Origin of the sequence: Haloterrigena turkmenica DSM 5511, from assembly GCF_000025325.1 — an archaeon.
GTDB lineage: Archaea > Halobacteriota > Halobacteria > Halobacteriales > Natrialbaceae > Haloterrigena > Haloterrigena turkmenica.
Genome location: NC_013745.1, coordinates 1 through 115,343, shown reverse-complemented (window position 1 = coordinate 115,343; position 115,343 = coordinate 1). Strand labels below are relative to the sequence as shown.

Here is a 115,343-nt window from a genome sequence, read left to right as displayed (position 1 = left end):
ATACTGTCGTCGCTGATAAAGGATTTGATTGGGATGAACTTCGACAGATGCTGCGAAGCGAGGGAATTAGACCGGTGATCAAGCATCGTGAGTTCTACTCACTCGACGCCGCACACAATGCTCGGATTGATGATGAAACCTACCATCAACGGTCTATCGCAGAATCGATATTTTTCGCGTTACGCAAGCGATTCGGTTCAACACTTAAGGCAAGAACGTGGTTTGGACAGTTCCGAGAGCTCGTCCTTAAGGCCGCTGTCAGAAACATTGAACAATCTCTCAGGGCCTAACTCGTCTGATTTCGCGCGTCTAAACAAGACCCAGGGCGCGTATCGGTCACCGGTTCGGACTTGGATGGGGGTTACTTGAGGCGCTCAGTACAGGTGAACTACGAATCATTTGGTACAGTGAACACGATCGATAGCTCTCTTAATACTCTGGCTCGCCTTCGTGTTGCCAGAGAAAGGTATATCTCGCCACCAGTCCATTCTCTACGGTGCTGGAAACCGTCAGTCCAGAACAGGCGAGTCCGCTTATGGAACCACGAATTACCGTCATCACGTTGGGAGTCAGCGACCTCGAAACGTCACTCGACTTTTACCACGAAGGTTTGGGTTGGCCGACGGAGGGTATAGTCGGAACTGAATTTGAAGGGGGAGCTGTTGCTTTCTTCCCGTTGAATAATGGCTTGCAGCTTGCACTTTACCCGAAACAGCAAATCGCAGAAGACGCGAACGTTGAGGAGGCAGCACCCAGTTCTACAGAATTCACCCTCGGCCACAACGTTGCGTCGAAAGAAGCAGTCGATGCCGTACTGAAGACAGCGGACGAAGCAGGCGCAAAAATCACCGACCCGCCACGTGACCGTGAATGGGGCGGATATTCGGGCCACTTCCTTGACCCAGACGACCACCTGTGGGAAGTAGTCTGGAATCCGCAGTTCGAGATCGAAGAATAGGCATCAACTTGACCACGCGCTCTCAGGCCACATTCACTGATATATTTGCCTACTCGGCACCGTCTAGTTAGCGCGGTTTGAGAAGTGAGCAGATCGTGGAGTTGAGTTGGAATGATGCTCGCAGACCTGCTCAGCGAGTGCTACGCGACGGAATTTGATGAAGCTTGGGAGCGTGAGCGGACGGCGACGCCCGTCAGGGTGTTCGCCGTCCGCCTCCACGCGACCGGGTGTTCGCTTCGAGAGACACAAACGATTCTTCGCTTGCTCGGCGTTGAACGCTCTCACCAAGCAATCTGGCACTGGGTACAGCGGCTGGCTGACAGCGTCTCAGACCCGCCGACGTCCACGAGAGCAAAGCTCTCGTGCGGCCCATCAGAACGCGAAGCGTTCTGAGGACGGCGAAGCCGTCGCGGGTCGCTATTGATAAAACCACTGTCAAAACCAACAGCGACTGGTCTTGGGTATATGCTACAATGGATCTCGACTCACGGCTGATTCTCGATGTCGCAGTGTTCGGACAACGAGTCACTGATCCAGCCGCTGCGTTCCTGCATAAATTGACCGAGAAACACGATCTCTCCGAGGCTGTGTTCCTTTGTCGCTCATTTTTTTACACCTTTCTTACGCGATAACTTTTACAAAGAGAGAGGAAAAATGAGTATGGAAAGTGCTGTTTGCCCGAACTGTGGGATGGAAAATTTCAGCATCTTGCTTGAACAGGGGGTAAAGTTGAACTCGAATGTGTTAATTGTAATCAAAAGTGGATTGCTGGTATTGACCCTCCGAATTCTGAGGAAGAATGACATCTAACGAGGTTGGATCTCTCTCAATCGGCGATCTGCGGACTGAGAGTGGAACGGCTATTGTTTAGCCATTCGGGAGATCGGAAACACAAATTTCGACTCCGTCACCAATGTCTCGTAGAAAGACTTGAGAATTACTAACGGCAAACGATACTGTTACAGCAGCCTCCTGATTGGATTGGAACAACGTATTGAGTGCTGACGGGTTTATGCTATCGTACAGTCTGAACTCACGTTCCATCAAATTGGCATTCTCGTACTCTGCAACCGCCTCTACAATCGCAATGCTCAGACTGCGGTTCTCGTCAGTTGTGTAGATGTGATGGCATTCGTCTTCGGACGATCGGGGAGTGGACATACTATATGAATCGCCCAGCCCTCTGTGGATAGTCCTACACGTAGCGCTTGCAAGTCTAACCGACTTTCTGCAATACAGGTAATTACTGCTCCGGTGGTGATGGAAAGGGGTAATTAGCCCCCTTCGTATGCTACTACGCAGCCAATCGAGGCGCAGATATAGTTGGTAGCCGGTGGACCGATCTGCCTCCAGCCAGTGTCATCCGGAAGCAGATCAAGTGGAACCACGCTACTCAGTCGCATAGTAGTTGTCCAATCTTTGCATAGTGGTTTGAGAATCAGGAGCCACAGTATATTTTATGATACTATTCCACCGAAATCGAGCAGCATCCCTTGTCTGCGGAGCGCTTTATTCGCACGTGTATTGAACGGATAGTTCGCTCCAGATTGGGTGAAAAGAACGTCATGCGGATCCTTCTATGAGACCCTCAGTCCCCTACTGCTGTCGAGTTCATGAGTGATCTCGAGTCCACATGATCTGCTGTTACTGGAACCACGGTGTTTCGCACAAGACGGCACCCAACTAGTGCGGTCACGATGGCACCCAGATGGCGCGTCGATACTGGCACCTCACTGGTGCTCTCGTGCGGTTTACATTGGTCACCCCCGTCTCATCACACCGGCACCCTAGTCGTGCGTGGGACGGTTGGCACCCCGGCAGTGCATCCCTTCTAGCTTCCGCTGACCGTCGTCACCGGTCTGAACGCCGCCATCACTAACGATCGTCGAGTCGGTCTGGGTATCGGTAGCGTCGTCACCACGATTGAGTCGCTTACCGTCGAGTTCCTTTTCCGACATACGGATGGATACGCAGTACAGCGCATTATACTCTGATGGTAGCTATAGTACCCGTTAGAAATTTCTACTCAGAGAACGTTGCTAAATGCAGTGGATCATCTCGACGAGATCTCCGTCGAGGAATTGCAAGATGCCCTCGACAACGTGGAAGGAAAGAAGCCGACACAACGGCTTTTGGTAGCAATAGCGTACAAAAACGGTGTTACGCAGACTGAACTAGCCGAGTGGTACGACGTTCAACGACGGACGATCTATAGTTGGCTCAAACGACTCGACACTAACGAGTCGCTTGAGCAGGCCGTTACTGATGCTCACCGATCTGGGAGAAAGAGAAAGCTCTCAGAAAAAGAGCAAGAAGAGTTCGAAAACGTTGTCCACGACTCACCCGAAGAAGTTGGATTCGACGCGCCGGCGTGGACGCCGGCGCTCGTCCAGCAGTATCTCGAGGAAGCCTACGATGTGGAATACTCAATCCCGAGTTGCCGGCGGTTGCTGAAAGAAGCGGGATTGAGCTATCAAAAACCGCGCCGCTCAGCCGCTGAAGCCGACGAAGATGAACAAGATGAGTTCCACGATGAGCTCAAAAAAAGCGGCGGGAGATGGACGCCACAGTAGTCTGTATCGATCAAACCAAGAAATCCGTGCAAGTTGAGCCGCGTGCCGCGTGGTTTCCCCGCGGCACGCGGCCGTCTGTCGAATTATCTGGCCAACGCGACTGGACGTGTTTGCTGGGCGCGATCACCGAACACGGTGATCGCTTTTTCGCTCGATTTGAAGAGTACGTGACCGCCGCCCACGCCAAACATTTCATTCTCGCGTTATGCAAAGAGTTCGAAGGTGATTTGATTATTGTGTTGGATGGAGCGCCGTATTTTCAGGCGTCGGCCGTCACGGACCTTACGGCCCGTAACGACCTCGCCTTCGTGACGCTGCCATCGTACTCACCAGAGCTAAATCCTGTCGAAGAGTGCTGGAGACAGCTACAAGCGGCACTCAGCAACCGCTTCTTTAAGTCACTCGACGAACTCACAACAGCGATTGATACAGCTCTTGATCATCTCTCTGTACCAAATATGAGTAATTATTTCTAATTCCTACTATAGCACAGGGCAAGATCGGTACTAGTGGACAGTAGCAGCGGATGTTCTTTTCTTCGATACGGGAATAGAGTTAAGCCGGATGGTAGTGTCTTCTCCATATAGAGGTGATCTGATATATGTCAATGGTCGACGATCCACGCCCACCGCTCCCCGACTGGGTGACGGACGCCTATACTGTCACCGAGACCTCTATCACGGAGACAGCCGGCGATAGCAGCCAAAGCGTGGCGCCAGCGATCAACCGTGACCAGGCCGTCGACGTACTCTGTGCGGACGAAGACCTGGCGCTCGAACCCGACGATGCCGAATATGCGCTGACGCGGCTACTCAATCGGGGCTACTTCTACGCGGTCGACGGCGAACTCCGGATCACCACCCCACCTGGCGAAGACTGACCACTCGCTGCGTGTCCAGAGCGTAGGGGCGGCACCGACCCCGACCAGTCATGGCCAGTCGACTGGTAGTTCATCCGCGTTCTCCTCGAACACTTCCAGCACCGGCTTGATCTGCTCGAATTGCGGGCCTTTCTCGACCACGTGCTGCTCCCGATCCCACGTGATGAATCCGGCCACCTCTAACCGTGGCAGGTGATTATGATACATCTCGACTTGGAGATCCGCTAACTGCTCACCGTCGACCTGCACACCTTCCGGTGTCTGCACTGCTTCCTGCGGATTGTGTTCCAGAAGGCCGATCAACAACTGCCGACGATGTCCATTCGCTAACGCTGCCATGATCTCGTCGAGCATATCCCATATACAGCGAAAAACCATGAAGGTTCTTGGCAGGATTAGGCAAGCTATTGCATAGATATTTGCTAGTAACTACATATATTCAGGTTTTCAGTACTGTCTAGTTAGCGCAGTTTGAGAAGCGAGCAGGTCGTAGAGCTAGTGTGGCTATGTCGCTCGCAGACCCGCTCAGCGAATGCTACACGGCGGAATTTGATGAATATTAGGAGCGTGAGCGGACGGGTATTCGCTTCGAGAGACATAAGCGATTCTTCGCCTCTCAGCGTTGAACGCTCTCACCAAGCAATCTGCACTGGGTACATCGGCTGGCAGACAGCGTTCCAGACCCGCCGGCGTCCACGAGATTGAAGCTCTCGTGCGGTCTCTTGGAGCGCTTTGCGCTCCAATGGTCGGCGAATCGAAGATTCGCCTCGACAGCAGAACGTGGAGCGTTCTGAGGGCGGTGAAGCCGTCGCGGGTCGCTATTGATGAAACTGCTGTCAAGATCAACGGCGAATGGTCTTGGCCATATACTGCAATAGTCCATGACTCGCGGCTAATTCTCGATATCGCAGTGTTCGGACGACGAGGCACTGATCCAGCCGCTGCGTTTCTGCATAAATTGACCAGAAACACGATCTCTCCAAGGCTGTGTTTCTTGCCGATGGTTACGACTATCTGACTGCCCTCTCTCGGTTCAGGTTGAGGGGTCAGCCCGACTATGTCGATCGAAATCTGATCGAAAGTGGTTTTATACCTTCAAAATGCGTGTCGACTGCTTCCATCACTCGTGGGCGGGCAGTCGGGCGAGTGTACAAGAATATCTTGAACAGTTCGAACACTACTATAACACACAGCGACCGCACCAGTCACTCAACGGATAGACGCCAGCGGAGGTGCTAAACTAGACAGTGCCCCTCGATGTTATCTAACAGACAGATAACTGCAGTGAACCCACGCTAGCGAACCAGCACCTCGACGTCCACCGTAGGGGACGAGATAGTCGTGTTTCCCCTCGAGTTCGAGATTGGCTTCCTCACAGAGCCGGCGCATGACTCGACGAGCACCATCGGTGTTGATCGAAGACGGCGCCAACTCGTGCTCATAGGGGCTTCGAATATCTCGGCCTGTCCAGTAAGATCGTCGACGAAGGTTTCGATCTTGTTTTCTGACCAGCTGTGCTCGTCGTGGAGTCTCGTCCGGAGCGTTTTGTACAGCGTCGGGAGGTGGAATGTCGGGAAGACCGGCCGCTTGTCGATCACTGGCCCGAAAAGGTCTTTGTAGCGTCTCATCGGAGTAACTGCCTGTTTCGTCAGCGACCGATCGGACCAGTCCTGCTTCTTCGCGAAGACGGTCATCCTCTGATCTTCGAAGAAGACGTCGGCCCACCGAAGCCCGTTCCGCCGGTCTTCTTTCGGATCCGCAAAGATCTCTCCGCCTCGAACGCCAGAGTAACAGAGACGTAGACAAGGGCCCGATCGCGGTATTCTTTGATCGCACCGAACCCTTTCTCATCAGCAGCGTCGTGATCTTGTTTGTCGACATGACGGGTGATCAGTAACCAATGTTCGTCCGTCCAAGCCTGTTGGTCTCCTGACCCGCGTCTGTTGTTTTCTGGAAGCGGCTCCTTTGCGACGTTTCGCTATGCGTAGTTTGCCTCGAGGAAGCCTTCGCGAACCACCATCTAGTGTAGGTGCTTACCTAAGCGTAGTAGGTTCGAATAGTCTCGAACGGCTGTTTCGAGCCAGCTGAGAAAGTCCTTGATGCAGTCGAGATTTCGGCGGTAGTTCCCGCTCTCTTGGCCCCTTTCGCCTTTCAGCGGAGGAATTCCGCGAGTAGTTCTCCGACTGACGTCGATTCAAAATTCATGCGCGAACCCCCTCGAAAAGCCGGTCTCATGCCGGATTCATCGATCGCGATTCCCGGAGGGGACGGACCCGCGCAAAAACACACTTGATTATTGAGCTAATCAAGTGTACCCTCGACCTGATCAGTTTTCACTGGTATCAATGGTTTGGACCGCTGTAACAGGGACATAGCCGTTGATAAATTTTATATCGCTATATAAAATGGCGGGCATCGAATCACTGTCTCAATTGCTCGCAACCGGTTCTCTCCGCACGAACTCCCTTCTTTGGGCCACGGACTACGGGTAGTGCATCTATCGACGCGGCGGTTCGAATGATTCCTCTCGTCGCGGACCGGAAAGAGACGGCTGGCGCTCAGTTTGTCAGTTTGGGGCGACCCAATCCAAACGGTCACTGACGTCGGCGATTTGACTATCCGACTCTCGTCTCCTCGTCTGTCGGTTGCGGTCTCGAGACGGACGAATCGTTAGTCGGCACCGCGTCGCGGTGGATGTCCGCAGTGTGGGCAACTCGAGGGGTGCTGTCGGAGCACGATCAGTTGGGAACAGCGGGAGCACTTGTACTCCATACCGGCGGAAACATCGGCAATCACTAAAGCGTTACTACGACGATCGTCGTATTCCAAGTAATTCACCGGTGAGTGGACACCTGAGTGCCGGCCAACGATGTCACCGTTCACAACGGCTGACAGTGACGCAGTACGGCTACTGAGCGGAGCGTGAATACGTGCGTGATGCTCCAGACGTCCGTTGATATCGTCCGTGAGGCAGTCACGACTCCGTGTGGTATTCATCCGGTCAGTCGTTGCTGACTTCGACATCCGGAAGCAAGCGACGACGGTCAGCAAATAGGGTCGTCGGAACATCGGCTCGATGAGCTACGACTGCATGGTGTTCGTGAGTACGATGAGATGTACACCGATCTTCGACGACCCTACCGGAGGGGCTCAGCGAACACCTATGAACATGCCGGTTCTCGGTCTGTCCCGCTGATCGGTCGGCTCGAGCGAGTCAGTCTGGAATAGTCGTCGGGTTGTGTCGATATCGAGGGACCGAGTATGCGTTTCGACCCCGTGGCGCCAGTTCGATATCGTAGCCAGCGAAACGCTTACACGTACTCGCCTACACTTGCAGTGAATTGCATTCTATGTCTTGGAACGACTATCCAGTATAAGGCGATAACAACGTGATTTCGTCTGGGCACGTATCGAATCCGCTAGCGTTGATATCGCCTTCGCTCTGATTGGCCACTGAACGGTAGCGATGCTCTATTACGTGTATACGATTGTAAAAGCCGGTACTGTCGTCGAGAGTATCGACCGTTATTGGCCGGCACATCGGACTTCGCCGATCTACTGTGGTTCCGACTAAAGCGCGCTGTGAGGCGCCCGATCTCTCACGTAATTCGACATCGTGTTTCCTATTTGATTGATATCGTGTAGCACAGGACATGGTGTATCACTCACTATTATTCTCCAGAGGAGAACGACACTTACTGATGGGGAATGTATCGGTACTCTATTAGCGAATCCGTTTCTCTCCACTCGCTGGTGAAGGCTTGAAACAGAGGATTATTCTTTTACAATAATTGTAATATATAATAATTCATGGTATTAATTACAAGTATCTATAAATATCTGCATGAGTGATGTCGACTCGCATGACGGATAGTCATGATTGCGGTGATCCGAATCGACGTACCGTGCTGCAAGCGATCGGCGCCGGCGCGATCGGTACTGCGGGCGCGCTCGGGGGTAGCGGATTGGGGAGTGCCGACCACGGCGGCGAGCATTACTATAACCCGCTGTACGAACCGCACTTTCCGGATCCGGAAGTTCACCGCGCTGACGACGGTACGTGGTGGGCCTACGGGACGAACATGAACCGGGAAAATACCGACGACGAACTCCTCGTTCCGGTCCTCTCCTCGACGGATCTGGTGAACTGGACCTACGAGGGCGAGGCGTTCGACGCGCGACCCGGTTGGACCGAGGGCTCGATCTGGGCACCCAACATCCACTACTACAACGACGAGTGGATCATGTTCTACTCGCTCGAGCCGCGTCCGTGGGAGAGCGGCGAGTTCGGTATCGGCCTCGCGACGTCCGACACGCCGAGGGGACCGTTTACCGATCACGGACAAGTCATCGGTGACAGCGACACGGGCGGCGGAACCATCGACGCCTACTTCGTCGAGTATCAGGGGACGCCGTACCTCTTCTGGGGGAGCTTCCAGGGGATCTACGTCGCGGAACTGACGCCCGACCTGCGGGACGTCGATATGGCGACGGTCACGCAGGTCGCCGGCGACGCCTACGAGGGAACGATCCACTACGAGCGCAATGGGTACCACTATCTGTTCGTTTCGACCGGAACCTGCTGTGAAGGGCACAGCAGCACGTACGAGTACGAAGTCGGCCGGTCGACGGACTTCTTCGGGCCGTACGTCGATCAGAACGGCATCGACTTGATGGAGTACAACGAGTATAACCAGGGGACGCCGGTCCTCACCGGTACCGATCGGTTCCCGGGCGCAGCACACGGCGACATCACGACGTACGACGACGGCTCGGAATGGCTGCTCTATCACGCGTACGACGCGACCGATCCGGAGTTCATCGACGGCGTCCCGCGGCGCGTGCTCATGATGGACCGGATCGACTGGGAGAACGGCTGGCCGGTGATCGGCTGCGACGGGACGCCGAGCGAGGTCTCCCCGGTACCGGGTAGCGGCACACACTGCGGCGATAACGGCGGCGACGGACCGCTTTCCGCGGGAACGTACCGAATCTCGAACGTCAATAGCGGTCTACTGCTGGAGGTGGGGGACGCGGACACCACCGAGGGAGCGACCGTCAATCAGTGGTCGGATACCGGTCATCCGTGCCAGGAGTGGGAGCTCATCGAGCACGACGACGGGACCTACCGACTGGAGAACGTTCACTCCGGACACGTGCTGTCGGTCGCAGACGGTTCGACGAGCGAGGGGGCCAGTTTGGTCCAGCGCGCCTGGGGGGACGCCGCCGATCAGCGCTGGCGTCTCATCGAGGGCGACGGCTCGTATCGACTCGAGAACGGCGCCAGCGGGTACGTCGCGGACGTGCTAGAGGCGTCGACCGACGACGGCGCCGACGTCGTCCAGTGGAGTTGGCTGGACGGCGATAACCAGCGGTGGAACTTCGACCCAGTCTGATCGGTCGAGCAGCGCCGAGCCAGCCGTCGTCCCGTCGAACCCCCGTGCGATCCGGGACGCTGCGCTCTGCGGGGAGTAGACCTGTTTCAGACGGCCTCGCCACCTCGTGGTGGCGATCGGCGTGAACCAAACGCTGATGGCTCGAGGCGAACGCCGTCGAACGGACGAACTGAGCCGACGACGGGTGTAGAGAGCCGTTTCTCACGGTTCGCTCTCGCGTACCGATTCGAGGAGCACGGCACCAGAGCTAATATCGTCGGGTAGAAAGGACGTAGCGACATGCGTTACTACCAGCTCCACGAGGGGAACGCCCCCCGTCTCGTCGTGAAAACGGAGGGATCGCTGTACGATCTCACCGCGGCAACGGACCAGCTACGGACGTTCGAGGACCTCCTTCGGGCGGCGGCGATCGCGAAGGAATCGATCGATACGATCGCCGACCGACTGTGCGAGGATGCGACCGTTCTCTCGTCGGACGTCTTGGACGAAACGCCCCCGTCGGCGCCCGTTTCGTCGGGCGAGGTGTGGGCGGCAGGCGTCACGTACCGTATCAGCGAGGAGGCGCGCAAAGCCGAAAGCGGGATGCCGGAGATGTATCTCGACGTCTACGAGAGCGACCGTCCGGAGGTGTTCTTCAAGGCGACGCCGAGCAGAACCGTCGGTTCCGACGAGAGCGTCGGCATCCGCGGCGACTCCGAGTGGGACGTCCCCGAACCGGAGCTGGGGGTCGTCCTCTTCGAGGACGAGATCGTCGGCTACACGGTCGGCAACGACATGAGCAGTCGCTCGATCGAGGGCGAGAACCCGCTCTATCTCCCCCAGGCGAAAGTGTACGACAAGTGCTGTTCGATCGGCCCGTGCATCCGTTCGGCCGAGTCGATCGACGATCCGCACGATCTCGAGATGTGGATGACGATCAGCCGCGACGGCGAGGTCCTGTACGACGAGTCGACGCGAACGAACGAGATGGAGCGTTCCGTCGAGGAGCTGGTGGACTGCCACGTTGCCCACGACGCCGTCCCTGACGTTTCGGTCCTCCTCACCGGAACGTCGCTGGTTCCCGATGAGGGGTTCACGCTTCGGGAGGGCGACGAGGTCAGTATCGGCCTCGAGGAGATCGGGACGCTCTCGAACACCGTCGTCGAAGTCTGAGCGAACGACGTCGACGAACGTCGGGTAACTAGTCCAGCCGATCCAATCGGCGGCCCGCGTCGTCGTGATCTCGTTCGACCCTTGCGCGTTTTAATCTGCAATTCACGAAAGATCGCCGATGAGGCGCTCCTATTTGCATCTACGCTCGAGTTAGAATACGTCCAATTCGGTAATTTTATTAATGTGTGTGGAAATCTGCCGATTAGCATGGTCGAGAATGACAAACTGACTAATGGACTCGATAGACGAACGTATCTCAGTGGGATTGCGGCGGGTGCTGTGGCCGGATTAGCGGGCTGTACCGATAGCGAAGACGACGGACTCGAAGTGCTCCACGGCTGGACCGGCGGTGACGGGGCGGCTGCGATCGAGACGCTCACCGAGGCGTTCAAGGAGCAACACTCCGATATCGACGGAACCTTCGAAGCCGTCGGCGGCGACGGGAACGTCGAACTGAATACGGCCGTCCTGCAGCGGTTGACGAACGAGAACCCGATGAGTTCGTTCGCCAACTGGCCGGGCAACAATCTCAAGCGGTACGAAGGCGTCCTCATGGATCTCGAGGAGGACGTCTGGGAGGCCGACGGACTGAAGGACAACATCCAGGAGCGTGCCGTCGAACTCTGTACGTACAACGACAAGATGCCGGCGGTCCCGGTCGGCTCACACCGGATGAACAACCTGTTCTACAACACGGCCGCCTTCGACGAGGCGGGGATCAATGCGGAGGACCTCGGGAGTATGTCCGACCTCATGGACGCCCTCGAGACGATCGATCAGGACACCGATTACATCCCGTTCGCTCACGGGATGCGGTCAGCGTTCCTCGGCTTGCAGACGTGGGTTCAGATCCTCTCGAGCCAGTCCGGAGTCGACGCCTACATGGACTTTATCGAGGGCAACGGCGACAGGGACGCGGTGATCGACGCGCTGGAAACGCTCCAGGAGATCCAGGAGAACTATATCTCCGACGACGCATCGTCGATCGGCTACACGCAGGCCGCGCAGAAACTGATCGCCGGCGAGGCCGCGTGTATTCACGGCGGAAACTGGCAGTACGGGATGTACCGATCCGACGAGTACGACGTCGAGTTCGGCGAGGACTGGGACTGGATCCCCTTCCCCGGAACCGAGGGGACGTACTTCTACCACCTCGACGCCTTCATCGCCCCCGGTGACAACCCGAGTCCGGAGGATACGATCGAGTGGCAGAAATTCGTCGGGACGGCGGAGGCACAGATCGAGTTCAACAATCTCAAGGGATCGGTACCGCTTCGAACGGACATCGACTCGAGCGAGTTGACGGACTTCCTGGCGATGACGTACGAGGACCTCCTCAATTCTGAGCGGTATCCGCCGACGCTCGCACACGGCCTCGCCGTCGAACCCCAACAGCAGAACGATTGTGAGGGTGCGATCGGCGATCACTTCATGGGTCCGTACGATGCCGATGCAGCCGCGGACGCCCTGCTCAATGCCGTCTCCGAATAACGAAACTCGTCCGCTATGAGATCGACACGCCACAACAACCGTATTAATATGAGAAACCGAAGGAAAAAGTCAGATGACAACACACGACACGACTGAAACTACGGAGACGGCGACGGGTCCGTCTGAGGAGCGGGTCGACTGGCAGACAAAACTCCGGTATTTCCTCAACAGCGACTTCGTTCGGTCGTCGCCGTACTGGGGGATTCCGTTTCTCCTCATGGGGATCGCGGTGTACGGCGGGATCGGCTACAACCTCGCGATTTCCTTTACGGACTACGCGGGAATCGCCCGACCGTCGTTTTCCAGCCTCGATCTGGAGATGTACCGTAGAGCGCTTGCGGACGGATCGTTCCGGGCCGCTGCGTTCCAAAACTTCGTCCTGCTCGTCGGTTTCACGTCGATCTCGCTGGGGCTTGGACTGTTCCTCGCGGTCCTCCTCGATTACGGAATCAGATACAAGGAGACGATCCAGACGATCTACCTCCTCCCGATGGCCCTCTCGTTCGTCGTGACGGCACAGCTCTGGTTGTGGATGTACAGCCCTGGGAGCAACGGGATGTTGAACGTTCTCGTAACGACGTTCGGGTTCGAACCGATCGATTGGTTGGGTAACCCCAAACTCTCACTCGCAGCCGTGATCTTCGCGCTGGTCTGGCAGTTCAGCGGCTACGCGATGGTCGTCTTTCTGGCCGGCCTCCAGTCGCTCCCGTCGGACCAGTTCGAAGCGGCGAAAGTCGACGGCGCGAGCACGACCAAGACGTACGTTCGGATCATTATTCCGCAACTCAAGCAAGCGTCCGTCGGCGCCGCCGTCGTCCTGATGTTATTCGCCCTCAAGGCGTTCGACTTCCTGTACGCGATCACCGGCAACTACCGGCCGCCGAACGGAACCGATATCCTGGCGACGCTGATGGTTCGCGAAGCGTTCCAGTACGGACAGTGGGCCTACGGTGCGGCGATCGCGACGATGCTGCTCTTACTGTCGCTCGCCGTCATCGCGCCGTATCTCATCTTCCAGCACCGACAGGGGTCGCTCTGACAATGTCACAATCAACATCCGACACCGCCCTCGATGTCGCATCGGTCGTCGAAGACGTCAACCTCAGACGGATCGGCCACTACACGATAATCATCCTCTTCCTCGGGTTCTTTCTCCTCCCACTGATAACGGGGATCATGACGGCGCTAAAAACGAGCAACGCCGTCGCCAACACGCTCCCGTTCATGCCGCCGCTGGGTGACGGCTTCACGCTGGCCAACCTCGAGTACGCGTTCGGCCGACTCTCGCACGCGTTCGTCAACTCGTTGCTGATGGCGATTCCGGCGACGATCATCAACGTGTTGCTCGCGAGTATGGCGGCGTTCGGGCTCACGATGGTCCGATGGCGCGGCCAGCTGGGGATTCTGGTCCTGTTCCTGATCGGGATCTTCGTCCCGTACCAGGCCGTGCTGGTGCCGCTGGCGCGGTTCTGGAACAACATCTTCCCGATCGCGGACATGCTGGAGCCGCTGTTTTCCATCGTGCCGCTGATCCAGGGCTACCACTCGGCTCTCGTGCCGCTGATCGTCACACACGTCGCCTACGGGATCCCGATCTGTATGCTCCTGTTCCGATCGTATTACCAGAGCCTCCCGAACTCGCTGGTCGAGGCGGCCAAAATCGACGGTGCGAGCATCACCAAGATCTATCGACGCATCATTCTGCCGATCTCGAAACCGATGTTCGGCGTCGTCTTCATCTACCAGTTCACCCAGATTTACAACGAGTTCCTGTTCTCGTTTACCCTGGTTACGAGCGCGAATTCGTCAGAAGCGCCGATCACGCTGATCATTCCGACGGTCGGGGCGTCGACGTCCGGAATCGACTTCGGAATTCGGATGGCGGCGGCGTTCCTCGCGGCACTGCCGACGATCATCCTGTACGTCGCGTTCGCCGAGCAGTTCGCCAAAGGACTGGAAACGGAGAGTGCATAACTCATGGGACGAATTCAACTCGAGCAGCTGACGAAGCGATTCGGAGAGACGGTCGCCGTCGATGACGTGACGTTCGACATCGAGGACAGCGAATTTCTCGTGTTGGTCGGTCCCTCCGGCTGCGGGAAGTCGACGACGCTGCGGATGTTGGCCGGGCTCGAGACGCCGACGTCCGGGGAACTCTACATCGCCGGCGAGCACATGAACTATCGCGTTCCGCAGAACCGCGACATCGCGATGGTCTTCCAGGATTACGCCCTCTATCCGCACATGACTATCCGGGAGAACATTCGGTTCGGTCTGGAAGAGGAACCGGGGTACACCCCCGACGAGCGGGACGAGCGGGTCGAGGAGGTCGCCGAGACTCTCGGCATCGACGACTTGCTGGATCGCAAACCGGGCGAGCTCTCGGGCGGTCAGCAACAGCGGGTCGCGCTCGGGCGAGCGATCGTGCGCGATCCCGAGGTCTTCCTGATGGACGAGCCGCTCGCGAATCTCGACGCCAAACTCCGGACCCAGATGCGGACGGAACTCCAGCGCCTGCAGGAGGACTTGGACGTCACGACGGTCTACGTGACCCACAACCAGACGGAAGCCATGACGATGGGCGACCGGATCGCCGTGTTGAACGACGGGCGGCTCCAGCAGGTAGGCGAACCGCTCGAGCTCTATCACGCGCCCGAAAACCAGTTCGTGGCCGGCTTCATCGGCGAGCCCATGATGAACTTCCTCCACGGGAGTCGCTCCGAGAAGGGGTTCGCCGGCGAATACATCGAGTATCCGTTCGACGAGCGCCTCGAGCAGGCCGTCGGCGATACCGACGACCTCGTCCTCGGGATTCGACCCGAAGCAATCGACGTTCGCCACGCCGGCGAATCGGCGCTGGAGAGCCTCGGTCCGCACGAGTTCCGGATGACCGTCACTGTCACCGAGACTCACGGCGACCAGAACGTCGTGACCCTCACGCACGCCGAGGACGAGGCCAGCCACGACGCCATCCGTGCCGTCACCGACGGGATGCACATCGTCAACGCTGGCGAGTCGGTCATCGTCACCATCGAACCGGACGCCGTTCACGTCTTCGACGGCGAAACCGGCGAAGTGCTTCGTAACCGGCGGCTCGAAACCGCGCGCGAACTCACGATCTAACATGGCACGCTTAGAAATCGACGACGTAACCAAGGAGTACCGGAGCGGAGAGTCGAGCGTCGTTGCCGTTCAGGACATCTCCGTCGAGGTTCCCGACGGGGACTTCCTCGTCCTCGTCGGCCCCTCCGGCTGCGGGAAGTCGACGACGCTGCGGATGATCGCCGGCCTCGAGGAGATCACCGAAGGAGAGATCAGACTCGGCGGCCGAACGATAAACGACGTCTCGGCACAGGAACGGGACATCGCGATGGTCTTCCAGTCGTACGCGCTGTATCCCCACAAGACCGTCCGTTCGAACATGTCCTTCGGGCTCGAGGAATCGACGGAGCTCTCCGATTCCGCGATCGCCGAGACGGTCGAAGAGACGGCGGCGATGATGGGAATCGAGGACCTGCTCGACCGCAAGCCGGGCGAACTCTCGGGCGGCCAGCAACAGCGGGTCGCACTCGGCCGGGCCATCGTTCGCGACCCCGACGTCTTCCTCATGGACGAACCCCTCTCCAATCTCGACGCGAAGTTGCGCGCCGAGATGCGAACGGAACTCCAGCACCTGCAGGAACAACTGGACGTGACGACGGTCTACGTGACCCACGATCAGACGGAGGCGATGACGATGGGCGACCGGATCGCCGTCTTAAACGAGGGCGAACTCCAGCAAGTCGGCACCCCGCTCGAGTGTTACCACGAGCCGAACAACCTGTTCGTCGCGAGTTTCATCGGCGAGCCGTCGATGAACTTCTTCGACGGAACGCTCGAGAACGACGCGCTCGTCACCGACTACTTCGAGTATCCGTTGTCCCAGGAGTCGCGCCACGACCTCGAGTCGGGACGCGACCTCGTCCTCGGCATCCGACCGGAGGACGTCCGACTCGGCGATACCGAGCACAGCGACCGACAGCTCGAGGCCGAAGTCCTCGTCGTCGAGCCGATGGGGAACGAGAACATCATCCACCTACGGTTCGACGGGATGGCGGCCGATGACGAGTTCGTCGTGACGACCGAGGGAGTTCCGAACGTGAGCGCCGGCGACCGCGTCGACGTCGAGTTTCCCGAGTCGGCGATTCACCTCTTCGACGGCGCCAGCGGCGACGCGATTAAGAACCGGGATCTCTCGTTCACCGGGACGCCGAACGCGGTGCTGCCGTAGCGTCGGATCCCGTTCGGCGGGTGTCCCGCCGCGAGTGCGTGTGTAATCGGTCGGTGCGATCTCCTCAGCGGCGACGAGCAGTCCGACAGGCGTTCCACTATCTGCTTCAACAGCACGGCTCGTGTCGATCGGCTAGTTCTCCGGTAGCGACCTCCGTCCGTCGTCTCAGTCACGATCACTGTAGAGCCCGTTCGGGACGGGACAGCGCGGTTTGTCACGATCGATAAGAGGGAAATAGAATTACGGTCAACTCCTTTCAGGTCCCGTTCTCTATAACTGCTCTATAACTCTCGGTACTTCTTAGTAGCCGTTTCCGTCGATATCGGGCTCTCTCCGTCCGGCGGCCCATCTATTTACAGTCGTACTACTGTATTCATAGGCGACTATCTTCACCCTGTGATCGAACTACCGCGGTGAGAGGTACTGTCAGTGGCGTTCGCGAAAAAGAAGGAGGCACTCACGAATGCGAACACTGTTCTACATAGCAGAACTCTTGTGGTCCTCTATGCCGCTCCGATTTTGCGCTCGATTCCGAAAACTGATCCGGCTGCTGACCGGAGGCTACCGAATCTCGATCGGCGTCCCGGTCAGTCGCCTCGAGGCGCGCCCCTCGCCGTTCTCGAGTCGAGCTGACTGTCAGAAACCAGCGCGACGATACCGCTGTGTGCCCCGCTACACAGCCTCATCGGGCGTTTTTTATCGGATCGGAAACAACCGTCTGACATGCTCGACTGGATCGACAATTACGAAGAACGAACGTGGCAAACGACCGACGACGGAACCGTCCGATACGCCCTCATCGGGCTGGGCTGGTGGACGATCGACGTCGCGCTTCCGGCGATCGAATCCTCCGATCTGGGCGAGGTCACGGTCCTCGTCAGCAGTTCGACGGAGAAGGCCTCCCGACTCGCCGAGGAGAACGACGTCCCGGAAGGGATCAGCTACGACGAGTTCCACGACGGCGCGGCCAGCGACGAGTACGACGCCGTCTACATCGGGACGCCGAACGCCTACCACCTCGAGTACGCCGAGACCGCGGCCGAACTGGACAAGGCGATTCTGTGCGAGAAACCGATGGAATCGACCGTCGAGCGCGCCGAGTCGCTGGTCGAGACCTGCGAGTCGGCGGACGTGCCGCTGATGATCGCCTACCGGATGCACACCGATCCGGCGGTCCAGCGGGCGCGCGAGCTGATCGCGGACGGCTTTATCGGCGAGCCGGTGTCCGTTTACGGGCACAACAGCCAGCCGCTGCTCGAGATGATCCCCGATCCGGACCAGTGGCGCCTCGATCCCGACCTGAGCGGGTACGGGACGTCGGTGATGGATCTCGGCATCTACTCGATCAACACGACCCGATTCCTGCTCCGACGGGACCCCGTCAGCGTGCAGTCCCAGATGGTCTCGAACCACGAGGCGTTCGACGACGTGCCGGACGAGCGCTCCTCGTCGCTGTTCGTCTTCGAGGACGACGTCCAGATGATCTCGACGTCGAGCCAGAACGCCCACGAGGACACCCACCTCAAGATCACGGGGACGGAGGGTCAGATCGATCTCCGGCCCGCCTTCCACGGGGAGTGTTCGCTGCACCTCTCGCGGGGCGACGTCTCGGTCACGGTCGACCACGAGAGCTTCGACGCCGAACGCGAGATGGAAGAGGAGTTCGACTACTTCGCCGACCGCATCCTCGGCGACGGCGAGATCTACCCCGACGGCCGCCACGGCCTACAGGACATGCGGATCATCGAAGCCGTCCACGAGTCCGCCGAGCGGGGCGAACCGGTCGACATCGAGTGAGGCCGCACGAACCGGCGACCGGGAGACGGCGGTAGCCGGTCGGCGGGATGCTGTTCCGTTCGCTCGTCGCGATTGGAACTCTCTTCTTCGCCGGTGGTCGGGCGAGTGCGTCTCGACCCGTTACACCAGATCGAACGTCCACCGCTGGTTCGCGCCGCCGTTCCACGACCACTGGATGACGTCGGCACCGTCGTCCGTCGACGCACCGTTGACCTCGGCGACCTTGCCGCTGTTGGCGTTCTCGATGCGGTAGGTACCGTCACCGTTGTCGACGATGTGCCAGTCTTGGGTCGCGTGCCCGGTGTCGGCGTACTGCTGGACGGTCGCTCCGTCGCTCGTGTCGGCGCCGGCCACCTCCATGAGCTTCCCGCTGTTGACGTTTCGAAGGTGGAACGTCTCGTGGTCGTCCGTCTCGATTACGTCCCACTGCTGGCAGGCGTGTCCCGTATCGCTGTACTGCTGAACGTTGTCGCCGTCACTCGTTCCGGCGCTGGCGACCTCGAGGCGCTTGCCGCTGTTGACGTTCGTGATCGCGTAGGTCCCCTCGCTGATGCCGATACCGCTGGTGACGGCGCCGCAGTCGTAGCTGCCGGTGTTCGGCATCGGGCTCTGCGTGCTCGGCGTCCCGTCACAGGCGACGACCGGCCAGCCGTTCTCCCACTGGATTCGATCGATCATCATGATGCGGGTCTCCTGGTCCGCCGTGGCCTCGACGTGGTAGAGCATCCACCAGTCGCCGTTCTCGTCCTGGATCGCGGTGTTGTGACCCGGACCGGTGAACTCGTCCGTCCCGTTGAGGACCGACACGCCGCTGCGGTGCTCGTTCAGGTCGCGCAGGTCGGTCCCGTTCTGGTTGTAGTAGGGGCCGAAGAACGATTCGGAGCGGCCGACTTCGACCTCGTAGGTGCTGTCGTACCCCTCACAGCAGTGGCCAGTCGAGTAGAACAGGTAGTAGTAGCCGTTCTCTTCGATGACCATCGGGCCTTCGCGATTGTCACCCGCCAAGTGGAACGTCGTATCCGGGACGTAGTCCATCCCGTCGCTCGTGAGTTCGACGCCGTAGAACCCGTAGAAACTCCCCCAGATCATGTAGGGAGTGCCGTCGACGACGCGGAACTCCGAGTCGATGCAGTTGGTCATCCCGAGGTCTTCGGCCCTGAACACCGGCCCCTGATCCTCGAACGGACCGTCCGGTGTGTCCGAGAGCGCGACGCCGATCCCCGGATTGTCCTGGCTCCCCCACGTCGAGTAGGAGTAATAGAGGTAGTACTGGCCGTTGTAGTAGTTGATGTCGGGCGCCCAGACCCCGGCGTCCGGATCGTCCCGCCAGTCGGGGTAGCTGTCGAACGCCGAGTCGATGTACGTCCAGTCTACCAGATCGTCCGAGGTCGCGATCGGAACGATGTCCTCCGGCGTCTCGGTTCCGTACGCGTAGTAGGTTCCGTCGCCGGCCTGAATGACGGTTACGTCTCCGAACCCGACCGGTCCGACCGGATTGTGGTAATGCGTCGAACTCTCGTCGGCGACCGTCGTCCCGCTCGTCGCGATGACGCCCGCACCGAGCGCGCCGGCGCCGATCGTCTTCAGTACGCTTCGCCGATTCAACCCTGTGTGATCATGACTATCAACCATGCGGGAATAGCTATCTGTACCGGTGTATAATAATTTTTTGAAAATAGTGGCTCCAACAAGAACTGATGAGAAGGCTGACGGATCGTCGTCGTAATCTGCGGGCGTCGCGATGATCCGCGGACGACCGTGATCGGTCAACAGCGACCGGGACGAAGGCGACGACTCTCCGTCCTCGAGACGTTCCCCACCGAACTCGAGGCGGCTGATATCAACGTACAGACGGCGTAACCCACCAGAGGTGTAACTCTCGTCCGGTCGCTCACGGTCGCCGCGGCGCCCAGAGCGGGAAGAACGGCGTTTCGATAGAACGAATCGATTTCGCTGATCGGACCAATTATTCGAGACCAGACCGGTCGCACAGAACTCGCATGGCAGTCAGTCGAACACTGAGTCAACAGTGGTGGACAATCGGCGAAAAACTCCTTTAGAAGGAACGCACTTCAATAGTACATCTCTGATCTATCTCTAAATCAGATATTTTCGAAGAATATTTAATAAACGGCAATGAAGGATGTTTGCATGGTTCGTGGTAACAACCACAGGTCCGCTGGCAGTCGTACTGACGCCGATGACGGTAGCGGGATCGTCTCTCGCCGACGCTTTCTGACGCTCCAGTCGATGGTCGTGGCCGGGGCCGCGACCGGAACGGCGGCGGCCGATTCGCACACTGGAGCCGAATCCGGTGACGGCATCCGGAACACCGTCTCGCTGGACCTCTCGGAACGGACCGAAGACGAGGTGTCCGACCAGTTGTTCGGCCGGCTCTGCGAGCACTACGAGTCGGGGACGATTTACCCCGGCGTCTACTCCGAACACGTCAAGAACAACTCGTTCTATCCGAGAACGTGGTCGGAAGACGATTACTTCGGCCCGAAGACGCGCTTCGATCCCGAATCGATAGCACGCCACGAGAACGTCCCGTTCCCGTGGGAACCCGTCGATAACTCCGGGGTCTCTTTCGAGCAGCGCGAGGGCGGCGTCGCCGCCGTGGATACGACGAACTACCAGCGGGTCTCCCTCGAGGACGCCCGTGGAGGGATCTCACAGAAGATCGTCCTGCCAGACTTCCGCACGCTGGGCTACGACCTCTCGTTCTCGGTGCGCGGCGACGGTCTCGAGTCGGTCACCGCCGCCATCACGACGCTTGACGGTGAGACCCTCGCGACCGCCGACGTCGACGTCACCGACGACTGGACCCGCCACGAGCTCGCGCTCGAATTGAGCGAGGCCAGCGGCGATCAGTACGTCGCCGGCTCGGTCGCGAACGTCGACACCCCCTACGGGGAGTACGTCCTCGAGTTCACCGCCGAGGGAAGCGGTCACGTCGATCTCGACTGGATCACCCTCGGGGCCGACGACGCGATCAACGGCAAGTTCAACCCGTCGACCGTCGAGTTGATGCGAGAGCAGAACACGACCTGGCTGAAGTGGCCGGGCGGGAACTTCACGAGCCAGTACAACTGGCGCGACGGCATCGGTCCGCTCGACGAGCGGCCGATGCGCTTCAATCACGCGTGGGGCGGCGTCAATCCGAACTACTTCGGCATCGACGAGTACCTCGAGCTGTGCGAGATCGCCGACCTCACGCCGCGACTGACTATCGGCTGGTGGGACAACCCCGGCGAGTGGGCCTCGGAGCGCCAGATCCTCCCCGAAGACGCCGCCGACTGGGTCGAGTACTGTAACGGGTCGACGGAGACGGAGATGGGCGCGCTGCGCGCCGAGAACGGCCACCCGGAGCCGTACGACGTCAAACACTGGGAAGTCGGCAACGAGGTCTGGGGGCCGTGGCAGCGCGGCCACACCGCCGATCCCTCCGAGTACGCGAGCGGCTCCGAGGAGCGGATCGGGTTCAACGAGTACTACGACGCGATGATGGCAGTCGACGATTCCATTACCGTCCTCGCGGACGGGATGGATCCGGGCTACGACGAGGCGGAGACGCCGGATCCCGACGAGTGGAACGGGACGCTGTTCGAGGAGTCCGGAGACCGCATCGACGGGCTGGACCTCCACCGCTACAACTGGGGTATCGAGGACCAAGAGGCGCGAGACGCGTGGTTCGACGAGAACGACGCGGACGCCATCGACTACAACGAGGTGCTGGTCATGTTCCCGACGCAGTTCGGGGTGTTGATGGACGACCTCAGCGCCGAAGCCGCCGACGCGGGGATCGAGGACTTCCGGATCAACGTCGGCGAGTACGGGCTCTTTCCGTCGGTCAACGAGGGCGATCCGTACCCCGGCCCGGAGACGATGCCGGGCGGCTCCTATATCGCGGGCATGCTCAACTCGTTCATCCGGCAGAGCGAGACCGTCGTCGAGGCCTCTCAGACGTGGGTGCCCGTGCGCATGTTCCCGCCGGAGTTCACCGAGGCGCCGCCGGATCCGAACCCGCTGGCGCCGGCGGGATCGGTGTTCGGTCTCTACTCGGCGGTGTTCGAGACCAACGCCGAGTGGCACGCGGTCGATACCGAGATCGACGGCGACGGCCGTGACATCCCCGACACCGGACCGCGCATCGACCCCATGGAGGACGTTCCCTACGTCGACGCCGCCGCCATGCAGAACAAGCGGGGCAAAGAACTGTGCGTCTTCCTCACGAATCGGAACCTCCGGGAGCACGGCGAGGTCACGATCGATCTCCCCGAGAAGTACGCCGGCAAGTCTGTGGCGATCACTCGCCACCGCGCGACCGCGTCCGAGCGACCGCTTCCGCACGACTTCCAGGACTCGTGGGAGGAACCGGACGTCTACGCGGTGGACACCGCCATCGAATCAGTCGACCGTGACGGCTCGCTCACGCTCGAGGTCGGCCCTGCCTCGGTCGTCCGGTTACTCGTCGATAACGACCACGGACGTCCCGCGACGATCGGCGACGACGGCGTGTGGTCGGGGCTCAACGGTAACGAGTGCGACCGCCGTCCCCGAAAGTGACTGGGTCGCGGGCCGTCGCTGTCCGACCTGCTCGACGTAGACTGGTCTCGAGGCCGAGGGTCACACGACCGGTGAACGGCGCTCGTCTCGGCTGACGGCGAACGGTGGCCGCTCGGAATCCCGTTCCGGTCCGCAGAATCGACTAGAAGAACCGATTATAGGATCTGGTAGCCGCCGTCGACGTACAGGAGGTGGCCGGTGACGTAGTCGGCCTCGTCGGAGGCCAGGAAGAGGTACGATCCCGCGAGGTCTTCGGGGGTCCCCATGTGTCCCATCGGAATCTCGGGGTTGATCTCCTGGGCGTTGAGATCGGGGAGCTCCGCGTCGTTGTGGATGAACCCGTCGCCGAGCTCCCGGTCGAAATCGGGGTTGCCGGCGCCGAACGTGGTTTCGATGATCCCCGGCGCGACGGCGTTGACCCGGATGTCGTGGCGGGCGAGCTCGAGGGCCGCGACGCGGGTGAGCATCATGACCGCGCCCTTCGAGGCGTCGTACATCGAGTGGCCGACCTGCGCGTACTCGGAGCTGATCGAGGCTGTGTTCACGATCGAGCCCGGCTCTTCTCGCTCGAGCATGTCTCGAGCCGCCGCCCGACAGCCGGCGAAGACGCCGCGAACGTTGATCGCGAACACCTGATCGAACGCGTCGGCGTCGGTTTCGATGAGCGACGCCTCGCGGTAGATGCCGGCGTTGTTGACCATCACGTCGACGCCGCCGAACTCCCTGGCGGCTTCGACGACCGCGCCGACCTCCTCGGGGTCGGAGACGTCGGTCTCGACGAACTCCGCTCGGCCGCCGTTATCTTCGATGAGCTCGTGGGTCGGCGCCGACTCGTCGTCTTCTTTGGGCTGTTCGCGAATGTCCGCGACGATCACCGTCGCGTCGGCCTCGCCGAAGCGGCGAGCGACTTCGCGGCCGATACCGGACGTTCCGCCGGTCACGATCACGGTCTCGTCGGAGAAGTCGTACGTAATTGTTCCCATACGCTATCTGTCGACACCAGTCACTTAATTATTGCTTCAGGCGCTCGGAAGCGACCGATTCGAGTCTCGGTCGTCGTCACCGGTCGAGTCGACCACTCGAACTTATGTAACTACAGGCGAATGTGAGTGTCGTGAGAACATTGAGCGAACGGATCGAAACTGATCCGGCAGTATCGACTGCGAGCGGACGGGGGAGCGCCAGATGACGACCGACGGGAACCGAACCGGGGACGCACTCTACACGCCGCCGGCGGACGCTCCCGGTGCCGGGGCGATGTACCCTCGCGTGGTTCGGCTGGACTGCGACGACTCCGAGGGTGAGACGCTGCTCGCGACCTTCGAACAGTACGAGAGCGGAGACGACGAGTCAGAGCGGCCAGTCTTCCCGCTCTACCGCAGCGAAGACGGCGGGCGCACCTGGTCGCGGTTCTCCGAGATCCGCGACACGCAGAACGGCTGGGGGCTCCGGTATCAGCCGACCCTGTTCGAACTCCCCGAATCGATCGGCCCCTGGTCGGCGGGGACGATACTGGCCGCGGGGAACTCCATCCCGGAAGACCGGTCGCGGACGAAAATCGACGTCTACGCGAGCGAGGACGGCGGCCGGAGCTGGTCGTACGTGAGCACGGTCGCCACCGGCGGGAAAGCCGTGCCCCAGGTCGGCGCGACGCCGGTCTGGGAGCCCGAGTTCGCGATCGACGCCGACGGCGACCTCGTCTGTTACTTCGCCGACGAACGCCACCGCGAGGACGGGTACGACCAGCTCGTCGGCCACCGCGTCTCCGGCGACGGCGGCCGAACGTGGGGCGAGCAGACGTTCGACGCCGCGATACCCGACGGCGAACAGCGACCGGGCATGCCCGTCGTGACGACGCTCCCCGACGGCCGTTACGCGATGGTCTTCGAGATCGTCGGGCCGAAATACGAGGGCGGGATCTTCCTCAAGACGTCGCCCGACGGCCGCGATTGGGGAGAACCGGCCGACGTCGGCTCTCCGGTGCGGACGGCAGAGGGGTACCAGCTCACGAACGGCCCGTACGTCACGTGGACGCCCGCCGGCGGCGACGAGGGAACCGTGCTCGTCTCGGGGAAGACGCTGCGCGATTCGGACGGGACCCAGGCCCCCGGAAGCGGGCAGACGCTCCTCGCAACGACCGACCTCTCCGAGTTCGACTCGTGGGAGGCCGTGTCCGCGCCGCTCCAGTTCGAGGACGCGATTGACGTCGGTCACCAGACGGTCGGCTGGACCACGCCGCTGCTCCCCTCCCGGGACGGCGACCGACTCCTGCAGCTGACCTCGACGTCCGTCGAGGACGAACGCTGCGAGATCAGCTACGCCGCTGCGTCGCTCGAGTTCTGACGCTCGAGCGTTCGGCGTCGGAACGGAAACCGGGACGGACTCAGCCGCGTTGCTCGGACCCGAGGTCGTCGAGTAGTGCGGCGAGGGCCGCCGTCCCGACAGGCTGTGTGCCATACGCGTCCGTGATCCGGAAGGTAAACGCACCGACGCGGCCGTCGCCGACCTCGCGGACGGCGACTGCCGCCGATCGGTTCGCGATCCAGCCTTCGACGTAGCCGATCAGCACGTCCTCGGCCGAGACGTCGGCGACCACGTCGTAGGGGTAGAGCCCTTCGAGTTCCCACCCGGGGACGGTATCCACGTACTCGGCCAGCGTCTCGTCGGCACAGTAGAACAGCGACGCCACGAGGTTCCAGCTCTCCTCTTCCGGTAAACCGCGGTACTCGAAGAACTCCTCGTCCGCCATGTGCCCGCTCTCGTCGGGGACAAGCACGGCGGTTCCGCCGTCTTCGACGTACGATCGAACGGCAGCGTCGGGACGGATCACCAGCGCCACGTCGACGGTCTCGTCGAGGGACGAGGCGACCTCGAAGCCGGTCTCGGACAGTCCGTCAGCGAGCCCCTCGGCGTCGGTGTACACCGTCGTCTCGCCGTCCGCACTGGGTTCGGGAACGACGGTGATCGGTTCCCCGTTCGCTGGCGCGCTCGGCACCGAGACCGTCAACTCGTCGTCGCGGACGCCGTCGACGGACGGGACGTCGACCGTGATCGCGTTTTCGACGCGCTCGACGCCGAATCCGTCGAGTTCCACGTCGACCGTGCCCGACTCCCCGAAGACCGACCACTCGAGCGGACCCTCGACGGCGTCGGTGGTGTCGTTGCTGACGACCACGTCAGCGGTCAGCGTCCCGCCCGACGCGACGACGTGGGCGTCCGGCTCGACGCTGACGAGGATATCGCCGTTTATCCGAGCGAAATCGTCGTGGAACGCCTTCTCCTCGCGGCGGTAGTCCAGCACCCCGTTGAACTCCCACTCGATGTCGGAGAGCTCGGTGAGTACGTATCCGGCGACGTCCTCGCGGGTGCGCATTCGTTCGATGACGTCCGTAATCGAGCGGAACTCGCGACGCTGCCACGCCTCGGCCATCGCCGACCAGCCGTCGAAGACGTCCGAGAGGGCCGATTCCTCGAACCGATCGTGCACTCCCGCGGGACGCTTGATCGGGTCGTCGAAGAACTCGTAGTCGAACCACGGCGGTTCACCGCCGTAGTACTCCTCGATCGCGGGCAGATCGCACATCCCCCACGTCCCGAACTCGGAGACGATCCGGGGCGCGTCCGCCGGATCGGTCTCCGTCGCGCCGTAGTTGTCCGCCGGCGACGACGTCATCGACTCGAGGTCGTCCTCCCACGCGGCCGCGCGGTCCGGACTGACGAAGTACCGGTGGTAGTCGTTCACGTCGGTCGCCACGTGGGCCCAGCCGGAGTTATCGCAGATGAGCCGCGTGGGATCCCACTCCCGAGCCGAGTCGTAGAGATCCGCGAGGTACCGCTGTTTCGCTTCGTCCTCCCACAGCGACGTCTCGTCGTCGAGCCCCTGTGGGTTCCCGATCCCCCACTCCTCGTTGTATAGGCTCCAGACGATCACGCTGGGGCGGTTGTAGTCCCGGTCGATCATACCTCGAATCTGGTCGCGGACCTCCCGCCTCGAGCGCTCGGTGTGAACCGTCGGATTCGCGGGCTCTTCCCAGACGAGAATCCCGAGCCGGTCCGCGAGTTCCAGGAAGTCCGGGTGGGCCGGCTTGATGTGCTTGCGAAGCAGGTTGAATCCGAGCTCCTTCGCCGTGCGGATCTCGGCTTCGAACAGCTCCTCGTCAAACGGCCGGTACAGCGTCTCCGGGTAGTATCCCTGATCGAGTGCCCCCCGCACAGAGAGCGGGTCGCCGTTCAGGTACAGTCGACCGTCGCGGGACTCGACGCTCCGCATGCCGAAGTAGTCCTCGTACCGGTCGACGACCGCGCCGTCGCGCGACAGTTCCACGACGACGTCGTACAGCGTCGGCGTCTCCGGCGTCCAGTAGTCGGGGTCGTCGATGGCTACCACTGCGGTTCCCGAACCCGCGTCTACGTCGACGCTCGAACTCGCGACCGGCGCTCCGTCTCGTTCGATCGTTACGGCGGCGGTCAGATCGGTCGCGCCCCCGGGCGCTACGTCGAGATCGATCCGAACCGTGTCGTCCTCGAGGTTCGGCGTCGCACGAAGGTCGGTGATGCGACACTTCGGGACGGTCGCTACCGTCACGTTCTGCCAGATCCCGCTGACACGCTGGTACCACGGCGCGCCCTGCTTGCCGTGAGGGATCTCGCTTATGTCTTCGGGATCGGTTACCGCGACGGCGATCGCGTCCTCGCCGTCGGTCACCGCCTCGGTGATATCTACCTCGAAGGGCAGATAGCCGCCGCGGTGCTCGCCGACTCGCTCGCCGTTGACCCACACCGTCGCCTCGTAGTCGACGGCGCCGAACCGGAGGACCGTGCGATCGTCTCCGGATCGCGGGAGGACGGTTCGACGGCGGTACCACGCGGTCCCGGTGTATTCGCGGTACTCGTCGTGCTCTTGCCAGCAGTGGGGGACGTCGACGGTGCAACGGCTATCGGGCCAGGTTGCGTCCGGAGCGTACCAGTTATCGGCGCGTCCGTCGGACTCCGGGTCGGTGACGAACTCCCACGGTCCGGTCAGTGATCTCGATTCTCGGTAACTAGCTGTCATCGGTGGTCTGCGTGCGTCCTCTCGAACTGGCTGCGGGTGAGTATCCGACGTTCGGGCGGGCAATTCGCCCACCGGGTGAGTTCTGTGTCATAGTATACCATTCGAGATACTCGTTCGCACTACGGTCGTATATATTTCCTCCCTCGTATCCGTACGGAGGTGCCGCGATATCGCGATCGAATGCGGTTCGCAGTACGTCCTCGAGGCGGGCGGGGCGATGGCGGCTCGAACGGGTCGCATCCACAACGATTTATTGGACGCCCCTCGTTGCGAGGGGTATGACGGCGGTACGCGACCAGAAACTGACGCGCCTAGACGAGTACATGACCGAGCGGGAACTGACCGAACTCTGGTTTCTCAGACCGGCGAACTTCGCGTGGCTGACCGACGGCGGGAACTCGACCGTCGACCGCGCGGCCGACGTCGGCGTCGCCGCGCTCGGCTACGACGGCGACGCGGTGCGAGCGCTCACGTCCAACAACGAGGCGGAGCGGTTCCGCGAGGAGGAACTCCCGTCGGAGGTACCCATAGAGACGTTCGACTGGCACGAGTCCTCCCTCGGCGAGGCGGTGGCACGTGCGAGCGCCAACGGAGCCGGTGCGGACGTCCCGACGGTCCCGGGACTCGAGTCGATCGACGCGTCGCGACTGCGACTCCCATTCACCGAGCACGACCGGCAGGTCCTCGAGCGGGCCGGCAGAGCCACTGCCGACGCGGTCGAAACGGTCGCCCACGAGATCTCGCCGGAGGACACCGAGCGCGCCGCGGCGGGACGGCTTCGCGACGAACTCTGGGAGCGGGGCCTCGAGTCACCCGTCGTCCTCGTCGGCGGCGCCGAGCGCTCCCAGCGCCACCGTCACTTCACGCCGACGGACGAGCCGCTGGGTGACTACGCGCTGCTCACCGTCGTCGCGGTCGACCGCGGCGTCAACATCGCCGTCACGCGGACCGTCGACTTCGACGCCCCCGCGTGGCTGCGTGAGCGCCACGACGACGCGAGTCGCGTCGCGACGACGGCGATGGCGGCGACGCGAGACGCCGCGACGGCCGACGACGGCACCGCCAGCGACGTTTTCGCGGAGATCGAGCGGGCGTACGCGGCCGTCGGCTGGGAGGACGAGTGGCAGCAGCATCATCAGGGCGGGTCGATCGGGTTCGAGAGTCGGGAGTGGATCGCGACGCCGTCGGCCGATGCGACCGTCGAAACGCCCGCGCCGTACGCCTGGAACCCGACCGTCCAGGGGGCCAAGACCGAGGACACCGTCCTGCTCTCGCCGACCGACGTCGACGTGGTCACCGACACCGGCTCGTGGCCCACCGCGGAGTACGCGGACGTCGACGCCGATCTGCGACTCGAGTTACCGACGCCGCTCTCCAGATAGGCCGCGGTGCTCGCGGAGCGGATCTCGTTCTCCACCGGTCCGGCATCGCGTAACGGCGCTGCGAATCGACGTTTTGCGGATGGAACTGTCGTCGAGAAGCGCTCTGATCAGCTACGTCAGTTCGGTTCGGACGCCGCGTGAAAACGATAGTCGGCCGAAATTCGTCCGGGTACCGATTACCCGGTCGAGCCGGTCCCCTGAATCTGGACGGCGCGAACGATCTCCCCCTGGAAGAAGAGATAGACGACGAACAGCGGAAGCGACGCCAACACAGTCACGGCCATGTGGAGGCCGGGCGTCGTGATGTTCCCTTGGTAGAGGTTCACCAGTCCGATGGGGAGCGTGTACGCCGCCTCATCGGAGAGCACGATGAGCGGCCAGAGGAACGCGTTCCAGTTGTAGACGAACATGAACAGCGCGAGCGAGGCGAGGATGGGCCTGGCCAGCGGCAGGATGATGCGGTAGTAGATCTGGAACGTCGAGAACCCGTCGAGGCGTGCGGCCTCCTCGTACTCGTCGGGGATGTCCCGGAAGAACTGGTATAGGAGGAAGACGCCGAGCGGACTCGCGACCGCCGGCATGATCACTCCCCAGTAGGAGTTCACCAGGCCGAGATCGGCCACGACCGTGTACAGCGGGACGATGTTCATGTAGTACGGGACCATGAAGCTCGCGAGAATGACGCCCATGACGAGAGACTGGCCGGGCCAGTCGAGTCGCGTGAGCGAGAACGCGACCATCGAGTCGATGATGAGGATGATGAGCGTCGCCCCGCCGGCGATAACGAACGTATTGATCGTCCACTGAACGAACAGCGACTCCGTTAGGAGGTACTGGTAGTGGTCGAACGTGATTTCCGGCGGTATCCAGTACGGCTGCGGGTCCGTCAGGTATCGTCGGGGCTGGAACGACCGCGAGAGCGTGTACAGGTACGGAATCGCCATCAGGATGGCGACTCCGTACAGCACCGCGTGGGTACCCAGCGAACGGAGCGAAACGTCGTCGAATCGGCTCGTCTGTTCTGCGGTGGCGTCAGTCATTGGTTCCGATCACCTTGAAGTTGATAATCGCGATGACTACGAGGATCATGACGAGGACGTAGCCGATCGCGGCTCCGTAGCCGTACTGATGTTGGGAGAAGGCGCTACGGTAGAGGTAGTACACCAGCGTGTCCGTCGAGCCCCGCGGACCGCCCGAGGTCAACACGAACGGCTGAGCGAACACCTGGAACTGGAGAATGAACTGAATGATAACGACGAAGAGAATGGAGTTGCGCATCTGCGGGAGCGTGACGTCTTTGAACGCGCGCCACGTGCTCGCACCGTCGAGTCTGGCCGCTTCGTAGAGGCGTTCCGGAACGCCCTGTCGAGCCGCCAGAAAGATCACGAAGTTAAACCCGACCAGCCACCAGACGGTCATGAACGCGAGCGCCGGCATCGCTAAGCTCGTGGACGTCAGCCAGCCCGGCGGGTTCGACATGACGAATCCGAGGTAGTAGTTGATCAGTCCGTATCCCTCGGAGTAGACCTCGGCCCAGATGAGCGTGACGACCGCGACGGTCAGGATGTACGGGCTGAAGTAGATCGCTCGGAGGACGCGTTTGCCCTTGACGTTCTTGTTGACGCCGAGCGCCAATCCCAGCCCTATGAGGACCAGCAGCGGGACGGAAAGTACGACGAAGTAGATCGTCCCCTTCATCGCGTCCCAGAAGACGGGGTCGTTAAACAGCGCAATGTAGTTGTCGAGTCCGATGAATTCGGACTCGGAGGGGACGAACGGGTCCCAGTTGTGAAGGCTCATGTAGAAGCCCTTCAGCGCCGGCCAAACGAGGAACACCGAGAACACCGCCAGGTACGGAAGCGACCATGCGATCCCCTCGACCGTCTCTTTCCGAACGCCGAATACGGTCTGCTGGGCGCGCTCGTTTTCACCGGTCGTGAAACGATTTCGTAATCCCATAGCTGGCAGTTACTCCTCGAGGCCGTTACTGATCATCGAGACACCGTCGTTGAGTGCCTCTTGGGGACTCTCGTAGTTGTGGCCCCACATGTCGAGCAGCCACTGGTACCAACTCTCCGAGTTGGGGTCGCCGTTCGGCACCTTCGGATGGTAGAAGTACATGTCCTCTTCGGCCATCTCGAGGTATTTGCTGAGGGTTTTGTCGTAGAACGACGCGTTTTGGAACACGTCGGACTCCCTGATGTCCGCGGCGGCGGGAAGGTGACCCGCTCGCGCACCCCACTCGGGGTTCTCGGTCGTCAACCAGTGGGCGACCTTCGCCGCGATTTCGGATTTGTCGTCGCCGCGGTCCTGGCTCCGGGGTAACACGATCGTGTGACCGTCCGTCCAGACCCGATCCTGGGTCCTGTTGGGAGCGATGGTCGGCTTGAAGAATCCCCAGTCGATGTCCGACTCCTCTAGGGTGGCCACGTACCACGTCCCGTTCATCGTCATGCCCAGGTTTCCGTTCTCGAAGGCGTTCGCGCCCCAGTCCGCTTCGGTTGTCTGGGGGGACCACTCCATATCGCCGGTCATATTCCAGAACAGTTCGGAGGTGTCCTGGCCCGCCTGACCGTCGAACGTCGGATTCCAGTCGTCGTCGAAGAGCTCTCCGCCCTGTTGCTTGACGAGCGTACTCCACGTTCGCCACGAGCCGAACCCGTCGTTGTAGGGGGTCTGGCTGAACGCCCATTTATCGGTTTCTTCGGCGATCGCGTTCCCCGCGGCCTGGAACTCCTCCCAGTTCGTCGGCGGGGACTCGGGGTCGAGGCCCGCTTCCTCGAAGATCGCCTTATTGTAGTACATCCCAACCGGGTGCAGGTCCATCGGAAGCGCTCGCGTCTCTCCTTCGACCGACACGAGGTCCCAGTGATTATCGAGGTAATCGCCTTCGATTTCCCCGGTATCGATATAGTTGTCCATCGGCACGATCGTATCGTCCCACGCACGCAGATATGCTGCATGCATAACTGCCAGATCGGGTCCGCTACCGCCCGCGAGCGTAGTGTACAGGTTATTGTAGTACTGGTCCCACGGCGTTCGCTGACGGTCGATCGTCACCTCCTCGTCCACGTCGAGTGGCTGTTCCTCGTTGAACTTTTGAACGATGTCCTCCATCACGGGTCCCTCGCCACCGCTGAACAGCTCCCAGAACGCAATAGTGTAGCCGCTAGAGCCGCCACCGATACAGCCGGCGAGTGAAGCGGTGCCCGCGACACCGGCAGTCTTGATGAATCTACGACGTGATTTCGACGATATTCGGTTGTTCGTCATGCTTGTGCCTAATAGGCATGGATAGCTGCATCATGATAAATGTTCGTGATTGGGGGGCCGATTACGCCACTAACGCCTGAACTCTTCAGAAGTACGTACAGTACTCTACATCATTAGGATGCGACCGACAGTCGCGATTTCATCGAAGCAATAAAAAATTCGCCGCGCCGCCGACTGTGTCGAGTCCGGGACGGGTAGTTCGTGAAAACTGACCTATCCAAAGGGTTATTATACGTTAGAGGTAACCCATGCCACATGGGCCGTGTTAGTATTGAGGACGTGTCAAAGTTCTATGACGGGAGTAGCGATGGAGAAGGGAAAATTGTGGCCGTCGACGAGGTAAGTTTCGATATCAAGGACGGCGAGTTCCTTACCATCGTCGGACCGTCCGGGTCGGGCAAGTCGACGCTGCTACGGATGGTCGCGGGTCTCGAAGACATCAGCGAGGGACAGATCCGCATCGGCGACCGCGTCGTCAATAACATCCAACCGCAAGACCGGGGGGTCGCCATGGTGTTCCAGAACTACGCCCTGTACCCGCACATGACCGTTCGGGATAACATGGCCTACGGGCTGAAGCTGACGTCGGATCTCAGCAACGACGAAGTGCAGAAACGAGTCGAGGACGCCGCCGAAATGATGGGCATCGAAGACCAGCTCGAAAAGAAGCCCGGCAGCCTCTCCGGCGGCCAGCAACAGCGGGTTGCCACCGGTCGCGCCATCGTTCGCGACCCGGAAGTGTTCCTGATGGACGAGCCGCTATCGAATCTGGACGCGAAACTCCGCGCACACATGCGAACGGAGATTCAACGCATCCACGAGGATCTCGGAACCACGTTCATCTACGTGACGCACGACCAGGAGGAAGCGATGACGATGTCCGACCGCGTCGCCATCCTCGACCAAGGTGAAGTCCAACAGATCGGGACGCCCGACGAAGTCTACAACGAACCCGCGAACCTCTTCGTCGCCGACTTCGTCGGCAGCCCCGCGATGAATCCGTTCGACGTCCAACTCGAGGGAACGACGCTCGTCGGAGCCGACTTCCAATACGAGCTCTCCGAGGAACGCGCCGAGCGAGTTCGGGAACGAACCTCGGACGGTGAGTCTCTCGTGCTCGGAATTCGGCCCGAAGATATCTACCTCGCGGAGCCCTCCGAGCAGAACGCCATCGAGGCCTTCCTCGACGTGCTGGAGCCGGTGGGTTCGGACAACTACCTCTACCTCGACATGGAGGGCATCGACGAGTGCCGAGTTCGAGTTCCCGGCGGCGTGAAACCCGAGGAGAACGAATCGTTGACCATCTCCTTCGACGAGGACGACATCCATCTCTTCCGGAAATCCACTGGCCGGAACGTTCTGGTGGAAGAATACGAAAAACAGGAAGTCACCGCGTAACTTGGCTGCTGGCGCGGTAGTTCGGTACCGACGGAATTTGGCGGATTCTTCACCGCTCGAAACGACAGCGAGACTGCGCTGTCGTTCGATTCTACCACCGACGAGGATCCGGTATCCTGACTGCTATCGTTCGGTCCCCCCGAGCCGCTTCGAACGGAAGGTGGAACGAGGGGGATCGACGACACGGCGATGCTCGGGTGGGGACGTCGATCGACCGCGAGGAAAGACACAGCGTTCTCGAGTCACGCCGTGGACGTTGCGAAGCCGACGAATCGATGCGGGACCGCTGAGAAATGGAACGGCGTCTCGCGCCCGTCGATCGGCCGCTACCCTAGTCGGCGCGCTCAGAGCTCGTTCAACTTCAACGGACGCTCCGCATATCGAATCTCACAGAGTTCCTCGTTCATCGCGGTCGAGGTCATCTGGAGGAGGCGTTTGCCGTTCGCGGATGGCAGAATCGGTGTCGTCCACCCGACGAAAATCCGGCCGTCGAGTTCGCTCTCCGTCTCGAAGGACAGCGGCGCCTCGACTGGGGTCCAACTGCCGCTCCCGTCGAGGTTCGTGGTGGCGAGGAGAACCTCGCCGTTGCCGTCGGCCAGATTCCGGTTTCCGTCGACCAACTGCTTTCCGGAAACGAGGATCGTCCCGTTGGGCCCGCCTCTCGGCGTCCACGTGATGGACGGACCGTTGATGAAGCGCCGCCCGTCGTCGGTGACGACCTGTTGCCCGAGGTCCGTCGGGTCGCCCCAGTCACGGCCGTCGGGTGACGTCTTGACTCTCACTTCGCCGTTCACGTTGTCGGAACCGACGAGCTCGTACACGGCCATATAGGTGCCGTTCGGTAGTTCGACGACGCCCGGCATGCCGGGCCGGTCGGTTCCGTTTGGAACCGCGGCCACGAACTCCTCCTCGCCCCACGTCTGACCGCCGTCGCTCGACGCCTTGAGGCCGACGAGCTGGTTGTACTCGTCGTCGTCCGCCTGCCGTTCGTCGGCGAAGTAACAGACGAGATTTCCGTCCGCGTCCAGGTGCAGTTCGGGCTCCCAGACGGGGCTGTTACCCGCGTGGGGGTACGCTGGGCCGCCGGTCACGACGGTGCTGACGTACTCCCACGACTCGCCGTGGTCGGTACTCGCGTACAGGTCGATACTCGTATCGCCGAGCTCGCCGATTTCACCGTCCGCGACGTCCTCGGGGTCGTCGAGGATCGGAATCGCGTTCCCAGCAGCGAGGACCGTCCCGGCCGGCCACGGCCCGGTTTCCTCCGGGAGTTCGTACAGCGTCGGCTGATAGCGCAATCCCCAGTCCTTGCCGCTCTGATCATGGATTTCCGAGAACTTCGACCACGTCTGGCCGCCGTTCGTGCTCCGATAGATCGGGAAGTACGGCTCCGAACCGCCGCTCATCGACGGATAGTACTCGAACGTCGCGAGCAGCGTCTCGTTGCCGCCCGAACTGGACTCGAGGCGTTCGACGCGCGGATACATCGCACCCGGCGCCGGCGCCCCCTCTGGCGGGGAGTAAAGCGTCTCTCCGCGATGCTTGTTACCTGAACTCGAGTTACCGTTCGGTAGCTGCATACAGCCGGCCATACCGAAACCGGCAGCCCCGAGGAACCCCATCGATTGCAGGTGCTCTCTCCGTGTGCAGTCGCTAGTCTTTGGGTCCTTCATGGATCCGTCACCACAATATCACTATCAATATTTGCATACAATAGTCTTTCCCCGAGGTGAAACGAAACGACTCGGTCGTCGGTTCGCCACGCGACCGAATCGCGGTGTCGATCGGACGGACCGAGACCGGAGCCGAGTCGATACGGGTCGATCGCGCTTATCGCTCCGAAGTACCACGTGACGCACCGCGTAACGCAGCGGAGCCACCCCGGTCGGGAGCGATGTTTATGAATAGCTATCCGAATGTTATCCCTCACGTTCGGCGACGACGGCAACGTGGAAGGTGAACAAGAGGAACGGGAACGCCAGACACACGGTAACCGTGAGAACGGCGCAGAGGACGAACAGTCCGATGCTGACGAAGCCGAGGAGGACGGTGTCGAACGGATGCGTGGCGGTCCAGGAGTAGCCGCCCGTAACCGCGTCGTATACCGCGTTGCCTTCCGCTAAGCGGACGAACGCCACGACGAGCACGGCGCTGAGGTGGGCGGTCAGGTAGCACGCGACGACCGCGAGGGTGCCCGACTGCACGGCTCCCGTCAGAACGTAGTTGGTGGCGTAGCCGACGGTGACGGCGGCGAAGGCGACGAACACGCCGCTGAGGAGCACCGAATTGTGCCAGTGCTGTGAGAGCGTGGAGACGACCGCCTCGCGGTCGATCTCTCCCTCTTCGCGGAGCGTCAGCACGGCCTTGTAGGCGGCGAGCGTCGCCGGCCCGATGGTGATGAGCGGAAGCGATGCGATGACCCAGAGGAGGCTAACGAGGACCATCGTACCGCTGTGATTGTACGCGGATTTGAACGCCACCCCGAGCCCGTGGTGGACCGAACGGATGTCGTCTGACGTATTCATTGTCGCACCCGTAACGCGCATCGTCGCGTCGTTACCCAACAAATCGGATCAATCGTCCCGTCGCCTGCGACGCGAGCCGTTGACTGGCCGCTCAGCCGGCGGTTACTCGACTGCCGTCGGTCGCTCCAGTGGCTCGACCGATTCGCCGTCCCGTCGAACCCTCGTCGAGCGTGCATTTTGTACTAGACTCGGGTTGGCCGTAATGAGTGTTACCGTCCCGTCGGCAGCCACTCGGTCGTGCAGTGCGAATTGCTCCCGTGATCTACTGGCGGCTCAATTTCGCGGTGAACGCTCCGGAGCAGACCATCACGTCGAGTCAGCGCTCGCTATCGCCATCGCAACGAGTCCGCGTTTTGCGGAGAACAGTGGTCGAGAAGCGATGTCGTTCGGGAGCGTCAGTCCAGTTCGGGCAGATACTCGGCGTTCACGGCCAGCAGGTCGTCGACCATCTCGTCAATCGTCTCGAGATCGAGTTCGGCCGCGGTGAGCGGATCGAGTTTCACCGCCTGGCGAAGCGCGGTTTCGTCTTGCTCGAGTATCGCGGTCACCGCGCGTTCCTGAACGCCGATATTCGTCCGGTTCAGCGCCGCGAGCTGGGACGGCAGGTCACCGACGGAACAGGGGTGAATCCCCCGTCCGTCGATCAGACACGGCACCTCGACGCACGAGTCGTCCGGAAGGTTCGAAATCGCGCCGGTGTCGTTCCGAACGTTGAGATTCATGCGCCGCACCTCGTCCGTCTCGATCGAGTGGACGATCCGAGAGCCGTACTCGGGAGAGCGCTCGAGCGAGACGTCGTCCTCGGTGATCTCGACCTCGCCCTCGAGATCCGGCTGGTAGGAGCGCCAGTGTTCGAGATACCGTCCCGTCGGCATCCACTCGATCGTGTAGTGGCCAAAGTCTTCCTCGGGGGTCAGGTCGTCGATGACGTCCTGGTCCGTCCGGAAGTACGGGAGGTACTCGCTCAGGTGGTGGCTCGATTCCGTGATGAACGCCCCGAAGTGGTCCATCACGTCGAACCGGACCGGATCCTGCGCGTAGACGTCGGGATCGTCCGCGGCGTCGCGCAGGGCCGGGTAACAGTCCTGACCGTCGTGTTCTAGCTCGAGGTACCACGCCATGTGGTTGATGCCGGCGACCCAGTGCTGGAGCTCTTCGCTGGGGACGTCGAGATACCGGCCGATGGCCGCGGTCGTGTGCTGGACGCTGTGACAGAGTCCCACCACGTCGATATCGGTCGCCTCGTCGACCGCCCAACAGAGGATCGCCATCGGGTTCGTGTAGTTCAACAGGAGCGCGTCGGGACACAGTTCCTCCATATCGCGGGCGATATCGAGCACCGTCGGGGCGGTTCGCAGCGCCCGGAAGACGCCGCCGGGACCGAGCGTGTCGCCGACAGCCTGCTTGACCCCGTACTCCTCGGGAATTCGGATCTCGTTCTCGAACGGCGCTTCGCCGCCGACGTTGATCATGTTGAAGACGTAGTCAGTGCCCTCGAGGGCCTCGCGCCTATCGGTCGTCGCGCGGATCTCCCCCGGGAGATCGTGGGAATCGACGATGGCCTCGCCGATCTCGGCGGCCCGATCCAACCGCTGCGGATCGATATCCATCAGCGTGATCGTGCTGTCTCGCAGGCGCTCGAACGAAAAGATATCCGTCATCAGGTTCTTCGCGAACACGACACTCCCGGCTCCGATGAAAGTGATGTCTGCCATTGGTTAAAACGACGTTCGCTATCGCTTATACGCGTGGGCTCTTCCGCAGCGGTCGAATTCCGTGAATTCGTCTCGCTGACGGTTCCTCACGACGGCTCATACTTCAACGACTGTGTTCACGAGTTCGCCGATCTGGTCGATCTCGATGCGCACCTCGTCGTCCGGACGGAGCGTGAACCCGTCGTCCGGGACGAGCGACGTTCCGGTGAGGAGAACGCCGTTCTGCGGGACGGAGTTGTGATCGCACCAGTACTCGACGAGTTCCTCGCAGGAGCGGTCCATCTCGCCGGTCGAGGTTTCGCCCTCGTAGAGCGTCTCCCCGTCGCGGCTGATCTCCATCGTCATCGTCAGCTCGTGGGGGTCGCCGACGCTTTCGGCCGACGCGACGCAGGGGCCGATCGAACAGCACTTGTCGTATACCTTCGCCTGCGGGAGGTAGAGCGGGTTCTCGCCCTCGATCGAGCGGCTGCTCATGTCATTGCCGATCGTGTAGCCGACGATCTCGCCGTCGTAGAGGACGATCCCCAGCTCCGGTTCGGGGACGTCCCAGGCCGAGTCCGCGCGGATGCCGACCGGTTCGTCGGGCCCGACGGTTCGACTCGGCGTCGCCTTGAAGAAGATCTCCGGCCGCTCGGCCTCGTAGACCTGCACGTACATCTCCGGCATGCCGCTTTCGGCCTCGCGGGCTTCCTCGCTGATCTCGTAGGTGACGCCGGCCGCCCAGACCTCGTCGGGGACGATCGGCAGCGCGCTGTCGTCTAAGGCCTCGCGGTCGACCGTCGGCGCGGTTTCTACGAGCGTTTCCGCGAGCTCGTCGACGTCCGTATCGGCGACGTTCGCCGCCGCGGCGAGTTCAGTAAATTCGTCGAGACGAGGTTTAACCGCCGTCAGATCGTAGGCAGCGTCTCCATCGTCGGCAATCAGTCTATACCCGTCTCCATCGGGAAGGCGATGATACCGCATGAGCAGTCAAAGTTGCTTCTTGGTAATAAAACTCCCGTCCGTGGCAGATGTCGGGACGGCTCTCGTCGAATCACAAAACGTTATCAGACCATAGTCCGAACTACAGGTGTATGCCTGACGACCGCCTGAATTACGTCAACGGCGAGTGGACCGAATCACACACCGGCGAAACGTTCGAAACGACCGATCCGGCGAGCCCGGAGGAAGTCGTCGCGACCTATCCCCAGTCCGATGCCGAGGACACGGAACAGGCCATCGAGGCCGCCGACGCGGCGAGCGACGACTGGGGAACGACCCCCGGCCCCGAGCGCGGCCGCATCCTCACCGAGACCGGCTCGCTGCTCGCCCAGCGCAAGGACGACCTCACCGAACTGCTCGTCCGCGAGGAGGGCAAGACCTGGAGCGAGGCCGCCGGCGAGGTACAGCGCGCGATCGACATCTTCCACTACTACGGCGCCAAGGCCAGCGATCTCGGCGGCACGGTCAAAAGCTCCAGCGCCCGCAACACGAACCTCTACACGAAGAACGAACCGCTCGGCGTCGCCGGTCTGATCACGCCGTGGAACTACCCCATCGCCATCCCGGCCTGGAAGATCGCGCCCGCGCTGGCCGCGGGTAACACCATCGTCATCAAGCCGGCGACGCTGGCGCCCGGCGTCGTCCACGAGATGGCGTCCGCCCTCGAGGAGGCCGGCCTCCCCGACGGCGTCATCAACGTCGTCACCGGTCCCGGGAGCACGGTCGGGGACGCGATCGCCGGCCACTCCGCGGTCGACGCCGTCTCCTTCACCGGCAGCACGCAGGTCGGGAACGCGGTCTACGACACCGCGACCGAGGACGGCAAGCGCGTCCAGCTGGAGATGGGTGGCAAGAACCCCACCCTCGTCACCGACAGCGCGGACGTCGAGGAAGCGGCCGACATCGTCTCTGCGGGCGCGTTCGGCGTCACCGGGCAAGCATGTACGGCCGCGTCTCGCGCGATCGTTCACGAGGACGTCTACGACGAGTTCGTCGAGGCGATCGTCGAGCGAGCCGAGGCCATCGACCACGGCCACGGGCTGGACGACCCCGGTATGGGCCCCCACGTCAGCGAGTCCGAACTCGAGAGCACCCTCGAGTACGTCGACATCGCCGAAGACGAGGGCGCGACCCTCGAGTGCGGCGGGAACGAACTCGACCGCGAGGGCTACTTCGTCGAGCCCGCCGTCTTCTCCGACGTGGACAACGACATGCGCCTCGCACAGGAGGAGGTCTTCGGGCCGGTCCTCGCAGTGATCCCCGTGAGCGACTTCGACGAGGGCGTCGAGGTCGCCAACGACGTCGACTTCGGCCTCTCGGCCAGCGTCGTCACGGACGACCACACCGAGGCGAACCGCTTCGTCGAGGAGGTCGAAGCGGGCGTCGTCAAGATCAACGAGAAGACCACCGGTCTCGAACTGCACGTCCCCTTCGGCGGCATGAAGGACTCCTCGAGCGAGACCTACCGCGAGCAGGGCGACGCCGGACTGGACTTCTACCAGATCAGCAAGACGGTCTACGACAACTACTGACGGGCTGACGAGGCGCAACGCCGCGTCATCCGCGTGGATCGATGTATTGGCGGTCGAACGATTCAACTTGCGACCGACGTCGGCTGCGAACGGGTTCGACGTGCGGTACCGATTTTTTCTTCGAATCAGTGCCGTAGCACCGACTGAACCGCATTTCGCCGATCGAACGGTGACGCTGCGAGGGCTGCATACTGACCGCCAATCGCGACGACGGATCGTTCTACCGCCTCCTCGAGTCCACTGCTATCGTAGCCACTCGGAGATGATCCCGCGTGATCGACCACGACCGCCGTGAGTGCACTCGTCCGTCGCTCTATTATCGGAAATTCGCTCACGTTCGCTGATAATGTCACAGCGAATTGAATCTGAAACACACAAAAAGATAAAGAAGGATGATGAGTGACCGTATTATGATGGTAAACAATACGGTATTACAGCTCGGTGGCCACGAACCACTGGTCGCAGTTATCGTAGGAATCGTTGCGATCCTCCTGCTACTGGTCGTCCTCGACCTCCCGGCGTTTGTTTCGCTTGTCGTCGCCGGGTTTACGGTCGGCATCGTCGCGCCGGCGATCGCGTTCGCCGACGTGCCCGGAGAGTTCGCGACGGCGTTCGGTAACAACATGGCCGGCATCGGTATTCCCATCCTGATGGCGGCGATCATCGGCAAAGCGATGGTCGAAAGCGGCGCCGCCAATCGGATCGTTCGGTCGTTCACGAGCGTCTTCGGCGAAGATAACACGGAAATTTCGCTGTTCGGCAGCAGTTTCATCATGTCCATTCCCGTGTTCTTCGACAACGTCTTCTACCTGCTCGCGCCGTTAGCGCGGTCCGCTCGCGCACGTAAGGGGAAGAACTACGCGCTGTACATCGTCGCCATGGGCGCCGCCGGCGTGGTCACGCACGGCTTCGTTCCGCCGACCCCCGGCCCGCTGCTCGCCGTCGACGAGGTGGGCGCCAACCTAGGAAGCACTATTGCGATCGGCGTCCTCGTCGGTTTTCCGACTGCGCTCATCTCGGGACTGGGCTACGGGTACTGGATCAACAAGCGAATTGAGATCCCGCTCCGAGACACGATGGGGACGACGGTCGAAGAACTCGAGGAGCAAAACGAGGTCGAAACGAGTCAGCTCCCCGGATTGTTCGAGTCGCTCCTCCCGATTCTGCTCGCCGTCCTCCTCGTGACTGCGGACACGACCACGCAGACGCTCCTCGGGGAAGATGCGTCGGTGGGCGACGTCACGGGCTTCTTCGGCGACCCGAACCTCGCGCTCACGGTGGCCGCACTCGCGGCGGCGTTCACGTACTACCGGATGAGCAATCTCGACAGCGATACGTTCTCCGACGAGCTCACGGACGCGCTCAAGAGCGGCGGTAACATCGCCGCCATCACCGCCGCCGGTGGCGCATTCGGTGCGATGCTCCAGGCGGCCGGCGCCGGCGAGTACATCGCGAACGGGCTGGAAGGGATCGGTCTCGGACTGCTCGTGACGGCGTGGGTGATCGCCGCGGGCGTCCGTCTCGTTCAGGGGTCGGCGACGGTCGCGATCGTTACGACCGCCGGCATCATGGGGCCGCTAGCGAGCGGACTCGACGTTAACACCGCGTACCTCGTCATGTCCATCGGTGCCGGGGCGTCGTTCTGTTCGTGGTACAACGACAGCGGCTTCTGGATCGTCAAGGAAATCGGCGGCCTCACGCAAGCTGAGACGCTGAAGACGTGGACCGTCGCGACTACCCTCATCGGGATCGTCGGCCTGCTGAGCACGCTCATGTTCTCGACGATCCTTCCGCTGGCGTAAGCGCCGACTCGTTTTCGCCGTTTTTTACCGTACCGTCGTTGCCGAACGCGTGATCAGCGTAATCAGCCGATCGCGTACCGGACTCGACACAGCGTAGCGCGCTCGAGGCAGTCGCTAGCGAACGAGCAAGTGCTATCGTAGTCACTGAAACGAGTTACATGCTGTATAGAAGACGTCTGCGAAGCGCCGGAAAACGTCAGAGGTCGCGGAAAAGCCGCCGTCGGCGGGGAGTCGTCGATTCTCGACTACCACCTCGATTCGTCCCGTTCCCGCGTTCTCTCGGCCCACCGGATCGAAGCGTTGCGGACACGATGTTGCTATGGGACAGCGTGAACAACGCTCGGAGAGTTCGACGGCGGCTCGTACCGCGTCAGCCGACCGCTGAGTAGGGCTCAGCGAGCCCGACGAAGCTCACGCTTCGTCGAACAACGCAAATCAGAGATTTGCGAGCTTGACGTCAGCTTATGCCTCGTCAAACATCTCGGCGCCGTCAGCCAGATGCTCCTCAACGGCGTCGAGGTCGAGCGTGAGGCCGAGGCCCGGCTTCTCCGGCACTTCGGCGTAGCCGTTCTCGATGATGTCCTCCTCGACGAGATCCGACCACCAGCCGAGTTCGTAGGAGTGGTATTCGACGGCCAGCGAGTTCGGGATCGCCGCGCCGACGTGGATGCTCGCCATCGTCCCGATCGGCGAGGAGACGTTGTGCATCGCGACCGGCACGTAGTACATGTCCGCGAGGTCGGCGATCTTCCTCGTCTGGCGCATGCCGCCGACGCGGGGGACGTCAGGCGCGACAATGTCGACGGCCTGGTTCTCGAGCAGGCGACGGTTGCCGTGGTTGCGGTAGACGTTCTCGCCGACCGTGATCGGCGTCGAGGTCCGCTTGGTGACCTCCTCCTGGACGTCGTGGTTCTCCGGCGGGATCGGGTCTTCGAGCCACCAGACGTCGTACTCCTCTAAGCGCTCGGCGAGGCGGTGTGCGCTGCCGGCGCTGAACGACCAGTGGCAGTCGAAGGCGACGTCGGCGCGGTCGCCGACGCGCTCGGTGACCTTCTCGACGATCTCGGCTTTGTGTTCGATCTCCGGGTTCCGAAGGTGACGGTTCGCGCGGTCCTTCTCGTGGCCCGAGGGAACGTCGAGGTCGAACTTCAGGGAGTCGTACCCCAGGTCCTCGACGACGCGTTCGGCCTCGTCGGCGCAGGCGTCGGGGTCGGCTTCCTCCTCGGTGTGGCAGTCACAGTACATCCGCATCTCGTCGCGGTACTTGCCACCGAGCAGCTGGTAGGCCGGCACCTCGAGGATCTTGCCGGCGACGTCGTGGAGCGCGAGCTCGATGCCGGAGATCGCGGAGATCGCCTTGCCGGAGATCGATCCCTCGCCGGAGAGCTTCTGAACGAGGTGCTCGTAGAGACGGTCGATGTCGAGCGGGTTCTCGCCCTCGAGGAACGGCGCCATACGCTCGATGATCTCTCGCTCGCCTGCGCCCCAGTAGGATTCACCGTTGCCGACGAGTCCAGCGTCGGTGTAGACGCGGACCAGCGTCCACGGGTAGTTGCCGTCGACGATGGTCGTCTGAACGTCCGTAATCTCGACGTCGCGCGGCCCGCGGGAGTTGGAAATCTCCATCGTCTCCGCGGAGAGGTCTCGCATCGTATACTCTGCGTTTGGATCGGATAGCTGTCTGTAATCCATCTACAGTGGTAGATTACAACAGGCACTACTAAAACTTCCGTCTCAGACGATCGCGTCCGACGAGAAAAATCGCGGTGGTACTCAGTCGCGCAGTACCGAGACGTCGAAGACGGGCTTGCAGGTGCCGCCGCCGACGAACGTCTCGAAGGCCTCGTCGGCGTCCAACAGCGAGAACCGATCGTCGATGAACGTCTCGGCGTCGACGTCGCCCGTGTCGATCAGGCGCAACGCGTTCTCGAAGTCCTCGTACTTCGACGCGTAGGAACACTGCAGGTCGATCTCCGAGCGGACGAGCGGTGAGTAGGGCATCGTCGTCTCGCCGGTCTGTCCGATGAGGACGATCTGGCCGCCCTTCCGGACCTCGTCGACGGCCGACGGCAGCCCCGACGGGTGGCCCGTTGTGTCGAAGACGACGTCGTAGCCAACGCCGTCGGTCAGTTCGTCGCGGACGGCGTCGAGATCGTCGTCAGCGATATTGAGCGTCTCGAACCCGAGTTCCTCAGCGAGGGGAAGACGGTACTCGGCGTCCTGACCGACGCCGCTGACGACGACCTCGCCGCCCTGTGCGCGGGCGACCTGGGCGGTGAGGAGCCCGATCGGGCCGGGTCCCTCGACGAGGACCCGCGTACCGGCGCGCACGCGGGAGTTCTGGATGACGGCGCGGGTAGCGATGCTGGTCGGTTCGACCATCGCCGCGTGTTGCTGTTCGACGCTGTCGGGGACGGGGTGGAGCGCATCCTCGGGGACGGCGATATAGGGCTCGTAGGCGCCGTCGTGGTCTACGCCCGTGATGACCGCGTCCTGGCAGACGTTCGATTCGCCGATCTCGCACTGGTAGCAGTCGCCACAGCCGCGGATCGGCCGCTCGACGACCCGGTCGCCGACCGCGAACTTCGTCACGGCGTCGCCGACCTCGACGACACGACCCGAGTACTCGTGGCCGATGACCGTCGGCAGTTCCATCCGCTCGAACGCCGATTCGAACTCGTAAATACCCGCATCGCTGCCACAGAGTCCCGCGTAATCGACTTCGATCAGCGCCTCGTCCGGTTCCGGCTCCGGACGGTCACGCTCGATGAGTTCCATGGCTCCCTGGCTGCGACTGGTCTTGGCTAATCCACGCATGGTACCGCATCGTTCGCCCGCAGTTATAATTCTGTGGGGTTTGCCGACAGCCCTATTCGGAAACCGTGACGAGTTCGGCTGGGAGCGGGGTGTACTACCGATGGCTAGCAGCCACTACAACCTCGACCGGTACTAACAGCCATCCCGTTCGATGCGGACGGCTCCAGCTCCGGAGACACTGATTTGACAGCCCGAATATGTGAATTGGACCTTCAGCGACGACTCGTCCGTCGCGGCCGAATCGATAACGGCGTCGAGTGCCTCCGGATCGATCGTCTCGTATAAGGGCGGTAACTCAGTCACCGTTTGATCCGTGACTGCCGCAACGCGCTGGACGAGTTTCGTCGACACAGCCGTCTCTATCGATCGGGATGTATTGCTCATGCGTTGCTCGAGCATGACGGTAGCGGAACGGAAAAGTATTTTTGAGAAAAATGTGGAGAGTCCATTCCGTTCCAGTCGGACATTGCCTATCTGAACACTCCCTCGCCGGTGCCCCAGATACGGATCACTGACGGATGTGATCGACAGCCCTCGTCGATTGCGATTGGGCGTCCCATTTCTGCGGTCGGCCGTTCGGCCCCGCTCGAGAGGGTAAACGTAATGAGGGCGCACGGTCTCGCTTGCCGTATGGTCGACTACCAACACAGCCCAGTGACCGTCAGTGGCAAACGAGCCGTCGTCATCGGCGGGACGAGCGGAATCGGACAGGCGATCGCCCTCGGCTTCGCCGAGGAGGGCGCCGACGTCATCGCGACGAGTCGCGGCGAGGAGAAAGTCGAGGAAACCGCGGCGGAGATCGAAGACCGCGGCGTCGAGACGGCGCGGGTCACCTGCGACGTCACCGACACTGACTCGCTCGAGGCCGTCCGCGAGACGGCCGTCGACGAACTCGGCGGCGTCGACATCGTCGTCGCGTCGCAGGGAGCGATCTCCCGAGAGTCGGTTCGGGACATCTCCGACGAGGACTGGGACTTCGTCACCGACGTCGCGCTGGACGGCGTCCGTCGGGTGACCCAGGCCTTCGCGCCGGCGATGGAGGAGGGCGGATCGATCATCAACATCTCCTCGCTGACGGCGCGACTCTCGATGGCGAACCTGCCGGCGTACACCGCCGCCAAGGGCGGCGTCGAAGCCTTCACGCGCGCGTCCGCGAAGGAACTCGCACCAGATATCAGAGTCAACGCGATCGCGCCGGGATTCGTCATCACGCCCCAGAACGCGGACACGTACGCCGAAGGAACCGAGAAGCGCGAGCGCATCGACGAGCGGACCCCGCTCGGACGGGTCGCCGAGCGCGAGGAGATCGTCGGCGCGGCAATCTACCTCGGCAGCGACGCCAGTTCGTTCGTGACCGGCGAGATCGTCACGATCGACGGCGGCTTCGCCGACAGCGCGTTCTGACCGCCAGCGCGACCGCTCTCACTCCGTCCTGACTCGCGAACGGAACGTCTCGCTGCCGCCGGTCTCGAGCCCCGTGGCTCGGAAGAGCGCGCCGGCACCGTCGCCTTCTTCCTCCCGATCGCCGCCCTCGAGCGCCGTCGTCAGGTACAGGTCGTCGTATTCGGGGCCAGCGAACGTGACTGAGGACACCTTTCGTGCCGGAACGGCGATCTCGGCGATCGGTTCTCCGGATCGGTCGTACCGAACCGCGCGGCCGCCGTTCCACCGCGCCGACCAGACGTAGTCGTCCTCGTCGACGGTCAGCCCGTCCGGAACCCCGTCGTCGTCGGGCGTCTCGACGAACGTCCGTCGGTTCGAGAGCGCGCCGGTCTCCCGGTCGTAGTCGAACGCGTAAATCCGGTGGGCCTCCGACTCGGTGAAGTAGAACGTCTCGAGGTCGGCGGTAAAGCCCATGCCGTTCGCGATGTCGACGTCCCCGACGACGGTCGTGACGGTGGCATCGACGTCGAGCCGATAGAGATCGCCCAGCGAGTTCTCGCCGGGCATCGTCCCGCAAAAGACCCGCCCCTCGGGATCCGCGATGACGTCGTTAAAGCGCGTGTCGGCGTCGACTTCGGTGACGAGCGTCGCCGATTCCGAACCCGGCTGCCAGCGACTGACTCGACCGTTCTGGAAGAGCAACAGCGAGCCGTCGGCCTGGATCGTGAAGCCGCCGATCGGCTGGTCGCCGTCGGTTTCGTACGCGAGCGCGTGCGTTTCAGCGTCCGGATCGTACCGGTACAGTTCGCCCGCCGGGATATCGACCCAGTACAGGCAGTCCTCGTCGGGATGCCACAGCGGTCCTTCGCCCGTGTCGTGTTGCGTGTCCGCGACGCGTTGGAGTCGGGTCATACCCCGTTCGTGTCGCCACTATCACTTGAAGATATCTCCGCGCAGCAGTTTCGACGGGCGATTCGGGAAGACCGGCGAGGAACGGTCGGGAGACGGAGTTAGGAGTAGTTGTGCTCGAGTTCGATGACGTTCGCGGTGCCGAGGACGGCGTCCGGGAGCTCCTCGTAGAACCGCTCCTCGCTGATCCGGTGGACTGGACAGGCGACGCTGATAGCGCCGATGCTCCGTTCCTCGCCGTTCGTAATGGGCGCGGAGACACAGCAGAGGCCGGCGAGACGCTCCTCGTTGTCGACCGCGTACTTCTGCTCTCGGATCTGGTCGAGTTCGTTGAACAGTTGGTCGCGGTCCGTGATCGTCTGCTCGGTCATCTTGGGCATCCCGTGCTTGTCGAGAATCTCGGTGACTTCGTCGCGGGGTCGGAAGGCGAGGATTGACTTGCCCAGTCCGGTGCAGTGCAGTCTGACCTGCTTGCCCTCGTGCGTATCGAGCTCCACGGCGTTTTGGCCCTGCGCCTGATAGAGGTAGATCCCCATCCCGTTTTTCTCGACGAGGAGGTTCGCCAACTCACCGGTTTCGTTCGCGAGCTTGTCGATCTCGGATCGCGCCGTCTCGTAGATCTGGGTTCGGTCTCGAGCGTACGCGCCGAGGCCGAGGAACGAGAGACCGATCTGGTACTCGTCGCCCTCCTTGACGAGGTACTCCCTGTTCACGAGCGTGTTCAGGTGGTTGTGAACCGCGCTCTTGCCGATATCGACCTGCTCAGCGATCTCTGAGACGCCCGCACCGTCGAGTTCCTGAATGATCTCCACGATCTCCATCGCTCTGTCGACCGTCCGGACCGGATGTTTCGGTTCTGCCATGGTCTCCCTATGCATTGAACCACTATAATTTTTGTTCTGGTTGAGACGCGCCGCTTTCTCAAGGGATCGGCGAATCTTCTCTATCACTGAACGGCAGCGGTCGGTATCGCCGATACAGGAACAGACAGCATGCCGTTCTCCAGGAGTGCCCTCTCTGCTAGGAATAGAGAAGGGGCTTCCACTATACAGAACGCCGTATTGTCGAGGCGAATTGGCGAATATTACAATAGTATGTATGTAAAACCTGTTCTTCTCCGGTATCTGAACCCGTGTGTGACGAAGAGACACTGCGTTATTCGCCGCTATAGCGGCACACCGTTTCGAATTGAGTCTCGGTAACCGTTAACACGACTTGTCCAGATTTAGAGACGGTTGTTCAAACATAGAGAATAGCATTGTATGCTACGGAACGTTACGGTCGTATGACCGTTAGTCTCGGCTCGACGGCAGAACGAGTGCGTCTATAGCGCCACACCCACTGGTTCGCTGCGCCGTATGGGCCCAGCGTGAGCGAACGGATGCGATCGCGCCCCGCAACCGATCGGCGCTCGTGTGCCCGCCCGAGACTATCGTCGGTCACTGCCCGAGCGCCTCGAGTTCCGACTCTTACGCGCAGCGTTGCGCTCTCCGCGACCGCATCGTCGTTTCGCCAACATTTATGACCAACTGGCCGATACGAACGATTGGGAACTACACGCATGGGTCCACGAGATGCGGTTACGGACGGGATTTCGCTCTCCGAAGTCGCGATCGACGACGGATTTTGGTCGCCGCGACGGGAGCGAAACAGGGACGTGACGATCGAGTACCAGTACGAACAACTCGAGGAGTCGGGCTCCCTCGAGAACTTCCGGCGCGTCGCCGCCGGGGAGTCCGGCGACTTTCAGGGGATGTGGTTTCAGGACACGGACGCGTACAAGTGGATCGAAGCCGCCTCGTACGTGCTCGCCCAGCGCGACGATCCGGAGCTGGAAGCGAAGGTCGACGGGGTCATCTCGCTGATCGCCGACGCACAGCAGCCCGACGGCTATCTGAACACGTACTTCTCGCTGGTCGAACCCGAGAACCGGTGGACGAACCTCCACATGATGCACGAACTCTACTGCGCCGGGCATCTGATTGAGGCCGCGGTCGCCCACTACCGTGCAACGGAGAAGGAGACGCTGCTCGAGGTGGCGGTCGACTTCGCAGATCTTGTCGACGACGTCTTCGGCGACGAGGTCGAGGGCGTTCCCGGCCACGAGGAGATCGAACTGGCGCTCCTGAAGCTCTACCGGGTCACCGACGAGACGCGGTATCTCGAGCTCGCGAAGTACTTCATCGACCTCCGCGGGAAGGACGACCGACTGGCGTGGGAGATCGACAATCCGGAGACGCTCGGCGGCGGCGAGTACGAGGACGGTTCTATCATTCCTGCCGCACGGGACGTCTTCACCCACGAGGACGGAACGTACGACGGGCGGTACGCCCAGGCCCACGAGCCGCTCCGGGACCAGGAGACCGTCGAAGGCCACTCCGTCAGGGCGATGTACCTGTTCGCGGCCGCGACGGACCTCGCCATCGAGACGGGCGAAGACGAGTTGATCGAGTCCCTCGAGCGCCTCTGGACGAACATGACGACAAAGCGGATGTACGTCACCGGCGGGCTCGGTCCCGAGGAAGCCCACGAGGGGTTCACGACGGACTACGACCTCAGGAACGACGCCTACGCCGAGACCTGCGCCGCGATCGGGAGCGTCTACTGGAACCAGCGGCTGTTCGAACTCTCCGGCGAGGCGAAGTACGCCGACCTCATCGAGCGGACGCTGTACAACGGCTTCCTCGCCGGCGTCTCGCTGGACGGGACCGAGTTCTTCTACGAGAATCCCCTCGAGAGCGACGGCGACCACCACCGAAAGGGTTGGTTCACCTGCGCGTGCTGTCCGCCGAACGCGGCCCGGCTGCTCGCGTCGCTGGGCGAATACGTCTACAGCCAGCGGGACTCGGCGATCTACGTCAATCAGTACCTCGGCAGTAGCGTCACGACGGCGGTCGACGGCGCGACCGTCGAGCTATCGCAGGACAGCTCCCTCCCGTGGTCGGGCGAGGTGACCGTCGACGTCGACGCCGACGGGGCGTCGGTGCCGCTCCGACTCCGCATCCCGGAGTGGGCCGAGTCGTCGACGGTGACGGTAAACGGCGAGTCGGTCGAGACGCCGTCCGAGGGCTACCTCGAGATCGAACGGGTGTGGGACGACGACCGGATCGAGCTGACCTTCGAGCAGACGGTCACGCGGCTGGAAGCCCATCCTGACGTGGCGGCCGACGCCGGTCGCGTCGCCCTCAAACGCGGGCCGCTCGTCTACTGCCTCGAGGCGATCGACAACGACCGGCCGCTCCACCAGTACGAGGATCCGTCGCCCACCTCGACGACGCACCGACCGGACCTACTCGAGGGCGTCACGGTCATCGAGGGCGAAGCGAGCGTGCCGGACCGGGCGGGTTGGGACGGCCGACTGTACCGGCCGGCCGACGAAACGGCTCGAGAACGAACCGAGTTCACGGCGGTCCCGTACTACGCGTGGGACAACCGCGAGCCGGGAGCGATGAGAGTCTGGATTCGGTCGTAGCGGTATCCGATCTTCCCGTTCGAACTGCCGAGCCCGAACCGACGTGGACTACCGGTGACAATTGTTATACAGTGTCCCCCGGTATCAGGGCATATGTTCCATCGAGTCACCGTGATCGGCACCGCCACCGGAACCGAAACCGACCCCGACAGTCCCGACGGTCCCGACGAAGACGGCTACCCGATGGCGTATCACCACGCCGCGGCGAGGGCGGGCGAGTAAATGCCGGCGGTCTCCGTCTGCGTGGAGCTGGTGTACGACGACGAGCCGTTCCACGAGCGGATCGCACGGGCCGCCGCGGCGGGCGCCGACGCCGTCGAGTTCTGGGACTGGCGCGGGAAGGACCTCGAGCGGCTCGAGCGCGCCGCCGCCGAAGCCGAGATTCCGATCGCCGGCTGCGTCGCGGACGGGACGCTCACCGATCCCGAGGCAACCGACGACGCCGTCGAGACGATCCGCGAGTCGATCGAGACGGCGGCCGACCTCGGCATTCCCACGCTCATCGCGACGAGCGGACCGGATCAGGAGGGACTGGATCGGGCGACCCAGCGCGGCGCGATCGTCGACGTCCTCTCGCGGGTCGCACTCGACGCCGAAGCGGCGGACGTAACGATCGCGCTGGAACCGTTGAATACGGCGGTCGATCACCCCGGCAACTACCTCGAGACGTCCGCCGAGGGGCTCGAGATCGTCGACGCGGTCGACTCGCCGAACGTTCGGCTGCTGTACGACGTCTACCATCAGCAGATCACTGAGGGAGACGTCGTTCGAGCGATCACGGAGAACGTCGACCGAATCGGCCACATTCACGTCGCCGACGTTCCCGGACGGCACGAACCAGGCACCGGCGAACTCGACTACGAGACCGTCTTCGCGGCGATCGATGAGGCGGGGTACGACGGCTACGTCGGCTGCGAGTTCTCGCCGGTCGGCGACGCCGACGAGGCGATTGCGACCGTGCTGAACTGGCGCTGACGGGAGCGAACGCGACCGATCGATAGGGGCGACCGGCGTGGCGCCGTTGAACCCAGCGACCGCGTCGACGAAACGCTGGCAGAGCAGAGACCGTCCGCGGTCCAGTCCGTAGACCGAGTCAGTTGTTCTGCGTGATGCGCTCCACGAACGTTTCCGGGAGCTCGTTGATCTCGCCCGCCTGCACCTTCCAGAGGTTCGCGTAGAGACCGTCCCGCTCGAGCAACGCGCCGTGGCTCCCCCGCTCGACGATCTCCCCGTCGTCGAGGACGAGGATGGTGTCGGCGTCGCGAACCGTCGACAGCCGGTGGGCGATGACGAACGTCGTCCTGTCGGCGGTGATCTCCTCGATCGAGCGCTGGATGAGCATCTCCGTCTCGGTGTCGACGTCGCTGGTCGCCTCGTCCAGGACGAGGATCTCCGGATCCGAGAGGATGATACGCGCGAGCGCGATCCGCTGGCGCTGGCCGCCCGAGAGCTTGACGCCTTCCTCGCCGACCTCGGTGTCGTAGCCGTCCGGAAGCTCCTCGATGAACGTGTGGGCCTGCGCGGCCTCGGCGGCCGCGACGACCGCTTCGTCGGTCGCGTCGAAGGTCCCGTACGCGATGTTCTCCCTGACGGTGCCGCCGAAGAGGTAGTTCTCCTGACTGACGTAGCCGATCGCGTCCCGGAGACTCGACAGCGTCACGTCGCGGACGTCGTGGCCGTCGATCCGGACCTCCCCCTCGTCGGTCTCGTACATTCGCATGAGGAGGCGGACCACTGTGGACTTGCCCGCGCCGGTCGGGCCGACGAACGCGACCGTCTCTCCCGGATCGACCTCGAACGAGATGTCCTCGAGGACGTACTCCTCGTCGGGATCGTAGGCGAAGCTCACGTCGTCGTACTCGACGCGGCCGCCGACGTCGGACAGCGCCGTCGCGTCCTCGCGGTCCTCGATGGCGACGGGCATGTCCATGAGGCCGACGACGCGTTTGCCGGACGCGCGCGCGTTCTCGTACTGCTCGATGATGACCGCGATCTGCTTGAGCGGGCCGGTGAACCGCTGGCTCATGAACAGGAAGGTGACGAGCGAGCCGACGGTGAGCGTCCCGCTGAACAGCGGCGGCGGCCCGATGACGACCCAGTAGCCGCCGATGATGAACGTCGCCGCGAACGACGCGTTCGTGATGAAGTTACTCCCCGGATGGTACATCGTGTTGAGCTTGATCCGCTCCCAGTTCGTATCGAAGTAGCGGTAGGAGACGTCCCCGACGCGGTCGGACTCGTAGGACTCCGTCGTCATCGTCTTGATGAGGTGGATCCCGCCGAGATTGTTCTCGAGGCGGGTGTTCATGCCGCCGACGCTCGATCGGATCCGGTCGTAGACCGGCTCGACCCGACGCATGAACCACAGCGTGAACGCGGTGAGCACGGGGACCGCTCCCAGCGTCACGACGGCGAGTTGCCAGTTCAGGTAGACGAGAATTCCGGTGATTCCCAGGAGGACCGTCCCGATCCGAACCGCCCTCGTGAGCGCGTCGTCGAAGAACTGCTCGAAGTTGGAGATGTCGTTGTTCAGGATGCTCATGAGTTCGCCCTTCTCGTGGCCGTCGAAGAAGCGAACGTCCAGTTGCTGCATCTTGTCGTAGGTCGACGTGCGAACGACGTGCATCAGGTGGTGGGAGAAGTAGTCGACGGAAAGCATCCGCACCGTCGCCAGCAGCGCCGTGAGTACGTAACACCCGAAGATCAGCGCAAACGAGAACCAGAGCTGTCCCTCCGTCGTCGAGGGAACGATGCCGTTCGGGACGAGCGGCAAGTCGTACGCCGTCGTCTGGTTGAACACGGCGTCGATGGCGACGCCCAGCACGAACGGCGGGATCAACGACGCGATCCGCTCGAACAGGCCGGCGAGGAGTCCGATCGAGAACCAGTGGCGACGCTGCCGACTGAATCGGACGAAGAGACGGACTAGCGGCCATTCGACTGCGTCACGATACCCCTCCAATCGGTGTTCTCTGTTGGACACTGTCTCGGTGATTCTCGAACCTGATCCGTCAAATAGGTTGGTACTCCGTGACGATTTCAATCGGCCGGAAACCGGATCGTCGCCCGCTTCGTCGCGACCCTCCCGTTCGTCTCTCGTCACACCGGACGACGGCGCAGTCACGACCGGCCATCGCGGCCTCTACTCGCGGGCTTCAGCCACCGGTCGGTCTCCCCGCACTGTGGGTTTTACCGGGTTAGCGTGACATAAACCGAGGAACTTATAACACTTTGTCGGAAAGAGGAGTGTGGATGGCTAACGCACGGATTACGGTTCATACTGCAGCGGATATCGACCGCATCGCCCCCGAGGTTCACGGTCACTTCTCCGAACACCTCGGACGGTGCGTCTACGAGGGACTCTGGACCAGTGACAGCTCCGAGGAGAACGGATTCCGGGAGGACGTCGTCGAGCTCCTTTCCGATCTCGAGATTCCCGTTCTTCGCTGGCCCGGCGGCTGTTTCGCCGACGACTACCACTGGGAAGACGGCGTCGGTCCCCAGGAGGAGCGACCGCGGCGACGGAACCTCTTCTGGGCGCAGGGCCCCGAGGACCTCCCCGAGGAGTCCAACGCCTTCGGCACCGACGAGTTCCTGCAACTCTGCGAGCGAATCGACACGGAGCCGTACCTCGCGGCCAACGTCGGTTCCGGCACCCCGCAGGAGGCTGCCAACTGGGTCGAGTACTGCAACTACGACGGCGACACCGAGCTCGCCGACCGACGACGCGATAACGGTCACGAGGAACCCTACGGCGTCAAGTACTGGGGCCTCGGTAACGAGAACTGGGGCTGTGGCGGTCAGATGTCGCCCGAACAGTACGCTCGCGAGTACCGCCGGTACGCCACCTACGTCGGCACCCAGTCGAACCTGATGTTCGACCACGACATCGAACTCATCGCCTGCGGCTTCGAGGGTCACGAGTGGAACCGCCGCTTCCTCGAGGAGATCAACCAGTCCCGGTGGGGCGTGGAGTTCCCGCTCGACCACCTCACGCTGCACCACTACTACGGCCGCGGGATGAACGTCGACGAGGCCGACGAGGACCAGTACGACCGCATGCTCGTCGAAGCCCTCGAGATGGAACGCCACATCGAGCGGATGGCCGGCGCGATCAACGCCGTCGCGACGACCCGCGACATCGGCGTCATCATCGACGAGTGGGGGACCTGGCATCCCGAGGCGACGGCCGACAACGGGCTCGAGCAGCCGGGGACCGTCCTCGACGCGCTCTCCGCGGCGGCCGTTCTAGACGTCTTCAACCACCACAGCGACGTTCTGACGATGACGAACATCGCGCAGACGGTCAACGTCCTGCAGTGTCTCATCGAGACCGACGAGGACGAGGCCTGGGCGCGTCCCACCTACCGCGTCTTCGATCTGTACGCGCCGCACAAGGGTAGCGAGGCCGTGCAGACGTCGGTCGACACGCCGACGCGCGAACTCGACGACGACGAGGACAGCGAACTGCCGCTCGTCGGCGCGTCCGCGTCGGTCGACGACGACGAGACCTACGTTACCGTCACGAACCTCGACTGCCGCGAGGAGAAGACGATCGAAGTCGCCCTCGAGGGCGTCGACCTCGACTCGGCGACTATCGAGGGCGAACTGCTGTTCGCGGATCAAGAGCCCGACCTGGAAGTCGACGCAGACAACGCCGACGAGTTCGCCGCCGAGGAACTCGACGTGTCGGTCGACAGCGACACCCTGATCGCCGAGCTGCCGGCGTCGACGGTCGCTGGAATCTCGATCCAGTAATCCGACGACCCGCGCTCGAGATTTTCGACGGTTCCGAACGAGTTCGAACGATCCCGAAGCGTCGCGAAGAATTCCGAACGATCCGCGCGTTTTCGGCGGAAAAGCAGGATTTGCGAGCGGTCAGTCCATTTTGATCGTCACGGTGCCGTCGAAGTTGAGCAGGATGCGCTGGGCGAAGTCGCCGAACAGCGCTTTCCCGGTCGGCGATCGGCGCCGGCCGACGACGAAGAGGTGGTCGCTGCCGAGTTCCTCCGCGGAGGCGATGACCTCGTCGGCGCGCTCGCTCTCCTCGACGACGATTCCGTCGGTAGTGTACTCGATCGGCTCGTCGAACGAGTCGAACACGTCCTCGGCGACCTGTTGTGCGAACTGCTCCGCGGTGGACTTCGAATCGGGCTCGCTGTACGACGTCCCCTCCATCTGCTCGATTACCTCCAGGTTATCCGCCGTCTCGTTGACCTGCTCCGGCGTGATCCACGCGAGCACGGTCAGCGTCGCGCCCGTATCGTGAGCGAGTCGGCCGGCTTCCGCGAGCAGTTCTCGGTGGGCGTCCGTGTCATCGATGACGACGAGTGCGTTATCCATGCCCTCGCTTTGATCAGTTATCCCAATAAGTGTACTGCCCGTGTCTTTTGTTACCCGATGACATTATCTTTCGCAGTAGCGTCAGCTAACCCCGGAAACCGCCGTCGATAGGATCGAGAACCGGCGTTACGTCCTCGATCGACTGGAGCACAGAATCGTTCGTCCTCGCTGTCGACGCCCGGTGCGTTTACTCGAGACGAGAGGATTTCGCCGCGCGTGCCACAGATCGCCCGAGAACCGTTCCCTCGCGATTCGTTCCGGCCGACGCGGCTGGAAGACCGGTTCCAACGGGCGCGACCGACCGATGCTGTCGCGTCTCAGTCGTCGCCAACCGCGGCGTCGGGCCGGTACGCTTCGCTGATGGATTTCCACTTGTCGGTCCGGAACCGCCAGTAGTTGATCGCGGCGGGAATCGTCGTCTCGGCGACGAACGCGAGGTACAGCCCCCAGTATCCGAGCGCGGTCGTCGCGCCGAGGTACGCGAGCGGGATCGAGCCGAAGAACATCCCGAGGAACTGGCTGGCAAACGGAATTCGCGTGTCGCCGCTCGCGTCGAGCGGGCCGGCAGCGGCGCCGGAGACGCCCTGAAAGACGACCGCGGCACAGGCGGCGTAGATGAGGTCGACGGCGATCGGAATCTCCGGGCTCGTCGGATCGCTCGCGAACAACACGACGATCTGTTCGGCGAACAGCGCGATGAGGATCGCGGAGAGGGCGTACGTCGCCACCGCGAATCGGATGATGTCGCGTCCGTACGCTTCGGCCGTCACCTCGTCATTTCGTCCGAGCGCCTGGCCCACCAGACTGGACGAAGCGAGTCCGAACCCCCAGCCGGGCGCGTTCATTATGCCCCAGATGCGGCGGGCAATGACGAACGCGGCGACGGTGTTCTCCCCGAAGATATCGAGGATGGAGAGCATCGGGAACTCGGCGACGGTCCAGACGAGGTTCCGGGCGCCGATCGGAAGTCCGATCTCGATCAGATCGCGGACCGTCCCGGGATCGAGATACGTCCCCAGCGGATCCACCTGAACGGGAAACTCGCCGATGCCGGGGAAGCGACCGCGGCTGATCCCGATCGCGAACGTCGCCGTCACGACGACGTTCGAGAGGACCGTCCCGAGCGCCGCGCCGGCGACGCCCCAGCCGAATCCGAAGATGAACACGGCGTTCAGACCGATGTTAGCGAGGGCGCCGCCGGCCCGAACCTGCATCGCGATGTAGGAGTCGTCGGCGCCGACGAGCGTCCGGCTTCCGACGAGGTTCAGCCCCGCGAAGGGGATTCCGAAGCCGACGACCTGCAGGTACGTCGCCCCGTACTCGATCGCCCGTTCGTTGCTGCTCAGTACGGAAATAAGCTCGTGGGGAACGAACCAGAACACGACCGTGATCGGAACGCTCAGCACCACGATGAGCAGTGTACTCGAGCGGACGGCGAGCCCCAGTTCGTCGGTGGCGTCCGCGCCGTATCGCTGTGAGACGAGCGCGATCGCGCCGCCGGCGACGCCGCCGCCGATCGCGAAGGCGAGTCCCCAGAACGGTCCCGCGAACCCGACGCCGGCGACGGCGGCGGTGCCGACTGCCACACCGACCATCGCCACGTCGACTGCGTTTTTCGACATCCGCGCGATCCCGGTAACGATCCGCGGCCACGCGAGGGCGGTCGTCTGGACGGCGCGGTCGCGGTCGATGAGTCCGGCGCGCGCGAGCGCGAGACCGATATAGAGAATTACCAGGCGGAACGGATTCGGGACCCGGGTCACGTGCGTTATCGACCTATGAGCATGCGGTCAAAGATGTTTTGTTCTGCGACGTACCGGATTCGGTGAGTTACCGATACGATCGTTCGATCCCGCCGATTCGCTCGTTGACCAGAACGGTCGGCAACGATCGGCAGTCGCGAACGAACGCGAGGCCGGCGGTCCCGAAACGCATCGCGCCTCGAGCGACCGATAGTACCAACTGAAACGATTTGCACGCCGATCGGCGCAGCCGTCGTGCTCGAGTGCACAGTGACTTGCAGTGACTACGATACCCGGACGAGAATTCCCGTCGTCGACTTCGCGGAGAGCCGTTCGACCCCGAAGGTACTGTGGTTGACCGCCGTCGGCCCCCGATTGATGGCTGTGTTCGCTGAAGAGGGAATACGAGTGTAAGCATACAGAACGAGACTCGTGTTTTCGACGAGACCGCTCGAACTACCGCTTCCAGGCCGCGCCGATTCGATCGAACCGTGCGCCCGCGTAGACCTCGCTAGGGTTATAATTCACTCTCTCAGGACGATCAGTGGTACCGTTCATCGCACTATCTTTCGAGAGAGTTGCCGGATCGAGTGGGATAAGGGGCGAGGTCGCTCGAAACGCCTACAGTTACGTCACTCTGGGCCTGACGCGACGAGGAGTCGTTCGCGACTAGCAATACGATGAACGCTACACTATTTCTGGATGGTTCCTATGTAGATATACAGAACGGTACGCAGATAGAGTGACCGATCCGATCCGTTATTACTATCGGACCAGATCAGCTAATTAGCACCGAGAGGCGCTACAGGCGCGGTTTAGGGAGTATTGTCTGTGAGGAGACCCCACACATCGTATTCATACCCCGGAGATTGGAAAATTAATTCCTTATATTTTGTTACACGATAGAGTACGATTAGACACCTCGTAGTAATTTAGATATAGATATGTCAATCCCACTGTCTCTCCATAATGTTTTTTATCTCGTAATATGAATGGGTTCCTATGCCATCACATGGCAAGGGAAAATTGGGTAAGTCGAACCGGCAAGCGATCTCTCGAAGACACCTCCTTCGCGGCACAGCGATGGGAGGCGCGATGGCAATGGCCGGTTGTCTCGGGGGCACATCGGGGGAGACAAACACGTTCGTCGAGCCGATAACGGTGGATCCGACGAACTATCAGTTCAACCATCTCAATCTGCAGAACCCGTTCTCGCACGCGATGCAGAGCGACCAGCTCCAGCGGTACTTCATCAACGACAGCTCGTTCGAGTCGTACGCGGTCTCCATCGAGGAGTTCGAGGGCGAGACTGCCGTTCTGAAGGTTCGGGACGGTCTCACGTGGCACAACGGTGACCCGGGAGATCCGGTCGACGCCGACGACCTCTACACGAAACTCGTCACCGACGCGATCATCGGTGACACGATCTCGACTCTCTGGACGGACATCGAGCGGGTCGGTGACAAGTCCGTCGAACTCACCCTCGACGGAACGATCAACGAGCAACTGTTCCGGGACGGACTGAACTACTACTGGCTCGAGACGCCGTTCCGACTGTACAAGGACTACGTCGAGCGGTGGGAGGACGCGACGAGCGACGACGAGATCAGCGACATCCGGAGTGACCTCCGTAACGACTCGTTCGACGAGTCGAAGGTGAAGGGGAACGGTCCCTTCCAGTTCGAGGAGCGGGACAACCGCCACCTCAAGATGACCCTGTACGAACACCACCCCGACGCGGACAACATCAACTGGGAGAACTGGGAGCTCCACAAGGTTTCGACCGACACCGCGAGCGTGCTACTCGGCGGCGAAGTCGACGGAATTCGGAATTTCTCCGCACCCGAAACGGTCTTCGAGCAGGCACCCGACGACCTCCTGAACGCGCAACTCCCCGCGCTGTGGGGGCACTCGCTTCCCTTCAACCACGAGGACGACGACTTCAGTAACATCCGGGTTCGACAGGCCGTCAGCGAGTTCATCGACAGGCAGGCCTGCGCGGACAACTACGGCCGGCTCGGACAGCCGGTCGAGGCGCCGAGCGGGCTCGTCGGAAACATCGACGGCCAGAACGAACAGACCAACCGATGGGAGGACAAGGTCTCCGACGAGATGGCCGAACAGCTCTACCGCTACGACGATCCGGAGCGCGGTCGACGACTGCTCCGCAACGAAGGGTACCAGAAGGACGACGGTACGTGGTACCGTCCCAACGGTGACCCGTTCGAACTGACGATCAAGGTCCCTGCGGGATATACCGATTGGCATCCGGTCTACGAGACGATCGTCGATAATCTCACGAACGAAGGTATCGGTGCCGAACTGCAGCGGATCGAGGCGTCTGCGTACTGGGCCGACCACTACACCGCGGCGAACTTCAAGGTGGCGTCGACGGGATGGACGCTCCAGCGATCCAGTCCGTACTACGTCTTCGACATGTACTACAACATCGACACGGAGTTCATGAACCTCGACCCCGAGAACCTCGAGGCTCCGCCGATGGGCGAACCCGATGGCGACCTCCAGTCGGTCGATCCGCGCGGTCTGATGGACGAGTTGCTCGTCGCACAGGACGAGGAGAGAGCGACCGAGCTCACCGATCAGCTCGCGTGGATCACTAACCAGACGGTCCCCATGCTCCAACTCAACGAGATCAACGACCCGGTCTGGTTCTACACGGACGACTGGGAGGTCCCGGAGCCGGACTCCCCGAAGTACCAGTCGAAGTGGCCCCTCTGGTGGTTCCCGCGGAACGGTGAGCTGCAGGCGAAGGACTGAGCGGCCACCGCTTTTAATCAATTGGTCAACTAAAACGGAACTATTATAAGGTAACACGCGCCACAAATACGCAAATTAATGTACATAATAAAGCGGCTCGGACAAGCATTCGTTACGTTTGTCGCGGTAATCACGATAACATTTGGACTGATACGGGCGATACCGGGCGGACCGGCGGACCACATCAGGGCACAAGTCATGCGGAACCGAGGGTCGCAGGGCGTGAGCATGGCCGAGATCAACTCGCTGACCGAGACGTACACGAACTACGATCCCTCGACCCCGGTGTACGTTCAGTACTTCGATTACGTTACGAACATCCTGCAAGGGGATCTGGGAGAGTCGATGTCGTACCCTACCCGGAGCGTCAGCGATATCATCATCCAGGCCGCCCCGTGGACGATCTTCCTGCTCACGATGGCGATTCTCCTCACGTTCGCGATGGGTATCGTGCTCGGCGCAGTCATGGCGTACCGAGAGGGCAGTCAGTTCGACACCGGGTCGACGGTCCTCTCGATGTTCATGAACTCCGTTCCCTACTACGTCGCGGCGCTGCTTCTGGTGTACGTCTTCTCCATCCAGCTGAGTATCTTCCCGCAGTCGGGGAACTACGCCGTCGGGTTAGAGCCGGGACTGACACCCATATTTATCGCCGACGTATTCTACCACGCAACGCTTCCGATCGCGTCCCTCGTCCTCACCGGATTCGGCGGGGTCGCGATCACGATGCGAGGGAACTCGATCCAGGAGATCGGAGAGGACTACATCCGGGTGGCACACCTCCGTGGCGTCCCCGGACGCCGGATCGCGGTCCGGTACGTCGGTCGGAACGCGCTGCTGCCGATGTACACCAACCTGATGATCTCCGTCGGATTCATGTTCGGTGGATCGATTATCCTGGAACAGATCTTCGCCTACCCCGGTCTCGGAAACTACCTCCTGCAGGCGCTGAACAACAGCGATTACCCGCTCATGATGGGGATCTTCATCGTCATCACCGCTGCCGTGCTGATCTGTATCCTGATCGCGGATCTCACCTACGGACTGATCGATCCGCGAGTCAGTGCGGGTGAAGGCAAGGAGGCCTACTGAGAGGTGACATTCGATGGCTGAAACCAATTCAACGTTCGACGCGACCGACGACCGCGACAGCACGAGTGACGGATCGGCGGCGACCCGTTCGGAACTATACAGGGAGTGGCTCGACGTGACCGTCCTCGCCCCGCTACGGATCGCCTGGAATGACTGGCGAACGAAGACCGGCTCGCTCATCATCCTGTTCTACGTACTGATGGGCACGGTCGGCCTCTACCTCGTCCCCGCCCCGACACAGGGACAGGGGCCGCGACTTACGGGTCCGTTCCAGAGTATGTCGTATCCGCTCGGAACGGACAACCTCGGGACGAGCCTCCTCTCGGATATCGTCTACTCGACGCCGCCGGTGCTGAAGATGATTCTGGCCGGCGCGGTGTTCTCGACAATCATGGCGACGATCGTCGGAACCGTCTCGGGCTACAAGGGGGGGACCGTCGATAGCGTGCTCACCACCTTCACGGACATCGCCATGACCATCCCTGGCTTACCCCTGATCATCCTCCTGATCGCCGTCTTCGAACCGGAGAGTCCGTATGTGATCGGCGTCTTCCTCGTGATCAACTCGTGGGCCGGCCTCGCGCGGTCGATCAGGTCGCAGGTGCTCTCGATCAGGGACCACTCCTACGTCGAGGTCTCCCGGATCATGGGAGCGTCGACGCCGAAAATCATCGTGGACGACGTCCTGCCGAACATCATGCCCTACGTGCTGATCAACTTCGTCAACTCCGCGCGCGGGGTCATCTTCGGTTCGGTCGCGCTGTTCTACCTCGGTTTCCTCAGCGGCTTCTCGAATAACTGGGGGATCACGCTTAACGAGGCCTTTACCAATGCGGCGATATACTCGTTAGATGGCATTTACTGGCTACTCTTCCCGATGATAGCGATCGTCGGCCTCTCGTTCGGGCTGGTGCTGTTCGCACAGGGAACGGAGAAACTGTTCAATCCGCGTATCCGGGCGCGCCACGCGGACGCGGTCGATGACACTGCGCCCTACGAGGAATAACAATGCAGCGAAAACGCACGAAGACCGTCGAGGATCCGATCTTCGAGGTTCGGGACACGACCGTCTCGTTCGACATGGATCGGGGGGAATCGAAAGTACTGAACGAGGTAGACATCGACGTAGAACGAGGCGAAGTCCTCGGCGTCGTCGGTGAAAGCGGAAGCGGGAAATCGATGTTCGCCTCCGCGCTGCTCAATGCGGTCGTCGATCCCGGACAGCTCACCGGCGATATCACCTTCTACCCCGAACCGGAGAAGCCCGTCGACCTGCTCAGTCTCTCCCAAAGCGAGATCAAGCAGGTTCGCTGGGAGGAGATCTCGATGGTGTTCCAGGGCGCGATGAGTTCGTTCAACCCGACGATGTCGATCCGGGACCACTTCCGTGAGACGCTGGCCGTCCACGACTACGATGTCGAGGAGGGGATGGAGCGCGCCGAAGACCTCCTCTCGGATCTCTACCTCGAGTCGGATCAGGTGTTAGACTCCTATCCGCACGAACTGTCGGGCGGAATGAGCCAGCGCGCACTCATCGCGTTGAGCCTGGTGCTCAAGCCGGAGGTGCTGGTGATGGACGAGCCGACGGCCGCGCTGGACCTCCTGATGCAGCGCAGTATCATCCGGTTGATCAGGCAGATCGCGGACGAGCGCGACCTGACGATCGTCTTCATCACCCACGACCTGCCGCTGGTCGCGAACCTCGCCGATCGGATCGCGGTTCTCTACGCCTTCGAGTTCGTCGAGGTCGGCCCCGCGTACGAGGTGCTGACGGAAGCGAAACACCCCTACACGCGGGCGCTGCTCAACTCGACGCCGAACCTGGAGACGCCCCGCGAGCAGATGCGACCGATCGAGGGCGCGGCCCCGGATCCGGTGTCGGTACCGAACGGGTGTTCGTACCATCCGCGCTGTCCACTGGCCGACGCGACCTGCGAACGCGACGATCCACCCCTCGAGTCGGACACCCCGGAGGACGGCCACGTTGCAGCATGTCACTACGTCGATACGGTACCAGAGACGGTTCCGCTGACCCTTCAGGAGGTGAAGGTCAATGAGTGAGGACCATCTCGTCTCGCTACAGAACGTGGAAGTACATTTCGAGTCCGAGCAGTCGTTCCTCTCCAAGCTCAGAGGCGAGACCGACATCGTCAAAGCAGTCGACGGCATCTCGCTCGACATTCCCGAGAACGACGTCGTCGCGCTGGTCGGCGAGAGCGGCTGTGGGAAGTCGACCCTCGGAAAGACCGCCATCGGCGTCCAGCGCCCGACCAGCGGTTCGGTGACCTACAAGGGTCAGGACGTCTGGAAGGCCAAGGACAAGGACGGAAACGTCGAGATCCCGTACGACGAGATCCGCCAGTCCCTCCAGATCATCCCGCAGGATCCGGGCGCGTCGCTCAATCCGAACAAGACGGTACAACACTCCCTCGGGGCTCCGCTCAAACTTCGGCATCCGGAGATGGACTCGTTCGAACGGCGGGAGCGAATCCACGAAATGATCTCGCGGGTCGGCATGTCCCCGCCGGAGGACTACGCCAAGCGGTTCCCCCACCAGCTTTCGGGCGGCGAGAAGCAACGCGTCGCGCTGATCCGAGCGCTGTTGATGAACCCCGACCTCATCCTCGCCGACGAGGCGGTGAGCGCGCTCGACGTCTCCCTGCGGATCGACATGATGGACCTCATGCTCGAGTTACAGGAGGAGTTCAACACGTCGTTCCTGTTCATCAGCCATAACCTCTCGAACGCCAGTTACGTCGCCGGGAAGTCCGACGGTCGGATCGGCATTATGTACCTCGGCGAGCTCGTCGAACTCGGACCCATCGACGAGGTTCTGGAGAACCCGAAACACCCCTACACCAAGGCGCTGGTGTGGGCGACGCCGAACCTGGACCCCGATATCGACGACGAGACCGAATCGCCGCTCCGAAAAATCGACGTTCCGGACCCGCGGAACCCGCCGTCGGGCTGTCGGTTCCACACGCGATGTCCCAAAGCTCGCGAGGCCTGCAAGGGGAACACGCCCGAAGCGGTGTCGGTCGACGGCGACGAGGACCACACGGTGACCTGCTTCCGGGAACTCGACGATCACGAGTACTGGGACAGCCGGAAACTCGAGGACGACTCGAGCGAATCGGACGCTGATCAGACCGAACTCGCGGACGAACCGGTTCAGTAGCGGTTTCTCGTTCCAGTACTTCTATTACGCCGTCATCGAAACAAGAGTCCAATGGATACGAGCGAAGCCGTCTTTCGGGCGCTCCTCTCGATTACCCTGACGCTGGCGGTCATCCTGCTGGCGTTGTTCCCGTTCCAAGAACCCGGATCGGAAAGTCGCGTAATATCGATCATGGCGCTGAGCGTGCAGGGTGTCATGATCGCCATCGCCACGGCGGGGCTCTACTTCGGCTGGAAGCCGTTCGAGTTTCTCGACGAGATCTAGTGCGTCGGCACAGCTACTCGCCGACGGCCGGCTCCTGATCGCCAGTCACCCGAATCAACGAGTACGGCGGAAGTGACACCGTGACGGTCCCGTCGTCGACCGCCGTCCTGTCGGTCGTCGGCGTGATCCGCCGGGGGTCCTCAAGCGTGTTCGTATCGTACATCGTCTCCGCCGAGAGCCGATCGACCGTCACCACGTCGAGCGATTCCAGCGGCTCACCCGAGAGCGTAACGTCAATGGCGTCCGCCCCGGCGTCGCGGTGGACCAGCACGACTGCGAAATCGTGTTCGTCGGCGTCAGTCACCGCCATCGCGTCGACGGCCGGCGCGTCGGTCACGGGCTCGAGTTCGCCGAACCACTGGCTCGTGTCCGTCCCCCACGCAGTCTCCGTGGAGAAAGAGTGACACGTCACGTCGACGCCGATCGGGGTGCCGCCGACGAGCCCCGTTTCGAGTCGCTGGCCGTAGTAACAGGGATCGGCCCACACTCGTCCCTGGGACTTCCGGAGGCCGCCGCCGTGGTTCCCGACGCCGGAGTGGGTCACCATGTCGACGGTTCCGCTCCGGATGCACTCGTGGATGATCGTGGCGTCGAAGACGGCCTCGGTGACGCTCTTGTTCGTCGGAAGCGTCTCTCGGCTCAGCCGCTGGTCCGCGCTTTCCTCGCTCGCCGACTCACCATCGGCCGCCTCGTCGTCCTCGCGTCCGTCGAATCGGGTGAACAGCTGCAGTTCCGTGATCGCCTGTCGGACGTCCTCGAGGCCGGCGTCCCGGCAGTCGGCGGCGACCGCCTCGTACTCCTCGCGGAGTTGGCTCGCAACGCCCGAGTGAGCGTTGAACAGTTCGACCGGGTCGGTCTCCGGATCGGCGTGACACTCCATGAGGACGTGGTCGGTGAGCCAGTCGCTCGGCTCGAGTTCCCCGAGAAGCGGCTCGTTCCAGTCGGTGTGGCGGTTCCCGCAGGCCATCACCTCGATGGAGTCGTCGACGGCCTCCATCGCCGCCTTGAATCGGCGAAAGCGATCGGCGTTGCCCGTCGGCGTCGTCCAGCCGATCTGCCACGAGCCGTAGAGCTCGTTGCCGATTTCCCAGTAGGTCACGTTGTACGGTTCGGGATGGCCGTGTTCGGCCCGCAGGGCGCCCATCTCGGTGTCGGTCGAGCCGTTGCAGTACTCCACCCACCGGGCCGCCTCCTCGGGCGTTCCGCTGCCGGCGTTGACGCAGATCATCGGCTCGCAGCCGACCGCCGCACAGAGCGCGACGAACTCGTCGGTCCCGAAGAGGTTCGTCTCGAGGGCGTCCCACGCCGGATTCGGCTTCGTCGGCCGCTCTTCGATCGGGCCGACGCCGTCCTCCCAGTGATAGCCCGAGACGAAGTTCCCGCCGGGCCACCGGAGCACGGAGAGATTCAGGTCGGCGAGCAGGTCGACGATCTCGGGATCGGCCGTGGCGACGTGATCGTCGGGATAACAGCAGACGCGGTCGAGGACGACGTTCGCGTCGGAAACCCGCGTGGTCACGCTGAACCCGAACAGCCGCTCGTCGTCCTCGAGTTCGTCCCGTGGCAGTTTCAACGAGAAGTCGACGGTTCGGTTCGCGTCTCGAGCGGTCACGTCGGTCTCCGTGAGCACCTCACCGATCGCTCCGTCGTCGGGATCGACGTCGTGAACTGCGAGTCGAACCGGCGTCTCCGCGGCGGCGCGCAGCGTTATCTGCCCCTCGAACGCGTTCGTACGGTGGACCGGCAGGTGACACCACTGCGCGAGCCCGGCGTAGTCGTCCGTCGACCCGACCTCGAAGCGCTGTGCGCGGTCGTCGGCCGTTCCGACATCGGGGCTCGTCCGGGCGTCCCCGTACGGAAACCACCACAGCGCCGTCCCGTCTCGATAGGCCGTCCGGAGCCGTTCGGCGTCCGGAATTCCGTGCGTCTCGGCGTACGTTTCGATCCGGTCGTCGATCTCGTCGGGGTCGAAGGCAGCGCTGTTGCCGCCGTCCACACCGTACTGCTGGCTGCCGAACTTCCAGGATCCGAACGTGGGATTGTACAGCGCCTGCGCCTCGAGAACGTTCGTCACGTTCCGGGGCGTGTAGAGGTGTTCGCCGAACTTCGAGTAGAGTTCGGGGTTTACCGTCTCGCCCTGTCTCGAGGGGTCGAGACGAACGGTCGCCTGCGATTCGGACTCGTCGCTGGTATGCGTAAAGAGAGCCGTCATGCTCGTCGGTACGATATCGTACCGTACGTGTGATAAACGTGGGGATGATTGCCAGAGGCCGTTCGGTATCGACGGATCTATTTCGCGACCGATCCTCGATCTGAACCCTACCAACGATGATCGCGATCTAATCACCCACGTGTAGTTGGCGCGTTCGGAACCGAATACGCAACGGACCGACAGCTACGGTCCTCGGTTCCACGAAAGCTGTTCTGTGGTACTAAATCAGATTCTGTTCTCAGTAGTGAATCCGCGGTGAAGAAGTTAGACATTCTTAACTACAACCCGTTGGAATATATTTATAACGTTCATTAGGGTAGATGGTATGGAATCTTTCAATCATATTAGTAGATATCGTGGACATTGATCACGAGCTATCCGATCACGCGTAGAGAATCAGATTTAGTTGTGCAGAATAGTATGGCTGCACGGCTCGAGGAAACCGTCCGTTGAGAACGGCGGATCGCTCCATCAGACGGCCAGTCGAACCGATCAAATGCGGTCGGTCTCCGCTTGAGGACGTTCAGAACTCGAGTTCGGAGTCGTAGTCGGCGAACGACGCGGCCGTCGGCTCGTCCGGGTCGACGCGAACGTCGATCAGCTCCGGTCCGTCAGCCCGCGCGAGCGCGGCCTCGACGGCGTCCTCGAGCCCCGAGAGCGTCTGTACCGTCTGTCCACGACAGCCGAACCCCTCGGCGATCGCGGCGAAATCGGGCGAGGACCAGTCGAATCGGTGGCCCTCGGCGTACTGGTCGATGGCGGGTGACTTGCTGATGATCCCGTAGTCCTCGTTGTTGAAGAGAATCGTGAGCACGTCCAAGTCGTACGCCGCGGCCGTGTGCAGTTCCTGCAGGCACATCATGGCCCCGCCGTCGCCCGTCAGCGCGACGACCGGCCGCTCCGGCCTGGCGAGTTTCGCGCCGATCGCGGCCGGGATACCGACGCCCATTCCCGCCCAGGAGCCGGACGTGACGTAGGCTTCCGGCTCCTCCGTCTCGAAGGTCTGCTTGGCCCAGAGCCGGAACCCGCCGATGTCCGTCGTCACGACGGTTTCGCGTGGCAGCGCTTTGCGAAGGGTCCGAAGCGCGCCGGCCGTCGCGATCGGCGCGTCGTCCTCGAGCAGGCCGCGGTCCTCGAGCCGGTCGTCGTACTCCGCGCGGACGCGTCGACCGACGGCGGCCCCGTCCCACGCGCCGTCGGGTCGCTCTCTGGACCCCAGGCCGTCTCGGAGCCGATCGACCGCGCTGCCGACGTCGTCGACGATCGCCACGTCCGAGTCGTAGGCGACGTCGATCCGACTCGAGTCGAGGGTCACGTGGACGAGTGCGTCGCCCATGGGAAGCGACCAGTCGGCGGTCACTACACCGTCGAACCGAGTGCCGAGCGCGAGTACGACGTCGGCGGCCTCGAGCGCGCGTTCCGCTCCCGCTGGGAGGTGACTGGCCGTCACGCCGAGCCAGCGCGGATCGCCCTCGGGGAAGACGCCCTTGCCCTTGTAGGAGGCGACGACGGCAGCGTCGAGCGTCTCGACGAGGGCCCGAACGGCGTCCGGATCACCCGTCCGACGGGCGCCGACGCCGAGGTAGACGACCGGTCGTTCGGCGTCGGCGAGTAGTTGCCGCGCGGTCTCGTACTCCGCGTCACCGTCAAACCGGCTCGTCGGCGGATCGACCGTCACCGGCGGCGAGCAGAACTCGGCGTCGAGGAGCGGCTTCGGGACGCCGAGTCGGACCGGGCCGCACGGCGGCGTCAGCGCGGTTTCGATTCCCGACCGGATCGCTCGGTGGAACTCGACCGGGCGCTCGATCGAGTAGTTCTCCTTGACCACGTTGTCGTAGGTGTCGGGTTCGATCTCGTGGATCGGTCCCTTCCCGCGGTCCTCGGGATCGGCGTCCGCGGCGATGTGGACCAGGGGAACGCGGTCGTCGAGCGCGTTCTTCAGCCCGTGCATCGCGTTCGTATCGCCGGGGCCGGGAACGGTCAGCGTCGCGGCGACGTCGCCGCCGGCCTCATAGTGCCCCCAGGCGATGTGAGGGATCGCGGTCTCGTGGCGGGCCATCACGTACCGGATGTCGTCCCGCCGGTCGACGGTTCGATCCAGCGGCAGCGTCTGCGTTCCGGGAAGTCCGACGAGGAGGTCGATCCCGGCGTCGACCAGCGCGTCGTAGAGCTGTTCGCTTCCGGCCGCGGTCGGCGGGCCGCCCTCGGAGTCGGTCGGATTCATTGCGTGCGACTACGGCGATGCAGCGACATAAATTCCGCCGGTCGTTCGCGGCCGCCGACGGCGAACCCGCGGCAGCGCCGTCGACGACACCACGGGACTGCTATTCGAATCGCAGTCGGCCGAAGTACTCCGGCGAGTGGTAGTCCGGTTCCGGTTTCTCGATCGGGTTCCAGGTCGCCTTCTGTGCGGTCGGAACGCCGCTCCGGTAGAAGTTCCCGCGCCACTCCGTTCCCGACGTCGGCGCGAGGGCTACGCCGGTGAGCGCCTCGAGCGCGTCGAAAGGGACGGCGGCGGCGAGCCACCACTCCTCGTCGTCCGGATGGGGCTCTTTCGTCGGGCCGGGAACGGACGTCTCCACGTCGACGGTCGCGGCGACGTCGGGCGAGACGAGATCGCGGCCGATGCCGCGTTCCTCCCAGTCCCGTTCCTGCCAGGCGAGTTTGAACTGGCCACAGCAGTTGGGCTCGAAGTTGAAGTACCGCGAATCGTCGTCCGGAGTCAGATCGGCGAAGAACTCGACCGAACTGTCTCGGTAGGTCGGGCCGTTGAGTTCGGTCACCGCGGCGGCGATGTCGGTGTCCTCGACGTGATACTGCAGGTAGATCGCCCGGTCGTCGTAGAGGACTCGCCCCGTCGTGAGCGGTTTCGGCCCGCCGTCGTGCCAAGAGAATTCGTCGATGCGGAACGCGGCCGCGTCCGCCCAGGGCGTCCCGGCAACCGTGCCGGTGAGCGGGACATCGGCCGTCGTTCGGCTAATGGTGTACTCCTTCATGTACGATCCCCTTCGAACGGTCCGGTCATAAATCGGGGCGGTCCGCAACGGCCGCCGCACAGACGGCAGGCGAAGTCAGAACGCCGATCCGATCGCCGACCCCGTCAACCTCCCCCACGCCGTTCAGCCGCGTTCCCGCGGAGAGTACCACGGATCGGTGGGACGACAGCGGCCGCCCGAATCGGGTCCGCGAAAACGGATCGCGCCTCCGACTGCTCGCTCCACGATCCCGACGCGGTCGACCAGCTATCGCCTCGGTGGACTCACGGACGCTCAGACGGGTCGTTTCCGCTTCGTTCGCATCGGGATCCTCGACCGAGCCGATGCTGTCGGGTGGTTTTCGCCGAACTGCGGCGAGAGTTCGATCCGACCGAGCGCACGAACGGTTCTCTGGAGGGGAACAATTACAACAGTACGGTTGTAACGGATTCCGGCAGAAACGTGCGAATAAGTCCCAATCGATCGGACTCGAGGCCCGGTCGGACCGCCGTTCGGAATCGATCGGGAGCGATTCGTGAGGTATCCGCACAACCCAGGCCTGAAACTGTCGATTCCCGAGTGACGAACTCGAGTCGCTGGAGAAGTTGCGTCGAATCGACGGCGGCGGGCGTGGGAAACTGGAGTCGGCGATTCGAGGCGCCGACCACTACCCGATTCCGTGGCTAATCCGACGGAAACGAGAGGGAGAGAGTGATCTCCGACGGTGGCAACCGACCCGTGCAGTCACCGGCGCGCGAACTCGACCGGCGTCGCTTACGTGGATCTCGATGAAAACCGTTCCTTCCTGCGGAACGCAACGGTGTCGGCCGCGTGTCGTCACACGGATCACACTCGAACGCGAGATCGGACAGCCGCGAGACGCGACGATCAGTTCCGCACGCGGCGGAATCGGTTCGTCGTCTCGTGACCCATCAGGCCGGCTGCAAAAGGGCAGGTCTCGAAAACGCCGCGCTACAGGCCGCTGTTCGCTGCGGGGATCGTCCTCGAGTCAGTCGATGAGGGATTCGATGTCGTCCTCGAGCTGGTTATACAGCCGTTCGGCCTTCCGCTCCTCTTCGGGCTGGAGCGTGCGAATCGGTTCGCGGACGTTGCCGCCGTGAAGGCCGGCGAGTTCGAGCCCCTTCTTGACCGCCGAGACGCTGATCGCGCCGGCGATCGCGTTATCCTGACCCGCTTCGTCCCGGAAGTTCTGGTAGGGCAGACAGATATTCCGGAGTTCGCAGGCGCGCTCCCAGTCGCCCTCGGAGAGCGCGTCGAACAGTTCGAGCCCGATCTCCGGGCGGAAGTTGCTGACGCCCGCGGAGAAGCCCTCCGCGCCCTCCGCCCAGTACGAGACGGCGTAGGGTTCCGCGAGGCCGTCGACCCAGACGACGTCGTCGGCGCCGGCCTCGACGGCCGCGCCGAGTTTGACCGGATCCTTCAGCGCGTACTTGATCCCGACGACGCCGTCGACGCGGGTGAGGCTGGTGAGGTAGTCGACGGACGGATCGAAGCCGCGGACGTAGGGGACGAGCGGCGTCTCCGTCGCCGAGACGAGATTGCGATAGTACTCCAGTAGTCCCTGCTCGTGGAGGTAGGTGTGGTCCGGCGGCATGATCATCATCGCGTCGACGTCGATGCGATCGTACGCCTGAATCAGTTCCGTGGCGTTGTGCGTGCTGCCGCCGACGCCCGCGAGGACGCAGGCGTCAGACGGGAGCGCGTCGACGCTCGTCTCGGCGACGTCGACGCGCTCGCTGGCCGACAGCGAGTGATACTCGCTGATGTTCGCGGTCGCCAGAAACGTCCGTATTCCCTCGTCGTACAGCTCCTGTGCGTTTTCCGCGATTTTCTCGTGTTCGATCTCGAGGTCGTCGTCGAATGGCGTCAACAGACCGACAGCAACGCCACGGAGACGGCTCCGTACCTGCTCGGCTGGCAATGACATAGAATCTCGATGTATCGCGAATAATATAAATCCATCGCCTAAAGCCGATCTTTCACGGCTCGTTTCGCTCGCGGACGGCGGAACGAAACGTCGCATCGCTCTCGAAATCACCGATTGCTCGGCGACGAACAGCGGTCGTCAGCCCCTCGAGGCGGGCGCCGAACGGATCGGCGGACGCTCGGCAGAAGAATAATGGCGATTCCGCTGGAAGAACGCGTATGGAAACGTTTTCCGGGTACAGACGTGAGGACGGGCGGATCGGCGTCCGCAATCGAGTCGCCGTCCTGCCGACGTCGGTCGCGGCGAGCGCGGTCGCCGATCGGATCGCGGCCAACGGCGGACCGCGCGTGACGGCGACGCCCCACCAGATGGGGACCGAGCAGCCTGAGCCGGCCCGCAGACGCACCGAACGAGTTCTCGCCGGGATCGGCCGCAATCCGAACGTCGGCGGCGCGCTCGTGGTCGAACTGGGAACCGAGGGCGCCGACGCGTCGGCGATTGCCGACGAGATCGCAGCGGCCGACACGCCGGTCGAGACGCTGTCTATCCGCGACGCCGGCGGCACGCGTGCGACCGTCGACCGCGGCCGCGAGACCGTCGATGCGCTCCTCGAGGAGGCGGCGCGCGCTCGCCTCGAGACCGCGGACGCGAGCGAGCTCGTCTTCGGCGTCGAGTGCGGCGGCAGCGACGCCACGAGCGGGATCGCGGCCAACCCCGCGGTGGGGAACGCCTGCGACCGGCTCGTCGAGGCCGGCGGAACGAGCTGCTTCAGCGAGACGCCGGAGTTCATCGGTGCCGAGCACATCCTCGCGGAGCGCTGCGTCGATGAGTCGGTCCGCGAGCGACTCATAGAGTGCGTCGAGAGACGCGAGTCCGTCGCCGACCTGATGGGCGTCGACCTCAGGGGAACCCAGCCGACGCCGGGCAATCAGGAGGGCGGACTGACGACAATCGAGGAGAAGAGCCTGGGCGCCATCGCGAAGGGCGGCACGACGCCGATTCGCGACGTCATCGACTACGCCGACCCGCTGCCGATCGGCGGCGGACTGGTCGTGATGGACACGCCCGGCTACGACGTCGAGAGCGTCGTCGGCAAGGTCGCCGGCGGCGCGCAGGTGATCGCCTTCACCACCGGCCGCGGCAGCACGACCGGGAACCCGATCGCACCGGTGATCAAGGTCACCGGCAATCCCCAGACGGCCGAGCGCATGGCGACCAACATGGACGTCGACGCCAGCACGGTTCTGGACGGCGAGTCGGTCGAGGCCGTCGGCGAGCGCGTCTACGAGACGCTGCTGTCGGTCGCCGACGGCACCAGAACCGAGGCCGAGCGTCGCGGGATGGCCGAGTTCGCGATCAACGAACTCCAGCCGCGAGAGCTGGCATCGCTGGGTGATCCGACGTGAAGGGCGCCGTGCTCGACGACGCGGCGGTGCTGCTGGCCGAGAGCGACACCGTGGCGACGGCGATCGCCGATCTCGAGGCCGGCCGGTCCATCGAGACCGACGACCTGCCGGGCGATCGATCGGCCCTCGAGGTCGCCGAACCGATCGCGTTCGGCCACAAGCTCGCCGTAATGGCGATCGACGCCGGCGAGCCGGTCCGCAAGTACGGCGAGGTCATCGGGACGGCCACCGAGCGGATCGAACCGGGCGAGTGGGTGCACATCCACAACTGCGAGAGCAACCGCGGCCGCGGCGATCTGGCGGAGGGATCGGCGTGACTCGAGAGCCCAGCTCCGCATCGGAAATCGGATTCACGGCCTACGATCGGGACCGCGACGGCGTCGGCGTCCGGAACCGGGTGCTGGTGGTGCCGTCAGTCATCTGTTCGCACACGGTCGCCGACCGGATCGCGAGCGAGGTCCCCGGCGCCGTGAGCACTCCCCACGACCACGGCTGCGGCCAACTGGGCGACGACAGCGAGCGGACCGAGCGGACGCTGGTCGGCGTGGCGGCGAATCCGAACGTCGCCGGCGCGCTCGCCGTCGGGCTCGGCTGCGAGACGGTCCAAAGCGACCGCCTCGCCGGATCGATCGCCGACCGAGGGGTACCGGTCGAGGAGGTCGCGATCCAGCGAGCAGGCGGCACAGACGCGTGTCGCGAGGCGGGGATCGATCGCGCGACGGCCCTCAGAGCGCGGACCGAGGCGACGCGCTCGCAGGTCGGTCTCGAGGCGGCGACGATCGGCGTCGTCAGCAGCGACTGTCGGCCCTCGTCGCTCGAGACGGCGGACCCGCTCGTAGGGAGCGTCGTCGGGCGGATCGTCGACGCCGGCGGCCGCGCCCTGATCGCGGGCAACGAACGGGTCCACGCCCACCCCGACGCCGTTCGCGAACGGGTCGCCACGGCCGAGGCGCGGGAGCGCTTCGACGGCGTGACCGACCGTGCGTACGACTCGCCGGCGGCCGTCACCGCGACGCGAAAGCGCGCCGCGGACGCGACCCCGGAGCAGGTGAGACGGCTCTGGGGCGACCGCTCCGTTCGGGACGTCCTCGAGTACGGGGAGCGGGCTACCCACGACGCCGGCGTCGCGCTGGTCGACGCGCCGTCGGCGTTCGACGAGGCGGCCACGGCGTTGGCCGCCGCCGGCGCGCAGATCGTGATCCACGTCACCGCCGACGGGATCCCCGCCGGCCACCCGATCGTCCCGGTGCTCGCGGTCACCGGCGACCGCGATACGTACGACGCGCTGTGTGACGACCTCGACACGTTCGCCGGCGAAACGACGCCCGACGAACTACTGGCGACGCTGCGGGCGGTCCTCGACGGCGAACCGACGAGTTCGGAACGCCACGGCGTGACGTCCTTTGCGATCACGCGCGTCGGGCCGTCGATATGAGGGGACCCGCAGCTCCCCTCGGTCGGTGAATCGGTGCGAAAACCGGCGCAGAACGGATGTCGGTCGAACGGTGAACGCTATTCTCGAGGCGAAAACGGTTCGACAGCGGTCAGTCGTCGCCCTGTGCGAACAGTTCGTTGTCCTCGGTGATCGACTCGCTGCCCCAGTACTCGTGGTCGTCTAAGACGCGGAAACACGCGGCCTCGTGTAAGTCGTCGTCGGGGATGTCGTAGGCCGCCGGATCCTGGTTCCGACAGACCTCGCGGGCCTTGGCACAGCGCGTGTGGTAGCGACAGCCGCTCGGCGGGTTCGTCGGGTCGGGAATGTCGATCTCGCGGATCGGCGACTCCTCGTCGTTGTCGGCGCCGAGTTCCGGCGTCGCCCAGCACAGCGCCTGCGTGTAGGGATGCTGGGGGTTGTGGATGATCTCGTCCGGCGGACCGATCTCGACCAGTCGGCCGAGGTAGACGACGCCGATCCGACCGCCGGTCTTCTCGGCGATGTACCGCGCGTTCGAGAGGTCGTGCGAGACGAACAGGTACGACGTGTTGAACGTGTCCTGCAGCTGGATCATGAGATCCATCATCTCGACGCGCAGCGAGACGTCGAGCGCGCTGACCGGCTCGTCGGCCATGATGACGTCTGGGTTCATCAGCATCGCCCGGATGAGCGCGACGCGCTGTTGCTCGCCGCCCGAGAGCTGGTGTGGGTAGCGATCGATGTAGTCCTCCGGCGGCGACATCCCGACGTGCTCGAGCAGGCTCAGGATGCGCTGTTTCCGGTCGTTGCCGTCGAGATCGTCGTTCCAGCGCTTGAGCGGCGCCTCGAGGCTCGCCTTGACGCGGCGATGGGGGTTCAGAGCGCTCCCCGGATCCTGGTGGACGATCTGGAGCGATCGGCGGATCTCGTCCCACGACATCGAACCGTCACCGTTGCCCGCCTTGACGTCCCAGATGTCGTTGCCGCGGTAGTTGACGCTCCCGCCGGTCGGCTCCTGGAGGCCGACCGCCGTCTTGCCCAGCGTGGTCTTCCCGCAGCCGGACTCGCCGACGAGGACGACCACGTCCTTCTCGTAGATGTCCATCGAGACGCCGTCGACGGCCTCGACGACTTCGGGCTCGTCGAACATGTCGAGGAAGCCCTTCTCCTTCTCGAAGTGGACCTCGACGTCGTCGAGCGAGACGACCGGTTCGGCCGACGCGGTCCGCGAGGCCGTATCTCCCACGCCGGTCTTCGCCGTCTCGGAGCCCGCGTCGATCGACTCGAGATCGTACGACATCGGAATCTCCTCGCGCGCCTGCTCCCAGTGATGACAATGAGAGATGTGGCTCGCGCCGGCGTCGTACGGACCGGGATCGACGTCCCGACACTCCTGGGTGGCGAGGGGACACCGCCTGTGGAACGAACAGCCCGTCGGGACGTTCACCGGGTCCGGCGCCGACCCCTCGACCGGCTGCATGGTCTCGATCGGCGCCTCGAGGTTTGGCGTCGACTTCAGTAGTAGTCGCGTGTAGGGGTGGGCGGCGTTCTCGAGGATCTCGTCGGTCGGCCCGAGTTCGACGAACTCGAAGGCATAGAGGACCCCGATCCGGTCGGCGATGTCCGCGACCAGCGGCAGGTCGTGGGTGATGAAGACGATCGTCAAATCGTACTCCTCCTTGATCTCCTGGATCAGCGAGATGATCGATCGCTGCATGAGGAGGTCCAGCGCGGCCGTCGGCTCGTCCATCACCAGTACCTCCGGCTTGAGCACCAGGCTCAACGCGATGAGCGCGCGCTGTTTCATCCCGCCCGAGAGCTCGTGCGGGTAGGAGTCAAGGACGCGCTCGGGGTCCAGATAGAGGTCCGAGAGGATGTCCTTCGTCCGCTCCATGCCCTCGTCGATGTCGTAGTCGTGAGCGTCGAGTGTCTCGACGAAGTGGGTTTTGATCTTGCGAACGGGATTGAACGAACTCATCGCGCCCTGGAACACCATCGAGATCTCCTCCCAGCGGAGTTCCTTGAGCCCCTGCTTGTCGAGATTGAGGATATCGATCGGGCTGCCCTCCGGGGGGTGGTACGTGATGTCCCCGTAGAGGACGCCCGGGTCGACGATCGCGTCGAGCAGCGCCGACGCGAGCATGGATTTGCCGCTGCCGCTCTCGCCGACGACGCCGAGGATTTCGTTTCGCTCGATATCCAGATCGACGTCGTCGAGGACGCGCGATTCGCCGCGGTCCATATCGAACGTGACGGACGCGTTGCGTATTTCGAGGATCGAGTCACCTTGTGCCGGTTCGGGTTGGTAGTCGGTTTCGGAAACGGTCATGTTAGACACCCATCGCATCTTGCGTCTGCGTTTCGCCGTCGCCTTCGGTCTCGACGTCGGCGGTCGTCTTCTCGTGTCGGGCCCGGACGCGGGGGTTGAACACCCGGTCTAGGGACTGCCCGAGCAGGGTCAGCCCGACCGAGATGAACACGATCGAGAACATGGGGACGAGGAACCAGTGGATCGCGTCGGGACGGGCGTGCGCGTTCGCCCCGTAGGCCTGGTTCAGGATACTTCCCCAGTTCAGGTTCTTGAAGGGGAGGATCCCGAGGTAGTACAGGGCGACCGCCTCGAAGATGACCTTTCGGCCGGCGTTCGTGAGGTTGATCACCACGAACGGCATCAGGTGCGGAACGATCTCCTTGAAGACGATCGTCGGCGTCCCGATCCCCATCGCCTGCGAAGCCTCGACGAACGACTCCTCCCGGAGCGTGAGCATCTGCGATCTGATCGCCCGGGCGAGGCCGCCCCACGACGCGACGCTCAGCAATATGCCGATCGCGAACGGGTTGCCGAGAATTTGGTCGTCGAACATGAGTCCCAGCACCATCACGAGCGGGAAGCCGGGGATGTTGATGAACACGTCGGTGATCGAACTCAGGACCGTGTCGGTCATGCCGCCCTTGTAGCCGGCGATGGAACCGATAATCGTCCCGATCCCGACGGTAAACACCGCACCCGAGAGGACCATCTTGAGGATCGTCGATGTCGAGTGGACCGTCTGCGAGAGCAGGTCACGCCCCTGATTGTCCGTCCCGAGGGGGTACTCCATGGTCTCGAACGGCGCGGCGAGTGCTGGCCCTTCGGTCACGCCCGTCGGTTCGATGAACAGCGTTCCGACGGTCCCCATGAACAGGTAGAGCGCGACGATCGTGAAGCCGATTCGGGCGCGCCAGTCGCGCCAAATGATAGAGATCGGCGCGTAGATGTACGCGTCGTACAGCTTGCGGTAGCGGTCGCGTCGCGTCTCCTCGTACTCGGAGACGACCTCGAAGGGCGTGCCGACGCCGCCGTCGGTTTCGATCCGTTCGTCGGCGTCCGTCTCGGAGTCGCTGACGATTGCGTCCTCGAAATCCATCCGTTCGTCGTCGTCCGTTGGTGTCTCTGAATTTCGCGTCATTGTGACCTCCGTGCTCGCGGGTCGACGTATCCGTAGGTCAGGTCGGCCAGCAGCAGAGAGATGACCATCGCCACCGTAATGACCATGAATCCGCCCATCATGAGCGGGTAGTCGCGCTGGTGGGTCGCGGACAGCATGTACCAGCCGACTCCGCGGTACTGGAACACCTGCTCTAAGACGATCGACCCGCCGAACATCTCGCCGATACTGATCAGCAGGGTCGTGTACATCGGCAGGACGGCGTTGCGGGCGACGTACTGGGTAGAGATCGTAATGTCCGAGAGACCGCGGAGACGGGCGACGCGGAGGTAGTCCTCACCGAGGACGCGGATACTGTTTCCGCGCATTCCCAGCGAGGCGACGCCGGAGGCGACGAGCATGGAGATGACCGGTAGTGCAGCGTGGCGAACGATCCCGCTGATGTACACCAGATTGAACCCCGGATCCGTAGCGATCGGCTGGCGACCGCCGGTGGGAAACCAGCTCAGTCGGTACGCCAGGAAGATCAACAGGAGGATCGCGAGCACGTAGAACGGGATCGATCCCATCAGGACGGCGTACGACGTCAGCCCGACGTCCAGCTTTCCGCCCTCCCAGTAGGCCATCAGCGCACCGATGGAGATGCCGATAAAGAAGCTGATGAAGACCGCCCAGCTCAGCACGAACAACGTCCACGGAACGGCCTCCGCGATGATATCGACGACCGGCCGACTGTAGTAGACGGACTGTCCCAGATCCCCCTGCAGCGTGTTCGAAACGTAGGAAACGTACGCGGGCAAGAGCGGTGCGTCGGGATCGATCGTCATCCGAAGTTCGACGAGTTCGCGAGCCCGCGCCGGGTTGATACCCTGCCGGGCCAGTCGGGTTACCATCGCACCCATCATGTTCCCGGGCATTAGCCGCACCAACGCGAATGAGAGCGTTATCACGGCCCATACCGTGAACGCCGCCTGCCCGAGTCTCCTGATACGCCAGTCTATCGTTACCATAGTGATGCGTATTTATTCAGAATGGTTCATTATCAAGGTTTCCCATCGTCATCGAAAGCTGATAGGAGTCGACAGGACCCCAGTGCGAAAAAACGACCGTCCACTCGAGCGAACGATTCTCCGCGGTCCTGGAAGCTATCTGATAGCCGGTTGCGACCGGATTGAACGCCGATCGAGACGACCGATCAGAACGGCTCCCAGCCGGTATAGATCACCGCGACGCTCGCGACTAACGAGAGGACGACTGGAATGAGCGTGAGTACCGCGATGACGAACGGGCCCGTCCCGGGTTCGATAAAGAGAAACGAGAACCCGAGCAGTAGCAAGAACAGAAAGTTAACGCCGAGAACGATCTGCGAAGCGGACTGGAGGAATCCCATACGAACTCATTCCCCGAGACGCTCTTAAATCTTAGTCTGCGGGGACAGTGTGTCGTCGTCGCGGTCGTGACGGGACGGTGTTACCCGATGTACTCCATGCTCGCCTCGTCCGTCTTTGGGATGAGGTAGAGCGCGTCCTCGGTGCCGTCGATGATGCCGTCCGGCGCGTCGAGTTCCCAGTTGTCGGCGTTGTAGGCGCCGGCGTCGGGCTGGAACATCACTTCCATCTCCGGGAGGGTCTGGTTCCACCACCACATCAGTTCCTTGTGGTACTGATCATCGTCGGTGACCTGCCACTGACGGATGTGCTCCTCGACGTTGATCTCCTTCGTCCCCTCGGAGCCCTCCGGGTCGCCGACGGGCATCGGGATCTCCGCGTTGGGGTCGAAGTGCGAGATCGACTGGATCCAGTTCGGCACGAGATCGAGCGCCCACATCGCGCGGACGCCGTTGGCCGAGGAACCGTCGGGCATCATGTCGTACTCGCCGTTCTGTCGGCGCTCGTCGAACGTCGCGTCGTCGACCTGCTCCTGGTTCGTCTTGATGCCGAAGTCGTTCAGGTTCTGTTTGAGAACGCCGAAGTCCTTCCGCTCGGAGCCGTTCATGATGTTGATCTCGAACTCCTCTCCGTCCGGCGTGTACCACTGCCCGTCCTCGAGCGTGTAGCCCTCCTCCTCGAGGAGTTCGGTAGCGCGCTCGGTGTCGTTCTGGCCGTACTTGGGGAAGTCCTGGACCCACTCCGCGGCGTCGTGAGTACCGCTGTCCAGCACGTTTCCGGGAACGCGACACGGCGCCCAGTCGAACATCCGGTTGACGCCTTCGAGGACCTCGGTGACCTGCTGGCGGTCGAAGACGTGACAGACCGCCTTGCGGACGTTCACGCTCGAGAAGGGCGTGTCGTAAGAGACGTCGTGGCCGCAGTTGAACGTGAACAGTTTGTTGGTCGAGAAGCTCTCCTTGATGAGCGTGTGCCCGCTGGGGAGCTGGCTCTTGACGTCGTCCTCGACGGGGAACTGGGTGTGCGCGGCGTCGACCTCGCCGTTTGCGTACGGCTGGGTCGGGTTGTTGTTCTCGTAGAGGTGCATCGAGTACTCGCTGAAGTTGATGTTGTCGGCGTTCGGGTGGTCCTCGTACTTCTCGAAGACCATCACGTTGTCCCCGATATCGGCGACCTGGAACGGACCGTTCCCGTTCGCGTCCTCGAGGTTCGGATACCCCTCCGACGTGATCTCCTCGAGGATGGACTCCATCCCGGAGTCGTCGGCGTTCTGCAACTGCTCGTGCCAGTCGGTCCACTGGTCGTCCGAGGAATTGGTGAAGATGCCGCGACTCTCGTCACCCACGAGATCGGCGGTGGCGTTCTGGACCGCGACTGTCTCCGAGAGCGGGTCGTGGAAGTTGATCTGCGCCGTGTACTCGTCGGGCGCCTCGGCGGACTCGATGAACTGGTGTGGTCGCGCCCCGTCCTCCGCCTGGTACTCGAGGATCGCGAGGGACATCTGCAGCTGCATGACCCAGTCCTCGGCGGTGAGGTCGTCGCCGTTGTGCCAGGTCCAGTCCTCGCTGAACGTCATCTCCAGCGTGGTGTCGTCGGCCATCTCCCAGTCGGTCGCGATCAGGGGATAGACCGCGTCCTCCGCCGGACTGTACATCACGGGTCGGTCGAAGATGAGCGCCCCTGGGTGCCACGTCCCGCGCTGGGTCGGGTTGTAGGGGTTGCAGTGACGCTGGGACGGCAGCGTCCCGCTCGTCTCCGGGTCGAACACTCGGAATCGATCTGTGCTACTGCTCCCACCGAGACATCCGGCAACGAGGGCTGTGCCACCCACAGCGCTGTATTTCAGGACATCTCGTCGGCTAGGACCGCTGTTCCGCCAGTTGTTACCCTCTGGCATACTCCCTAGTCATAGAAGGGGATATATATAATTAACCATTGGACGGTTTCCAGCGGTGGACGGACCAGTTTGCCACACGTTCGCTCGATACAACCTGTCAACGATTCGTGCTCATCTGGAATTAGGACCGATCTGCCGCCCGGTGTGAATTCGTTCGACTTCGTAACGGCCGAGACAGAATCATCGCCGGAACCGATTCATCGGTCGCGATAGTCCGACGGAGGGGTCGAAACGGCGGACTCCGCTCAGCCCGTGTACTCCATGCTCGCCTCGTCCATCTTCGGGATGAGGTAGAGCGCGTCCTCGGTGCCGTCGATGACGCCGTCGGGCGCGTCGAGTTCCCAGTTGTCGGCGTTGTAGGCGCCGGCGTCGGGCTGATACATCGTTTCCATCTGTGGAACGGTCTGGTTCCACCACCACATCAGTTCCTTGTGGTACTGATCGTCGTCGGTGACCTGCCACTCCCGAATGTGTTCCTCGACGTTGAACGTCTTCGTCCCGCTCGAGCCCTCGGGGTCGCCGACGGGCATCGGAATCTCCGCGTTGGGATCGAAATGCGTGATCTGACTGAGCCAACCCGGCACGAGATCCAGCGCCCACATCGCCCGGACGCCGTTGGCCGAGGAGCCGTCGGGCACGATGTCGAACTCGCCGTTCTGTCGGCGCTCGGAGAGCGTCGCGTCGTCGACTTCTTCCTGATTCGTCGCGATACCGAACTCGTTCAGATTGTCCTTGAGAACGCCGAAGTCCTTCCGTTTGGTCCCACCCAGGACGTCGATCTCGAACCGGTCACCGTCCGGCGTATACCACGCACCGTCGTCTCGCTGGAATCCCTCCCGTTCGAGGAGTTCAGCGGCGCGTTCGGTGTCGTTCTGGCCGTACTCGGTGAAGTCCTGAATCCACTCCGCGGCGTCGTGGGAACCGCTGTCCAGCACGTTTCCGGGGACGCGACACGACGGCCAGTCGAACATCCGGTTGACGCCTTCGAGGACCTCGGTGACCTGCTGGCGGTCGAAGACGTGGCAGACCGCCTTGCGGACGTTCGCGTTCGAGAGGTACGTGTCGTAGGAAACGTCGTGTCCGCAGTTGAACGAGAACAGCTTGTTGGTCGAGAAGCTCTCCTTGATGAGCGTGTGTCCCCCGGGGAGTTGGCTTTTGACGTCGTCTTCGACTGGGAACTGCGTGTGTGCGGCGTCGACCTCGCCGTTAGCGTACGGTTGGGTTGGGTTGTTGTTCTCGTAGAGGTGGACCGAGTACTCGCTGAAGTTGATGTTGTCAGCGTTCGGATGGTCCTCGTACTTCTCGAAGACCATTACGTTGTCACCGATGTCGGCGACCTCGAACGGGCCGTTACCGATCGCGTCCTCGAGTAACGGATATCCCTCCGATGTGAGCTCCTCGAGGAGCGATTCCATCTCGGAGTCGTCGGCCTCCATGAGCTGGCTGTGCCACTCGCTCCACTGGTCGTCGTCGTGTTTGGTGAAGATGCCGCGGCTCTCGTCGCCGACGAGGTCCGCGATAGCGTTCTGGACCGCGACCGCCTCCGAGAGCGGATCGTGGAGGCTGATCTGTACCGTCTGCTCGTCGGGCGCTTCGGCGGACTCGATGAACTGGTGCGGACGGTCGCCGTCCTCGGCCTGGTGCTCGAGAATCGCGAGCGCCATCTGGAGCTGCATAACCCAGTCGTCGGCGACGAGTTGATCGCCGTTGTGCCAGGTCCACTCGTCGCTGAACGTGAACTCCAGCGTGGTATCGTCGACCATCTCCCAGTCGGTCGCGACCAGGGGATAGACCTCGTCTTCCGCCGGACTGTGGATGGCGGGACGGTCGAAGATGAGTGCCCCCGGATGCCACGTCCCGCGTTGGGTCGGGTTGAACGGATTACAGTGGCGCTCCGACGGGAGCGTCCCGCTCGACTGCGGATCGAACACCCGGAACCGATCCGTGCTACTTCCCCCACCGAGACAGCCAGCGACGAGAGCCGTGCCACCCACAGCGCCGTATTTTAGGACATCTCTTCGACTGTGATCGCCATTCCGACAGCTATTACCGTCTTCCATATTCGTTAATGAATTAGAGATGTGTACATATATTTACGGGTTTTTCTCAGTGGCGGGTGAAACGAGTCGGCGTTTCGTCGTCCGAGACAGCCCGTCACCGCCTCGTGTCATCCGGAGAGCGGATCGAACTGCTAGTCAGTGCGGCTCCGAACGGAGTCGCAGGGCCGGAGTGTCGATTCGACACTGACGCCGATCCGTCAATCGCAGCGATCCGAGGCGGGGTTCGATCGAGTCGGCGAACGCTGCTATCAGCCCGTGTACTCCATCGTCGCCTCGTCCGTCTTGGTAACGAGGTACAGCGCGTCGTCGATCCCGTGGACGATGCCGTCCGGCCCGTCGATCGTCCAGTTGTCGCCGTTGTAAGCGCCGGCGTCGGGCTGGAACATCGCCTCCATCTGCGGGACGTTCTGATTCCACCACCACAGCAACTCACGGTGGTACTGGTCGTCGTCGGAGATGCGCCAGTCCCGGATGTGTTCCTCGACGTTGAACGTCTTCGTCCCGCTCGAGCCCTCGGGATCGCCGACGGGCATCGGGATCTCCGCGTTGGGGTCGAAGTGCGTGATCGACTGGATCCAGGTCGGCACGAGGTCCAGTTCCCACATCGCGCGGACGCCGTTAGCGGACGACGTGTCAGGCATCATGTCGTACTCGCCGGCGTGGCGGCGCTCGTCGAACGTCGCATCGTCGACCTGCTCCTGGTTCGTCTTGATGCCGAACTCGTTCAGATTATTCTTGAGGACGCCGATATGCTTCTGCTCGGAGCCGTTCATGATATCGATCTCGAAGCGGTCACCGTCCGGCGTGTACCACTGCCCGTCTTCGAGCGTGTAGCCCTCTCCTTCGAGGAGTTCGGCGGCGCGTTCAGTGTCGTTCTGGCCGTACTTGGTGAAGTCCTCGACCCAGTCCGCAGCGTCATGAGAACCGCTCTCCAGAGTGGTCCCGGGGACGCGACACGGCGGCCAATCGAAGAGCTGATTGACGCCCTCGAGGACCCCAGAGACCTGCTGGCGGTCGAAGACGTGGCAGACCGCCTTCCGGACGTTCGCGTTCGAGAAGGGCGTATCGTAGTTGACGTTGTGACCGCAGTTGAACGTGAGCAGCTTGTTGGTCGACAGATTTTCCCTGACGAGGGAGTGTCCGTCGGGGAGTTGGCTCTTGACGTCGTCCTTCACGGGGAACTCGTTGTGTGCGCCGTCGACCTCGCCGTTGACGTACGGCTGCGTCGGGATATCGGTATCGAAGAGATGGATCGAGAATTCGCTGAAATTGAGGTTGTCAGCGTTCGGATGGTCCTCGTACTTCTCGAAGATCATGACGTTGTCCCCGATATCGGCGACCTGGAACGGCCCGTTTCCGATCGCGTCCTCGACCTTCGGATACCCCTCCGACGTGAGCTCACCGACGAGGGTCTCCATCTCGGAATCGTCGGCGTTCTGCAGTTGCTCGTGCCACTCGCTCCACTGGTCGTCGTCGTGTTTGGTGAAGATGCCGCGACCCTCGTCGCCGAGGATGTCGGCGGTGGCGTTCTGGATCGCGACCGTCTCCGGGATCGGATCGTAGAGGCTGACCCGCGCCGTCTGCTCATCGGGCGCCTCGACGGACTCGATGAACTGGTGGGGTCGCTCGCCGTCTTCGGCCTGGAACTCGAGAATCGAGAGCGTCATCTGCAGCTGCATGACCCAGTCGTCGGCGACGAGCTGATCGCCGTTGTGCCAGGTCCACTCGTCGCTGAACGTCATCTCCAGCGTGGTGTCGTCGGCCATCTCCCAGTCGGTCACGATCAGGGGGTAGACTTCGACCTCCGCCGGACTGTACATCACGGGCCGGTCGCAGATGAGCGCTCCCGGATGCCACGTCCCGCGCTGGGTCGGGTTGAACGGATTACAGTGACGCTGGGACGGCAGCGTCCCGCTCGTCTCCGGATCGAACACGCGGAATCGATCCGTGCTACTGCTCCCACCGAGGCAGCCGGCGGCGAGAACGGTCCCTCCCGCGGCGCCGTATTTGAGGACGTCTCGTCGGTACGTTCCACTGTCCTGTGAATCGTTATCTTGCACCACGAGCAGCAGTTACACGAAGCTCTATTTATAATTTAGTGACGGAGGTGATCACGACGCGAATAGCCCCGAGGCGATTCGCGAACGCGGACGCTGTCGCGGCGTCGCTAACGAAGCGAATTGGGCCGAGACGAGCGACAGCGCGTCGAATCGCGAGCAGTGTGGCAAACGTTTTATCGACGTTCCGAGACGAGTACGATATCGCATGGACGACAGCACTGTCATCGTCACCGGCTCGAGCAAAGGCATCGGTAAGGCACTCACGGAGCGCTTCGCCGCGGAGGGCGCGAACGTCGTCGTGAACTCCCGGGACGGCGCTCGCGCCGAGGCCGTCGCCGAGGAGATCGTCGCCGACGGCGGGACCGCCGTCGGGATCGAAGCGGACGTCAGCGACCGTGCCGAGGTGCAGGCGCTCGTCGACGGCGCCGTCGAGGAGTTCGGCTCGCTCGACGTCATGGTGAACAACGCCGGGAACACGGTCATCGCCCCCGCCCTCGAGATGGATCCCGACGACTGGCGGCACGTGATCGAGGTGAACCTGACCGGCGTCTTCTTCGGGATGCAGGCCGCGGGTCAGCAGCTGGTCGAGCAGGGGACCGGCGGGCAGATCGTCAACATCAGCAGCATGATCGGACAGCAAGGGTTCGCACAGCGGGCCCCCTACTGTGCCTCCAAGGCCGGCGTGGACAACCTGACCAGGGTCTTCGCGACCGAACTGGCCGAACACGACGTGCACGTGAACGCGCTCGCGCCGGGGTTCATCCGCACGGACATCACCGAACAGACCCAGGATGCGGCAGGCTACACCGACGAGGACGTCCACCGGCGGGCGCCGCTCGGACGGTTCGGCACGATGGAGGAGGTCGCGAACTGCGTTCGCTTCCTCGCCGGCGGCGACCACTACATCACCGGGGAGGTCCTCCGCGCCGACGGCGGCTGGATGGCCAACGCCTGGGGTCCGGACGAGTAGCTCTCGCGTAGAACTGCGCTCTCGAGGGTGAAAGGCGGCGGAGAAACGCACGACTCGAGCGCTCGGCGTGAACCGCTCACCGATCGTCGAGGACGACGCGTGACGCCAACTCGAGGTTCAGTTCTTCGATCCCGTCGAGGACCAGTTCGGCCATCCGTCGAGCCCCGTACTCGCTGAAGTGCGTGTCGTCGGTCACGCCGTCGGGATAGTTGGAGTGTTCGCCCGGCGACAGGTGAAGGTAGAGCGACGTCGACTCCTCCGGACCCAGTTCGCTCAGAAGCGACCGACTCCGCTCGTCCGCGTCGATGAGTGGCACGTCCCGATCGCGCGCTACCTCCCGCGTTAGCTCCGAATAGACTCGATGGGTGTCTTTCGGGGTTCCCTCCTCGTCGAAGTGACGGCGCGCGACGGGCGTGAGCAACACCGGCGACGCCCCGCACTCGCGTGTCTCGTCGACGAATTTCTCGAGATTGGCGGTGAACTCCGCTTCGGTCGTATACTGTTCTTTCGAGGGCACCTCGTCGTTGTGGCCGAACTGGATGAACACGTAGTGAGTCTCGGTCAGGTCGCGAACGACCGGCTCCCAACGGCCTTCCTCGAGGAAGGTACGGGTGCTGCGCCCGTTGCGGGCGTGGTTTTCCACCGTCACCGAGTCATCGAAGCGGTCGGCGAACGGCATTCCCCAGCCCGTTTCGGGGCGAGCGCTCGCCTCTTTCTCGGCTATGGTGGAATCCCCGATCAGGTGGACGGTGATCTGCTCGGACGACATTCAGCTAGTGGTAATCGGGTTGAAATATATAAGCATTGGTACCGGCTGACCCGCTCCGTGAACCACGGCGAGTGCGGGAATCACGCCGTAACGGGGCAGCCGGCAGCCGTTCGCGGGACTCGTGGGACGAAGAATTCGGTGCGGACGCCGCCGCGGCGGACGGCGACGGCCAGAGAGGTCTCGAGAAGAGCCGTTCGAACGCGATCGGCTAGTTAAACTCGGGAATGACCTCCTCGCCGAACAGACGGATCTGATCCTCGACGAGGTCCTTGGGCATCCCGGAGTGGTGGAACCGGAGCGTGAGGTGGTCAAGCGGGAAGCGCTCCCGGATCGACTCGATCTGCTCGACGATCTGCTCGGGCGTGCCGTAGATGAAGCGGTCGTCGGCCAGTTCCTCGAAGTCCTCGACGGAGTCGGCCGTCATCAGCGGGTGCGAGAACTCGCCGCCGTACTCGTCGAGGTAGGTCCGGTGGACGTACTCCTTGCGCTCCATGACCTCCTCCTCGGTCTCGGCGATGACCGCCTCGCGCATCAGCGGGTGTTCGACGTCGTCCCAGTTCTGGTCGCTGTCCTCGATGTGCTTGCGCTGTTGCTCCTTGCGGTCCTCGACGATGCCCAGGTCCGCGACGACGCCGGGAACCCAGGCGTCGCTGAACTTGACAGAGCGGGCGATCTGCTTGTCGCCCCAGCCGCCGACCCAGAGATCAGGCCGCGGCTCCTGGACCGTCGACGGGAGCGGCTGCCAGTCCTCGACCTCGAAGAACGGACACTCGAACGAGATCGGTTCGTCCGAGGAGAGGAACTTGTCGAGGAAGCGCAGCCCCTCGATCATGCGCCCTGCGCGCTCGTCCATCGGAACGTCGAACGCCTCGAACTCCTCTTCGACGTAGCCGAGCCCGACGCCGAGCGTGAGTCGACCGTTGGAGATGTTGTCGAGCATCGCCGCGCGCTGAGCCACGTGCAGCGGGTGGTACAGCGGCAGGATCAGTACCGACGTGACGAGCTCGAGCTCCTCCGTTCCGGTCCCGATGCTGGTCAGACGGGTCAGCGGCGACGGCCAGTAGTTATCGCCCTCGGTCGCCTGGTGGTCGTTTACCCAACAGGACTCGAACCCAACCTGCTCTGCGAGTTGGCATTGTTCGACGACACCGTCCCACGACCGTCCGCCTTCGACGGGGAAAATACCGAATTTCATACGTTACGATACTAGAATGCGGTCAGCTACTATATACATTTTCTGTTGCTCAATTTCCGCGCGGTCGTCCAGTTTTCGAAAACGGTGTTCGATTTGAGACAACCGGTCCCGTCTCGAGTCGGTCGTCGCGGCGGCGCCGATCGGTCAGTCTCCGATCGACTCGGGGAACGTCGGCGGCAGCGGGTCGGGATGCTCGACGCTCGTCTCGAGGGAGACGTGGGCGCCGTCGTCCGAGGCGTCGCGTATCCCGCCGAGGATCTCGAGGACGTGCTCGGCGAGGGCGCCGCTCGTCCGGTGGCTCCAGTCGCCGCGGACGGCGGCCGCGAGATCCGCGACGCCAGCCCCCCGGCCGTCGGTGTACTCGTGGGTCGGCTCGACGTCCGTCGTCGTCCCGTCCCCCGAGCGAATCCGAACGGGTCCCTCGAATCGGTTCGGGTCCGGGAGCTGGAGGGTCCCCTCGGTCCCGTAGATCTCGAACGCGGGGGAGCCGAACGTCGATCGGCCGGGCGCGTCGAAGCTCGTCAGGACGTTCGCGACCGCCCCGTTGGCGAAATCGATGACTCCGGACTCGTGGGTGGGGACCTCGACGTCGATGGTCTCTCCGCGGCGGGGATCGCTCGCAATCGTCCGCCGTTCGAACGTACGGGCGGTCGATCCGGTAACTCGACTGGCGGGGCCGAGCAGGGAGACGAGCGCGGTCACGTAGTACGGACCCATGTCGAAGAGCGGACCGCCGCCACGCTGGTAGTAGAGGTCGGGCGACGGATGCCAGCTCTCGTGTCCGCCCGACGTCCAGACGGCCGTCGCGCCCACCGGTCGGCCGATTCGCCCGTCGTCGATGACAGAGCGAGCGGTCTGTAACCCCGCGCCCAACACGGTGTCCGGGGCCGATCCGACCAGTACCCCCTCCGTCGCTGCCGTATCGAGAATCGTCTCAGCGTCTCCGAAGCTAGCGGCCAGTGGCTTCTCGACGTAGACGTGCTTGCCCGCCCGTAAGACGTCGCGACACGTCTCGCGGTGAACCGACGGCGGCGTCAGATTGACGATCAGTTCGACGTCGGCGGCGGTGAGTAGCTCATCGGGATCGCACGCTCGCAGGCCATACTCGTCGGCCGTTTCCCGCGCTCGCTCCGCGTCGAGATCGGCGCAGGCGACGATGTCGAACGCCTCGAAGCGGTCGTCTGCCTCAAAGTACGCGTCGCTGATCGTGCCGCAGCCGAGCACGCCTGTTCGAACTGAATCCATACGGTTCGTCCCGACGAAACGAAAGAAAAGGACTTCGGTCGAGACCCGTAGCGCACCGAGGTCGAAGAACGGGCACGCTCGGTGATCGAGGAAGGCCGTCCCGATTCGGATTCGAATTCGATCCCCGCTCGAGGAAGTAGAAATAAGTGCTCTCAACTGTTCTCCGCAGGTATGAAAACCGATAAACGGGCGCTGATCGTGGGCGGAAACCGGTTCCCGTTTCACCGATTCGAACGGATGGGGCCGCTGCTCGAGGACGCGCTCGCCCCGGCCGGCATCGAGGCCGAGCTGACGACCGACCGGGACGCATTGACCGATCTCGACGGCTACGACGTCCTCGTCGATTACACGACCGACAGCACGCTCACCGACGAGCAGCGCGAGGGCCTCCTGTCGTTCGTGGACGCGGGCAACGGCTACGCGGGCGTTCACTCCGCGTCGGATCTGACGACCGTCGACGGGGAGAACCGGGACGAGCCCGCACCCGAACTTCGGGAGCTGATCGGTGGCCACTTCATCACTCATCCGTCCCAGGGGGCGTTCGACGTGAACGTCGTCTACAGCCACCACCCCGTCTCGGCCGATCTCGAGGACTTCCGCGTCTGGGACGAGCCGTACGTCCTCGAGTGCGACGACGACCTCACGGTGCTCGCGAGGATGGACCATCCCGAAATCGAGGACATGCCGGTCTCGTGGGTGAAGGAGTACGGAGACGGACGCGTGTTCTACTGTTCGCTCGGGCACGACCGGCCGGCGATCACCGCCGACGGAACGCGAGCGCTCCTGCGAAACGGCGTGCGCTGGGCGGCCGATAGCTCGGCCGGCGACTAGCGATCTACAGCCGGAGTGCCGGCCCGACAGTCGGGCCGGGTCGATGTCTCGTACCTTCGAGTCGTCGGAACGTTCAAGAGCGAACCGGTCGCATCCCACACCGGATGCACGTTACAGACTACGAGCTCTACGCGGTGCCGCCGCGCTGGCAGTTCCTCAGACTCGAGACGAGCGACGGGCGCGTCGGCTGGGGCGAGGTCTACACCAAGTGGCACTTCGCGGGCGACAGCGAACCGGCGACCCGGAGCGCGGTCGATCAGCTGATGCACCAGTACGTCCTCGGCGAGGACCCGAGTCGCATCGAGTACCTCTGGCAGGCGATGTACCGCAGCAGCTTCTACCGCGGCGGACCGGTCCACATGAGCGCCATCGCCGGCATCGACGAGGCGCTGTGGGACCTGAAGGGGAAGGCGGCCGGGATGCCGGTCTACGAACTGCTCGGCGGTCCTGCACGCGACCGCGTCCGACTCTACCAGCACGTCAGGGCTCACGGCGCCGACGACGTGGCGGATCCGGCGGCCGCGGCCGCCGACGAGGCGCGCGAGCACGTCGAAGCGGGCTACACCGCCGTGAAGCTGGTTCCGACGGGCGGACTCGAGATCATCGATGCGCCGGCAGCCGTCGAAGAAGCGCGCGAAATCGTCGGCGCGGTCCGCGACGCCGTCGGCCCCGAGGTCGACGTCGCGCTGGATTTCCACGGCCGCGCCTCGAAGGCGATGGCCCGCCGACTGGCGACGGCGCTCGAGGAGTTCCAGCCGATGTTCGTCGAGGAGCCGGTTACCCCCGAGCACGACCACGCGCTGCCCCGGATCGCCGAGGGGACGACGATTCCGATCGCGACGGGCGAGCGCCTCTACTCTCGGAGCGAGTTCCGGCCGATCCTCGAGGCCGACGCGGTCGACGTCGTCCAGCCGGACGTCTCGAGCGCCGGGGGGATCACTGAGACGAAGAAAATCGCCGACATGGCCGAGACGTACGACGCCTCGATCGCGCCCCACTGCCCCATCGGCCCGCTGGCGCTGGCGGCCTCGCTACACGTCGACGCGGCCGCGCCGAACGCGCTGGTACAGGAGCAAGTGGTCGTCGACGACGAAGACGCGATGCGGTACGTCGAAAACGACGAGATCTTCGAACCGGCCGACGGCTATCTGGACCTGCCTGACGGACCGGGGCTCGGAATCGAGATCGACGAGAATCGCGTCCGCGAACTCGCGGGAACGGACCTCGGCTTCGACCGCTCGCCGGGCCACCGCGCCGACGGCAGCGTCGGCGAGCGGTGAGCCCCGGGTCGAGTGGGACGGTTCGTCGAATCGGTCGTCAGTACCTGTTCGCTACACCGAGTCGAACGTCCAGCGCTGGTTCGCGCCGCCGGTGTCGGGCCACTGGAGTACGTTCGCCCCGTCGCTGGTCGACGCTCCCTCGACGTCGGCTACCTTTCCGCTGTGGACCGCCTCGAGGATGTACTCTCCGTTGCCCACGTCGTTGATGGACCACCGCTGGCAGTCGCAACCCGTGTCCGCGTGCTGCTGGACGTTCGCGCCGTCCTCGGTGGAGCCGTCGGCGACCTCGAGCAACAGCCCGCTGTTCGCGTTCTGGAGGACGTACTCGCCGTTCCCGGTATCCTCGACGTACCACTGCTGCGTGGCGTGATCGGTCGCGGACCACTGCTGGACGTTGGCGCCGTCCGCGGTGGACGCGTCGGCCACCTCGAGCAGCTGCCCGCTGTTGACGTTGGCGATCTCGTAGGTGCCCGTCGGGATCGGACCGCTGCTCCCGTCGTCGCCGCTACCGCCGTCGGGCGGCGAACTGCCCTCCTCGACGGCCTGGGCCCAGCCGGCGAGCCAGTCGCGGATACCGCTGTCGGGGACCTCGAGCGAGTGGGTGTTCACGGGGAGCTCCGGATAGCCGCCGACCTCGTCGTGGTGGCCGACCCAGTAGTCGTACGGCGAGTCGAGGTAGTCGAGCCCGGCGCGGTCGGCGATCTCCTGGACGATTCGCGCGTCGTTTTGCGTTCGATCGGCCGGCCGCGCCCCGGCGTTGGTGAGGTTGTGGCTCTCGACGTCACCCGACGGCATCTCGCTGAGGCCGCTCGGCCACAGCGGCGGCGAACTCGTCGACTCCGGTTCGGCGATCGGCTGCTCGTCGACCATCGGCGGATCGTACGCAATGTTGTCGGCGTGGTACGCGGTCGGACTGCCCTCGAGAATGGCGTCATCGTCGTCCGCACAGATCGCCGCGTTACCGACGAAGCTCGTGACCGCAGAGTCGTCGGCGTTGGCCGACTCGTCGAAGAAGTACAGGAGGTTGTTGACGACGACGGTCTCGGTGTCGCTCTTGAGTCGCGGCGCGCGACCGCGGACCTTCCCCCAGACGTTGCCCGCGAGGGTGACGTTCGAGGCGCCGTCGCCGATCAGGCTCCCGTAGTTGTGGTCCGCCTCGTTGCCGTAGGGGTCGTACAGCCCCTCGTAAATGAGACAGTTGGTTACCGTCGTATCCTGCGTGTCGTAGCCGACGGAGAGGCACTCATCGGTGCCCCACGAGGCGCTGACGTGATCGACGACGTTGTTCTGGGTACCGTCGGCGGTGTTGAACGCGTCGTTGCTCTGGATCGAGCCGTCGGAACCGGGGCCGATTCGCGAGCGGATGTGCTGGACGACGCAGTTGTTCGCGCTGATCCGGACCTGTCCGTTGATGAACGTGATACCGGGCGACGGCGCGGTCTGGCCGGCCACCCAGCAGTAGTCTTCGGTGATCGCCAGATCGTTTCCACCGAGGTCGATAGTTCCGCTCGTCTCGAAGACGACCACGCGCGCTCCGCTGGCGCTGAACGCCGATTCGACCGCGCTCCGCGTCGGTTCGGTGATCGTGTGGACGTCGACGTCGTCGTCGAGCCACGACGTGTCCGCGAAGCCGGCCTCGAGGTCGAAGTTCGATTCCGCCGCCGCCGACCCGGAGAGGCCGCTAAGCGCGCCGATTCCGATCAGTGCCGATGCCGCCGTTCCTTTCAGGTAGGTTCGTCGTGTCTGTTTCATGCTACCGCATTACAACAAATGACAATCACGTACAAATAATTTTCCCCGAGAAGATGGTAAAAAATATAACCACTGGTGAGGGTATCGAACGTCGGTCCGAGCGCTACAGCGGTTCCATCGACGGACTGACCGCAAGCGATCGAGTCCCATCGAATCGGCCTCGAATGGCCATACTTCCACGCCTAGCAGTTCCACGGCTCGACGGAGCGTCGACGGAAAATCGATAACGATCCGGCGGCCGATACCGCTCTCAAGCGGTGGCGCTAGTCGTCCAGCGGTTCCTTCGGTTCGACCTCGCCCCAGACGGCGTCGGCCCCCTCCGTCGGCGCCGCCCAGGCGACGGCGTTGTCGAGCACCGTCCGAATCTCGTCCTGGAAGAAGATCGGGTACTCCTCGTGGCCGGGCCGGAACGCGAAGATCCGCCCGCGGCCGCGGCGATAACAGACGCCCGAGCGGAACACCTCGCCGCCCTCGAACCACGAGATGAAGACGGTCCGGTCGGGTTCCGGGATGTCGAAGGGTTCGCCGTACATCTCCGTCGAGGGGACCTCGAACGACTCCTCGAGGCCGTCGACGATCGGATGGCCGGGATCGGCGGCCCAGATCCGTTCGGTCTCGCCGCCGTGGCGGTACTTGATGTTACAGGTCGTCCCCATCAGCCGTTTGAACGGCTTGGAGTTCTTCCCGGAGTGGACCGGGATGAAGCCCATCCCCTCGTGGACGCGGTCGACGACGCGGTCGGCGACCTCGTCGGACACTTCGTCGTTGGCGCAGTGTGACCACCAGAGCAGAACGTCGGTGTTCGTGAGGACCTCCTCGGTCAGGCCGTGTTCCGGTTCCTGCAGCGTGGCCGTCCGGACGGTGCGGTCGTCGCCGTCCACCGCGTCCGCGATGGCCCCGTGAATGCCGTCGGGATACCGTTCGGCGACCTCGGGTTCCTCGAGTTCGTGGACGTTCTCGTTCCAGACCGTGACCTGTAGTGCCATGTGCGATTCTTTCAGGCGATTCGGGATAAGTCCTCTGTCCTCGAGAGCGGTTAGCTCCCCTCCAGACACCGCCGCGGGTTCCAGCCGTCGAAGACGTTCTCGAGCGTGTACGCCGCGGCTTCCTCCGCATCGAGTTGGTGGCTCCAGTCCGCACGCCGTTCCGGCGTGTACCCCGGCCCGGTGTTGTCGTATTCGGCGAAGTAGGCCGTCTCAGTCTTGTCGCCGTGATCCGGTTCGTCCCACGGCTCCCAGCCGACCGGACGGATGTGATCGCCGAGGTCGCACTCGAGGTAGACCGTCTGTCCGTACGGCTCCCAGGGCCGGCCGAGATAGACGGAGTCGGTCGGCGCGTCTCCGGTCACGTCGCAGTTCTTGAACACGTATCCGAACTCTTGCTCTTCGGGCTGTGCGGGCGCCGCAATGTACCCTTCGTCCTTGCAGAAGATCTCGCAGTCTTCGAAGAACGCCGTCGCGAGTCCGAAGATGAAGTCCACGTCGCCCTCGATGTAGCAGTCCGTGAAGTACTGGCGCGTGTCGCGCCCGTAGGTGTAGAGCGTGTCCTGATTGCCGATGAACCGGCAGTTCTCGAAGACGGCTCGGTCGGCCTTGATGCGAATCGCAACGGCCTGTGCGACGTCGGGAGCGGCGTTCTCGAAGGTGATGTTCTTCGCGGTGAAGTCCGGTCCGTAGACGAAGAAGCTCGCCGACTGGGACGTGCCGAGTTCCTCGCCGTGCTCGTTGGTCTTGTCGGCGTGGTCGTCGTACGTGAGCACCGTGTTCTCGGCGCTCTCGCCGACGAACGTCACGTCGGTTCGGTTGGAGGGGAGCTCCAGTTTCTCCTCGTACCGGCCCTCCTTGATGTACACTCGCGTTCCCTCGAACGTTCCCGGTTCGATCGCGTCGATGGCGGCCTGAACCGACTCGTAGTCGCCGCTGCCGTCCTGTGCGACGACGATATCGTAGTCGTCGCCCGTCTCGGGACAGCGGTACTCCGCGATGAGTTCTTCGACGCTCTTCTCGTCGTCCTCGGTATCCGTCTCGTTGTCGTCCGACGACTCGTTTGAGTCGGGATCCGATCCGCCGCCGGTACAGCCGGCGATCGACCCGAGCGCGCCGGTCCCCGCAAGGGAGACCAGCTGTCTACGCGATACTGACCACCCGCAAGCTCGACTGTTATCATCAATCACGGAAATTACGACTCGAATATAGTTATTAAAAGTTGTCATTCGACGAGCGGCGGCGAACGCGGACGCTCGAATCGGTCACTCCCAGCGTTCGGTTGCGGGTCGATACTATTGACGGCACAGGCACCGACTCGCCGGCTATCGTGACCGGTCTGTTCCCCGTTCCCGAACCATACAGTCGTATGGTTGTAAACCTTCAATACAAAGGTACGACTGTAAAACGTAACTATGTGAACGATTACCGGTATCCGAGTCACCGGAGCGGACTCTCCGTTCTCAGTGAATACTGTGCGAATACGGCTCAGAAGCGCCGATTACGACGGGTTCGCAGTAGGGAAATCTCGGCTCCGAGCGATTTCCGCGAGTGAGCGGAACAATACCGGCTATGGGCCCGATATCGGCGGAACGAGCCGCTCGAGACCCGATCGAGGCGATCGTTCGCCCGGTCAGTTGCGGTCGGACGCGTCGAATGTGCGCCCATCCGTTCCCGAGGCGAGAACAGGAGGAATGGTACCAATACACATACAGAGGGAACGTACGGCCGGCCGAAACGACGACCAACGGACTCGAGCGAGCGAGCCAGCGGGAGATGCGCTCGTCCGGACTGCGCGGACGGTTCCCGAAGGCGGAAACGCCGGCCGGCACACGCCGGGGATAGCTAGTGTATCGGCGGGTCGATCGCGGCCGAAACGAGAGGGTGGTTCAGTCCGGATCGAACGACGAGTACTCGGATGATTTATACGGTCGGCTGCGAATGCCCCGCATATGGATATCGCCGATGTGAGAGGGTACGCCCTCTCGTCCCCGATCGATCCGGTACAGGAACGGCCGTTTCACGGCGGCGTCCGACGCCTTCGCAAGCGGGACGTCGTCCTCGTCGTCGTGGAGACCCGAGACGGCCGACAAGGGTTCGCGACGGCGGGCGCGAGCAGCTCCGCGATGCGCGAGTACTTCGAGGGCGACTCGCAGGGAACGTTCGCCGACGTCCTCGAGGAGTCCGTCGCCGACGCGCTCGAGGACGAGTCGATCGACGAGATCACCGACGCTCACGACCTGATCGCCGAGACGAACCTCCCGGCCCACCTCCGGACAGAGGCGATCTCGGCCGTCGACGTCGCGCTGTACGACATCCGCGGGAAGGAGCTCGGTGCGCCGATCTACGAGCTGCTGGCCGACGAGTACGGCACCGAGCCGACCACCGAGATGCCGCTGTACGCCAGCGCCGGGATGTACATGGAGCCGGAAGGATACGTCGAACAGGCCGAAGCGCTTGAGGAGTTGGGCTTTTTCGGCTACAAGTACCGGCCCGGGATCGGGCCCGACGGCGACCGCCGAACGGTCGACCTGCTCGCCGACGCAGTCGACGATATCGAGATCATGCTCGACGTCCACACCTGGTGGAAGCTCGGCGAGGCCTACGGCCGCGACACCGTTCGCGAACTGGTCGCACACGCCGCTGAGCGGGGCGCCTACTGGATCGAGGAGCCGGTCGAACCTGACGACCACGCGGGCTACGTCGAACTCGCCGAGACCGGCGCGCCGCTGGCCGGCGGGGAGAGCGAGGAGTCGCCGGCGGGACTGGTCGAACTCGGTGAGACCGGCGCGGTCGACTTCCTGCAGGGCGACGTCCGTCACCACGAGGGCTTTACCGGCTGCCGGGACGCCATCGAGTACTGCGACGGCCGCGACGTCGAGTTCGTCCCGCACAACTTCGGAACCTGGCTCGGGCTACAGGCCAACGCCCACCTCGTCGCCGCGGCGCCGGACGTGCGACTGCTCGAGTACCCCGTCTTCGAGGACGACCCGGCGCTCGACGAGACGGCGGTCGATCCCGGGATGTACCCGTTCGAACTCGCCTACGACATCATCGAGGGCCAGCCGGCCATCGAGGACGGCCACCTGACCGTCCCGGACGGGCCCGGACTCGGCGTCGACGTCGACCTCGACGTCCTCGAGGAGTACCCGTTCGTCGACGGGCCGTGGACGGAGTTCCACTACGACGACGAGTAAGCCCCGGAAAAGCCGTTTTCTCGAGCGGGGTTCGGCCGTCGTCAGTCAGCTATTGCTGTGCTCCCGCGTCGGCTATCGCTGCGATCCCGATCTCAGGCCGCTTCCAGCAGCGGCGTCGACTGTACGGTTTCGTAGTACTCCTCGAGACGCGCCGCGTCGTCGGCGGAGAGATCGACCAGCGGATCGCGGAGGGAACCGCCCGTATAGCCGGCGAGATCCATCCCGCGTTTGATGACGGAGACGTTGTTCGCGCCGGAGAGCGCGTTGTCCTCGCCGGGTTCCTCGCGAAGGTCCTCGATCGGACGGAGTAGCCGCTGGATCGATCTGGCTCGCTCCCAGTTCTCGTCCTCGACGGCGTCGAACAGCGCCAGCGTCGCCTCCGGCGCGAAGTTGCCGAGACCGGTGGTGTACCCCGTCGCCCCCTCGATGGCGAAGGAGAGCGCGTACCGTTCGGCGATGCCATTGACCCACGTGACCTCGCCCGGGGCGTCCGCGACGGTCTGGGAGAACTCCTTGATATCGTTGACAGCGAACTTCACCGCGACCACGTTCTCGCGCTCGGAGAGGTCGACGATCACGTCGCGGGGCACCTCGGGACCGCGCTTGTAGATGACGACGCCGAGGTCGGTCGCGTCGCAGATCCGGTGGTAGTAGTTCGCCAGCCCGCGCTGGTGCAGGTAGGTGTGGTCGGGGTGCATCACCATGATCGCGTCCGCCCCGGCGTCCTCGTAGGCGTCGGCGAGCCGTTCGACCTCCGCGAGGCTGCCGGCGACGCCGCCGGCGATCATCGCCTCGTCGCCGGTCGCCTCGACGTGGGTCTCGACGATCTCGGTTCGCTCCTCGTCGGTCAGCGAGTAGTACTCTCCGGTGTTGCCACAGGGGATGAACAGGCGCGCGCCGGCGTCGTACTGCTTCGCGAGGTTGTCCGCGAGGTCCTCGTATAGCACGTCCGATCCGTCGTCGCTGAACGGGACGGCGGTGGTGAAGGCGACGTCCTGGAAGCGCTCGCTAAGGCTAGCTCTGGGCATGTCGTGGTCGGTACTACGACGAACTGCGGTGATAAATGTGTCCCCGCCGATCGAGTCGCTCCGGGAGGCCCGTTCCGGACTGGAGGCAACGCAAGCTATATTGGACGCGAGTCTGTCGGATGCGCTATGGAGATCACGGACGTTCAGGCGATTCCGCTCGCACACTCGTTGCCCGATGGAGAGGGACTCGGCGACGCGCGAGGGTTCGGAACCGACCGCGGGACGACGCTGGTGCGCCTCGAGACCGACGACGGGACCGTCGGCTGGGGCGAGGCGTTCGCTCCGGGGCCGATGGCGACGGCGACGATCGAGACGATGTTCGCCGACGACGTCGTCGGCATGGACCCCTTCGAGGTCGAATCGCTCGCCGAGAACTCCTACACCGATCCGTACCACTTCGGCGGCGACGTCGTCGTCCAGAGCGCCGTCAGCGCGATCGACGTCGCCTGCTGGGACATCATCGGGAAGAGCGTCGGCCGGCCGGCTCACCGGCTGCTCGGCGGCACGCGCTGTGAGAAGCTGACCCCCTACGCGTCAACGATGTACTTCACCGAGGCCGATCGGCCGATCGAGGAGCCGATCCGCGATGCCGTCGAAGAGGGATTCACCGCCGCGAAGATCAAGATCGGCGCCGATCCCGAGTCCGACGCCGAACGCGTGCGCACGGCGCGGGAGATCCTGGGCGACGACGCCGACCTGATGGTCGACATGAACGGCAACTACCGCCCGCACCAGGCGGTCAAATCCGCACGGGCCATCGAGGAGTACGACGTGACCTGGATCGAAGAGCCCGTGCCGCCGGAGAACGCGTCGGGCTACCGGGAACTGCGCGGGAAGATCGATATCCCGATCGCCGCCGGCGAGGCCCACTACGGTCGCTTCGAGTTCAAGGAACTGATCGACGACCGGACGGTCGACATCGTCCAGCCGAACCTGGGCCGCTGTGGCGGCCTCTCGGAGGCGCGCTTGATCGCCGGCATGGCCTCGACCGAGAACGTCGCCGTCAGACCGCACATCTGGAACAGCGCCGTCGGCATGGCCGCCGCGGTGCAGTTCGCCGCCAGCATCTCGAACTACCCCCACACGCGCAACGTCCCCGAGCCGATGCTGATCGAGTTCGACCGCAGCGAGAACCCGATGCGCAGCGAGTTGCTCGAGACGCCGTTCGATCCCGCCGGCGGCACCATCGATGTCCCACAGGAGCCGGGACTGGGCATCGAGATCGATCAGGACGCACTGGAGCGCTACCGCGCCGACTGAGCTGATCGCGGCGGACTATCGCCGCCGGAGGCCGGACGGAGATTCGGCGTCCGCTCGTCGGCTTGAACGGAGGTAGCTTTATCAGACTGCCAGCCAAGGTGCGTGGTATGCAACGCGCACTCGTCGTCATCGACGATACCGGGGCTCACAAACGACTCCTCGCCGAATCCGGCGAGTTCGCTCAGAACGGGAACGCGGAACTGGTCGTGCTGGCGTGGACGACGCCCGAAGCGGCCGAGGAGGGCAACGACGCGATCGAGTGGGTCGAGCGGATGGAGGGGACCAAATTCGAGGAAACCGACGCGACGGCGATGACCAGGCAGTTCGCCGAGGAGTTCACGAAGGACGTCCTCAGCGGCATCGGTCCGGACGTCGACGTCGAGATCGAACCGATCATCACCGAGGAGGGCGACCTCGACGACGAGATCCTCTCGGCGGCCGAACGGCTGGCCTGCGATCACACGTTCCTCGTCGGCCAGAAGCGCTCGCCGACCGGGAAGGCGATCTTCGGCGACCTCGCCCAGCGCGTCCTGCTGAACTTCGACGGGCCGGTGACCGTCCTGATGGAGTGAGCACGGGCCGCGCCGACGGCCGATCACGAACCGCACCGGCGGCCGCTCGCGCCGAGTGAATCCCGCCACGCGACCGATATTTTGATGGTCTCCGCGGAAGGGCTAGGCGTATGGACGTACTAGTGACCGGTTCGTACGGCCGATGTGGCACCGCGATCATCGATCACTTACACGACGACGATCGGTACGAGTTCACGTACTACAATCGCTCCGACCGCGAGGAAGGCCCATACGCCGAGTTCGAGACGGTCGTCGGCGATATCGCGGACTACGAGGCGCTCCGCGAGGCTTGCGAGGGACAGGACGCCATCGTCCACCTCGCCGCCTACCCCTACACCGACGGCGACTGGACCGACATCTTCCAGCCCAACATCGTCGGCATGTACAACGTCCTCGAGGCCGCCCGCGAGGCCGAGGTCGAGTCCGTTATCTTCGGCTCGACCAACCACGTGATGGGCATGTACGAGATCGAGAACGCGCCAGAAATCTACGAGCGCGATCACGACCTCGTCATCGATCACACCGATCCCGTTCGCCCCGACTCCTACTACGGCGCCTCCAAGAGCTTCGGCGAGGACCTCGGCCGGTACTACATCGAGGACTGCGAGTATCCGAAACAGTTCTACGCGCTCCGGATCTGCAGCGTTCGCGGCGAGGAATACGACCACCCCTACGGCGACGCCGAAATCGGCGTCGAGGATGGCGACTGGGAGCGTGGCAGCGACGAGTACGAGGAACAGGTCGCGCGGATGAAGGCGACCTGGCAGTCCCGTCGGGACTTCGCCCACCAGATCGACTGCTGCCTGCGGGACGACGACGTCGAGTTCGACATCTTCAGCGGCGTCAGCGACAACCGCCGGCGCTGGTACGACCTCGAGCACGCCCGAGCCCGGATCGGCTACGATCCTCAGGACGACGGCGAGGAGTGGGACGCGCCGCCGGAGTGAAGACGGCGGATCGGAGTATCGACCGCAGATCGGCACACCGGCGACGAATCGAGATCGGACAACAGCGCAGAATGACTGATCATCGGATGTAGTAAATCTACTCTGTATGATCACTTCCCCTGTGACTTGGTGAAAGTATAACTAATTGGGGGTACATTACCACTGCGTATGGGATCTCGGGATAGACGGGAGACAGTGACGGATAGCGGGTCCACAATTTTCGTCGAAGAGCAGACGAACGAATCCGCATCACAGGCCATAATACGTGGAATAGCTGCCGTAAAAGGAGTTCCCCCGCGGAATTTCCAGCCACTATACGATAGCGTCGATCCGGAAGCGCTGGACGGACTGCTGGAACATTCGCGGCGACACTCAACGGATACATCTGTGGAATTTACGCACGATGGCTGTTCGGTTCTGGTTCGGAGCGATGGGGAAATAACAATCAGCTATCCGCTGCCCGGCTACGAATGAGGACGAGGACGAACCCCCGCTGATCGGTTCGCTGCACACCGAAATCGGGACGATTCGGTTTCAGCCGCCGTCCGGAATGACGGACGAGTGTTACCGACTCCCGCGAGACGGAGCCGCGCTTGCGGCCCGGAATCGCGTCGAAAGGTTTACGCGCTCTCGAGGGATCCGTTCCGCATGGACTGTGCTAGCGAGACCGACAGCGCGCAGTATCGGGTGACCCGATGACGATCAACAGCGACTGGGGCGAGTGGTGGATCCGCGAGGAGATCAACGGCGCCGACGTCGACGGCGTCTCGCTGTGGTTCCTCGGCGTGGCCGGCTGGGCGATCAGGACGCCCGAGACCGCCGTCTACATCGACCCCTACTTCAGCACCGAGCGGGATCGCGAGTACATCGCCCGAATGCCGCCGGTGCCGATGGAACCGCAGTGGGCCGACGCCTGCGACGCCGTGTTCTGTACGCACGACCACCGCGATCACTTCTGGCCGCCGTCGTTCGGGCCGCTGCTGGACCACGGCGGCTCGATCCACGCGCCCGCCGAGTGTTACGAGAACCACGACGTGAGCGAGATCGCGGACGACCAGCAGGAGATCGTCGAACCCGGCGACAGCTACGAGATCGGCGACCTGACGATCCACGTCCGGGACGGCCGCGACCCCGACGCCGACGGGAGCGTCACTTACGTGCTCGAGCACGAGGAGGGGACGATCTTCCACGGCGGCGACAACCGCCCCTGCGAGGCGTTCCACGAGATCGGCGCGGAGTTCGACATCGACATGGGGATGCTCTCCTACGGCACCAGCGGCCGCATCAGAATGGACGGCGAGATCGAGCGCCGGAAGCTGTACAACGACGCCCAAGACGTCGTCGAGGCCGCAAACGCCCTCGAGATCGATCGACTGGTTCCGGAACACTGGCGGCGCTGGCGGTCGATCCAGGCCGATCCCGGCGCGCTCTCGGCGGCCGCGACGACCTTCGAGTACCCCCGCATTATCGAGGAGATCGAGGTCGGCGACCGGCTCCGACTCGGCCAGCCCGGAATCGTCCCGCCGACCTACCTCGAGGACGAGTGAGGACCGGGATCGGGCTCGAGCCGCGCGACCGCAGAATCGGAGTCATATCGCTCGTCGGGAGCGGCGTTCCCCAGAGGACGCAATTCGTTCTCCAGAGAGTGTCAGCGATTCTGTCCAGTTCGATCGACCAGCCGATCGCTAGCGCAGTCGATCGCACGATGGCGGTCCGGTCAGCGCGTGAACGGATGCGGTCGGGGCGAAAAAACCGCTGTCTCGAACCTGAACGGTCGAATCGAGCGACCGATCGACCGATGGTGAACGGCGCCGGCGTCGAACCGAACGGTGATTCAATCGGAGAGAAGAATCGAACTCGAACCGCGCGCTACGGGAGGGGTCGACGGCGGGTCAGTAGTTCATGTAGACCGTCTTCGTCGAGGTGAAGAAGTCCAGTCCGGCGTCGCCCTGCTCGCGGTAGGTGTTCGTCGAGGAATCCTTGTAGCCGCCGAAGGGCACGTGGAGCTCGAGGCCAGTCGTCTTCTCGTTGACCTTCGCGACGCCCGCCTCGACGTTCTCGGCGAACTGGTTAGCCTCGGTGAGGTCCTGCGTGACGATGCTCGCCGAGAGCCCGTAGTCGACGTCGTTGGCGACCGCGAGACCCTCCTCGAAGCTGCCGACCTTCAACACGGCCAGCACCGGCCCGAAGACCTCCTCCTGAGCGATGCGCATGTCGTTTTCCACGTCGGCGAAGACCGTCGGCTCGACGTAGTAGCCGTCGGCGTACTCGCCGTCGGTCAGCGCCTCGCCGCCGGCGACCAGATTCGCGCCCTCGTCCTCGGCGACCTCGATGTACTCGAGGCTCCCCTCGAGTTCGCTCTCGGTAACGTGGGGACCCATGTCCGGATCGTCCGCGCCCGGCCCGACCTCGAGGGCCTCGGCGTAGTCGGCGATGGCGCCGACGAACTCGTCGTAGACGTCCTCGTGGACGATCGCGCGAGAGGCCGCGGTACAGGACTGGCCGGTCGTCCCGAACGCGCCCACGCCGACGATGTCGACCGCCTCGTCGACATCGGCGCTGGGCATAACGACCGTCGGGTTCTTCCCGCCCATCTCGCACTGGACGCGTTTGAGGTCGTTCGCGGCGGCCTGCGCGACGGCGGTGCCGACCTGCGTGCTCCCGGTGAAGGAGACGGCGTCGACGCCCTCGTGGTCGGTCAGCACGCCGCCGACCTCGCTGCCGGAGCCGGTGACGTAGTTCGCGACGCCGGCGAGCAGTCCCGCTTCGTCGAGCGCCTCGATCAGCTTCAGGGAGACGGTCGGCGCCGCCGAGGCGGGCTTGAGGACGGCCGTGTTGCCGGCGGCCAGCGCCGGCGCGAGCTTCCAGGCCGGAATCGCGATGGGGTAGTTCCACGGCGTGATCAGCGCGGCGGTTCCCAGCGGTTCGCGTTTGGTGTAGAGGTTCTTGTCCTCGCCGCTGGGGGACTTGACGGTGCCCCCGAGGTCGCTGGCCTTCTGGGCGTAGTAGTAGAAGATGTCGATCGCCCGCTGGACCTCCCCGCCGGCTTCGCTGCGCGTCTTCCCTTCTTCCCGGACCAGCGTCTCGGTCAGTTCCTCCTTTTGGTCCTCGAGGATCTGGGCCGTGTCCTTGAGGATGGCGCCGCGGGCCGGGCCGGGCGTCGACGCCCACTCGTCCTCGGCGGCGACTGCGGCCTCGACCGCTTCTTCGGCGTCTTCGGAAGTCGACGACTGGAACTCGCCGACGACCTCGGTCGTGTCTGCGGGGTTCAGTACCTCGAACGTGTCTCCGGAACGCGATTCGACCCACTCTCCATCGACGTAGTTGCGGTGCGCTGTCGGCATTCGGCTAGTCGTTTCGGTGTTCTCCACACCAAACCTCGTTTTCCGGCAAAATTCCCATCACGCGTACCGACGATCCCGACGGTCGGAGCGCGACCGCCGAACCCTAACTAATTTATACAGGAGACGCGAACTATCGTGGTAATGGGTTCCACGCAACGAGCGAACGATCCGGAAACGACGTCCCAATCTCGAGACTCGATCCTTGAGCCGCTCTTCGACTCCCTCCTGTTGAAAATCGCAGCAGCGGGTGCCGCCCTCGTCGCGCTGGGCGCGATTCTGAACGGAGTAACATTGGGAGGAGAGGGCGAGCTGATGGGACTCTGGGCGGCTATTTTCGCCGTCTGGGGATCCGGACTGATCCTCGTCGGACTGGGCCTCTATAGCTTCGTCTGGTGGCGACGTCGCTGAGCACGAGGGAGAGGAGACAGTACCGCACTCGGCAGACACGGAGCTGACTGATGCGTTGGCGATTTTCTTCGGTGACGGATGAGAGCGAACGGTAACGGAGGGAGGGAAACCGCTTCGCTCCCACCGATCTGCCGCGAATCGAACCGCGACTTCAGCGGCGGCTGAGTTGTGAGACGTTTCGTTCGCCCGGCCGTCGCTCCAGGGAGAGCCCGTCGATCTTCCGGATCGTTATCTCGCCGAGGACGTTGATCTCACAGCCCTCCTCCAAGTGGCCGCCGACGGTCCGCTCGCCGTCGAACGCGGTCACGTGAAGGTGGGGTTCGCCGTCCGCGATGACGCCGTTGATGTCGGTGACCTCCCAGGCGCCCTCGAGTTCGAGGTCGACGTTGCGGTCGGACCGGTCGTCGGGGAGATCCGTCCGGTCGACGTAGTGGATGTTCAGCGTGCTGAACGTGCCGATGCCGGTGACGACGGCACCGGTGTCGACGTCGTGGTCCTCGCAGGCCCGCTCGATCGACTCGAGGGCCATGTCGCCGCGGTCGAGACGGACGATCACGTGTCCGTCGTCGGATTCGAACGATTCCATGTCACCCCGTGGAACGGCCGTGGGAATAAACCTTGACGCCGCGGAACCTAGTTTGAAGTACGGACGGGCAGTTGGTACGGTATCACATGGAGACGGAGACCGTTAGATACGGAATCGTCGGTGCAACGGGATACGGCAGCAACCACGCGGACGCGATCGACGCCATCGACGGCGCCGAGGTCGTCGCGGGCACGGCCCGAAGCGAGGAGTCGATCGCGCCGTTCGAGTCGACCTACGACGCGGTGGGATACACGGACTACGAGGAGCTGCTCGAGCGGGAGGAACTCGACGCGATCAGCGTCTGCACCCCCTCGGGAACCCACGCCGAGATCGCGGCCGCCGCCGCCGAGGCCGGGATTCACGTCCTCTCGGAGAAACCGCTGGACGTCTACCTCGATCGCGTCGACCGGGTGATCGAGGCCGCCGACCGGAACGACGTGCGCCTCGGCGGGATCTTCCAGCGCCGGTTCACGCCCGAGCGGTGGACCGCCCGGCAGTGGGTCGAAGAGGGGCGGTTCGGCGACCTGCTGCTGGCCGACACGGCCGTCAAGTGGTACCGGCCGCAGCGCTACTACGACGATCACTGGCACGGGCAACGCGATCTCGACGGCGGCGTCCTCATACAGCAGGCGATCCACTTCGTCGACCTGCTCCAGTGGCTGACCGGCGGGATCGAGCGCGTGACCGCCGACACCGGGACGATGGCCCACGAGATGGAGTGCGAGGACGTCGCGGTCGTCTCCCTCCGATTCGAGAACGGCGCGCGCGGCACGATCACGGCCACGACCGGCGTTCGCGGCGGCCGAGAGCGCGTCGAACTGAACGGTACCGAGGGCTCGTACAACTCGGGGACGTTCGTCCTCGAGGACGAGGAAGTCGAGCCCGACCTCATCGAGCCGCCCTGCGGGACGGGACTCGAGGGACAGATTCGGGATTTCGTCGCGGCGATCCGCGAGGACCGCGACCCGATCGTCAGCGGTCGGGACGCCCGCGACGCCGTCGAAGTCGTCCTCGCCGCCTACGCCTCGGCGGAGCTCGATCGGCCCGTACGCGTCGACGAGGTGCGCGACCTGCAGGAGCACACCTGACCGGCGATTCCCACCCGACAAACGGTGTTCAAACGGTCGGTTGCAGGAGGATCGGGAAGGGAAACGTTACGCCGACTCGAGGAACGTCGCACAGACCGGTTTCGGCACGTCGAGGGCCGCGATCTTCTCGAGGCGTCCGGTCTCGTCGATGGCGAAGCTCACGACCGCGTCGCCGTGCTGGTTGCAGGCGAGGAGCACCTCGCCGTCGGGAGCCAGCGCGATATCGCGGGGCGTCTCCCCCCGGGTCGGTTCGTGGGCGAGGAGCTCGAGACGGCCGGTCGCCGCGTCGACCGCGAAAACGGCGACGCTGTCGTGGCCTCGGTTAGAGACGTACACCCATCGTCCGGACGGATGGACGTGGACGTCGGCGGGCTCGTTGGTTCCGTCGAACGCGGCCGGCAAGGTGGTCGTCCGATCGATCGCCGCGAGCTCGCCGCTCTCGGCGTCGCGCTCGTAGGCGGTCACCGTCGACTCGAGTTCGTCGACGACGTAACAGTAGGGCTCGGTCGGGTGGAAGGCGATATGGCGCGGTCCCGCGCCCGCACGGACGGTCGTCGGTCCGGCCTCGGCCGGCCGGAGCGCCCCTGACTCGTCGGCGCGATAGATCTCGATGCGATCGGTCCCGAGGTCCGGCGCGTACCGGAACCGGTTCTCCGGGCCGGGCGCGATCGCGTGCGGGTGCGGAACCGCCTGCCGCTCCGGGTCGGGTCCGGAGCCCTCGTGGCGGACGACGTCGGTGGCCTCGCCGAGTCGCCCGTCGTCCGCGAGCGGATACGCCGCCACGGTCCCGCCCTGGTAGTTCGCGACGAACGCGTACTGGCCGGTCGCGTCGACGCTGACGTAACAGGGACCGGCGCCTTCGCTCGAGCGACCGTTGAGCCGCTCGAGTCCGCCGCTCTCGGCGTCGATTCGATAGGCCGACACGCGCCCGCCATCAACGCGCTCGACGGCGTACAGGGTCTCCCCGTCGGGACGGAGCGCCAGAAACATCGGATGCGGCGCGGTCGTGCGCGCCCGTTCGGTCAGCGTTCCGTCGGGCGCTACCGCCACGGTGACGATGCCGTCGCCGTCGCTCCCGGCCGAACAAACGAACGTCTGATACGGACCGCCTCGAGTCACGATCGAACGAAACGGGCGGGCGGACCTTGGGTCCACCGGAACCAATCGTCCGGCGGATCGCCTACTCGTCGGGTGCGGGATTCGACTGCCCGTCCCGGTCGGCGCCGGCGTCCGCGGCCGTCTCGTCGGTCTCGTCGTCGGAGACGTATTCGAACACGTTGTCTGCGGAATCCTCGCGGTCGTCGGTCGCCTCGTCGTCGACAGCGGTGTTGGTTTCGATACCGGTGTCAGTGCCAGTGTCGGTGTCGATGTTCTGCAGTTCGTCGGCGACGACCCTGTCGGGCTCGGCGTCGACCGCCGTGTCGAATCGGTCGAGGGTGTTGCTCAGCTGTCCGGCCTGTTCGGCCAGTCGGCTGGCGTTGTGTGACACCTGGGTCAGCGCCGACGTCTGTTCCTCGGCGGAGGCGGCGACAGATTCCGTCTCCTGAGACGTCTGCTCGCTGATCATCGCGACGTCGTCGACCACGCTGGCCGTCTCGCTGACCGCGACGGCCTGATCGTCGGTGGCCGTGCTGATCTCCTGGATGCCCTCGTTGGTCCGTTCCGCGTAGGTGGCGATCTCCTCTAAGGCCTCGACGGCCTCCTCGACGGTGTCGACGCTCCTCGTGACCTGCTCGCTCGTTCGCCCGACGACCGTCGCGGCGTCGTCGGCCGCCGACTGCAGGCTGGCCAACTGCTGTTCGATCTCGTCGGTCGCCTCTCGAGTCTCCTGGGAGAGCTGCTTGACCTCCTTGGCGACGGCGCCGAACCCGTCGCCGCCGTCGCTGTTCGTTCTGGAGGCCTCGATGTTGGCGTTGAGCGCGAGCATGTTAGTCTGCTCGGCGATCTCGTCGATGAACTCGGTCAGCTCGTCGATCTGTTCGATCTCCCGCTCGAGGCGTTCGAACTGCTCGACGACGTCGTCGGTGTCGTCGGCGACGACGGTCATCTCCTCGGCGGCCTGATTGGCCGCCTCTCGACCGCGGTCGCCGGCCGTCGCGGTCCGTTCGGCGATGTCCGCCACTTCGTCGGAGGACGACGCGATCTCCTCCGTCGTCGACGAGAGCGTGTTCAGTTCGCTCGTGGCTTCCTGGACGTGTTCGTGCTGGCGCTCCGCCCCGTCGGAGATGCGCTGGACGGATTCCGTCACCTGCTCGCTGGCGTTCCTGACCTCCTCGGAACTGGCGGTCACCTCCTCGCTCGCGGCCGCGACCTCTGCGGCGAACTGCTTGACGTGTGCGGTCGTCTCCTCGATGGCGCCGATCATCTCGTTGAACTCCCGGGCGATCGACTCCATCGCGTCGTTGTCGCTGTCGGGATCCATCCGCTGTGTGAGATCACCCTGGGCGCACTCGCGCATAACCCGACTGTACTCGTCGGCCTTGCGTTCCAGTTGCTCGTTGGTGCGCTGGGTCTCCCGTTTCGCCTCTTCGGCCGCCTGCCGGGCCGTTTCGGCCTCGCGAATCTGGTCGCGCAACGCGTCTCGCATCGACCCGAACCCATTGTAGAGTTGGCCGATTTCGTCGATCCGAGACGTCTCCAGATCCACGTCGAGTTGCCCCTGTTCCATCGTCTGTGCCTTGTCTCGCAGCCGCGTGAGCGGCCCCGCGGTCTGGCGGCCGATGACGACGGTGATCCCGAGCAACGCGATCAGTCCGACGCCGACGACGCCGAGCATGGACTGGCCGACGATATTTGCGGTCTGGAACGCGACCGATTTCGGGACGGTCGTAACCAGCAGCCAGTCGGTGCCGACGATCGACGTGACCGCGTGGACGTGCGAGTCGCTCTCGAGCGTCTCGATCGACTCGATGCCCGGCTGGGCCTCGCCGTTGCGAACCTCGGCCGGGAGCGGCGCGTCCTCGGCCCCGGCGACCACCTCGGCGTCGTCGCCGCGAACGATCGTCGTCTGTTGCTCCTCGAACGGCTGGTGGAGTCCCAGCACCTGCTCTTTGATCCCGCCCACGAGGACGACGACCCTGTCCTCGTCGCCCATCACTGGCGTGGAGAAGTAGACGGCGCGACCGTCGGCGGCCTCGTACGACCGATCGCTCATGTCCACCTGGTACACCGAATCGCTGATGTCCTGGTACTGCGAGGCGTCCGCCCACGGTTCGTCGATTTCCTCGAGCGTTTTCCCGCTCGAGCCTTTCGAATGGGAGGCGACGAGCGTCCCCTGCTCGCGGTCGATCACGTGGATTTCCCTGACCGATTGGGGCATATTGTTCGATCTAGCGATTAACTGTCCCTCGACGATCTCGGGATCGTCCGCTGCGAGTTCGTCGTCGGTGGCTAACGCGCTCGTCTGACGTTTCAGCTCTCGGATCCAGTCTCCGGTCTCGTCGCTCTGGATCGATGCCACCGAGTGCATCTGTTGGTCCGCGTTATCCTCGACGGAGTTGTTAGCGCGGACGTACCCGACGCCACCGACGAGCGCGAGCACGACGACGACGATAAGCAGCAACACGCCCAGTTTGTACGCGAACCGCCGTCGAATAACCGACGGCGTGATCGTCCGAGCGATCCGTCCCACGATCGAACGGTCGCTACTCACCCCGAACCGCCTCCACTGACCAGTCTACGTTCATATCCTATCTCGTGATGTTCTTCTCTCCAAATAAATCTTGCTAGAGGACATGATAATAGACCGTTATCGTTAAACAGTGATGGAATTTACTGTGGAAAACAATCGAAATGTCGGCGACGCTGGCGGTATCGATTCGCGGGGAATCGGTCGCGGCGGACGAAACGGACGGCGAAGAGAAGGAATCGATTCAGTCGAGCAGTCCGTCGCCGACGAACGAGTACCGGTCCGCGAGGTCGATGCGCTCGTCGGCGCGACCGGACTCGTAGGCGGCCATCGTCACGACCAGCGTCCGGAACGCGTCCCGGACTGAGATCGGCGGCTCGGTGCCCTCGAGGACGGACTCGGTAAACGCCTCGGCCTTGGTCTCGCGGCCGTGGTAGTCGAGGTGGCGGTCGTGTTCGGTGCCCTCGGCGTCGATCGTGTAGCCGGTGCGCTCGTCCCACTCCCGACCCTCGAGGTAGACGGCGCCGTCGTCGTCCCAGATGTGGATGTGCTCCCGGGTACACGCGACGATCCCGGTGTCGGAGAAGTTGGCGATCGCCCCGTTGTCGAACTCGATGGTGATCGAGGACTGCTTGTCGAAGAGCTGCTCGTCGTCGTGGAACTCGACGTTGGCGTTGACGTGGGTCGGCGTGAGGCCGGTCACCCAGAGGATCGCGTCGATGACGTGCGAGCCGACGTTCAACAGGTGGCCGCCGCCGCTCAGTTCGGGATCCATCCGCCAGTCGTCCATGTTCTCGTAGTACGACCGCCAGTCGTGGGTGATCTCGCCGGTGATGAACGTCGGCTCGGCATCGCCCTCCGCCCACCGCTGGCGGGCGTTGATGAACGCCGGATTCAGGTGTCGCTGGTAGCCCAGCATCATCACCCGATCGGTCTCCCGATCGCGCCGGTAGAGGTCGCGGGCGTCCTCGAGATTCGTCGCCAGCGGCTTCTCGCAGAGCACGTGGAGATCGCGCTCGAGCGCGGCGACGGTCTGATCGTAGTGGAGCCCGTTCGGCGTGGCGATCGCCGCCGCGTCGAGGTCGGCCTCGTCGAGCATCGTCTCGTAATCGAGGAACTGGTTCGAGGACGGGACCTCGAGTTCGCCGCCCGCCTCGGCCAGGTTCGCCTCGCTGACGTCGGCGATCGCGGCCAGTTCGGCGTCGGGGACGGCCTCGAACTGTCGTCCGAGTCGGACGCCGAGGCTCCCAAGCCCGACGAGTCCGACGCGGAGATCTGCTGCTGATGAATCGACCATGTCGTAGTCACGCATACAGGCAAACCGATTATAATTGTTTTGTTCGCTCTCGTCGACGTCGACGACCGCTGCCGGCGCGAGCGTCGATCGATCTCACTCCGAACCGGCGAACGTCGCGGAGAGTCGCTCGAACTGCTCGGCGGAGAGCGACACGTCCGCGGCGCCGAGATTCTCCGTCAACTGCTCGACCGTGCTGGCGCCGACGATGGGCGCCGTGATGTCGGGGTGGTGAAGCTGCCACGCGAGGGCGACCTGCGCCGGCGTCGCGTCGATGTCGTCCGCGATCTCGAGGAGGACCTCGAGCGCGTCGAAGTTCTCCTCGGTCAGATACCGATCCGCGAAGCGCCCGTCCTGCGCGGCGGTCGACGACTCGTCGTTCCGATCGTCGCGCCGGTACTTGCCGGTCAGAAAGCCCCACGCCAGCGGGCTCCACGTCACGGCGCCGAGCCCGTAATCGCGACACATCGGGAGGTAGTTCGCGTCGATTTCCCGATCCACGAGATTGTACCGCGGTTGGGTCACCGTGAACGGTTCGTACCCCTCGCGCCGGGCGATCTCGTTCGCCTTGACGATCTTCCACGCGTCGGGACGGCCCGAGGAGATACCGAGATAGTTCACCCTCCCGGACTCGACGAGTCCGTTCAGGGTGCGCATGAACTCCTCCGCGGGGGTGTCGTCGTCCCACCGATGGCAGTAGAGCAGATCGATGTAGTCCGTCCCCAGTCGCTCGAGGCAGGTGTCGATCTGCCGGCGCAGGTGCCGACGGTTGAGTCCCCGTGCGTTGGGGTCGCCCTCCCGTCGGGGACGGTGGATCTTCGTGGCGATGACGTAGTCCAGTCGGTCGCGGTCCTCGAGCCAGTTGCCGATCCACCGCTCGGCCCGCCCATCGCCGTACTTGTCGGCGGTGTCGATGAAGTTCCCGCCCGCGTCGGCGTAGGCGTCAAGGAGTTCGTACGCGCGGTCCTCGTCCGTTTCGACGACTCCCTCCGCGTCGTAGCGTTCCTCGCCGTCGACCAGCCGTCGGCCGAAGCGCCACGTCCCCAGCGCGAGCTCGCTCACTGAGAGTCCGGTGCTACCGAGAGACACGTGATCGAGTGCCATGTTTGGCTCGAGACCGGCTACCGCAATGAACGTACTGCCTCTCGATGGTCGCTCGCGGACTCAGTGCTCGGGACTTCCCTACAATGAACAACGTCGATTGGTATCTCAGCGACCCGTTGCGATATTTTGCGCATAAATTACAATCAAAATACATATATTGGGTCACTACGAGCGATCCTACATGGCTCCGTACACCCCGTTACGGTCTCCCTTCAGATACTTCAGCGACTCTCGACACGATCCGCTTCTCACCGGTCTCGGCGTGTTTATCGCGTACGTAATCGCGCAAATCGCGACAGTGGTCTCGCTGTTCTACGTGATCGTCGGTCAGGTAGCGAACGCCCCGCCGGAGTTCGATCGGGCAGTCGACCCATTCGCGTCGGATATCCTGCTCTCGACGATCGTGTTCCTCGTTTTCTCTTTGGGTATCGGATTGTTCGTCGTTGCGGCCGTCATGCATTATCTGAGTCGAACGCACGGAGCCGTGGGAACGTTCGGGGATGCGCTAGCGGTGGCGGGTTGGGCCTACGCACCGAATCTCCTCTTCTATCTCCCCCTGCAGTATCTTCACGCACGCTACTCGGTCGAGCAACAGACGTTCGACGGGTCCGATCCGCAAACACTCCAGCGGGAATTCGAAGCGCTACAGATCGACGGCGGTGGAGCGATACCCCTGTTCCTGCTCGCCATCACGGTCGTGTGGAGCGTGTACATCCTCGCAAACGGGATTGCAGCGACGCACGAGGTCGACACGAGCGACGCGTTCCGGCCGGCAGCGATTGTCGGGATCGGTGCGTTCCTCTTTGGGATCCTCTAGGACGCTCGAGTCGTCTGTCTCGCCCAACGAACGGTCATACTGAGAGTATATCTCTGTTATTGATAGTTATGGTCTGGGTTGGACACGTGTGACGGTCCCGGACCGGAACCGTCGTGATCGAGGACCGAGCGCGGAACCAGCAGTCGAGAACAGCGGGCGTAAGCAGACCGTACTCGGGTTCGAAGCCGGTGTCAGCGTTTGAGGGACGGTATCAGTTCCCGGAACTAACGGGCATTTCCATCCCGGATAGCCATACCGTAAATTACAGATCTATCGATGCGATTTTTGCGTACGGGTATAGGGAACAGCTGCCACAATCGACGTCTACCTTGACAACTGAGTCGCACGGTTTGCAGTCGCACACCGCTATCGCGGCTGGCATTTCGAGTCAAGAGTGGACCGACCCGCGCTAATCGGACAGTCGTCTACACATCTCTCTATTGAGAAAGAATAGCAAGTATGTCAGTGGAGGTATATTTGAGTTACGCCAATCCAGTCGCCACCAAAACGCGGCCGGTTCGAAATCGGGGTC

General features: G+C 63.2%; 88 protein-coding genes and 4 pseudogenes (1 of these 92 running past the window's edge). 47 read left to right on the top strand and 45 right to left on the bottom strand.

Features of this window, described 5'->3' with window-relative positions; genetic code table 11:
• The 3 genes and pseudogenes from HTUR_RS22080 to HTUR_RS25915 form a co-directional block, all read left to right on the top strand.
• Positions 1 to 290, top strand: a pseudogene (locus tag HTUR_RS22080) (IS5 family transposase) (it extends 540 nt beyond the left edge of the window).
• A gap of 245 nt (positions 291 to 535) precedes the next feature.
• Entirely contained in the window at positions 536 to 958 is a 423-nt protein-coding gene (locus HTUR_RS22075; protein ID WP_012945566.1) for a VOC family protein, read from the top strand.
• Positions 959 to 1,069: 111 nt separating this feature from the next.
• Positions 1,070 to 1,572, top strand: a pseudogene (locus HTUR_RS25915) (hypothetical protein); the annotation flags it as partial.
• A 253-nt stretch (positions 1,573 to 1,825) separates the two neighbouring features.
• Here HTUR_RS25915 and HTUR_RS28695 read toward each other — a convergent pair.
• Entirely contained in the window at positions 1,826 to 2,119 is a 294-nt protein-coding gene (locus tag HTUR_RS28695; protein ID WP_187291511.1) for a HalOD1 output domain-containing protein, read from the bottom strand.
• Between the two features lie 887 nt (positions 2,120 to 3,006).
• On the opposite strand from HTUR_RS28695, the gene HTUR_RS25910 reads away from it, so the two are divergent.
• Both HTUR_RS25910 and HTUR_RS22055 read left to right on the top strand, forming a co-directional pair.
• A protein-coding gene (locus HTUR_RS25910) for an IS630 family transposase (protein WP_085943686.1) occupies positions 3,007 to 4,007 on the top strand; the annotation gives its coding sequence in 2 pieces (ribosomal slippage) (positions 3,007 to 3,499 and positions 3,499 to 4,007; 1,002 coding nt in all).
• Between the two features lie 125 nt (positions 4,008 to 4,132).
• Positions 4,133 to 4,411 carry a hypothetical protein gene (locus HTUR_RS22055; protein ID WP_012945562.1) on the top strand — a complete coding sequence of 93 codons (279 nt, stop codon included), beginning with the start codon at positions 4,133 to 4,135 and terminating at the stop codon, positions 4,409 to 4,411.
• Positions 4,412 to 4,459: 48 nt separating this feature from the next.
• On the opposite strand, the gene HTUR_RS22050 is transcribed toward HTUR_RS22055, so the two are convergent.
• Positions 4,460 to 4,765, bottom strand: a complete 306-nt coding sequence (locus HTUR_RS22050; protein ID WP_148225448.1) for a DUF7344 domain-containing protein — start codon at positions 4,763 to 4,765, stop codon at positions 4,460 to 4,462.
• Between the two features lie 261 nt (positions 4,766 to 5,026).
• On the opposite strand from HTUR_RS22050, the pseudogene HTUR_RS28690 reads away from it, so the two are divergent.
• Positions 5,027 to 5,111, top strand: a pseudogene (locus tag HTUR_RS28690) (IS6 family transposase); the annotation flags it as partial.
• Positions 5,112 to 5,216: 105 nt separating this feature from the next.
• A pseudogene (locus HTUR_RS25905) lies at positions 5,217 to 5,631 on the top strand (DDE-type integrase/transposase/recombinase); the annotation flags it as partial.
• Positions 5,632 to 5,706: 75 nt separating this feature from the next.
• On the opposite strand, the gene HTUR_RS28575 reads toward HTUR_RS25905, so the two are convergent.
• Complete coding sequence (locus HTUR_RS28575) at positions 5,707 to 6,105, bottom strand: hypothetical protein (protein ID WP_049942036.1); 399 nt, start codon at positions 6,103 to 6,105, stop codon at positions 5,707 to 5,709.
• 2,169 nt (positions 6,106 to 8,274) lie between these two features.
• Between HTUR_RS28575 and HTUR_RS22040 the strand changes: the two genes are divergently transcribed.
• From HTUR_RS22040 to gfo6, 8 genes are all read left to right on the top strand, one after another.
• Positions 8,275 to 9,807, top strand: coding sequence for a family 43 glycosylhydrolase (locus HTUR_RS22040; protein ID WP_012945559.1), 1,533 nt, complete (start codon positions 8,275 to 8,277; stop codon positions 9,805 to 9,807).
• 279 nt (positions 9,808 to 10,086) lie between these two features.
• Entirely contained in the window at positions 10,087 to 10,959 is an 873-nt protein-coding gene (locus HTUR_RS22035; RefSeq protein WP_012945558.1) for a fumarylacetoacetate hydrolase family protein, read from the top strand.
• A 207-nt stretch (positions 10,960 to 11,166) separates the two neighbouring features.
• Positions 11,167 to 12,450: an ABC transporter substrate-binding protein gene (locus tag HTUR_RS22030; protein ID WP_012945557.1), complete on the top strand. Its 1,284-nt coding sequence runs from the start codon at positions 11,167 to 11,169 to the stop codon at positions 12,448 to 12,450.
• Between the two features lie 73 nt (positions 12,451 to 12,523).
• On the top strand, positions 12,524 to 13,489 hold the full coding sequence (locus HTUR_RS22025) for a carbohydrate ABC transporter permease (RefSeq protein ID WP_012945556.1): 966 nt from the start codon (positions 12,524 to 12,526) through the stop codon (positions 13,487 to 13,489).
• Positions 13,490 to 13,491: 2 nt separating this feature from the next.
• Positions 13,492 to 14,424, top strand: a complete 933-nt coding sequence (locus HTUR_RS22020; RefSeq protein WP_012945555.1) for a carbohydrate ABC transporter permease — start codon at positions 13,492 to 13,494, stop codon at positions 14,422 to 14,424.
• 3 nt (positions 14,425 to 14,427) lie between these two features.
• Positions 14,428 to 15,573, top strand: coding sequence for an ABC transporter ATP-binding protein (locus HTUR_RS22015; RefSeq protein WP_012945554.1), 1,146 nt, complete (start codon positions 14,428 to 14,430; stop codon positions 15,571 to 15,573).
• Position 15,574: 1 nt separating this feature from the next.
• Positions 15,575 to 16,720, top strand: a complete 1,146-nt coding sequence (locus HTUR_RS22010; RefSeq protein ID WP_012945553.1) for an ABC transporter ATP-binding protein — start codon at positions 15,575 to 15,577, stop codon at positions 16,718 to 16,720.
• 723 nt (positions 16,721 to 17,443) lie between these two features.
• Entirely contained in the window at positions 17,444 to 18,517 is a 1,074-nt protein-coding gene (gene gfo6 / locus HTUR_RS22005; protein WP_012945552.1) for a D-xylose 1-dehydrogenase Gfo6, read from the top strand.
• Positions 18,518 to 18,637: 120 nt separating this feature from the next.
• Here gfo6 and HTUR_RS22000 read toward each other — a convergent pair whose 3' ends face one another.
• Entirely contained in the window at positions 18,638 to 20,149 is a 1,512-nt protein-coding gene (locus HTUR_RS22000) for a family 43 glycosylhydrolase (RefSeq protein ID WP_012945551.1), read from the bottom strand.
• Between the two features lie 519 nt (positions 20,150 to 20,668).
• Here HTUR_RS22000 and HTUR_RS21995 point away from each other — a divergent pair.
• Entirely contained in the window at positions 20,669 to 23,086 is a 2,418-nt protein-coding gene (locus HTUR_RS21995; protein ID WP_226377562.1) for an alpha-L-arabinofuranosidase, read from the top strand.
• A 155-nt stretch (positions 23,087 to 23,241) separates the two neighbouring features.
• Here HTUR_RS21995 and HTUR_RS21990 read toward each other — a convergent pair whose 3' ends face one another.
• Positions 23,242 to 24,069, bottom strand: a complete 828-nt coding sequence (locus tag HTUR_RS21990) for an SDR family NAD(P)-dependent oxidoreductase (RefSeq protein ID WP_012945549.1) — start codon at positions 24,067 to 24,069, stop codon at positions 23,242 to 23,244.
• 202 nt (positions 24,070 to 24,271) lie between these two features.
• Here HTUR_RS21990 and HTUR_RS21985 point away from each other — a divergent pair, with 202 nt between their 5' ends.
• Positions 24,272 to 25,429 carry a sialidase family protein gene (locus HTUR_RS21985; RefSeq protein ID WP_012945548.1) on the top strand — a complete coding sequence of 386 codons (1,158 nt, stop codon included), beginning with the start codon at positions 24,272 to 24,274 and terminating at the stop codon, positions 25,427 to 25,429.
• Between the two features lie 40 nt (positions 25,430 to 25,469).
• Here HTUR_RS21985 and HTUR_RS21980 read toward each other — a convergent pair whose 3' ends face one another.
• Positions 25,470 to 28,139 carry a glycoside hydrolase family 2 protein gene (locus HTUR_RS21980; RefSeq protein ID WP_012945547.1) on the bottom strand — a complete coding sequence of 890 codons (2,670 nt, stop codon included), beginning with the start codon at positions 28,137 to 28,139 and terminating at the stop codon, positions 25,470 to 25,472.
• A 278-nt stretch (positions 28,140 to 28,417) separates the two neighbouring features.
• On the opposite strand from HTUR_RS21980, the gene HTUR_RS21975 reads away from it, so the two are divergent.
• The gene (locus tag HTUR_RS21975) at positions 28,418 to 29,521 is read left to right on the top strand and encodes a M24 family metallopeptidase (protein WP_012945546.1); all 1,104 of its coding nucleotides are present in this window, start codon (positions 28,418 to 28,420) and stop codon (positions 29,519 to 29,521) included.
• A 176-nt stretch (positions 29,522 to 29,697) separates the two neighbouring features.
• Here HTUR_RS21975 and HTUR_RS21970 read toward each other — a convergent pair whose 3' ends face one another.
• From HTUR_RS21970 to HTUR_RS21960, 3 genes are read right to left on the bottom strand one after another with little or no spacing between them, the layout of a single operon-like run.
• On the bottom strand, positions 29,698 to 30,561 hold the full coding sequence (locus HTUR_RS21970; RefSeq protein ID WP_012945545.1) for a carbohydrate ABC transporter permease: 864 nt from the start codon (positions 30,559 to 30,561) through the stop codon (positions 29,698 to 29,700).
• A complete protein-coding gene (locus HTUR_RS21965; protein WP_012945544.1) occupies positions 30,554 to 31,480 on the bottom strand; it encodes a carbohydrate ABC transporter permease in 927 nt (308 codons plus the stop codon). The genes HTUR_RS21970 and HTUR_RS21965 overlap by 8 nt, the downstream gene beginning before the upstream one ends.
• Positions 31,481 to 31,489: 9 nt before the next feature.
• Entirely contained in the window at positions 31,490 to 32,794 is a 1,305-nt protein-coding gene (locus HTUR_RS21960; RefSeq protein WP_012945543.1) for a substrate-binding domain-containing protein, read from the bottom strand.
• A 255-nt stretch (positions 32,795 to 33,049) separates the two neighbouring features.
• Between HTUR_RS21960 and HTUR_RS21955 the strand changes: the two genes are divergently transcribed.
• Positions 33,050 to 34,192 (top strand): ABC transporter ATP-binding protein, encoded by a 1,143-nt coding sequence (locus HTUR_RS21955; RefSeq protein ID WP_012945542.1) that lies wholly within the window; start codon positions 33,050 to 33,052, stop codon positions 34,190 to 34,192.
• Between the two features lie 344 nt (positions 34,193 to 34,536).
• Here the strand turns inward: HTUR_RS21955 and HTUR_RS21950 are convergent, their stop codons facing one another.
• The 4 genes from HTUR_RS21950 to HTUR_RS21935 form a co-directional block, all read right to left on the bottom strand.
• Positions 34,537 to 35,865, bottom strand: coding sequence for a sialidase family protein (locus HTUR_RS21950; RefSeq protein ID WP_012945541.1), 1,329 nt, complete (start codon positions 35,863 to 35,865; stop codon positions 34,537 to 34,539).
• Positions 35,866 to 36,111: 246 nt separating this feature from the next.
• Complete coding sequence (locus HTUR_RS21945; RefSeq protein WP_226377561.1) at positions 36,112 to 36,717, bottom strand: DUF624 domain-containing protein; 606 nt, start codon at positions 36,715 to 36,717, stop codon at positions 36,112 to 36,114.
• 395 nt (positions 36,718 to 37,112) lie between these two features.
• Positions 37,113 to 38,432 (bottom strand): alpha-galactosidase, encoded by a 1,320-nt coding sequence (gene melA / locus HTUR_RS21940; protein WP_012945539.1) that lies wholly within the window; start codon positions 38,430 to 38,432, stop codon positions 37,113 to 37,115.
• A 96-nt stretch (positions 38,433 to 38,528) separates the two neighbouring features.
• On the bottom strand, positions 38,529 to 39,395 hold the full coding sequence (locus HTUR_RS21935; protein WP_012945538.1) for a fumarylacetoacetate hydrolase family protein: 867 nt from the start codon (positions 39,393 to 39,395) through the stop codon (positions 38,529 to 38,531).
• Positions 39,396 to 39,505: 110 nt separating this feature from the next.
• Between HTUR_RS21935 and xacF (HTUR_RS21930) the strand changes: the two genes are divergently transcribed.
• Positions 39,506 to 40,945 (top strand): 2,5-dioxovalerate dehydrogenase, encoded by a 1,440-nt coding sequence (xacF, locus tag HTUR_RS21930; protein ID WP_012945537.1) that lies wholly within the window; start codon positions 39,506 to 39,508, stop codon positions 40,943 to 40,945.
• A gap of 410 nt (positions 40,946 to 41,355) precedes the next feature.
• Positions 41,356 to 42,747 (top strand): GntP family permease, encoded by a 1,392-nt coding sequence (locus HTUR_RS21925; RefSeq protein WP_049942034.1) that lies wholly within the window; start codon positions 41,356 to 41,358, stop codon positions 42,745 to 42,747.
• Between the two features lie 462 nt (positions 42,748 to 43,209).
• Here HTUR_RS21925 and HTUR_RS21920 read toward each other — a convergent pair whose 3' ends face one another.
• From HTUR_RS21920 to HTUR_RS21910, 3 genes are all read right to left on the bottom strand, one after another.
• Positions 43,210 to 44,439: a mandelate racemase/muconate lactonizing enzyme family protein gene (locus HTUR_RS21920; RefSeq protein ID WP_012945535.1), complete on the bottom strand. Its 1,230-nt coding sequence runs from the start codon at positions 44,437 to 44,439 to the stop codon at positions 43,210 to 43,212.
• A gap of 81 nt (positions 44,440 to 44,520) precedes the next feature.
• The gene (locus HTUR_RS21915; protein WP_012945534.1) at positions 44,521 to 45,564 is read right to left on the bottom strand and encodes a zinc-dependent alcohol dehydrogenase; all 1,044 of its coding nucleotides are present in this window, start codon (positions 45,562 to 45,564) and stop codon (positions 44,521 to 44,523) included.
• Between the two features lie 132 nt (positions 45,565 to 45,696).
• On the bottom strand, positions 45,697 to 45,963 hold the full coding sequence (locus HTUR_RS21910) for a HalOD1 output domain-containing protein (RefSeq protein ID WP_012945533.1): 267 nt from the start codon (positions 45,961 to 45,963) through the stop codon (positions 45,697 to 45,699).
• A 231-nt stretch (positions 45,964 to 46,194) separates the two neighbouring features.
• Here HTUR_RS21910 and HTUR_RS21905 point away from each other — a divergent pair, with 231 nt between their 5' ends.
• Positions 46,195 to 46,968 (top strand): SDR family NAD(P)-dependent oxidoreductase, encoded by a 774-nt coding sequence (locus tag HTUR_RS21905; protein ID WP_012945532.1) that lies wholly within the window; start codon positions 46,195 to 46,197, stop codon positions 46,966 to 46,968.
• 18 nt (positions 46,969 to 46,986) lie between these two features.
• Here HTUR_RS21905 and HTUR_RS21900 read toward each other — a convergent pair whose 3' ends face one another.
• Both HTUR_RS21900 and HTUR_RS21895 read right to left on the bottom strand, forming a co-directional pair.
• Positions 46,987 to 47,859 carry an SMP-30/gluconolactonase/LRE family protein gene (locus HTUR_RS21900; RefSeq protein WP_012945531.1) on the bottom strand — a complete coding sequence of 291 codons (873 nt, stop codon included), beginning with the start codon at positions 47,857 to 47,859 and terminating at the stop codon, positions 46,987 to 46,989.
• Positions 47,860 to 47,957: 98 nt separating this feature from the next.
• A complete protein-coding gene (locus HTUR_RS21895; RefSeq protein ID WP_008895716.1) occupies positions 47,958 to 48,719 on the bottom strand; it encodes an IclR family transcriptional regulator in 762 nt (253 codons plus the stop codon).
• A 698-nt stretch (positions 48,720 to 49,417) separates the two neighbouring features.
• On the opposite strand from HTUR_RS21895, the gene HTUR_RS21890 reads away from it, so the two are divergent.
• The 3 genes from HTUR_RS21890 (at position 49,418) to HTUR_RS21885 (ending at position 52,303) form a co-directional block, all read left to right on the top strand.
• On the top strand, positions 49,418 to 51,328 hold the full coding sequence (locus HTUR_RS21890; RefSeq protein WP_012945529.1) for a glycoside hydrolase family 127 protein: 1,911 nt from the start codon (positions 49,418 to 49,420) through the stop codon (positions 51,326 to 51,328).
• Between the two features lie 93 nt (positions 51,329 to 51,421).
• Positions 51,422 to 51,550: a hypothetical protein gene (locus tag HTUR_RS28495; RefSeq protein ID WP_012945528.1), complete on the top strand. Its 129-nt coding sequence runs from the start codon at positions 51,422 to 51,424 to the stop codon at positions 51,548 to 51,550.
• Positions 51,551 to 52,303: a hydroxypyruvate isomerase family protein gene (locus HTUR_RS21885; protein ID WP_012945527.1), complete on the top strand. Its 753-nt coding sequence runs from the start codon at positions 51,551 to 51,553 to the stop codon at positions 52,301 to 52,303.
• A gap of 118 nt (positions 52,304 to 52,421) precedes the next feature.
• Here the strand turns inward: HTUR_RS21885 and HTUR_RS21880 are convergent, their stop codons facing one another.
• Entirely contained in the window at positions 52,422 to 54,311 is a 1,890-nt protein-coding gene (locus HTUR_RS21880; protein ID WP_012945526.1) for an ABC transporter ATP-binding protein, read from the bottom strand.
• A 269-nt stretch (positions 54,312 to 54,580) separates the two neighbouring features.
• Between HTUR_RS21880 and HTUR_RS21875 the strand changes: the two genes are divergently transcribed.
• A complete protein-coding gene (locus tag HTUR_RS21875; RefSeq protein ID WP_012945525.1) occupies positions 54,581 to 56,086 on the top strand; it encodes an alpha-N-arabinofuranosidase in 1,506 nt (501 codons plus the stop codon).
• 120 nt (positions 56,087 to 56,206) lie between these two features.
• Here HTUR_RS21875 and HTUR_RS21870 read toward each other — a convergent pair whose 3' ends face one another.
• Both HTUR_RS21870 and HTUR_RS21865 read right to left on the bottom strand, forming a co-directional pair.
• Positions 56,207 to 56,671, bottom strand: coding sequence for a universal stress protein (locus HTUR_RS21870; RefSeq protein WP_012945524.1), 465 nt, complete (start codon positions 56,669 to 56,671; stop codon positions 56,207 to 56,209).
• A gap of 317 nt (positions 56,672 to 56,988) precedes the next feature.
• A complete protein-coding gene (locus HTUR_RS21865; RefSeq protein WP_012945523.1) occupies positions 56,989 to 58,434 on the bottom strand; it encodes an MATE family efflux transporter in 1,446 nt (481 codons plus the stop codon).
• Positions 58,435 to 59,508: 1,074 nt separating this feature from the next.
• Between HTUR_RS21865 and HTUR_RS21860 the strand changes: the two genes are divergently transcribed.
• From HTUR_RS21860 to HTUR_RS21835, 6 genes are all read left to right on the top strand, one after another.
• Positions 59,509 to 61,191, top strand: coding sequence for an ABC transporter substrate-binding protein (locus tag HTUR_RS21860; RefSeq protein WP_226377560.1), 1,683 nt, complete (start codon positions 59,509 to 59,511; stop codon positions 61,189 to 61,191).
• A 78-nt stretch (positions 61,192 to 61,269) separates the two neighbouring features.
• Positions 61,270 to 62,283: an ABC transporter permease gene (locus HTUR_RS21855; RefSeq protein ID WP_012945520.1), complete on the top strand. Its 1,014-nt coding sequence runs from the start codon at positions 61,270 to 61,272 to the stop codon at positions 62,281 to 62,283.
• A 13-nt stretch (positions 62,284 to 62,296) separates the two neighbouring features.
• A complete protein-coding gene (locus tag HTUR_RS21850; protein ID WP_012945519.1) occupies positions 62,297 to 63,289 on the top strand; it encodes an ABC transporter permease in 993 nt (330 codons plus the stop codon).
• Positions 63,290 to 63,291: 2 nt separating this feature from the next.
• Positions 63,292 to 64,344, top strand: a complete 1,053-nt coding sequence (locus tag HTUR_RS21845) for an ABC transporter ATP-binding protein (RefSeq protein WP_012945518.1) — start codon at positions 63,292 to 63,294, stop codon at positions 64,342 to 64,344.
• On the top strand, positions 64,337 to 65,461 hold the full coding sequence (locus tag HTUR_RS21840) for an ABC transporter ATP-binding protein (protein ID WP_012945517.1): 1,125 nt from the start codon (positions 64,337 to 64,339) through the stop codon (positions 65,459 to 65,461). The genes HTUR_RS21845 and HTUR_RS21840 overlap by 8 nt, the downstream gene beginning before the upstream one ends.
• Before the next feature lie 51 nt (positions 65,462 to 65,512).
• Positions 65,513 to 65,725: a hypothetical protein gene (locus HTUR_RS21835; RefSeq protein ID WP_012945516.1), complete on the top strand. Its 213-nt coding sequence runs from the start codon at positions 65,513 to 65,515 to the stop codon at positions 65,723 to 65,725.
• Positions 65,726 to 65,738: 13 nt separating this feature from the next.
• Here the strand turns inward: HTUR_RS21835 and HTUR_RS21830 are convergent, their stop codons facing one another.
• From HTUR_RS21830 to HTUR_RS21805, 4 genes are all read right to left on the bottom strand, one after another.
• Entirely contained in the window at positions 65,739 to 67,937 is a 2,199-nt protein-coding gene (locus tag HTUR_RS21830) for an alpha-L-arabinofuranosidase C-terminal domain-containing protein (RefSeq protein ID WP_012945515.1), read from the bottom strand.
• Positions 67,938 to 68,460: 523 nt separating this feature from the next.
• Positions 68,461 to 70,161 carry a thiamine pyrophosphate-binding protein gene (locus HTUR_RS21825; protein WP_012945514.1) on the bottom strand — a complete coding sequence of 567 codons (1,701 nt, stop codon included), beginning with the start codon at positions 70,159 to 70,161 and terminating at the stop codon, positions 68,461 to 68,463.
• A gap of 100 nt (positions 70,162 to 70,261) precedes the next feature.
• A complete protein-coding gene (locus HTUR_RS21820) occupies positions 70,262 to 70,933 on the bottom strand; it encodes a carbohydrate-binding family 9-like protein (protein WP_012945513.1) in 672 nt (223 codons plus the stop codon).
• A gap of 988 nt (positions 70,934 to 71,921) precedes the next feature.
• Complete coding sequence (locus tag HTUR_RS21805) at positions 71,922 to 72,860, bottom strand: dihydrodipicolinate synthase family protein (RefSeq protein ID WP_012945512.1); 939 nt, start codon at positions 72,858 to 72,860, stop codon at positions 71,922 to 71,924.
• Positions 72,861 to 73,078: 218 nt separating this feature from the next.
• Between HTUR_RS21805 and HTUR_RS21800 the strand changes: the two genes are divergently transcribed.
• Genes HTUR_RS21800 through HTUR_RS21790 form a run of 3 tightly spaced genes read left to right on the top strand, consistent with a single transcriptional unit; the run spans position 73,079 to position 75,701 of the window.
• The gene (locus HTUR_RS21800; protein WP_012945511.1) at positions 73,079 to 74,266 is read left to right on the top strand and encodes a UxaA family hydrolase; all 1,188 of its coding nucleotides are present in this window, start codon (positions 73,079 to 73,081) and stop codon (positions 74,264 to 74,266) included.
• Positions 74,263 to 74,583 carry a UxaA family hydrolase gene (locus tag HTUR_RS21795; protein ID WP_012945510.1) on the top strand — a complete coding sequence of 107 codons (321 nt, stop codon included), beginning with the start codon at positions 74,263 to 74,265 and terminating at the stop codon, positions 74,581 to 74,583. Before HTUR_RS21800 ends, HTUR_RS21795 begins: the two co-directional genes overlap by 4 nt.
• Complete coding sequence (locus HTUR_RS21790; RefSeq protein ID WP_012945509.1) at positions 74,580 to 75,701, top strand: UxaA family hydrolase; 1,122 nt, start codon at positions 74,580 to 74,582, stop codon at positions 75,699 to 75,701. The genes HTUR_RS21795 and HTUR_RS21790 overlap by 4 nt, the downstream gene beginning before the upstream one ends.
• A gap of 109 nt (positions 75,702 to 75,810) precedes the next feature.
• Here HTUR_RS21790 and HTUR_RS21785 read toward each other — a convergent pair whose 3' ends face one another.
• The 7 genes from HTUR_RS21785 to HTUR_RS21755 form a co-directional block, all read right to left on the bottom strand.
• Entirely contained in the window at positions 75,811 to 78,009 is a 2,199-nt protein-coding gene (locus HTUR_RS21785; protein ID WP_049942031.1) for an ABC transporter ATP-binding protein, read from the bottom strand.
• A gap of 1 nt (position 78,010) precedes the next feature.
• On the bottom strand, positions 78,011 to 79,129 hold the full coding sequence (locus HTUR_RS21780) for an ABC transporter permease (RefSeq protein WP_012945507.1): 1,119 nt from the start codon (positions 79,127 to 79,129) through the stop codon (positions 78,011 to 78,013).
• Positions 79,126 to 80,118 carry an ABC transporter permease gene (locus HTUR_RS21775; protein ID WP_012945506.1) on the bottom strand — a complete coding sequence of 331 codons (993 nt, stop codon included), beginning with the start codon at positions 80,116 to 80,118 and terminating at the stop codon, positions 79,126 to 79,128. Before HTUR_RS21775 ends, HTUR_RS21780 begins: the two co-directional genes overlap by 4 nt.
• Positions 80,119 to 80,303: 185 nt before the next feature.
• On the bottom strand, positions 80,304 to 80,498 hold the full coding sequence (locus HTUR_RS21770) for a hypothetical protein (RefSeq protein WP_012945505.1): 195 nt from the start codon (positions 80,496 to 80,498) through the stop codon (positions 80,304 to 80,306).
• An 80-nt stretch (positions 80,499 to 80,578) separates the two neighbouring features.
• Positions 80,579 to 82,393 (bottom strand): ABC transporter substrate-binding protein, encoded by a 1,815-nt coding sequence (locus tag HTUR_RS21765; RefSeq protein WP_012945504.1) that lies wholly within the window; start codon positions 82,391 to 82,393, stop codon positions 80,579 to 80,581.
• A gap of 245 nt (positions 82,394 to 82,638) precedes the next feature.
• On the bottom strand, positions 82,639 to 84,453 hold the full coding sequence (locus HTUR_RS21760) for an ABC transporter substrate-binding protein (protein WP_012945503.1): 1,815 nt from the start codon (positions 84,451 to 84,453) through the stop codon (positions 82,639 to 82,641).
• 248 nt (positions 84,454 to 84,701) lie between these two features.
• Positions 84,702 to 86,513, bottom strand: coding sequence for an ABC transporter substrate-binding protein (locus HTUR_RS21755; RefSeq protein ID WP_148225445.1), 1,812 nt, complete (start codon positions 86,511 to 86,513; stop codon positions 84,702 to 84,704).
• A 205-nt stretch (positions 86,514 to 86,718) separates the two neighbouring features.
• Here HTUR_RS21755 and HTUR_RS21750 point away from each other — a divergent pair, with 205 nt between their 5' ends.
• Complete coding sequence (locus tag HTUR_RS21750; RefSeq protein WP_012945501.1) at positions 86,719 to 87,483, top strand: SDR family NAD(P)-dependent oxidoreductase; 765 nt, start codon at positions 86,719 to 86,721, stop codon at positions 87,481 to 87,483.
• Between the two features lie 76 nt (positions 87,484 to 87,559).
• Here HTUR_RS21750 and HTUR_RS21745 read toward each other — a convergent pair whose 3' ends face one another.
• From HTUR_RS21745 to HTUR_RS21735, 3 genes are all read right to left on the bottom strand, one after another.
• Complete coding sequence (locus tag HTUR_RS21745) at positions 87,560 to 88,252, bottom strand: rhamnogalacturonan acetylesterase (protein ID WP_012945500.1); 693 nt, start codon at positions 88,250 to 88,252, stop codon at positions 87,560 to 87,562.
• A gap of 208 nt (positions 88,253 to 88,460) precedes the next feature.
• Complete coding sequence (locus HTUR_RS21740) at positions 88,461 to 89,447, bottom strand: LLM class flavin-dependent oxidoreductase (RefSeq protein WP_012945499.1); 987 nt, start codon at positions 89,445 to 89,447, stop codon at positions 88,461 to 88,463.
• Between the two features lie 144 nt (positions 89,448 to 89,591).
• Complete coding sequence (locus HTUR_RS21735) at positions 89,592 to 90,692, bottom strand: Gfo/Idh/MocA family protein (RefSeq protein WP_012945498.1); 1,101 nt, start codon at positions 90,690 to 90,692, stop codon at positions 89,592 to 89,594.
• A gap of 171 nt (positions 90,693 to 90,863) precedes the next feature.
• Here HTUR_RS21735 and HTUR_RS21730 point away from each other — a divergent pair, with 171 nt between their 5' ends.
• Together HTUR_RS21730 and dgoD are read left to right on the top strand one after the other, a co-directional pair.
• On the top strand, positions 90,864 to 91,523 hold the full coding sequence (locus HTUR_RS21730; protein ID WP_012945497.1) for a ThuA domain-containing protein: 660 nt from the start codon (positions 90,864 to 90,866) through the stop codon (positions 91,521 to 91,523).
• A gap of 104 nt (positions 91,524 to 91,627) precedes the next feature.
• Positions 91,628 to 92,803 carry a galactonate dehydratase gene (dgoD, locus tag HTUR_RS21725; RefSeq protein ID WP_012945496.1) on the top strand — a complete coding sequence of 392 codons (1,176 nt, stop codon included), beginning with the start codon at positions 91,628 to 91,630 and terminating at the stop codon, positions 92,801 to 92,803.
• A gap of 51 nt (positions 92,804 to 92,854) precedes the next feature.
• Here dgoD and HTUR_RS21720 read toward each other — a convergent pair whose 3' ends face one another.
• From HTUR_RS21720 to HTUR_RS21710, 3 genes are all read right to left on the bottom strand, one after another.
• Positions 92,855 to 94,555, bottom strand: coding sequence for an RICIN domain-containing protein (locus tag HTUR_RS21720; RefSeq protein WP_012945495.1), 1,701 nt, complete (start codon positions 94,553 to 94,555; stop codon positions 92,855 to 92,857).
• Between the two features lie 263 nt (positions 94,556 to 94,818).
• Positions 94,819 to 95,541, bottom strand: a complete 723-nt coding sequence (locus tag HTUR_RS21715) for a ThuA domain-containing protein (RefSeq protein WP_012945494.1) — start codon at positions 95,539 to 95,541, stop codon at positions 94,819 to 94,821.
• Positions 95,542 to 95,591: 50 nt separating this feature from the next.
• Positions 95,592 to 96,767 (bottom strand): pectinesterase family protein, encoded by a 1,176-nt coding sequence (locus tag HTUR_RS21710; RefSeq protein WP_012945493.1) that lies wholly within the window; start codon positions 96,765 to 96,767, stop codon positions 95,592 to 95,594.
• A gap of 723 nt (positions 96,768 to 97,490) precedes the next feature.
• Here HTUR_RS21710 and HTUR_RS21705 point away from each other — a divergent pair.
• On the top strand, positions 97,491 to 98,735 hold the full coding sequence (locus HTUR_RS21705) for a mandelate racemase/muconate lactonizing enzyme family protein (RefSeq protein WP_012945492.1): 1,245 nt from the start codon (positions 97,491 to 97,493) through the stop codon (positions 98,733 to 98,735).
• A 92-nt stretch (positions 98,736 to 98,827) separates the two neighbouring features.
• Here the strand turns inward: HTUR_RS21705 and HTUR_RS21700 are convergent, their stop codons facing one another.
• The gene (locus tag HTUR_RS21700) at positions 98,828 to 99,763 is read right to left on the bottom strand and encodes a dihydrodipicolinate synthase family protein (protein WP_012945491.1); all 936 of its coding nucleotides are present in this window, start codon (positions 99,761 to 99,763) and stop codon (positions 98,828 to 98,830) included.
• Between the two features lie 126 nt (positions 99,764 to 99,889).
• On the opposite strand from HTUR_RS21700, the gene HTUR_RS21695 reads away from it, so the two are divergent.
• From HTUR_RS21695 to HTUR_RS21680, 5 genes are all read left to right on the top strand, one after another.
• Positions 99,890 to 101,023: a mandelate racemase/muconate lactonizing enzyme family protein gene (locus HTUR_RS21695; protein ID WP_012945490.1), complete on the top strand. Its 1,134-nt coding sequence runs from the start codon at positions 99,890 to 99,892 to the stop codon at positions 101,021 to 101,023.
• Positions 101,024 to 101,130: 107 nt separating this feature from the next.
• Positions 101,131 to 101,595: a universal stress protein gene (locus tag HTUR_RS21690; protein ID WP_012945489.1), complete on the top strand. Its 465-nt coding sequence runs from the start codon at positions 101,131 to 101,133 to the stop codon at positions 101,593 to 101,595.
• Positions 101,596 to 101,705: 110 nt separating this feature from the next.
• Positions 101,706 to 102,542, top strand: coding sequence for an NAD-dependent epimerase/dehydratase family protein (locus tag HTUR_RS21685; protein WP_012945488.1), 837 nt, complete (start codon positions 101,706 to 101,708; stop codon positions 102,540 to 102,542).
• A gap of 168 nt (positions 102,543 to 102,710) precedes the next feature.
• Positions 102,711 to 103,016 carry a HalOD1 output domain-containing protein gene (locus tag HTUR_RS25895; protein WP_081443517.1) on the top strand — a complete coding sequence of 102 codons (306 nt, stop codon included), beginning with the start codon at positions 102,711 to 102,713 and terminating at the stop codon, positions 103,014 to 103,016.
• Between the two features lie 221 nt (positions 103,017 to 103,237).
• A complete protein-coding gene (locus tag HTUR_RS21680; protein ID WP_012945487.1) occupies positions 103,238 to 104,089 on the top strand; it encodes an MBL fold metallo-hydrolase in 852 nt (283 codons plus the stop codon).
• 345 nt (positions 104,090 to 104,434) lie between these two features.
• Here HTUR_RS21680 and xacF (HTUR_RS21675) read toward each other — a convergent pair whose 3' ends face one another.
• Entirely contained in the window at positions 104,435 to 105,886 is a 1,452-nt protein-coding gene (gene xacF, locus HTUR_RS21675; RefSeq protein ID WP_012945486.1) for a 2,5-dioxovalerate dehydrogenase, read from the bottom strand.
• A 141-nt stretch (positions 105,887 to 106,027) separates the two neighbouring features.
• Between xacF (HTUR_RS21675) and HTUR_RS21670 the strand changes: the two genes are divergently transcribed.
• Entirely contained in the window at positions 106,028 to 106,294 is a 267-nt protein-coding gene (locus tag HTUR_RS21670; RefSeq protein WP_012945485.1) for a hypothetical protein, read from the top strand.
• A gap of 151 nt (positions 106,295 to 106,445) precedes the next feature.
• On the opposite strand, the gene HTUR_RS21665 is transcribed toward HTUR_RS21670, so the two are convergent.
• Entirely contained in the window at positions 106,446 to 106,880 is a 435-nt protein-coding gene (locus HTUR_RS21665) for a PPC domain-containing DNA-binding protein (protein ID WP_012945484.1), read from the bottom strand.
• 86 nt (positions 106,881 to 106,966) lie between these two features.
• Here HTUR_RS21665 and HTUR_RS21660 point away from each other — a divergent pair, with 86 nt between their 5' ends.
• Complete coding sequence (locus tag HTUR_RS21660; protein WP_012945483.1) at positions 106,967 to 107,968, top strand: Gfo/Idh/MocA family protein; 1,002 nt, start codon at positions 106,967 to 106,969, stop codon at positions 107,966 to 107,968.
• Positions 107,969 to 108,034: 66 nt separating this feature from the next.
• Here HTUR_RS21660 and HTUR_RS21655 read toward each other — a convergent pair whose 3' ends face one another.
• The 4 genes from HTUR_RS21655 to HTUR_RS21640 all read right to left on the bottom strand — a co-directional run bounded on the left by HTUR_RS21655 (position 108,035) and on the right by HTUR_RS21640 (position 113,994).
• Complete coding sequence (locus HTUR_RS21655; RefSeq protein ID WP_226377558.1) at positions 108,035 to 109,123, bottom strand: lactonase family protein; 1,089 nt, start codon at positions 109,121 to 109,123, stop codon at positions 108,035 to 108,037.
• A 25-nt stretch (positions 109,124 to 109,148) separates the two neighbouring features.
• Positions 109,149 to 111,620, bottom strand: a complete 2,472-nt coding sequence (locus HTUR_RS21650; RefSeq protein WP_148225444.1) for a methyl-accepting chemotaxis protein — start codon at positions 111,618 to 111,620, stop codon at positions 109,149 to 109,151.
• A gap of 220 nt (positions 111,621 to 111,840) precedes the next feature.
• Positions 111,841 to 112,908: a Gfo/Idh/MocA family protein gene (locus HTUR_RS21645; protein ID WP_012945480.1), complete on the bottom strand. Its 1,068-nt coding sequence runs from the start codon at positions 112,906 to 112,908 to the stop codon at positions 111,841 to 111,843.
• Positions 112,909 to 112,986: 78 nt separating this feature from the next.
• Positions 112,987 to 113,994, bottom strand: a complete 1,008-nt coding sequence (locus tag HTUR_RS21640; RefSeq protein ID WP_012945479.1) for an aldo/keto reductase — start codon at positions 113,992 to 113,994, stop codon at positions 112,987 to 112,989.
• A gap of 181 nt (positions 113,995 to 114,175) precedes the next feature.
• On the opposite strand from HTUR_RS21640, the gene HTUR_RS21635 reads away from it, so the two are divergent.
• A complete protein-coding gene (locus HTUR_RS21635; protein ID WP_012945478.1) occupies positions 114,176 to 114,811 on the top strand; it encodes a Yip1 family protein in 636 nt (211 codons plus the stop codon).
• Positions 114,812 to 115,343 lie beyond the last annotated feature (532 nt).

What these genes read in the sequence shown, in the direction of transcription:
- HTUR_RS22075 (WP_012945566.1), top strand. Translation starts at nt 536, where the DNA reads ATGGAACCACGAATTACCGTCATCACGTTGGGAGTCAGCGACCTCGAA.
- HTUR_RS28695 (WP_187291511.1), bottom strand. Translation starts at nt 2,119, where the DNA reads ATGTCCACTCCCCGATCGTCCGAAGACGAATGCCATCACATCTACACA.
- HTUR_RS22055 (WP_012945562.1), top strand. Translation starts at nt 4,133, where the DNA reads ATGTCAATGGTCGACGATCCACGCCCACCGCTCCCCGACTGGGTGACG.
- HTUR_RS22050 (WP_148225448.1), bottom strand. Translation starts at nt 4,765, where the DNA reads ATGCTCGACGAGATCATGGCAGCGTTAGCGAATGGACATCGTCGGCAG.
- HTUR_RS28575 (WP_049942036.1), bottom strand. Translation starts at nt 6,105, where the DNA reads ATGACCGTCTTCGCGAAGAAGCAGGACTGGTCCGATCGGTCGCTGACG.
- HTUR_RS22040 (WP_012945559.1), top strand. Translation starts at nt 8,275, where the DNA reads ATGACGGATAGTCATGATTGCGGTGATCCGAATCGACGTACCGTGCTG.
- HTUR_RS22035 (WP_012945558.1), top strand. Translation starts at nt 10,087, where the DNA reads ATGCGTTACTACCAGCTCCACGAGGGGAACGCCCCCCGTCTCGTCGTG.
- HTUR_RS22030 (WP_012945557.1), top strand. Translation starts at nt 11,167, where the DNA reads ATGGTCGAGAATGACAAACTGACTAATGGACTCGATAGACGAACGTAT.
- HTUR_RS22025 (WP_012945556.1), top strand. Translation starts at nt 12,524, where the DNA reads ATGACAACACACGACACGACTGAAACTACGGAGACGGCGACGGGTCCG.
- HTUR_RS22020 (WP_012945555.1), top strand. Translation starts at nt 13,492, where the DNA reads ATGTCACAATCAACATCCGACACCGCCCTCGATGTCGCATCGGTCGTC.
- HTUR_RS22015 (WP_012945554.1), top strand. Translation starts at nt 14,428, where the DNA reads ATGGGACGAATTCAACTCGAGCAGCTGACGAAGCGATTCGGAGAGACG.
- HTUR_RS22010 (WP_012945553.1), top strand. Translation starts at nt 15,575, where the DNA reads ATGGCACGCTTAGAAATCGACGACGTAACCAAGGAGTACCGGAGCGGA.
- gfo6 (WP_012945552.1), top strand. Translation starts at nt 17,444, where the DNA reads ATGCTCGACTGGATCGACAATTACGAAGAACGAACGTGGCAAACGACC.
- HTUR_RS22000 (WP_012945551.1), bottom strand. Translation starts at nt 20,149, where the DNA reads ATGGTTGATAGTCATGATCACACAGGGTTGAATCGGCGAAGCGTACTG.
- HTUR_RS21995 (WP_226377562.1), top strand. Translation starts at nt 20,669, where the DNA reads ATGGTTCGTGGTAACAACCACAGGTCCGCTGGCAGTCGTACTGACGCC.
- HTUR_RS21990 (WP_012945549.1), bottom strand. Translation starts at nt 24,069, where the DNA reads ATGGGAACAATTACGTACGACTTCTCCGACGAGACCGTGATCGTGACC.
- HTUR_RS21985 (WP_012945548.1), top strand. Translation starts at nt 24,272, where the DNA reads ATGACGACCGACGGGAACCGAACCGGGGACGCACTCTACACGCCGCCG.
- HTUR_RS21980 (WP_012945547.1), bottom strand. Translation starts at nt 28,139, where the DNA reads ATGACAGCTAGTTACCGAGAATCGAGATCACTGACCGGACCGTGGGAG.
- HTUR_RS21975 (WP_012945546.1), top strand. Translation starts at nt 28,418, where the DNA reads ATGACGGCGGTACGCGACCAGAAACTGACGCGCCTAGACGAGTACATG.
- HTUR_RS21970 (WP_012945545.1), bottom strand. Translation starts at nt 30,561, where the DNA reads ATGACTGACGCCACCGCAGAACAGACGAGCCGATTCGACGACGTTTCG.
- HTUR_RS21965 (WP_012945544.1), bottom strand. Translation starts at nt 31,480, where the DNA reads ATGGGATTACGAAATCGTTTCACGACCGGTGAAAACGAGCGCGCCCAG.
- HTUR_RS21960 (WP_012945543.1), bottom strand. Translation starts at nt 32,794, where the DNA reads ATGACGAACAACCGAATATCGTCGAAATCACGTCGTAGATTCATCAAG.
- HTUR_RS21955 (WP_012945542.1), top strand. Translation starts at nt 33,050, where the DNA reads ATGGGCCGTGTTAGTATTGAGGACGTGTCAAAGTTCTATGACGGGAGT.
- HTUR_RS21950 (WP_012945541.1), bottom strand. Translation starts at nt 35,865, where the DNA reads ATGAAGGACCCAAAGACTAGCGACTGCACACGGAGAGAGCACCTGCAA.
- HTUR_RS21945 (WP_226377561.1), bottom strand. Translation starts at nt 36,717, where the DNA reads ATGAATACGTCAGACGACATCCGTTCGGTCCACCACGGGCTCGGGGTG.
- melA (WP_012945539.1), bottom strand. Translation starts at nt 38,432, where the DNA reads ATGGCAGACATCACTTTCATCGGAGCCGGGAGTGTCGTGTTCGCGAAG.
- HTUR_RS21935 (WP_012945538.1), bottom strand. Translation starts at nt 39,395, where the DNA reads ATGCGGTATCATCGCCTTCCCGATGGAGACGGGTATAGACTGATTGCC.
- xacF (WP_012945537.1), top strand. Translation starts at nt 39,506, where the DNA reads ATGCCTGACGACCGCCTGAATTACGTCAACGGCGAGTGGACCGAATCA.
- HTUR_RS21925 (WP_049942034.1), top strand. Translation starts at nt 41,356, where the DNA reads ATGATGGTAAACAATACGGTATTACAGCTCGGTGGCCACGAACCACTG.
- HTUR_RS21920 (WP_012945535.1), bottom strand. Translation starts at nt 44,439, where the DNA reads ATGGATTACAGACAGCTATCCGATCCAAACGCAGAGTATACGATGCGA.
- HTUR_RS21915 (WP_012945534.1), bottom strand. Translation starts at nt 45,564, where the DNA reads ATGCGTGGATTAGCCAAGACCAGTCGCAGCCAGGGAGCCATGGAACTC.
- HTUR_RS21910 (WP_012945533.1), bottom strand. Translation starts at nt 45,963, where the DNA reads ATGCTCGAGCAACGCATGAGCAATACATCCCGATCGATAGAGACGGCT.
- HTUR_RS21905 (WP_012945532.1), top strand. Translation starts at nt 46,195, where the DNA reads ATGGTCGACTACCAACACAGCCCAGTGACCGTCAGTGGCAAACGAGCC.
- HTUR_RS21900 (WP_012945531.1), bottom strand. Translation starts at nt 47,859, where the DNA reads ATGACCCGACTCCAACGCGTCGCGGACACGCAACACGACACGGGCGAA.
- HTUR_RS21895 (WP_008895716.1), bottom strand. Translation starts at nt 48,719, where the DNA reads ATGGCAGAACCGAAACATCCGGTCCGGACGGTCGACAGAGCGATGGAG.
- HTUR_RS21890 (WP_012945529.1), top strand. Translation starts at nt 49,418, where the DNA reads ATGGGTCCACGAGATGCGGTTACGGACGGGATTTCGCTCTCCGAAGTC.
- HTUR_RS28495 (WP_012945528.1), top strand. Translation starts at nt 51,422, where the DNA reads ATGTTCCATCGAGTCACCGTGATCGGCACCGCCACCGGAACCGAAACC.
- HTUR_RS21885 (WP_012945527.1), top strand. Translation starts at nt 51,551, where the DNA reads ATGCCGGCGGTCTCCGTCTGCGTGGAGCTGGTGTACGACGACGAGCCG.
- HTUR_RS21875 (WP_012945525.1), top strand. Translation starts at nt 54,581, where the DNA reads ATGGCTAACGCACGGATTACGGTTCATACTGCAGCGGATATCGACCGC.
- HTUR_RS21870 (WP_012945524.1), bottom strand. Translation starts at nt 56,671, where the DNA reads ATGGATAACGCACTCGTCGTCATCGATGACACGGACGCCCACCGAGAA.
- HTUR_RS21860 (WP_226377560.1), top strand. Translation starts at nt 59,509, where the DNA reads ATGGCAATGGCCGGTTGTCTCGGGGGCACATCGGGGGAGACAAACACG.
- HTUR_RS21855 (WP_012945520.1), top strand. Translation starts at nt 61,270, where the DNA reads ATGTACATAATAAAGCGGCTCGGACAAGCATTCGTTACGTTTGTCGCG.
- HTUR_RS21850 (WP_012945519.1), top strand. Translation starts at nt 62,297, where the DNA reads ATGGCTGAAACCAATTCAACGTTCGACGCGACCGACGACCGCGACAGC.
- HTUR_RS21845 (WP_012945518.1), top strand. Translation starts at nt 63,292, where the DNA reads ATGCAGCGAAAACGCACGAAGACCGTCGAGGATCCGATCTTCGAGGTT.
- HTUR_RS21840 (WP_012945517.1), top strand. Translation starts at nt 64,337, where the DNA reads ATGAGTGAGGACCATCTCGTCTCGCTACAGAACGTGGAAGTACATTTC.
- HTUR_RS21835 (WP_012945516.1), top strand. Translation starts at nt 65,513, where the DNA reads ATGGATACGAGCGAAGCCGTCTTTCGGGCGCTCCTCTCGATTACCCTG.
- HTUR_RS21830 (WP_012945515.1), bottom strand. Translation starts at nt 67,937, where the DNA reads ATGACGGCTCTCTTTACGCATACCAGCGACGAGTCCGAATCGCAGGCG.
- HTUR_RS21825 (WP_012945514.1), bottom strand. Translation starts at nt 70,161, where the DNA reads ATGAATCCGACCGACTCCGAGGGCGGCCCGCCGACCGCGGCCGGAAGC.
- HTUR_RS21820 (WP_012945513.1), bottom strand. Translation starts at nt 70,933, where the DNA reads ATGAAGGAGTACACCATTAGCCGAACGACGGCCGATGTCCCGCTCACC.
- HTUR_RS21805 (WP_012945512.1), bottom strand. Translation starts at nt 72,860, where the DNA reads ATGTCATTGCCAGCCGAGCAGGTACGGAGCCGTCTCCGTGGCGTTGCT.
- HTUR_RS21800 (WP_012945511.1), top strand. Translation starts at nt 73,079, where the DNA reads ATGGAAACGTTTTCCGGGTACAGACGTGAGGACGGGCGGATCGGCGTC.
- HTUR_RS21785 (WP_049942031.1), bottom strand. Translation starts at nt 78,009, where the DNA reads ATGACCGTTTCCGAAACCGACTACCAACCCGAACCGGCACAAGGTGAC.
- HTUR_RS21780 (WP_012945507.1), bottom strand. Translation starts at nt 79,129, where the DNA reads ATGACGCGAAATTCAGAGACACCAACGGACGACGACGAACGGATGGAT.
- HTUR_RS21775 (WP_012945506.1), bottom strand. Translation starts at nt 80,118, where the DNA reads ATGGTAACGATAGACTGGCGTATCAGGAGACTCGGGCAGGCGGCGTTC.
- HTUR_RS21770 (WP_012945505.1), bottom strand. Translation starts at nt 80,498, where the DNA reads ATGGGATTCCTCCAGTCCGCTTCGCAGATCGTTCTCGGCGTTAACTTT.
- HTUR_RS21765 (WP_012945504.1), bottom strand. Translation starts at nt 82,393, where the DNA reads ATGCCAGAGGGTAACAACTGGCGGAACAGCGGTCCTAGCCGACGAGAT.
- HTUR_RS21760 (WP_012945503.1), bottom strand. Translation starts at nt 84,453, where the DNA reads ATGGAAGACGGTAATAGCTGTCGGAATGGCGATCACAGTCGAAGAGAT.
- HTUR_RS21750 (WP_012945501.1), top strand. Translation starts at nt 86,719, where the DNA reads ATGGACGACAGCACTGTCATCGTCACCGGCTCGAGCAAAGGCATCGGT.
- HTUR_RS21745 (WP_012945500.1), bottom strand. Translation starts at nt 88,252, where the DNA reads ATGTCGTCCGAGCAGATCACCGTCCACCTGATCGGGGATTCCACCATA.
- HTUR_RS21740 (WP_012945499.1), bottom strand. Translation starts at nt 89,447, where the DNA reads ATGAAATTCGGTATTTTCCCCGTCGAAGGCGGACGGTCGTGGGACGGT.
- HTUR_RS21735 (WP_012945498.1), bottom strand. Translation starts at nt 90,692, where the DNA reads ATGGATTCAGTTCGAACAGGCGTGCTCGGCTGCGGCACGATCAGCGAC.
- HTUR_RS21730 (WP_012945497.1), top strand. Translation starts at nt 90,864, where the DNA reads ATGAAAACCGATAAACGGGCGCTGATCGTGGGCGGAAACCGGTTCCCG.
- dgoD (WP_012945496.1), top strand. Translation starts at nt 91,628, where the DNA reads ATGCACGTTACAGACTACGAGCTCTACGCGGTGCCGCCGCGCTGGCAG.
- HTUR_RS21720 (WP_012945495.1), bottom strand. Translation starts at nt 94,555, where the DNA reads ATGAAACAGACACGACGAACCTACCTGAAAGGAACGGCGGCATCGGCA.
- HTUR_RS21715 (WP_012945494.1), bottom strand. Translation starts at nt 95,541, where the DNA reads ATGGCACTACAGGTCACGGTCTGGAACGAGAACGTCCACGAACTCGAG.
- HTUR_RS21710 (WP_012945493.1), bottom strand. Translation starts at nt 96,767, where the DNA reads ATGACAACTTTTAATAACTATATTCGAGTCGTAATTTCCGTGATTGAT.
- HTUR_RS21705 (WP_012945492.1), top strand. Translation starts at nt 97,491, where the DNA reads ATGGATATCGCCGATGTGAGAGGGTACGCCCTCTCGTCCCCGATCGAT.
- HTUR_RS21700 (WP_012945491.1), bottom strand. Translation starts at nt 99,763, where the DNA reads ATGCCCAGAGCTAGCCTTAGCGAGCGCTTCCAGGACGTCGCCTTCACC.
- HTUR_RS21695 (WP_012945490.1), top strand. Translation starts at nt 99,890, where the DNA reads ATGGAGATCACGGACGTTCAGGCGATTCCGCTCGCACACTCGTTGCCC.
- HTUR_RS21690 (WP_012945489.1), top strand. Translation starts at nt 101,131, where the DNA reads ATGCAACGCGCACTCGTCGTCATCGACGATACCGGGGCTCACAAACGA.
- HTUR_RS21685 (WP_012945488.1), top strand. Translation starts at nt 101,706, where the DNA reads ATGGACGTACTAGTGACCGGTTCGTACGGCCGATGTGGCACCGCGATC.
- HTUR_RS25895 (WP_081443517.1), top strand. Translation starts at nt 102,711, where the DNA reads ATGGGATCTCGGGATAGACGGGAGACAGTGACGGATAGCGGGTCCACA.
- HTUR_RS21680 (WP_012945487.1), top strand. Translation starts at nt 103,238, where the DNA reads ATGACGATCAACAGCGACTGGGGCGAGTGGTGGATCCGCGAGGAGATC.
- xacF (WP_012945486.1), bottom strand. Translation starts at nt 105,886, where the DNA reads ATGCCGACAGCGCACCGCAACTACGTCGATGGAGAGTGGGTCGAATCG.
- HTUR_RS21670 (WP_012945485.1), top strand. Translation starts at nt 106,028, where the DNA reads ATGGGTTCCACGCAACGAGCGAACGATCCGGAAACGACGTCCCAATCT.
- HTUR_RS21665 (WP_012945484.1), bottom strand. Translation starts at nt 106,880, where the DNA reads ATGGAATCGTTCGAATCCGACGACGGACACGTGATCGTCCGTCTCGAC.
- HTUR_RS21660 (WP_012945483.1), top strand. Translation starts at nt 106,967, where the DNA reads ATGGAGACGGAGACCGTTAGATACGGAATCGTCGGTGCAACGGGATAC.
- HTUR_RS21645 (WP_012945480.1), bottom strand. Translation starts at nt 112,908, where the DNA reads ATGCGTGACTACGACATGGTCGATTCATCAGCAGCAGATCTCCGCGTC.
- HTUR_RS21640 (WP_012945479.1), bottom strand. Translation starts at nt 113,994, where the DNA reads ATGGCACTCGATCACGTGTCTCTCGGTAGCACCGGACTCTCAGTGAGC.
- HTUR_RS21635 (WP_012945478.1), top strand. Translation starts at nt 114,176, where the DNA reads ATGGCTCCGTACACCCCGTTACGGTCTCCCTTCAGATACTTCAGCGAC.